Annotated in this window: 93 protein-coding genes, 2 tRNA genes and 1 other RNA gene; 48 read left to right on the top strand and 48 right to left on the bottom strand. The window is 42.2% G+C overall.

What is annotated here, in order from left to right:
• Positions 1 to 141 precede the first annotated feature (141 nt).
• The 5 genes from hutH to ACFSTG_RS00495 all read right to left on the bottom strand — a co-directional run bounded on the left by hutH (position 142) and on the right by ACFSTG_RS00495 (position 7,729).
• Positions 142 to 1,653, bottom strand: coding sequence for a histidine ammonia-lyase (gene hutH, locus ACFSTG_RS00515; protein ID WP_380747395.1), 1,512 nt, complete (start codon positions 1,651 to 1,653; stop codon positions 142 to 144).
• A 176-nt stretch (positions 1,654 to 1,829) separates the two neighbouring features.
• A complete protein-coding gene (locus ACFSTG_RS00510) occupies positions 1,830 to 2,561 on the bottom strand; it encodes a PepSY domain-containing protein (RefSeq protein ID WP_380747393.1) in 732 nt (243 codons plus the stop codon).
• Between the two features lie 75 nt (positions 2,562 to 2,636).
• Positions 2,637 to 4,085 carry a RagB/SusD family nutrient uptake outer membrane protein gene (locus ACFSTG_RS00505; protein ID WP_380747391.1) on the bottom strand — a complete coding sequence of 483 codons (1,449 nt, stop codon included), beginning with the start codon at positions 4,083 to 4,085 and terminating at the stop codon, positions 2,637 to 2,639.
• Positions 4,086 to 4,102: 17 nt separating this feature from the next.
• Positions 4,103 to 7,183: a SusC/RagA family TonB-linked outer membrane protein gene (locus ACFSTG_RS00500; RefSeq protein WP_380747389.1), complete on the bottom strand. Its 3,081-nt coding sequence runs from the start codon at positions 7,181 to 7,183 to the stop codon at positions 4,103 to 4,105.
• Positions 7,184 to 7,303: 120 nt separating this feature from the next.
• Positions 7,304 to 7,729 (bottom strand): HYC_CC_PP family protein, encoded by a 426-nt coding sequence (locus ACFSTG_RS00495; RefSeq protein WP_380747387.1) that lies wholly within the window; start codon positions 7,727 to 7,729, stop codon positions 7,304 to 7,306.
• 602 nt (positions 7,730 to 8,331) lie between these two features.
• On the opposite strand from ACFSTG_RS00495, the gene ACFSTG_RS00490 reads away from it, so the two are divergent.
• Complete coding sequence (locus tag ACFSTG_RS00490; RefSeq protein WP_380747385.1) at positions 8,332 to 10,698, top strand: multicopper oxidase domain-containing protein; 2,367 nt, start codon at positions 8,332 to 8,334, stop codon at positions 10,696 to 10,698.
• A 175-nt stretch (positions 10,699 to 10,873) separates the two neighbouring features.
• Here the strand turns inward: ACFSTG_RS00490 and ACFSTG_RS00485 are convergent, their stop codons facing one another.
• Positions 10,874 to 12,193 (bottom strand): paraquat-inducible protein A, encoded by a 1,320-nt coding sequence (locus ACFSTG_RS00485; RefSeq protein WP_380747383.1) that lies wholly within the window; start codon positions 12,191 to 12,193, stop codon positions 10,874 to 10,876.
• Between the two features lie 388 nt (positions 12,194 to 12,581).
• On the opposite strand from ACFSTG_RS00485, the gene ACFSTG_RS00480 reads away from it, so the two are divergent.
• Positions 12,582 to 13,673 carry a PAS domain-containing sensor histidine kinase gene (locus ACFSTG_RS00480; RefSeq protein ID WP_380747381.1) on the top strand — a complete coding sequence of 364 codons (1,092 nt, stop codon included), beginning with the start codon at positions 12,582 to 12,584 and terminating at the stop codon, positions 13,671 to 13,673.
• Positions 13,674 to 13,779: 106 nt separating this feature from the next.
• On the opposite strand, the gene ACFSTG_RS00475 is transcribed toward ACFSTG_RS00480, so the two are convergent.
• The 3 genes from ACFSTG_RS00475 to ACFSTG_RS00465 all read right to left on the bottom strand — a co-directional run bounded on the left by ACFSTG_RS00475 (position 13,780) and on the right by ACFSTG_RS00465 (position 18,701).
• Entirely contained in the window at positions 13,780 to 15,747 is a 1,968-nt protein-coding gene (locus tag ACFSTG_RS00475) for an OmpA family protein (protein ID WP_380747379.1), read from the bottom strand.
• Between the two features lie 76 nt (positions 15,748 to 15,823).
• Positions 15,824 to 17,755 carry an InlB B-repeat-containing protein gene (locus ACFSTG_RS00470; RefSeq protein WP_380747377.1) on the bottom strand — a complete coding sequence of 644 codons (1,932 nt, stop codon included), beginning with the start codon at positions 17,753 to 17,755 and terminating at the stop codon, positions 15,824 to 15,826.
• A 373-nt stretch (positions 17,756 to 18,128) separates the two neighbouring features.
• On the bottom strand, positions 18,129 to 18,701 hold the full coding sequence (locus ACFSTG_RS00465; RefSeq protein WP_380747375.1) for a helix-turn-helix domain-containing protein: 573 nt from the start codon (positions 18,699 to 18,701) through the stop codon (positions 18,129 to 18,131).
• Between the two features lie 563 nt (positions 18,702 to 19,264).
• Here ACFSTG_RS00465 and ACFSTG_RS00460 point away from each other — a divergent pair.
• Complete coding sequence (locus ACFSTG_RS00460; RefSeq protein ID WP_380747373.1) at positions 19,265 to 19,657, top strand: hypothetical protein; 393 nt, start codon at positions 19,265 to 19,267, stop codon at positions 19,655 to 19,657.
• A complete protein-coding gene (locus ACFSTG_RS00455; RefSeq protein WP_380747371.1) occupies positions 19,654 to 19,851 on the top strand; it encodes a helix-turn-helix transcriptional regulator in 198 nt (65 codons plus the stop codon). Before ACFSTG_RS00460 ends, ACFSTG_RS00455 begins: the two co-directional genes overlap by 4 nt.
• Before the next feature lie 34 nt (positions 19,852 to 19,885).
• On the opposite strand, the gene ACFSTG_RS00450 is transcribed toward ACFSTG_RS00455, so the two are convergent.
• Positions 19,886 to 20,251, bottom strand: coding sequence for a DUF2200 domain-containing protein (locus ACFSTG_RS00450; RefSeq protein WP_380747369.1), 366 nt, complete (start codon positions 20,249 to 20,251; stop codon positions 19,886 to 19,888).
• A 121-nt stretch (positions 20,252 to 20,372) separates the two neighbouring features.
• Positions 20,373 to 21,377: an alpha/beta hydrolase gene (locus ACFSTG_RS00445; RefSeq protein WP_380747367.1), complete on the bottom strand. Its 1,005-nt coding sequence runs from the start codon at positions 21,375 to 21,377 to the stop codon at positions 20,373 to 20,375.
• A 211-nt stretch (positions 21,378 to 21,588) separates the two neighbouring features.
• Between ACFSTG_RS00445 and ACFSTG_RS00440 the strand changes: the two genes are divergently transcribed.
• Positions 21,589 to 22,263: a hypothetical protein gene (locus tag ACFSTG_RS00440; protein ID WP_380747365.1), complete on the top strand. Its 675-nt coding sequence runs from the start codon at positions 21,589 to 21,591 to the stop codon at positions 22,261 to 22,263.
• Positions 22,264 to 22,533: 270 nt separating this feature from the next.
• Positions 22,534 to 24,756 (top strand): APC family permease, encoded by a 2,223-nt coding sequence (locus ACFSTG_RS00435; RefSeq protein WP_380747363.1) that lies wholly within the window; start codon positions 22,534 to 22,536, stop codon positions 24,754 to 24,756.
• A 169-nt stretch (positions 24,757 to 24,925) separates the two neighbouring features.
• On the opposite strand, the gene ACFSTG_RS00430 is transcribed toward ACFSTG_RS00435, so the two are convergent.
• Positions 24,926 to 26,113: an acyloxyacyl hydrolase gene (locus ACFSTG_RS00430; protein WP_380747361.1), complete on the bottom strand. Its 1,188-nt coding sequence runs from the start codon at positions 26,111 to 26,113 to the stop codon at positions 24,926 to 24,928.
• A 300-nt stretch (positions 26,114 to 26,413) separates the two neighbouring features.
• On the opposite strand from ACFSTG_RS00430, the gene ACFSTG_RS00425 reads away from it, so the two are divergent.
• Complete coding sequence (locus ACFSTG_RS00425; RefSeq protein WP_380747359.1) at positions 26,414 to 27,484, top strand: mechanosensitive ion channel family protein; 1,071 nt, start codon at positions 26,414 to 26,416, stop codon at positions 27,482 to 27,484.
• Between the two features lie 30 nt (positions 27,485 to 27,514).
• Here the strand turns inward: ACFSTG_RS00425 and ACFSTG_RS00420 are convergent, their stop codons facing one another.
• On the bottom strand, positions 27,515 to 28,522 hold the full coding sequence (locus tag ACFSTG_RS00420) for an endonuclease/exonuclease/phosphatase family protein (protein WP_380747357.1): 1,008 nt from the start codon (positions 28,520 to 28,522) through the stop codon (positions 27,515 to 27,517).
• Between the two features lie 453 nt (positions 28,523 to 28,975).
• Between ACFSTG_RS00420 and ACFSTG_RS00415 the strand changes: the two genes are divergently transcribed.
• A tRNA-Ser gene (locus tag ACFSTG_RS00415) sits at positions 28,976 to 29,060 on the top strand.
• 421 nt (positions 29,061 to 29,481) lie between these two features.
• Here ACFSTG_RS00415 and ACFSTG_RS00410 read toward each other — a convergent pair.
• From ACFSTG_RS00410 to ACFSTG_RS00385, 6 genes are all read right to left on the bottom strand, one after another.
• Entirely contained in the window at positions 29,482 to 29,730 is a 249-nt protein-coding gene (locus ACFSTG_RS00410) for a hypothetical protein (RefSeq protein WP_380747355.1), read from the bottom strand.
• A gap of 341 nt (positions 29,731 to 30,071) precedes the next feature.
• Positions 30,072 to 32,960 carry a sensor histidine kinase gene (locus ACFSTG_RS00405; RefSeq protein ID WP_380747353.1) on the bottom strand — a complete coding sequence of 963 codons (2,889 nt, stop codon included), beginning with the start codon at positions 32,958 to 32,960 and terminating at the stop codon, positions 30,072 to 30,074.
• An 82-nt stretch (positions 32,961 to 33,042) separates the two neighbouring features.
• The gene (locus tag ACFSTG_RS00400; RefSeq protein WP_380747352.1) at positions 33,043 to 33,795 is read right to left on the bottom strand and encodes a LytR/AlgR family response regulator transcription factor; all 753 of its coding nucleotides are present in this window, start codon (positions 33,793 to 33,795) and stop codon (positions 33,043 to 33,045) included.
• A gap of 275 nt (positions 33,796 to 34,070) precedes the next feature.
• Positions 34,071 to 35,018: a cation diffusion facilitator family transporter gene (locus ACFSTG_RS00395; protein WP_380747351.1), complete on the bottom strand. Its 948-nt coding sequence runs from the start codon at positions 35,016 to 35,018 to the stop codon at positions 34,071 to 34,073.
• Entirely contained in the window at positions 35,015 to 35,443 is a 429-nt protein-coding gene (locus ACFSTG_RS00390; protein ID WP_380747349.1) for a transporter substrate-binding domain-containing protein, read from the bottom strand. The genes ACFSTG_RS00395 and ACFSTG_RS00390 overlap by 4 nt, the downstream gene beginning before the upstream one ends.
• Before the next feature lie 112 nt (positions 35,444 to 35,555).
• Entirely contained in the window at positions 35,556 to 35,975 is a 420-nt protein-coding gene (locus ACFSTG_RS00385) for a CBS domain-containing protein (protein WP_380747348.1), read from the bottom strand.
• A 165-nt stretch (positions 35,976 to 36,140) separates the two neighbouring features.
• Here ACFSTG_RS00385 and ACFSTG_RS00380 point away from each other — a divergent pair, with 165 nt between their 5' ends.
• The gene (locus ACFSTG_RS00380; protein WP_380747347.1) at positions 36,141 to 37,172 is read left to right on the top strand and encodes a M28 family metallopeptidase; all 1,032 of its coding nucleotides are present in this window, start codon (positions 36,141 to 36,143) and stop codon (positions 37,170 to 37,172) included.
• Between the two features lie 57 nt (positions 37,173 to 37,229).
• On the opposite strand, the gene ACFSTG_RS00375 is transcribed toward ACFSTG_RS00380, so the two are convergent.
• The 4 genes from ACFSTG_RS00375 to ACFSTG_RS00360 form a co-directional block, all read right to left on the bottom strand.
• Positions 37,230 to 37,418 carry a hypothetical protein gene (locus ACFSTG_RS00375; RefSeq protein WP_380747345.1) on the bottom strand — a complete coding sequence of 63 codons (189 nt, stop codon included), beginning with the start codon at positions 37,416 to 37,418 and terminating at the stop codon, positions 37,230 to 37,232.
• Positions 37,419 to 37,457: 39 nt separating this feature from the next.
• Positions 37,458 to 37,533 (bottom strand) — tRNA-His (locus ACFSTG_RS00370).
• Positions 37,534 to 37,596: 63 nt separating this feature from the next.
• The gene (gene bshB1 / locus ACFSTG_RS00365) at positions 37,597 to 38,313 is read right to left on the bottom strand and encodes a bacillithiol biosynthesis deacetylase BshB1 (RefSeq protein WP_380747343.1); all 717 of its coding nucleotides are present in this window, start codon (positions 38,311 to 38,313) and stop codon (positions 37,597 to 37,599) included.
• A gap of 40 nt (positions 38,314 to 38,353) precedes the next feature.
• A complete protein-coding gene (locus ACFSTG_RS00360; protein ID WP_380747401.1) occupies positions 38,354 to 39,526 on the bottom strand; it encodes a trans-sulfuration enzyme family protein in 1,173 nt (390 codons plus the stop codon).
• 150 nt (positions 39,527 to 39,676) lie between these two features.
• Here ACFSTG_RS00360 and hutI point away from each other — a divergent pair, with 150 nt between their 5' ends.
• From hutI to ACFSTG_RS00330, 6 genes are all read left to right on the top strand, one after another.
• On the top strand, positions 39,677 to 40,912 hold the full coding sequence (gene hutI, locus ACFSTG_RS00355; RefSeq protein ID WP_380747341.1) for an imidazolonepropionase: 1,236 nt from the start codon (positions 39,677 to 39,679) through the stop codon (positions 40,910 to 40,912).
• Complete coding sequence (locus ACFSTG_RS00350) at positions 40,913 to 41,905, top strand: formimidoylglutamase (RefSeq protein WP_380747339.1); 993 nt, start codon at positions 40,913 to 40,915, stop codon at positions 41,903 to 41,905.
• Positions 41,902 to 42,252, top strand: a complete 351-nt coding sequence (locus ACFSTG_RS00345; RefSeq protein ID WP_380747338.1) for a DUF1622 domain-containing protein — start codon at positions 41,902 to 41,904, stop codon at positions 42,250 to 42,252. Before ACFSTG_RS00350 ends, ACFSTG_RS00345 begins: the two co-directional genes overlap by 4 nt.
• A gap of 3 nt (positions 42,253 to 42,255) precedes the next feature.
• On the top strand, positions 42,256 to 42,714 hold the full coding sequence (locus tag ACFSTG_RS00340) for a GNAT family N-acetyltransferase (RefSeq protein WP_380747336.1): 459 nt from the start codon (positions 42,256 to 42,258) through the stop codon (positions 42,712 to 42,714).
• 63 nt (positions 42,715 to 42,777) lie between these two features.
• Positions 42,778 to 43,581, top strand: coding sequence for an MBL fold metallo-hydrolase (locus tag ACFSTG_RS00335; protein WP_380747335.1), 804 nt, complete (start codon positions 42,778 to 42,780; stop codon positions 43,579 to 43,581).
• Between the two features lie 93 nt (positions 43,582 to 43,674).
• Positions 43,675 to 44,961, top strand: a complete 1,287-nt coding sequence (locus ACFSTG_RS00330) for a DUF2254 domain-containing protein (RefSeq protein WP_380747334.1) — start codon at positions 43,675 to 43,677, stop codon at positions 44,959 to 44,961.
• A gap of 67 nt (positions 44,962 to 45,028) precedes the next feature.
• On the opposite strand, the gene ettA is transcribed toward ACFSTG_RS00330, so the two are convergent.
• Together ettA and ACFSTG_RS00320 are read right to left on the bottom strand one after the other, a co-directional pair.
• Complete coding sequence (gene ettA, locus ACFSTG_RS00325) at positions 45,029 to 46,720, bottom strand: energy-dependent translational throttle protein EttA (RefSeq protein ID WP_380747332.1); 1,692 nt, start codon at positions 46,718 to 46,720, stop codon at positions 45,029 to 45,031.
• A 122-nt stretch (positions 46,721 to 46,842) separates the two neighbouring features.
• Positions 46,843 to 47,313, bottom strand: coding sequence for a DinB family protein (locus tag ACFSTG_RS00320; RefSeq protein ID WP_380747330.1), 471 nt, complete (start codon positions 47,311 to 47,313; stop codon positions 46,843 to 46,845).
• Between the two features lie 105 nt (positions 47,314 to 47,418).
• On the opposite strand from ACFSTG_RS00320, the gene ACFSTG_RS00315 reads away from it, so the two are divergent.
• Positions 47,419 to 48,087 (top strand): hypothetical protein, encoded by a 669-nt coding sequence (locus ACFSTG_RS00315; RefSeq protein ID WP_380747328.1) that lies wholly within the window; start codon positions 47,419 to 47,421, stop codon positions 48,085 to 48,087.
• Positions 48,088 to 48,177: 90 nt separating this feature from the next.
• Here the strand turns inward: ACFSTG_RS00315 and ACFSTG_RS00310 are convergent, their stop codons facing one another.
• Positions 48,178 to 48,357, bottom strand: a complete 180-nt coding sequence (locus tag ACFSTG_RS00310) for a CAL67264 family membrane protein (protein ID WP_380747326.1) — start codon at positions 48,355 to 48,357, stop codon at positions 48,178 to 48,180.
• A gap of 240 nt (positions 48,358 to 48,597) precedes the next feature.
• Between ACFSTG_RS00310 and ACFSTG_RS00305 the strand changes: the two genes are divergently transcribed.
• From ACFSTG_RS00305 to ACFSTG_RS00295, 3 genes are all read left to right on the top strand, one after another.
• Positions 48,598 to 50,226: an acyl-CoA carboxylase subunit beta gene (locus ACFSTG_RS00305; protein WP_380747324.1), complete on the top strand. Its 1,629-nt coding sequence runs from the start codon at positions 48,598 to 48,600 to the stop codon at positions 50,224 to 50,226.
• Between the two features lie 26 nt (positions 50,227 to 50,252).
• Positions 50,253 to 51,887, top strand: a complete 1,635-nt coding sequence (locus tag ACFSTG_RS00300) for a M1 family metallopeptidase (protein ID WP_380747322.1) — start codon at positions 50,253 to 50,255, stop codon at positions 51,885 to 51,887.
• Between the two features lie 110 nt (positions 51,888 to 51,997).
• Positions 51,998 to 52,420 (top strand): DoxX family protein, encoded by a 423-nt coding sequence (locus ACFSTG_RS00295; protein ID WP_380747320.1) that lies wholly within the window; start codon positions 51,998 to 52,000, stop codon positions 52,418 to 52,420.
• Between the two features lie 48 nt (positions 52,421 to 52,468).
• On the opposite strand, the gene ACFSTG_RS00290 is transcribed toward ACFSTG_RS00295, so the two are convergent.
• The 6 genes from ACFSTG_RS00290 to holA all read right to left on the bottom strand — a co-directional run bounded on the left by ACFSTG_RS00290 (position 52,469) and on the right by holA (position 58,303).
• Positions 52,469 to 53,566 (bottom strand): AMP-binding protein, encoded by a 1,098-nt coding sequence (locus ACFSTG_RS00290; protein ID WP_380747318.1) that lies wholly within the window; start codon positions 53,564 to 53,566, stop codon positions 52,469 to 52,471.
• A 57-nt stretch (positions 53,567 to 53,623) separates the two neighbouring features.
• A complete protein-coding gene (locus ACFSTG_RS00285) occupies positions 53,624 to 54,580 on the bottom strand; it encodes a CPBP family intramembrane glutamic endopeptidase (RefSeq protein WP_380747316.1) in 957 nt (318 codons plus the stop codon).
• A 9-nt stretch (positions 54,581 to 54,589) separates the two neighbouring features.
• Entirely contained in the window at positions 54,590 to 55,624 is a 1,035-nt protein-coding gene (locus ACFSTG_RS00280) for an o-succinylbenzoate synthase (protein WP_380747399.1), read from the bottom strand.
• 12 nt (positions 55,625 to 55,636) lie between these two features.
• Entirely contained in the window at positions 55,637 to 56,317 is a 681-nt protein-coding gene (locus tag ACFSTG_RS00275; protein WP_380747315.1) for a metal-dependent hydrolase, read from the bottom strand.
• A gap of 75 nt (positions 56,318 to 56,392) precedes the next feature.
• Positions 56,393 to 57,295 carry a 1,4-dihydroxy-2-naphthoate octaprenyltransferase gene (menA, locus tag ACFSTG_RS00270; RefSeq protein WP_380747314.1) on the bottom strand — a complete coding sequence of 301 codons (903 nt, stop codon included), beginning with the start codon at positions 57,293 to 57,295 and terminating at the stop codon, positions 56,393 to 56,395.
• A gap of 3 nt (positions 57,296 to 57,298) precedes the next feature.
• Positions 57,299 to 58,303, bottom strand: coding sequence for a DNA polymerase III subunit delta (gene holA / locus ACFSTG_RS00265; RefSeq protein ID WP_380747312.1), 1,005 nt, complete (start codon positions 58,301 to 58,303; stop codon positions 57,299 to 57,301).
• A 63-nt stretch (positions 58,304 to 58,366) separates the two neighbouring features.
• Here holA and ACFSTG_RS00260 point away from each other — a divergent pair, with 63 nt between their 5' ends.
• The 4 genes from ACFSTG_RS00260 to ACFSTG_RS00245 all read left to right on the top strand — a co-directional run bounded on the left by ACFSTG_RS00260 (position 58,367) and on the right by ACFSTG_RS00245 (position 62,039).
• Positions 58,367 to 58,810, top strand: a complete 444-nt coding sequence (locus tag ACFSTG_RS00260; RefSeq protein ID WP_380747310.1) for a type I restriction enzyme HsdR N-terminal domain-containing protein — start codon at positions 58,367 to 58,369, stop codon at positions 58,808 to 58,810.
• Between the two features lie 53 nt (positions 58,811 to 58,863).
• Positions 58,864 to 59,856: a glycosyltransferase family 2 protein gene (locus ACFSTG_RS00255; RefSeq protein ID WP_380747308.1), complete on the top strand. Its 993-nt coding sequence runs from the start codon at positions 58,864 to 58,866 to the stop codon at positions 59,854 to 59,856.
• A gap of 91 nt (positions 59,857 to 59,947) precedes the next feature.
• Positions 59,948 to 60,781, top strand: a complete 834-nt coding sequence (locus ACFSTG_RS00250) for an OmpA/MotB family protein (protein WP_380747306.1) — start codon at positions 59,948 to 59,950, stop codon at positions 60,779 to 60,781.
• Positions 60,782 to 61,139: 358 nt separating this feature from the next.
• Positions 61,140 to 62,039, top strand: coding sequence for a hypothetical protein (locus ACFSTG_RS00245; RefSeq protein WP_380747304.1), 900 nt, complete (start codon positions 61,140 to 61,142; stop codon positions 62,037 to 62,039).
• Between the two features lie 2 nt (positions 62,040 to 62,041).
• Here the strand turns inward: ACFSTG_RS00245 and ACFSTG_RS00240 are convergent, their stop codons facing one another.
• Together ACFSTG_RS00240 and ACFSTG_RS00235 are read right to left on the bottom strand one after the other, a co-directional pair.
• On the bottom strand, positions 62,042 to 62,662 hold the full coding sequence (locus ACFSTG_RS00240) for an L-threonylcarbamoyladenylate synthase (RefSeq protein WP_380747302.1): 621 nt from the start codon (positions 62,660 to 62,662) through the stop codon (positions 62,042 to 62,044).
• Between the two features lie 97 nt (positions 62,663 to 62,759).
• A complete protein-coding gene (locus tag ACFSTG_RS00235; protein ID WP_380747300.1) occupies positions 62,760 to 65,081 on the bottom strand; it encodes an ATP-dependent helicase in 2,322 nt (773 codons plus the stop codon).
• Positions 65,082 to 65,260: 179 nt separating this feature from the next.
• Between ACFSTG_RS00235 and ACFSTG_RS00230 the strand changes: the two genes are divergently transcribed.
• Entirely contained in the window at positions 65,261 to 66,880 is a 1,620-nt protein-coding gene (locus ACFSTG_RS00230) for an FMN-binding glutamate synthase family protein (protein ID WP_380747298.1), read from the top strand.
• An 8-nt stretch (positions 66,881 to 66,888) separates the two neighbouring features.
• Positions 66,889 to 67,410: a DUF7935 family protein gene (locus tag ACFSTG_RS00225; RefSeq protein WP_380747296.1), complete on the top strand. Its 522-nt coding sequence runs from the start codon at positions 66,889 to 66,891 to the stop codon at positions 67,408 to 67,410.
• A 7-nt stretch (positions 67,411 to 67,417) separates the two neighbouring features.
• Here ACFSTG_RS00225 and ACFSTG_RS00220 read toward each other — a convergent pair whose 3' ends face one another.
• A complete protein-coding gene (locus ACFSTG_RS00220) occupies positions 67,418 to 69,499 on the bottom strand; it encodes a M1 family metallopeptidase (protein ID WP_380747294.1) in 2,082 nt (693 codons plus the stop codon).
• Positions 69,500 to 69,608: 109 nt separating this feature from the next.
• Between ACFSTG_RS00220 and recG the strand changes: the two genes are divergently transcribed.
• The 3 genes from recG (at position 69,609) to pheT (ending at position 75,461) form a co-directional block, all read left to right on the top strand.
• Positions 69,609 to 71,714 carry an ATP-dependent DNA helicase RecG gene (gene recG / locus ACFSTG_RS00215; protein WP_380747292.1) on the top strand — a complete coding sequence of 702 codons (2,106 nt, stop codon included), beginning with the start codon at positions 69,609 to 69,611 and terminating at the stop codon, positions 71,712 to 71,714.
• Between the two features lie 283 nt (positions 71,715 to 71,997).
• A complete protein-coding gene (locus tag ACFSTG_RS00210) occupies positions 71,998 to 72,915 on the top strand; it encodes a tetratricopeptide repeat protein (protein ID WP_380747290.1) in 918 nt (305 codons plus the stop codon).
• A 119-nt stretch (positions 72,916 to 73,034) separates the two neighbouring features.
• Positions 73,035 to 75,461 carry a phenylalanine--tRNA ligase subunit beta gene (gene pheT, locus ACFSTG_RS00205; protein WP_380747288.1) on the top strand — a complete coding sequence of 809 codons (2,427 nt, stop codon included), beginning with the start codon at positions 73,035 to 73,037 and terminating at the stop codon, positions 75,459 to 75,461.
• A gap of 69 nt (positions 75,462 to 75,530) precedes the next feature.
• Here pheT and ACFSTG_RS00200 read toward each other — a convergent pair whose 3' ends face one another.
• Complete coding sequence (locus tag ACFSTG_RS00200) at positions 75,531 to 76,118, bottom strand: DUF4136 domain-containing protein (protein WP_380747286.1); 588 nt, start codon at positions 76,116 to 76,118, stop codon at positions 75,531 to 75,533.
• Between the two features lie 190 nt (positions 76,119 to 76,308).
• Here ACFSTG_RS00200 and ACFSTG_RS00195 point away from each other — a divergent pair, with 190 nt between their 5' ends.
• The 3 genes from ACFSTG_RS00195 (at position 76,309) to ACFSTG_RS00185 (ending at position 77,548) form a co-directional block, all read left to right on the top strand.
• Entirely contained in the window at positions 76,309 to 77,034 is a 726-nt protein-coding gene (locus ACFSTG_RS00195) for a hypothetical protein (RefSeq protein ID WP_380747284.1), read from the top strand.
• A gap of 77 nt (positions 77,035 to 77,111) precedes the next feature.
• Complete coding sequence (locus ACFSTG_RS00190; protein WP_380747282.1) at positions 77,112 to 77,348, top strand: putative signal transducing protein; 237 nt, start codon at positions 77,112 to 77,114, stop codon at positions 77,346 to 77,348.
• 5 nt (positions 77,349 to 77,353) lie between these two features.
• A complete protein-coding gene (locus ACFSTG_RS00185; protein ID WP_380747280.1) occupies positions 77,354 to 77,548 on the top strand; it encodes a hypothetical protein in 195 nt (64 codons plus the stop codon).
• A gap of 139 nt (positions 77,549 to 77,687) precedes the next feature.
• On the opposite strand, the gene ACFSTG_RS00180 is transcribed toward ACFSTG_RS00185, so the two are convergent.
• Positions 77,688 to 79,319, bottom strand: coding sequence for an ABC-F family ATP-binding cassette domain-containing protein (locus ACFSTG_RS00180; RefSeq protein ID WP_380747278.1), 1,632 nt, complete (start codon positions 79,317 to 79,319; stop codon positions 77,688 to 77,690).
• Positions 79,320 to 79,472: 153 nt separating this feature from the next.
• On the opposite strand from ACFSTG_RS00180, the gene ACFSTG_RS00175 reads away from it, so the two are divergent.
• Positions 79,473 to 80,921 carry a TlpA family protein disulfide reductase gene (locus tag ACFSTG_RS00175; protein WP_380747276.1) on the top strand — a complete coding sequence of 483 codons (1,449 nt, stop codon included), beginning with the start codon at positions 79,473 to 79,475 and terminating at the stop codon, positions 80,919 to 80,921.
• A gap of 56 nt (positions 80,922 to 80,977) precedes the next feature.
• On the opposite strand, the gene fsa is transcribed toward ACFSTG_RS00175, so the two are convergent.
• From fsa to ffs, 3 genes are all read right to left on the bottom strand, one after another.
• The gene (gene fsa / locus ACFSTG_RS00170; RefSeq protein ID WP_380747274.1) at positions 80,978 to 81,631 is read right to left on the bottom strand and encodes a fructose-6-phosphate aldolase; all 654 of its coding nucleotides are present in this window, start codon (positions 81,629 to 81,631) and stop codon (positions 80,978 to 80,980) included.
• Between the two features lie 61 nt (positions 81,632 to 81,692).
• Positions 81,693 to 82,508, bottom strand: a complete 816-nt coding sequence (locus tag ACFSTG_RS00165) for an SDR family oxidoreductase (RefSeq protein WP_380747272.1) — start codon at positions 82,506 to 82,508, stop codon at positions 81,693 to 81,695.
• 39 nt (positions 82,509 to 82,547) lie between these two features.
• An RNA gene (ffs, locus tag ACFSTG_RS00160) (signal recognition particle sRNA small type) lies at positions 82,548 to 82,646 on the bottom strand.
• A gap of 87 nt (positions 82,647 to 82,733) precedes the next feature.
• Here ffs and ACFSTG_RS00155 point away from each other — a divergent pair.
• Genes ACFSTG_RS00155 through ACFSTG_RS00145 form a run of 3 tightly spaced genes read left to right on the top strand, consistent with a single transcriptional unit; the run spans position 82,734 to position 85,749 of the window.
• Positions 82,734 to 83,801, top strand: coding sequence for a glutaminyl-peptide cyclotransferase (locus tag ACFSTG_RS00155; protein ID WP_380747270.1), 1,068 nt, complete (start codon positions 82,734 to 82,736; stop codon positions 83,799 to 83,801).
• A gap of 2 nt (positions 83,802 to 83,803) precedes the next feature.
• Positions 83,804 to 84,211, top strand: coding sequence for an acyl-CoA thioesterase (locus tag ACFSTG_RS00150; RefSeq protein ID WP_380747268.1), 408 nt, complete (start codon positions 83,804 to 83,806; stop codon positions 84,209 to 84,211).
• Positions 84,208 to 85,749 (top strand): choice-of-anchor Q domain-containing protein, encoded by a 1,542-nt coding sequence (locus ACFSTG_RS00145; protein ID WP_380747266.1) that lies wholly within the window; start codon positions 84,208 to 84,210, stop codon positions 85,747 to 85,749. The genes ACFSTG_RS00150 and ACFSTG_RS00145 overlap by 4 nt, the downstream gene beginning before the upstream one ends.
• 58 nt (positions 85,750 to 85,807) lie before the next feature.
• On the opposite strand, the gene ACFSTG_RS00140 is transcribed toward ACFSTG_RS00145, so the two are convergent.
• Positions 85,808 to 87,082, bottom strand: coding sequence for a serine hydroxymethyltransferase (locus ACFSTG_RS00140; RefSeq protein WP_380747264.1), 1,275 nt, complete (start codon positions 87,080 to 87,082; stop codon positions 85,808 to 85,810).
• Between the two features lie 110 nt (positions 87,083 to 87,192).
• Here ACFSTG_RS00140 and fahA point away from each other — a divergent pair, with 110 nt between their 5' ends.
• On the top strand, positions 87,193 to 88,482 hold the full coding sequence (fahA, locus tag ACFSTG_RS00135; RefSeq protein WP_380747262.1) for a fumarylacetoacetase: 1,290 nt from the start codon (positions 87,193 to 87,195) through the stop codon (positions 88,480 to 88,482).
• A 67-nt stretch (positions 88,483 to 88,549) separates the two neighbouring features.
• On the opposite strand, the gene ACFSTG_RS00130 is transcribed toward fahA, so the two are convergent.
• On the bottom strand, positions 88,550 to 88,747 hold the full coding sequence (locus ACFSTG_RS00130) for a hypothetical protein (RefSeq protein ID WP_380747260.1): 198 nt from the start codon (positions 88,745 to 88,747) through the stop codon (positions 88,550 to 88,552).
• A 119-nt stretch (positions 88,748 to 88,866) separates the two neighbouring features.
• Positions 88,867 to 89,265 carry a bacillithiol system redox-active protein YtxJ gene (gene ytxJ / locus ACFSTG_RS00125; RefSeq protein ID WP_380747258.1) on the bottom strand — a complete coding sequence of 133 codons (399 nt, stop codon included), beginning with the start codon at positions 89,263 to 89,265 and terminating at the stop codon, positions 88,867 to 88,869.
• 206 nt (positions 89,266 to 89,471) lie between these two features.
• Between ytxJ and clpB the strand changes: the two genes are divergently transcribed.
• Positions 89,472 to 92,075, top strand: a complete 2,604-nt coding sequence (gene clpB, locus ACFSTG_RS00120; RefSeq protein WP_380747256.1) for an ATP-dependent chaperone ClpB — start codon at positions 89,472 to 89,474, stop codon at positions 92,073 to 92,075.
• A gap of 75 nt (positions 92,076 to 92,150) precedes the next feature.
• On the opposite strand, the gene ACFSTG_RS00115 is transcribed toward clpB, so the two are convergent.
• On the bottom strand, positions 92,151 to 92,336 hold the full coding sequence (locus tag ACFSTG_RS00115) for a CsbD family protein (protein WP_380747254.1): 186 nt from the start codon (positions 92,334 to 92,336) through the stop codon (positions 92,151 to 92,153).
• A gap of 103 nt (positions 92,337 to 92,439) precedes the next feature.
• Here ACFSTG_RS00115 and ACFSTG_RS00110 point away from each other — a divergent pair, with 103 nt between their 5' ends.
• Both ACFSTG_RS00110 and ACFSTG_RS00105 read left to right on the top strand, forming a co-directional pair.
• Positions 92,440 to 93,540: an esterase-like activity of phytase family protein gene (locus ACFSTG_RS00110; RefSeq protein ID WP_380747252.1), complete on the top strand. Its 1,101-nt coding sequence runs from the start codon at positions 92,440 to 92,442 to the stop codon at positions 93,538 to 93,540.
• 3 nt (positions 93,541 to 93,543) lie between these two features.
• The gene (locus ACFSTG_RS00105; protein ID WP_380747250.1) at positions 93,544 to 94,074 is read left to right on the top strand and encodes a SixA phosphatase family protein; all 531 of its coding nucleotides are present in this window, start codon (positions 93,544 to 93,546) and stop codon (positions 94,072 to 94,074) included.
• A gap of 3 nt (positions 94,075 to 94,077) precedes the next feature.
• On the opposite strand, the gene ACFSTG_RS00100 is transcribed toward ACFSTG_RS00105, so the two are convergent.
• The gene (locus ACFSTG_RS00100) at positions 94,078 to 94,818 is read right to left on the bottom strand and encodes a DUF6503 family protein (protein WP_380747248.1); all 741 of its coding nucleotides are present in this window, start codon (positions 94,816 to 94,818) and stop codon (positions 94,078 to 94,080) included.
• A 118-nt stretch (positions 94,819 to 94,936) separates the two neighbouring features.
• Here ACFSTG_RS00100 and smpB point away from each other — a divergent pair, with 118 nt between their 5' ends.
• Positions 94,937 to 95,392 carry an SsrA-binding protein SmpB gene (gene smpB, locus ACFSTG_RS00095; protein WP_380747246.1) on the top strand — a complete coding sequence of 152 codons (456 nt, stop codon included), beginning with the start codon at positions 94,937 to 94,939 and terminating at the stop codon, positions 95,390 to 95,392.
• 60 nt (positions 95,393 to 95,452) lie between these two features.
• On the opposite strand, the gene ACFSTG_RS00090 is transcribed toward smpB, so the two are convergent.
• Positions 95,453 to 96,097: a protein-L-isoaspartate(D-aspartate) O-methyltransferase gene (locus ACFSTG_RS00090; RefSeq protein ID WP_380747397.1), complete on the bottom strand. Its 645-nt coding sequence runs from the start codon at positions 96,095 to 96,097 to the stop codon at positions 95,453 to 95,455.
• A gap of 138 nt (positions 96,098 to 96,235) precedes the next feature.
• On the opposite strand from ACFSTG_RS00090, the gene ACFSTG_RS00085 reads away from it, so the two are divergent.
• The 8 genes from ACFSTG_RS00085 (at position 96,236) to miaA (ending at position 105,226) form a co-directional block, all read left to right on the top strand.
• Complete coding sequence (locus ACFSTG_RS00085; protein WP_380747244.1) at positions 96,236 to 97,195, top strand: Gfo/Idh/MocA family protein; 960 nt, start codon at positions 96,236 to 96,238, stop codon at positions 97,193 to 97,195.
• An 11-nt stretch (positions 97,196 to 97,206) separates the two neighbouring features.
• Complete coding sequence (locus ACFSTG_RS00080) at positions 97,207 to 98,100, top strand: 3-hydroxyacyl-CoA dehydrogenase family protein (protein WP_380747242.1); 894 nt, start codon at positions 97,207 to 97,209, stop codon at positions 98,098 to 98,100.
• Positions 98,101 to 98,123: 23 nt separating this feature from the next.
• A complete protein-coding gene (locus tag ACFSTG_RS00075) occupies positions 98,124 to 99,359 on the top strand; it encodes a DUF1015 domain-containing protein (RefSeq protein WP_380747240.1) in 1,236 nt (411 codons plus the stop codon).
• Positions 99,360 to 99,385: 26 nt separating this feature from the next.
• Positions 99,386 to 100,045 carry a YggS family pyridoxal phosphate-dependent enzyme gene (locus tag ACFSTG_RS00070; RefSeq protein WP_380747238.1) on the top strand — a complete coding sequence of 220 codons (660 nt, stop codon included), beginning with the start codon at positions 99,386 to 99,388 and terminating at the stop codon, positions 100,043 to 100,045.
• 18 nt (positions 100,046 to 100,063) lie between these two features.
• On the top strand, positions 100,064 to 101,437 hold the full coding sequence (locus ACFSTG_RS00065) for an exonuclease domain-containing protein (protein ID WP_380747236.1): 1,374 nt from the start codon (positions 100,064 to 100,066) through the stop codon (positions 101,435 to 101,437).
• On the top strand, positions 101,430 to 103,391 hold the full coding sequence (locus tag ACFSTG_RS00060) for a hypothetical protein (RefSeq protein ID WP_380747234.1): 1,962 nt from the start codon (positions 101,430 to 101,432) through the stop codon (positions 103,389 to 103,391). The genes ACFSTG_RS00065 and ACFSTG_RS00060 overlap by 8 nt, the downstream gene beginning before the upstream one ends.
• 97 nt (positions 103,392 to 103,488) lie before the next feature.
• Complete coding sequence (locus ACFSTG_RS00055; RefSeq protein ID WP_380747232.1) at positions 103,489 to 104,316, top strand: ion transporter; 828 nt, start codon at positions 103,489 to 103,491, stop codon at positions 104,314 to 104,316.
• Positions 104,309 to 105,226, top strand: coding sequence for a tRNA (adenosine(37)-N6)-dimethylallyltransferase MiaA (gene miaA / locus ACFSTG_RS00050; RefSeq protein WP_380747230.1), 918 nt, complete (start codon positions 104,309 to 104,311; stop codon positions 105,224 to 105,226). The genes ACFSTG_RS00055 and miaA overlap by 8 nt, the downstream gene beginning before the upstream one ends.
• Here the strand turns inward: miaA and ACFSTG_RS00045 are convergent.
• On the bottom strand, positions 105,214 to 106,350 hold the full coding sequence (locus ACFSTG_RS00045; protein ID WP_449329201.1) for an Ig-like domain-containing protein: 1,137 nt from the start codon (positions 106,348 to 106,350) through the stop codon (positions 105,214 to 105,216). The genes miaA and ACFSTG_RS00045 overlap by 13 nt on opposite strands.
• Positions 106,289 to 106,589 (bottom strand): Ig-like domain-containing protein (locus ACFSTG_RS00040; protein ID WP_380747226.1); only part of this gene is annotated, 301 nt, incomplete at its 5' end. The genes ACFSTG_RS00040 and ACFSTG_RS00045, both read right to left, overlap by 62 nt.

Below are 106,589 nucleotides of genomic sequence, written 5' to 3'. Positions count from 1 at the left end.
TTTTTTTTCTTCAGGATTTAAGATCTCCTTGCGTTTTGGAGCATGATTAGCATTAGGATCATAATTCTTTGCTGCAGGCAGCGTATCGGGGATTCCTTCTAAAATTTGATTTTTAAAATTCATCTTTAAAAAAGTTATTTTTTAGTTGATTTGTTCTCTCATTGTTTCCAGTTGCACCTCAGAAAGGTACTTTCTGGCCGAAGCAATATGTTCATACATGATTTCGTCTTTTTCCAAAATGGGTACCCGGGACCTGAATCCATCTAAAAAGGTTTCCAAAACAGGAGAAGTTTTTTCCGGCTCCCTGAAGTGAAGGGCCTGCGAAGCATTAAAAAGTTCTATTGCCATAATGCTCAAAACATTGGTAGTTACCTTTAAAAGTTTTGTTGCAGCATTTGCTCCCATACTTACATGATCTTCCTGCCCATTGGAAGAAACTATAGAATCTACACTAGCGGGCGTAGCATATTGTTTATTCTGGCTTACCAGGCTTGCCGCAGAATACTGCGTGATCATGAATCCGCTGTTAAGCCCGGGATCTTTCACTAAAAAAGCCGGAAGCTCCCGGGTGCCTGATATCAACTGATAGGTTCTGCGTTCAGAAATATTCCCCAATTCAGCCATGGCTATTGCAAGATAATCTAAAGCCAGGGCCAGGGGTTGTCCATGAAAATTACCTCCCGAGATGATCTTATCTTCCTTGATGAATATATTTGGATTATCGGTCACCGAGTTCACTTCGGTAAGAATTACTTTTTCCACAAAGGCCAGGGTATCTTTACTTGCCCCGTGCACCTGTGGAATACACCTGAAGGAATAAGGATCCTGTACACTTACTTTCTTTTTAACCGAGATCTCACTCCCTTTCAAAATGTTCCTTATTCTTTTTGCAGTTCGAATTTGGCCGGCATGTGGTCGTATCTCGTGTACCAGCGGATCATAAGGTGACATATTACAGTAAAAAGCATCCACTGAGGTGGCCCCAATGACGTCTGCTAAAAAGCATAATCTATGGGACTCCAACAAGGCATGAATTCCATGTGCCGCCATAAACTGGGTTCCATTGAGAAGAGCCAATCCCTCTTTGGCTTGCAGGCCAAGGATATGCCAGCCCAATTCTTCAAGCACTTCTCCTGCCCTTCTCCTGCACCCTTTGTAGTAAACCTCTCCCTCGCCTAGTAAAGGAAGGGAAAGGTGAGCTAAAGGCGCCAGGTCTCCCGAGGCTCCCAGAGATCCCTGTTCATAAATCACGGGAAGCACATCATTGTTGTACATCTCAATTAGCCGCTCCACCGTCTCAAGTCTAACTCCGGAATGGCCGTAACTAAGGGATTGAACCTTTAGGAACAGCATCAGTTTTACGATTGGTTTCGCAACCGGTTCTCCTGTACCACAGGCATGGGACTTGACCAGGTTTTCCTGTAATTGTTCCAGCTGGGTCGAAGAAATGGTAACATTGCACAAAGAGCCAAAACCGGTATTGATACCATAAACAGGTTCCTGATTTCTTTTTATACGGTGTTCAAGGTATTCCCTGGATGCGGTTATCAAGCTTTTGGAGCTTTCGCTTAACCCAAGTTTTTTTTCTTTCTGAATGATCTCCCTGATCTGCTCGAGATCGAGAAAATCTGTCGATATATAATGAATGGACATTGATTAATTTTTTCAAAGACGCCTCCTCTAAAGATAAAACCCCGGCGGGCTATTTTCTTGCCCACGCTTCAGTTAATAAAAAAGGCTGTCTTTTGACAGCCTTTTTTGACTAATTGAGTTCTATCTTAAAAGAGCCGTAAAGGATCCCGTTGCCGGGATCCGGAGGTTAATAATTTTTAAACACGGGTTTTCTTTTTCTTCTTCTTTTTCGGATTAATAACTTTCCGAACAGTTGGGGAAGAAATGTACCACAGTACAAAACCACTTAATACCGTGATCAATCCCAGTAAAGAGAATGCTCTAAGTATAATGTTGTTAAAATCATCCCTGCCTTCGTAGTCCATTGTATGGGTCATCCAAAGAAAATCAAACCAACGCCAGTCCCGGTGTCTAAGGGATTGGAAACTCCCGGTTGTTGCATGTACATAGGCCCTGATATTTTCGGGAGTGTCGTAGGAGATCACATATGCCGGAAGTGGTCCCGAACGATATTCGTGATGTTTCCCTGTAGAAGTTATTTTTTCTACATTCTCAATTTTCAACCCCTCCATCATATGTTTGTCGGCTACCGCGAGGGCTTCCTCCTGTGAAATTTCCTGTTTGATCTCTCCTGTCTTCGCATTCTGAAGAATTCCATGGTTGATCCAATAATAAGGTTCCCCTGCAATTTCTTTAAGTTCTACTGCGTGAATCTCAGTATCAGGATTCATATCTGAAGGACTCTGAAGTCCTGAAAAATTCGTGTGCACCATTTCGGCATTCCGGTAGTGATCTCCGTGGATCTCATCAATATCGGTCCAGCTGAAATAGAGTCCGCTCACGGTCCACATGATGAATTGAATTCCCAGGAATAATCCAAGATACCTGTGGGTTTGCCTTAATTTTAAGGCTGTTTTTCTTTTTACCATTTTTATTTTATTTAAGGAGACCAGTCATCTCATTTTTTGAATGATCTGATCTCCCTGATTTTTAGTTTTCTCTTTTTAATATCCTTCTGTTTGCTGCATTCCCGAAGCTTCTACCTCACTTGCCGGGATAGGGCAGATCGTCCTGTTATCTGTAGCCTGAATATCAAGGTTCGCTGCATCCACCCCGGTATTCACATGTTCATCTACGGGACGTAGTATATCTTTTCCCCTGCGAATGTAGTCGTATACACCATGGCCTTCAAGGGCAAGTTCCCTTCTCCTCTCATCGGCGATCCTATCTTTAAGGGCTTCTCCGGTTTCGGTTGCCTTGTGGGATGCAAAGTTGGTAGTCCTGTTTTCAATAAGAGTATTCAAATAATTCAACGCCTCAGTGTCTCCTCCTCCGGCTCCATGAGCAGTTGCTTCTGCCGCGATCAGGTACATTTCAGACAACCTAAGTACAGGAATATTATGAGCACTAAGTCCTCCTCCGTCACTTCTATTGGTGTATTTAACGAAAGCCTGCTGTGTTCCTTCTTTATCCTCCTCAAGGAGCGCAGCACGGGGATCATTCTCATAGGCACCCAAAAGGTCAACAAAGGTCTGCGTGGCGATCACATCTCCCTGCCCCCCGTCTTTCACGTCAAACTGTGCTCCAAGACCATTACTTCCTAAAGAATTCTGGCTGGTGATACTCAATTCAAAAAGGGATTCGGAATTATAGTCATCAAAGACATAGGAATCTACTCCCATAAGGTTCGATTCCCCTCTGGCTGAAATTACTTCTTCAGCATATTTCAGAGCATTATCCCAGTCTTGTTTATAAAGGTATACCCTGGCCATTAAAGCCTTGATGCCTGTCTTGGTGAGGTATTGCGTACTACCCTGCTCCCAGGTATTTTCTCCCAGAAGATCATGAGCCGTCTGCAGATCCAGAAGGATCTGGTCATAAGTTTGTCCCAAAGAGCTTCTTTCTACCACAACTTCTTCCGAAGAAAGTTTTAGCGGCAGACCTTGAGAAGAGGCTCCGGACTTTATCCATGGATAGGCAAAAGTTCGGGCTAAATCAAAATATACCATTCCTCTAAGTCCAAGAGCTTCCCCCAGGATCTCCTGCTTTGCTGTGGCACTACCTTCTGCTGCATCAATGTTATTGATGATAAGGTTCAGGTTGTTGATGGCTTTAAAAGACTGTCGCCACAGCGCTTCACAGCTTCCGCTATTGTTCGCGCTTTCCTCATATTTATAGGCGATAGATTCATACTCCCTTGGATTAAAGGTGGTTTTCACAAACCTGAAATCTGTTCCTTTAACAGCCGCCCTTTTGTATAAGACCCTTCCGAGATAGGTGTTTCGGGAAACTTCATTGTATGTACCAACGAGTAGTTTATCCAGTTTTTCTACGGAATTGAGTACCAGATTTTCAGAAATTACATGGTCTGGTGTCTGTGTCAGCACATCTTCGCTACATCCCTGGAGGGAAAGCAAACCTAAGATCACTAATGTATTTTTTAATATTTTCATTTTTTTGCTTTTTAAGTCTAAAATTGTAATTGAAGTCCCAGCATTAAAGTCCTTGCAGTGGGTACCTGGAAGAAATTCACCCCATCGGCGACTGCTTCGGGATCATACCCATCAAGTTCGGTTAACAGTAAAAGGTTGTCCCCCTGAACATAAACAGACCCACCTTTTACCGTATTCCACATGGAAGGTAGTTTATAACTCAGTTTCACGTTCTTTAGTTTCAGGTAATCTGAATCATACAGATGCCTGGTGGAAACATCATTCGAAAAAGTAGGATTTCCATTGATCCTGATTGGTACAGTAGCATTTGTGTTATTAGGGTTCCATGGATTTAACTGAGCCTCTGTATTAGTGAATTGAGGGGCATATCCATCATCATCCCGCTTAAAGGCAGTACGGTCGTAAACTTTTCCTCCCATTCCAAAAGTGAATAGAAAATCAAATGAAAAGTTCTTATAATGGAATTCATTAAAGAAGCCTCCCTGTAAATCCTGCAGGGCATTCCCGAAAATTCCGAAACCGGCACTCTGTGCATCTGTTGTAACTTCCCCGGTTCTTTCCCCGTTTTCCAGAACATTATATTGGGCCAGGCCTGTTTCGGGGTCTACGCCTGCGTAATCCCTGAGGTAGAAAGAATAAATGCTCTCCCCTTCTTTAATGATCAAAGGATCCTGGCCATATCTCGCACTGTAGGTAGAGACAATGGTATTTTTCAACTTCGTGATCTCATTATCAAGTATCGTCAGGTTCGCACTGGTACTCCAGGAGAAATTATCATTTGATAAAGGACTGTACCCAACTTCAAATTCCCATCCTTTGTTCACCATTTCCCCGTAATTCTGTAGCTGGGTAAGGAAACCTGTTGTAGGTGAAACCGGCACATTCAGCAATAGATCTTGTGTTTTTTTATGGAAATAATTCACAGAAAGGTCAACTTCTCTGAAAAGGTTCAAATCTATTCCAAAATTGAAGTTTTTACTTTGCTCCCAGGAAAGATCGGGATTTTGCAGTTGTCCATAAGACAAACCAGATTCTCCTCCATAACCTTTTCCATCAGTTTCAAAAAATGCCAATGCTGCATAATATTGCGGAGGCAGGTTTCCGTTGGTACCGTAACTACCTCTAAATTTAAGATAATCCAGCCCGTCTACATCTATGAAATCTTCATCTGTGGCAACCCAGGCTCCTGAAACAGACCAGAAGGTACCCCAGCGAGCGGCTTTCCCAAATCTTGAGGAACCGTCTCTCCTGATACTTGACGACAGGTAATACTTCTGATCAAAATTATAGGCCACTTGCGAGAAGTATGAAAGAAGGGAATAATTCTCTGCATATCCCGTATGTGACCATAGTGACCCTATGCTACTAGCCGAAAGCAATTCACTATCAAGAACATCGTAGCCATATACATTGATGGAATTCATCTTCGAGACCTGCAGTTCATGTCCTAAAAGCACATCAAAACCGTGTTTCCCAAAATTGTCGTTATAATTGAGGATATTGGACACCGTGTATTGGAGAACTTCACTTTTTACACGGTTTAGAACCCCGTTCCAGATTCCTCCCCCTGCACCAAACTCTTTATTGTCATAGAGAGTTTCATCTATTGCCTGCTGGTCTACACCAAAGGTTGTTTTAAAACTAAGGGGCTCCAGGATCTGGAATTCGGCAAAAGCATCTCCCCTAACACGGAATTCAGTATTTTCATATTCCCCAACTTTGAGGACTCCAATAGGGTTCGCATTCTTTTCGATATCATTCGGAAGGTTTGCAAATCCACCGTATCCTTCAGGATCATAGATTGGAGCGGCTGGAGGCAAGACACGCGCCATGTATAATGGGTTTAACCCCCCGGCATAGGCTCCGTCAATATTGGCCGCATCCCTTTCAGATTTTGCAACAGAAAGGTTGACACCTAGCTTTATCCAGTCCTTGGCCTGATTTTCCAGGTTAAGCCTTCCGGAATATCTTTTCATTCCGGTTTCGATAACGGTTCCTGCCTGATCCAGGTAGTTACCTGATACAAAAAAGGAAATACTTTCATTCCCACCTCTTGCAGAAAGATTGTATTTTCTGAGGGTTCCGGTTTGGTAAATAGCATCCATCCAGTCTGCGTTGGCATTGGTATTACCATAAATACCTTCATAATCTGTAATGGCCTGATTCTGGTAGGTACTGTATAGAGAATTATCTCCATATACTCTCCTGAATTCGGCATTTTCACCGTTTTGGATATATTGATTTATTTGTCCCTCAATCCAAAGATCTTTGAACTGTTCATTGTTGATCAGTTTTTCTTCAGTGAGGTTCTCACTCCAGCCGGTCTCTACTCCAAGGGAAATTTCAGTCTCTCCCCTTTTTCCTTTTTTGGTGGTAATGATCACCACCCCGTTTGCGGCCCTGGATCCATATAAAGAGGAAGCAGCAGCATCCTTCAGGACTGTTATACTCTTTATATCTTCGGAATTGATCGTAGATAACGGATTGTATCCGGTACTTCCCGTCATATAATCCCCTGCCCTCAGATTCGAATCAGTATTGATCACCACTCCATCGAGCACGTACAGAGGCTGAGTTGAACCGCTAATGGAGCCAATCCCGCGAATCTGCACATTAGATTGACCTCCTGGTTGACCAGAAGTAGAAATATTCACCCCGGAAATTTTTCCCTGTAAAGCCGTTTCAAAACTGGCGGTTGCCCCACGGGTCACGGCTTCATTGGTGACTGTTTCGGCCGCTCCTGTAAAACTTCGTTTATTGGCTGATCCATAGGCCACGACCATGACCTCATCAAGGGCTTGTGCGCTCTTCTCCATCTCCACGTTAATAACCGTAGAGGAACCCACGGTTCTATTAACGACCTTTTTTCCGATATAGCTGAAGTTAAGAACATCGCCAATCTGTGCAGTAATAGTATACTCCCCGTCGAAATTGGTTTGCGTTCCGTTGGTTGTATTCTTGACCACCACATTCACTCCCGGAATAGGCATACCGTTCTCGTCGGTTACAGTTCCGGTAACTGTTTTTTCCTGGGCAAAAGTAAGCTGCCCTACTAACCCTACACAAAGGGTCAGCATCAATAAAAATTTACTTTTCATAAAGTAGGTGTTTTAAAATTGGATAATTTGAAAATAAGAATGCCGGGGAGATATCAGCATACACTATAAAAGCATGACTAATTCTCCATAAGTATCAACAAAATTGATACAACTGTAAAATCAAATGGTGAATACCTGGCACAGGACCTGAATGTCATATACCAGTTGAGGAGGTTCATAAGGAGGATAAGATATGACCTCTGGAGATAACTCCGGAAGGAGGTCTATAAAAATAAAAGAAATAGGTACGATGAAGGTCTGAGGTACAATATCGAAAGAAACCGAATGAACATTCAATTCATCCTGACCCAGAATACGTTCAGTTGTGTCTGAGCAGCAGGAATCTTTACCCATCTTCATGTGGCTCATCATCCCTTCCACTCCACAGGAATGTGTCTCAGTTTTGCACTTTTCCACAGAAGAAAATACCGCGTGCCCTACTAAACTCTTACCACAGAAATGCTTTTCCACCGTGAAAGACATGGTGGAAAAGAGGACCAGAATGGCCATCATGAACGAAAAAGTATGTAGGGAAACTTTTTTCATGAATGCCAAATATAATAAAATGCTAATGCGATCAACATTTTTAACATTAGTTTCCTCTTTTTTTTTATTTACAGCTTATGAACAATTCCTGTTTCTATTCGGCTGAACTGCAAATAAGAACACAATATTCTTCTCCCATTTTATTTTAAAAATGGAGTACATGAGTAATTTAAAAAAGGTGACTTAGGCTCCATCCCTTTTATCGTTTATATAAAAGAGTTTCTTATCCCATGAGCAAGAACCTTCCCGGGTGGCTGTTTGGGACTTTTGCAAAACTACAAAAAAGCAAAAGCTGCAACTTGCGATGTGCTTTTTAAGGAAGAAAGAGGAATTGATTGTAAAACTGTGAAGTAAGCTAATGCTTATTCAATTATGAAAATTTATCCAAATGTTAACGTTCCTTATTTTGTCTCAAATCTGCGATTAGGTAGCTTTAAGCAATACCGAAAATAGAAAGTAAAAAAGAATTCCGGAAACGAGTCCCGATGGAGTTTACCTTAAAAAGATTGAAAAGCTACTCTGTCAAAAACCATTAAATAACATTCTAACCAAAAAGAAGGCTATTTGATTAACCGGTAATATTTTATTTAACTGAAAAAGGAATGAAAATATATTTGATTGCCGCATTACTGATAGTTGTCAATGTGAATTTTGCGCTTGCTCAAAAACCTCCATCAGTAGAGGGAAATGTAAATGACCTGCCCATTAGGGAATACACAATAACCATTGACCAGGAGGTAGTTGATATTGGGGGTAAGGAAAAACCCGGGATGACCATTAACGGAAGTATCCCCGGACCTACCTTAAGGTTTACCGAAGGGGAGTATGCAGTAATTCATGTCAAAAACGATATGGATGTCGAGACCTCTGTACACTGGCATGGTCTCCTGCTTCCAAACTTTTTTGACGGGGTGCCCTACCTGTCCACCCCGCCCATAAAAGCGGGTGAAACCTTTACCTATGAATTTGAGTTGAAGCAGTCGGGGACTTATTGGTACCATTCCCATACCGGCTTACAGGAGCAGGATGGTGTTTATGGTTCAATTGTTATAGAAGACCCTGAAGAGGATCTGGATTACGATACAGATCTGGTCCTGGTCCTGGCCGACTGGACTTTTGAGAAACCTACTGAAGTTTTAAGAACTCTAAAACGTGGGCTGGAATGGTATGGAATTAAAAAGAATACAGTCGTTCCTCTCAGTGAAGCTATTTCAAAAGGTGCTTTAGGCGCTCAGCTTAACTTCTGGAGGCAAAGGATGGAAGGGGTGGACATATCTGATGTCTATTATCCCGCTTTTCTAACCAACGGAGCTACTTCCATGAGGTATCCCGAATTTCAACCGGGGCAAAGAGTAAGGCTCCGTTTCATAAATGCTGCGGCATCCACTCAATTCTGGTTAACCTTTGGAGGAGAAAACGATCCTTTATTAGTAGCTGCAGACGGGCTTGATGTGGTACCCGTAGAGCACGAAAAAACCTTCATTGCAGTAGCAGAAACCTATGATTTCATTGTTACTATTCCACAGAGCGGGCAGCTGGAAGTAAGAGCGACAGCACAAGATGGCACAGGGCAAACCTCTGCATTTCTTGGTAAAGGTGAAAACATAAGTGCACCGGACGACCTGCCCAAACCTGACCTCGTTAAAATGATGAAAGAAATGGCAGCCATGGATATGAAGATGGGCGCTCCCGCGATGAAATTTCGTCCCGGAAAGGAAGAACCGGAAAAAATGATGGCAAAATACGGTATGAACATGGATGAAATGGATCATGGAAAGATGGATCACGGGGAGACGAACCAAACCCAAGATGAAACAGACACCATTAAGAACAAAGACATGGATCCAGGGGAAATGGATCATGAAGATCACCAGGATGCAAAAGTGACGACCAAAAACGGGGATAGCCAAATGCCGATGGAGGGAATGGATCCAGAGGAAGAAATGAAGGACATGAACATGTTCGCAGTATTCAATTATGACTACCTTAAGTCGCAGGAGAACACCCAGTTCCCTTCTGATCAACCGGTGAGAGAAATCCTGTTGAATTTAACCGGGAATATGCAGCGTTATATCTGGAGTATGAACGGGGTGCCATTGTCTGAAGGCGATAAAATAAAAATAAAACAAGGGGAGGTAACCCGAATTACCCTTAACAACCTCACCATGATGCATCACCCCATGCATTTACACGGGCACTTTTTCAGGGTCTTAAATGACAAGGGGGAACACTCTCCTCTAAAACATACCGTAAATGTTGCTCCCATGCAAAAGGTAGTTATCGAATTTGATGCTAACGAGTATGGGGACTGGTTTTTTCATTGTCATATTCTGTACCACATGGACGCGGGGATGGCCCGGGTTTATTCTTATGGTACTCCCAGGGATGAACGATTAAAGGAACATCCTCTTAAAATTCTTACCAACAAAAGCAATCATTACTTTACCTGGGGAATGATTGATGTGGCATCTCATATGACTGAATTGAATGTGGTCTCCTCTAATATCCGGAATCAGTTTAGCCTTCGCGGGGAATATGGCTGGAATGAAAACCTGGAAGCAGAACTTACCTATGAAAGATATTTAAATGACTGGTTCAGGGTGTTTGGCGGAATCAATCTGGAAAATGAAGAACATGACAGCATGGATGAAATTTCGACTTCTGCTATTGCGGGAATAAGATATTTTACCCCTTTCATGTTCAATCTGGACCTTCGTATAGATCATAAATTGCGTCCCCAGGTAAGCATTAGTCGGGAGATACTGCTGTTCCGGAGAATAGCAGTTTTTGGCGAGTACGAATTCCAGGCAGATTTTGGTTGGGTTGATGAATTACCTGATGGTGACAATTTTGAAAAGGAAGAGGTGTTCCAGGTTGGTGCGGAATATTTCCTTTCCAAAAATTTTTCGATACTTGGCAGCTATGACAACAGGTTCGGAGCAGGGGGTGGCTTGTCTGTTCGGTTTTAAATATAGCGAAACAAGTGGAAATACCGGCGCGGAAAATTAATCATTCTGTTTTAGAAATTTCCCTGGGTCTCGTCTGCTGAAATTTTTCCCTGAGTTCTTCTTCTTGTTCCTGGTAACTCTGGTGGCGTTATACTGAAGAAAAACAAAAAACACCCGACTACCCGTATATCGACTATCAAACTTTTGTCTCCTGACTCTTGTTTCTTGATTTTTTTTCTAATCCCGTCATCTTTTTAAGAATGGTAGAAAGGATAAGACTAAATAAAACAAAGCCAATAAAAATAATAAACCCGGGCTGCAAAGAGGTTTTGTTGGTCGAGATACTTACAAGCGACTCAGTTTCCATATTCAAAGCTAACAGTTGGTGGTCCAGTATTCCCTGGAAGCCTATATATGCCATAAAAATGGCGATCACATACACATCAGCCATGCTCCACTTCCCCGACTTAAAGGCAAAGAATTTCAGGATCTTATTTTTCCTAAGCTTTTCACTTCCGCCCAGGTAGATCTGAGTGGATATTAGTTTAGCAACAGGAAAAATTATGCTGAAGGCAAGAATAAGGATCCCTACAAAAACCGAATCTACTTTACCCGTGTCAAACAGGATATCGATAACCTGCAGGATACTTTTACTTTGAAAAAAAATCACCTGGTCATTAAAAGATATCTCTTCCCCTATCAGTAAAAAATTCACTTGTTGGAAACGTGCATCTATTTCTATCATTGGGGCAGTGAGTCCTGCGAATAGCACCGCTAAAGATGCCAGAACAGAAATTATAAACAAAGGTGTATGCAAGGGTCTTTGGTTTCTGAGTAACCACCAAAGAACGAGAAAGATCCCAATTATGCCGAGCAGGATATAGGTATGAAAGTAGGTTTGGGTCTCCAGTTCCCTGAGATCTTCTGAAGTTTTCCGGTTGAATCCTTTAAGATCGGCAACCCCATACTTCTCAAGAAGCTCATTTAGTTGTAAAACAGCAACTTCAGAATCTGCATGAGTCATATCACTGTATTCCTGAAGTTTGCTTTTTATGACATACTTCAACGCTTCTTTATTTTCGGGTTTTTGGATCTCATCCACTATGGTCTGTGCGAACATAGGTACCAGGGCTCTGATCTTTTCCTCGGGGACCAGCGCTCTTACTGCAAATTTCCTGAGTTTCCCCTTTATAGACTTCTGTTTGAGGTTGATCAAACTATCCCCCTGATCGATCCCTGCGGTAAGAATGTTCTCTACCTGAAGGACAAGGGTATCTTCCTGTTCAGGGGTGAATTCAAAATCGTCAATACGGTTAAGGACCATACTGGTCAAATGATCCCTCCAAATATTTACCGAAAGGATTCCGTGAGTAATGCTGTTAAGTTCGCTGTAGTCTTTCTTGATCTCAGCTGCTTCTGAAGAATATTTATAGACGAGATAGCTGCTCCACCCCGCGACGGCTAGCAGACCGCCTGTAAAGATCATAAGGAGGAGGCGTTGTAAAGTTTTAGACATCATTTTCCGGAACAGGCATTAAATGTAAACCTTTTATCCGGATAAATTTCATCATGTTTTACTTCCTGAATCAACCTGAAGGCTTGTCGTTAAAACCTCCAACCTTCGGCGTTAAGCCTTGATTCTTTTCCCAAAATACCGGATTCCATTTCTCCTTCAAAAAACTTTAAGAAGCTTAAAAAAGCGGTGAAATACACTACCTCCTTGTAAGTTATGGATTTTCACGGGTTTTTAATTGTATGTTTGAGTCCTCTAGTTTATCTCAATATTTAATTAAACCTCTTTAAATTTATGCCCCACCATCAATTTAACCAGATTTTTTATGCAAAGCCTTCAGGTGAAATTTTTATTACACTCCTAAGGATAAAATAAAAACGAATTCGATACTATGCCCATTTTTGATAAGCCTCCCATAAATGTTGAACCATTTAACATTGAACCTTTTTTCGAGTCATCCTCCGATTTTCTTTGCATTGCAGGTTATGACGGATATTTCCGAAGGGTAAATCCTGCCTTTCTGAAGTTATTGGGATACACCCAGGAAGAATTATTTTCCAGGCCAATAAGTGATAATATATACCCGGGAGATAAAAGTATTACATCCAGCTATAGAGACCATTTAAAAAGGGATGTACCCCTTTTAAATTTCGAAAACAGGTATTTGACCAAATCAGGGGAAATTGTGTGGCTCACCTGGACCTCAATCCCAGAACCATCCCTGAATTTAATTTATGCCATCGCTAAAAATATTACCCATATTAAAAAATTGGAAGAAGAGCGAAATTCCCTGCTTACCAATCTTACCAAAGTCAATGCAGAATTTAAGCAATTAACCTATACCACTTCCCATGATCTCAGGACTCCAGTGAGTAATTTGATCTCACTTATAAACCTTATAGATACCTCGACCATACAGGATAAAGATACCCTGCTTTATTTGGAGATGGTGGAAACCTCGGCTTTTCAGCTGAATGACACCTTAAACAAACATATTGATATTTTAAATGAAGAAGATAAATTAAATGTAAAACTCGAAAAAGTCAATCTTAAGAACACCCTGGACAATACACTGGAGCCGTTAAAAGTTTTAATTGAAGATTCCAAAGCAGTTTTTAATATAGATTTTTCGGAGGTGGCAGATATAAAATCCAATGCCTTTTATCTGCACAGCATATTTCTCAATTTAATTTCAAATTCAATAAAATATTCCAGACCCGGTTGTACTCCGAAAATTGATATTACTTCTAAAAAAGTGGATAATTTCATACGTATTATTTTTTCGGATAACGGACTTGGGTTTGATATGGAAAAGGTAGACGGCAAAATCTTTGGGCTACACCAGAGTTTTCATGATCATCACGATAGTAAAGGCATAGGCTTATACCTGGTCAATAATTATATGAATAGTTTGGGAGGCAATATAAGTTTAGAAAGTAAAGTGAATGTTGGAACAACCTTTATTTTGAATTTCAGAGCTTGATCATTGCATATTTTGAAAGAGCGAAGACCGCTACCCTATTTTTAAAATAAAAAAAGGACCTGATTTTTACGTCAGATCCTGTTCTTAAGATTTTTTACCTTAAATATTAGCTGGCACTATTGGCCGGCAGAAGATCAATTACAACCGTACGATTGTAAGAGCGCTCTTCGGGAAGTTTGTTTCCAAACGGGGATTTGGCCGTATCTTCACCAAAACCCTGAACCTCAAATTGCACATCCTTTCTATTTGATTTCAAAAGTGCATTTTCCAGGATCTTCTTAACATCGTTGGCACGAGCCAAAGACAGTATTTGATTGCTCCCGGTTTCCCCAATAGCATCTGTATGCCCATGGATAATGACTTTACCGTTTTTAGGGATTTTTGGTGCAACAACTTCAGTAAGATATTTCTCATACATCGCGATAGCTTTGGCGTCATCAAATTGGTAAAGAATACTAAATCTCATCCCTTCCTCCAGTTCAGATGGAGCCCAGAGCACAACATTTATTTTAGATTCCTTTGTCACGATCTCGCCATCACTTGCAGTACCTATCATCTTCACTTTAAAGTCTCCTTTGGTGCTGCTTCCTAAAATGGTTTTTCCGGGAATACTCACTTCTTCTTCGGTATAAGGACCGTAGTTTTTTACATTCCCTTTTTCGTCTGTAAGCTCGAGTTTCCAGGTTGTAAATGCCTCTTTTGCTCCTTCGGCCTTGAAGGTCACATAACTTTCCGCAGGTGCTTCCTGAATGCCTTTAAGGCTTACCGGTTTTAGAGGTGCATTAGGCCCGCTCTGGAATTCCATAAGCAAGGCAGGAGAATTACTTTCTACAGACACCCTTCTGTCTTCTTCACGCAAAAGATCCAACTCAAGTGTTCCACCCGGTTTTTTTGACGGGATCTTCGGTTCGGTTCTTCCTTCAACAGCAATTCTTGATGCATTGATCCCAAAGACTTCAACAAGATAGGTCTTTACAGATCCTGCCATTGTTTTTCCGTCCTCTTTACCTGTTTCTGTTGATCCAACCAGGGTTATGGTTGCGTCCGGATTTTTTCCCATACGGTCCCCAAGGATATTTAATACATTGTAATAAACTGCCATTTCACGTTTTGCACGTCCCGATAAGTTGGTTGTATTATTTACCTCCACCTGGTCTTCTTTAAAATTCTTTACCTGGTCTTTTTCCAGTAATACATACCTGTTTGGGATCGCGGTAGATCCTTTATCCATATAGATATAATTACTTAAAGGAAAAGTTTCAGAAATAATGCGTTCCCCCTGAAGATTCATTGGAGAATCTACAGTGAATGCAATTGATGGTCTTACAACTTCAGCTTCTTCAATTACAGATTTCCGTCCCATCCCAAATTTAAGGGTAGCACCGGCTCTTATCGTGGTAATATTCCATGATTCTGTTGCACGTGGATTTTGACCAAAATAAGGATGGAAGGCTACAAATGGTGAAAGCACAAATTGAGTTTTTTGTTTGTTTGACGACAGAGGTATATCAAACCCCGCTCCTACCTGCATAGAGATAATTGTGTTCTCTACATCACCAAAATCTTCATTAACAGCAGGATCTGCTGTTTGCTCAGGATATGCAGGATTGATTCCTTTTTCATAGGTAAACGATTTATCTAAATTGAAAGCCAGTCTTGGACCTCCGTACAAATAAAATCCGTTCTTAAAAGGTGCAATACGCAAACTGGGTTCAACGGTAATATAACTGAGATCTGAAGACAAATCCATAGGACAGTTACACGGTGAAGTCACCTGATCCCAATCGCCCTGACGACTGTCATACCCGCTTTGCAGCATAATTCCCCAAACAGAATTCGGGAAATGATATTCTACAAGAGGTGCAGCGAAAAGTCCGATCCCATCCCCATCTTTGAAAGCAGCAGGTACTGTTAAACCAGAATTTAAGCGCTGAGTGGTTCCGCGATAGAAATTAAAGTTCGCACCGGCGGCTACACCAAATAACCAGGTTGGTTTTTCGTATTGAGCTTCCTGTGCCATAGAAGGCATTTGGAAAACTAATGCGATTAAAAAAATAAATAGTAGTTTTTTCATATTTGAGTTATAAGGGGCTGTGCCATGCAGAGCCCCTGTTTATAAAAATTTTGTTTTTTCCTGATCCTAAAAAGGATTACGGTTTTGTCACTGTATTCGAATCCAGGCTAACAGAGCCTGTTCTGGTCAATGCCCTTCCGTCTACAGTTGCACCGGTATTTAGAGTAATTGATATGTTGGCAAGGATATTTCCGAAGAAAACAGAAGTAGTTCCAAGAGTTGCGGAAGATCCTACCACCCAGAAAATATTCTCAGCTTTTGCACCACCTGAAAGGACAATACTTGTACCCGGATCTGTAATGAGCGTAGATCCTATCTGGAAAATCCAGACAGCATTTGCGTCCCCATGTAGTGTTAGGATACCCTGCGGTCCTGTTCCTGATATTCCCGTTGAAGTTGAATTTGCATACAATCCGGGAGCAAGGGTTAAACCTCCAAGTTGTCCCGGTAACGAGATAGGGTTTAAAGATCTCGACTGGCCATCATTAAAAGCTGCCGTCAAATCTATTTTAGCTTCTTCAACAATAGGATTGGCAGTGGTATAAAGTGTACCGTTAACGTTGGTCTCGTCTAAGCCTGTAATAGTAGCTGTGGGATAAGAACCCACGTCACCGTTTAGAATAGTGTTAATACCAGTGTTGGTGATACCCGCTCCTGCAAGAACAACAAAATCTGCAGCAGACAGCAGGTTTATTCCCTCAAGATTACCGGTATTTACCTGGGTGAAATTAGCGGTAATATTCTTATCTGAATCCATGACCACAGTCAATGGATTATTGTTTCCTGAAGCATCATCACTCCATGATGAAAATTCATATCCATCAGCAGGTTTAGCGGTAAGGACAACCTGATCTCCATGATTGTAATTTTGATCATTTGGATTTATTTCAACCTCGCCGTATTCTGCGGTTACATTTAATGTGTAGGTGTTACGCTCAAAATTAGCAACCAGATTAGTGTTTTCAGTTAATTCAAAGGTATAACCAGAATCTGTTGATACTTCCTCTCCGTTTGCTGTCCAGTTTACAAAAGTATATCCTGAATTAGGAGTTGCTGTTACAGTCACGTCAGTTTCAGCGTCAAATGAACCAGAACCATTTATAGACCCACCTTCTGATGGACTTGCCGATAGAATAACTGCAAATTGATCTTCCGGTATTTGGCTGTAATGTGCAACCAGAGTTCTGTTTCCTGTCAAAGTGAACTGATAACTGGCACTGGTAGAAGCTACAGTTTCACCTTCTGTCCAGTTTACGAAGAAGTAACCCTGATTTGGTAAAGCAGAAACAGTTACAACTGAATTTTCATCAAATTGTCCCGATCCATTTGTTGTTCCACCGGCAACAGGACTTGAAGAAAGATTTATTCTAAAATTTCCGGAAGCAACCTCCGCAAAATTTGCCACTATTGCGATGTTACCATCCATTTCAAACTGATAGCTTGAGCTTGTTGAAACAACCTTATCACCAACCGTCCAGTTTGTAAATACAAAACCTTCATTAGGTGTTGCTGCAACTGTGACTATAGCTCCATTATCAAATGTTCCCGATCCTGTGACAGTACCACTGGTCTCTGGTGAAGCAGTCACAGTTATTTGCGGTACCGTTGTAAAGCTCCACACATAATTTTCCTGCAAGGCACTACCTAAAGGATCTTTGATCCCTGTAGTAACAGTTCCCGTGTAGGTTGTGTTTGGTAGAAGATCTGCAGAGGGTGTAAAGAAAGCCGTTGATTCTGAATAAGTAATGGTTCCTGCCAAGGCAGATGTTCCGTTTACTTTAAATGTTTGTGAATTGACCGTTTGAGGGTCTAACTCTGTATTAAAGGTGACCGATATTACCTGGTCAAGAGGAACGTTGATATCACCATCCTCGGGGATTGTGGATAATATAATCGGGCATACTCCAATGATCTCCTCGACATCATCTTTGGCGCAACCGGCAACTAAAAACACCATTGCGAAAGCAAAAGCCAGGACAGAGGTTAAATGTAATTTTTTAAAATGCATATATTCTTGTTTAGGGGTTAATGGCATGGGGCCAAAGTGAAGTAATTTTCACCCGTGCAAATTTGAGGGACAAGCCGGCCGGAGATGTTATACAATTCACACTATTGGGTATATTTTAACTATTGGCATACACAGGCCGCCAAGGCTGAGGTTGGAGCCTTAATAGAGTCGTAATCAGATTTTAAATGAAGGAAAAAAACCAAATGAAAATTTGAAACCTGTCGATTAACGGTAATAATTGCTTTTAAGCGGGAAGGATATGAATAGAAGTGAATGAATGGTCGAGAGAAAAGGAAAACTTCATACGGGATTAAATTTAATTCTTCCAAAAGTTCTCGATACATTAATTTCCTAGCCTTTTTCCCAAGCCGTTCTAATCTTTTTCTCTTTTGTTTTTCACGAGGTTTTCCTCTTGCTGCCTGATCAATTTAAAACCCGAAGGAGAAAGACCGGTAACTTTTTTAAACTGACCCGATAAATGGGCCACACTGCTGTAATGCAATTGATAATCGATCTCAGATATACTTATGTCTTCGGTTAAAACCAATTCTTTTGCTCTTTCAATTTTACTGAGAATTATATACTGTTGAATGGAGATCCCGCTCACTTCAGAAAAAATATTGGCCAGGTAGGTGTAGTCGTAACCTAACCTACTACTGAGGTAAATCGAAAAACTCATTACCGGCTGCCCATCAGAATAACTGATCATTTCAAGAATTGCAGCTTTTATTTTTTCGAACAGAATACCTTTATTGGTCGAGTACAGTTTTAGCCCATATGATAAAAGATTGTTTTTAAGTTTCTCCCGCTGTTTCAGACTTAAATCATCTGGAAGTTCAACCACTCCAATGTCAATTATTCCAAAAGGAATCCTCAACCTTTCCAGTTCTTCTTTCACCCGTTCTCTACAAGGAAGACCAACCATGTATTTTATATATAACTTCATGGTTTTTTCTTAGGGACTTAATAATATGTTTCAGCGCAACCGAAACGGGATTTACTTCCCTATTTCATAGATGAAATCCCCTATGACCGGCAAGAATAAAAACATAATATCCGGCACTAAATGTACATGATTAAAACTCAGCGGGGCTTCCCAAGGGGAGTTTTAATTAAAGTTTTACAAGATAAGGAAGCATTAAATTCCTTATTTTTTAAAGAGGACGGCTTCCGGAATTTAGAAGTAGGAAATTTTTAAACCAGTCTAAAACCAGTAGCTAATGGCTAATGTTTAATCAAAAGAATCCTGGTCACAACCTCATTCTACCGAATAATTCGCTCTGTCTAAATGACACAACCTGAACCCCAGACTTTGACCTTGAATGATAAACACACGGCTCACAGCTAATGGCTTTTTTAAGACTAAAGAATACGGCCTCCATACGTTGAAACGAGCCGTTTCCAATACACCTTTTTTATTTATTTTGTAAATAAGACTTGACATTTAAATTATTTGTTTACATTTGTAAAGTTAACTTTACTTTAAGTCAACCTTTAATTACATTAAAAATGAGAAAAGCACGTAAAAAGAATCTCCATCGACTTGCTGCATGGACGTGGAGTTGGGTAGCAACGATGGCAATTGCCTCTTTTGGCCCGAAGTACATTTGGGATGATCACACTGTTTTAACGGTCCTCGCAGTTGTTGTCAACTTCACCAATGGAATTTTAATGATCATCGCAAACAGAAACCTGTTTAATGATTTTGATGAGCTGGAACGTAAAATTCATTTAGAATCAATGGCTATAACATTGGGACTGGCTGTTGTTGTAGGGTTATCCTATTCTTTATTGGACACCACCAATCTTATTAGTCACGATGCAGAAATAAGCAACCTGGTATTATTCATAGGAGTGACATATTTAGTTTGCATTACGGTAAATACAAGAAGATACTCATGAAAAACAGGTTAAAAGTACTTCGGGCTGAAAAAAACTACACTCAGGAAGATCTGGCTGATATTATTGGCGTATCCAGGCAAACGATCAATGCCATTGAAAAAGAAAAATTTGATCCCAGTTTACCGACAGCTTTCAGGATTTCAAAACTTTTTGAATTGCCTATAGAGGCTATATTTCATTTTGAGGATAATTAGAAAGGGTATATTCGAATCCAATTAACCAGCTGACTTACGACCCGCGCAGGATCTTCTCCATCTTCTTTCCCTTCGCCAGCTCATCTACCAACTTATCCAGGTAACGAACCCGCTGTGTCAAAGGATTCTCAATATCTTCGACACGATACCCACAAATTACTCCGGTGATAAGGTGTGCATTTGGATTAAGAGAAGCACGCTGGAAGAAGGTTTCAAAAGTCACCTTTTCTTTTATCAGGTTCTGGATCTTCGTTTCATCAAAGCCTGTTAACCACATTATGACCCTGTGTAACTCTTCCCTGGTCCTGCCCTTCTTCTCCACTTTGGTGAGATAATGAGGGTAGACAGAGGCAAAGGTCATTTTTGCCATACGCTCATTGTGAGCTTTAGTAGTGTTCATTACTGTTTTTATCCAAAATATAAAAAATTTAGAAGTCTGGCAGAGGACAGAGGACAACTCTCGGAATTTAAAAGTACGAAATTAGAATTTCAAACTTTTGAAACCGGCTAACAGCTAACGTCTAAAGACTTTGGATGTTTGAATTCATCGTTTTCCGCAGAAATTCAACGATCTCCTTCACCACCACTTCTGTATTATCAGATTTTATATCACTTCCCAGGAAATGGGTTTTCGGCTCCACTAGTCTTACCATCTTTTTGAGAGAATCAGGGGTTCCAAGTAATTCGTAGACCTCAGGATAAACCTCTACCTCTACATGTTCATCCTCTTTCAGGAAATTCTCATAATAATAAAGCGTGAGCACCGGACAATTCACCTTCTGAAAAGTCTCTTTCGTGGTGACCGAACTTATTAAAACCTGAAGGTCTACCAGTGCTTTAGAGGGATAAATGGTATCGAAATACTGTGCAGCTATTTCTTTCTCATGTTGTATTTTCATATGGTCTCCAAAAGAAACGAGGTGCGCCAGTTCATAACCCCAATGTGAGTTTAAAAGGAAAGCTCCATCAACCTCATCCTCTATGTATGGTGACAGGTTGATGAGGCCGTGTACTTTATCGGGATAGGTAGCAGCCAGTTTAAAAGCGAGAGTACCGCCCGTGGAAGTGCTCATAAGAATCACTTTTTTACCAATCTTTTCACCAATTGCCAGTGCTTCCTTTGCCGATCTCCAGGCAGCTTCGGCCGAAAAATCCTCAAGAGCTTCTTCAGCTACCATTCCGTGACCTGCCCACCGGGAGAGGTAGAGATTTGCTCCCAAACTATCGGCTATTTGGACGTTAACAGGGTACCCGTCCCGTGAACTGCCGCCAAATCCGTGCAGGTAGACGAGACTATATTCTGTCACCTCCGGCTCCTGTTGCTGCCATAGGATCCTCGCATGATTATCCTTCCTGAGTGGAAGTCGATTCTCTCTTTTTTCAATATAACTTTCAAGTTGTTCCAGGTTTTCAGGCAGGTTAGGGAAGGTTGTTCCATATTCTGGATCTGGAGGTTTAGGACCCAGAAAATAGGTGATCACCAGTACGATAAAAATAAGAGCAGGGATAAGGTATCTTTTTTTCATTGACAGGCTATTGCATCTTAAAGTTTGACAGTCTTTTTCAAACAAGTTCTATTGCGGCTTCAAGATAATATCTTTGTGGTAATAGTTGGCACTTTCCTTTACTTCCACATCAATTTTCATGCTCTTAAAGTTGTGAGTTCATACAACAGATTAATGATTTTAAATGACTATACTCCATGCTTCGGAAAATATTACACCCGAAAAAAATTTAATGATGAAATACAAAGTGAAAGTAGAGAACGTTCATACTGTTGATGAGATCACAGAATACTGGACAAATGACGATTATGTTCAATTATTGGGGCAATTTGATTATCCTGATGCGGAAGATTCCGGCACCGAAAGTTTAAGGGAATTACTTTTTATGGCCATTACAGATTTCGAACCTTCAGAAGCAGCCAGGCTAGTGTTAGGTTACAAACTGGGAGAACACTTATCTGAAGGTCAAATTGACCAGATATCAAATGATATGTTGAACGATAAGGTATGTGAAGAATATCCTGAAATGGAATTACAGGCAGCCTTATTCCATATAAATCAACTGTTGTTTAAAGCTTACAACGGAAAATTTCCAAGTTCCAGCGCCACAATAATTGAGTGTTCCATTACCCCTTTAGAGGAAAATAATGAAACCGCCCTTACCAGGGAAATGATAGTGAGACTACTTAACGATGGCCTTTCTGACAGGAACATCGTCAAAAGACTGTTTGAAGAGCAAATTAAGGGAAATACCAATTTTCCTGAAGCAGAAAATATCATTTGGGATCTGAAAAATCCGGAAAAAGACCACTATAAAATTACCACCTCGGGCAACCTGATCAAAAAGGATGAGGTGATATCTACAGAATGGGAAAGTGAGATAGACTTATCCCCGGTTGATTCTTAAACAATTTTAAGATGATCGTGGTGCTTTTGTGTTGCAGCAGCCCCAAAGTTACAGCCAGACCTCACAGGTTTCCGAAACCTGTGAGGTCTTTCCTATGGGGTTTTTCTATATCAAATTTCGAATAAAGCAATTCCAGACTCCAGATTCCTGACTCTGGTTTCTCAGAAAAAGGTCTTGTCTTTTATTTCCTGTTTCTTTATTAAAAGTAATGACTAAATTTAGCACACCTTAAACCCTTAACAACTTTTATTTTCCAAATTTTAACCCAGTATGAATCCAGACTCATCCTCATCAATAACGACACGCACAATAGGATTTTTTGGAGCTTTAGGCATTGGGGTGGGTGCCATGGTTGGGGGCGGAATACTGGCCCTGGCCGGGGTGGCTTTTGCAGTGAGCGGGCCTTCGGCAATCCTGGCCTTTGCCTTGAACGGATTGATTGCCTTTATTACTGCTCTCAGTTTTGCTGAGATGGCTTCGGCAAATCCGCAGTCGGGCGGCACCTATACCTATGCCAAGAAGGCGCTATCGCTTCAGGTAGCTTTTGGGGTGGGGTGGATTGTATGGTTTGCCTCGTTGGTAGCCGCAGTGCTGTATGCTCTTGGATTTGGTGCCTTTGCTGTATTTGCTCTTCAGCAAATTCCGTCTCAGGGACTCAACGGAATCCTTGAGTTGGGTATGCTCCCGGTTTTGCTGGCCCTGGGTGCCATAGGCTACTTCGCTTTCAGCCTTACCAGGGGTGGCGGTGATGGCGGCGTAGTTATCAACATTGGTAAACTCGCGGTATTCGCCGTACTTATAGCAGGAGGACTCGCTGTTTTTGTGCAAACGCCATTCAGTCAGATCACACAAAGCCTCGACCCGTTTTTCTCAGGTGGATTCAGCGGAGTGATCGCAGCAATGGGTTATACCTTTATCGCCCTCCAGGGATTTGATTTGATAGGTTCTGCGGCAGGTGAAATTAAAAATCCAGAAACAACGATCCCTAAGGCAATGATAGGCACTCTTGCAGTAGGCCTTACGATTTACATACCCCTGATTTTTCTGATGTCGACCGTGGGCGTACTCCCGGGGGAGTCAATCACAGAAATGAGCAGGGAAAATCCTGAAACGGTTTTGGCCGTTGCTGCGCAAAACTATCTTGGAGCTTTTGGGTTCTGGCTGGTATTAGTAGCGGGTATATTTTCGATGTTATCGGCTTTACAGGCCAACCTCTTTGCAGCTTCCAGGATCTCACTGAGCATGGCAAAAGACCGTACCTTAAACCATCACCTTTCAAATATTAATAAGAGATTCGGAACGCCGGTAACGTCGATATTGGTTACCTGTGGCATTGTTGCATTTCTGGTGCTGATCCTTCCAGATCTGGCGGCGGCGGGTGCGGCTTCCAGTTTGATCTTTCTCATCACTTTTGCCCTGGCACATCTTATCATGATTTTAATGCGAAACCGCGGATATAAAGAGAGTAAGACATTCAGAGCCCCCTTTTTTCCAGGCCTTCCAATCGTAGGAATAGTCACTTGTTTGGGCCTGGCAATATTTCAGGCTATTGTGGTGCCGGCTGCCGGTTTTATTGCACTGTTATGGCTCGTTGTGGGTGCCGTTCTCTTTGTATCCTTTTTTGTGAAAAAAGCCCGGGCTATTGAAGCGTCAGAACATGCCCTGGATCCTGATCTTATCCGGTTAAGAGGATTAAGTCCCCTCGTACTGCTCCCAATTTCAAACCCTGCAAATGCTGAATCCATGGTGTTTCTGGCGAATGCACTGGCACCTCCGGTAATAGGAAGGATCCTGCTTCATTCCATCGTTATCCCAAGCACCGAAAAGGATGATCTTGAAAAACGACTTTTATCGAGCCGGGACGTTACACAGTACGCACTCAAAGCCTCTTTTGAAGCAGGGTTGCGACCGGAAACACTCACTACTATAGCTGAGCATCCATGGGCAGAGATGGAACGGGTGGCTAAAGAACACAATTGCGGGAGTTTGCTGTTGGGATTAAGTGACCTGAACGATTTTCAAACAAATCAGAATCTTGAAAAACTGGTAAAACATATAAAGGCAGATGTAGTAGTATTCCGGCAGCCTTTCAGTGGTTGGAAGATTACTGCAGCAAGGAAGGTCCTTATTCCGGTAGCCGGATTTGAAAGTCATGACCCGCTACGGGCACGGGTGGCTGCCAGCCTGTGGCGTGCCTCACAGCCTGAAATTACATTTATCCAAATCCTGCCATTAAATACCCCCCGGGAAACAATTCAAAAGAACAATTTGAGGCTTTCACGTTTTGCGGGCCGCATAATTCCGGGAAAGACCGTGGTGCATATCATCCCAAGTGAAGATGTAGAAGCTGAGCTTATCAGTCAGGCTTCCGGCCATGATTTGGTAATAATGGGATTGGGTGAAACCGGTAAACATGAAAAAGCATTTGGCCACTTGGCACTTGCCCTGGCCGAAAAAACAGATACGGCATTAATTTTTATAAGTAAAAAATAAGGATTAGTGGTCTGTGATCACTTTACAGTTAAGATTGGAATAATTCGTGGATTGATAACAACATTTAAATTCCACTCGACAAATTCCAAAAACTAGATTGGATAGTGGGAAGAAATTCCAGATCACAAAATATACAATATTCAATATACATTATACATTTTTCCAAACCCTATTCATACCGCTTCTGAATTGTATAGGTTAGCCGGAAGTCTATAAACTCTGCTACCTGACGGTGAGCCAGCAGGTTAAAGCCTGCGCTAAGGTGACGGTTTATGCGATACTGTAAACCCCAGCGGTGGAAGATGCGATCGTAGTAAGGTGTTTCGTCAAACAAGTACACTCCCAGGCGCTGGCTGAACTGAAACCGGCCCAGCAAAAACTCATGTCCCAGCAGTAACCCCACTTTCACGGGACTGGTGTTAAGACCATCTCTGCGAAGCTTTTCCTGCAGCTCCTCATCCTGGTAAGCTTCGGCTCCCAAAGTGAGCATGCTCAGGTTTCCCACTTGCCTTCCCGCCTGCAACGCGAGTCCGCCCAGCAGATACCTTTTGCGATCACCGGCTTCGTTGGTGCCGTTACGCAGTGTGCCCAGCAAAGTGACATCGTAACGGGTAGAGAAGTTTTTCCAGTATTTTTCGGTGGTTCGTGTGCCGGTATACCAGGGACGGGAGGTAGGCTGGTAACTAACTGCAATGCCGGCAGTGGGCCAGTTTATGCCTTTGTTGGGTTCGCGCGCACTCCCATTCGAAATGTGCTGATAGTTAACACTGGGGTTTAGCCACCACTGTTCTGATAGCCGCACCCAGGCGCCCACACCAACAAGCAAATAGGCGCTTACGTGAGTGCTGTACGACTGGTTGCCCGGATTGCTTATACTGTCGTAAGGGTTGTTTAGATACGAAAATCCTCCAGCGCCTTTAAAGGAGAAAAGCACCCCATTGCCAATCCGGTAAGTGGGTTCCAGAAAATAAGCTGCTGTACCACTCTTGCCCAATAAACCAACGTCATAATCGTAATATGCCAGCAGCAGGCCCTGACGGGGATAACAGTGGCAAAGGGCAAAGATAGCGGAATCGTTGCGCTGCCAGCTAAGTATGGCCTCAATACCGGTTGGTCGTGCCCCCTTTGTATTTTGCACCTCTTCAGAATGCGCGAAAATAAAGCCATGTTGTACGCCCAGCCCAATCGAGAAAAGCGGTTCCTGCTTAGCGGTATTTTCTTTTGCTGCTGTAGAATCTGTCTGGGCAATAGCAGGGGGTGATGCACATACAGCAGAAATAACTACCCAAAGCCATATCTGTACAGGTACCTGCTTCGCCACATACAGTTTACATTTGTCGATTTTAAAGAGCCCCATTTCTTAAAAGTACTCAAAAATTAGCTTTTTGGAAGGGGACATCAGGAACATCAAATTCTTTATTCCAATGTTTTTTGAGTTATTGGTTAACAGGAAAGAAAGTTTTTTACCGAACGAAGGATTCATTATTCAATATTCATTATTCAAATAATTTCTGGAGTAGAATGTCGGTCACGGGGTTTTTAGGAATTCTTCCGATTTAGGTATTAAATTATTCGTTTTTATACGAGACACAAATTGCATAGATTCAAAAAATTAAACACCTTTACAAGACAGGTAGTGCTATAACACAGATCATCAATGGATACCCAAAAAGAATCGGAAGAAGAGGAGATCAAAAAGATCCTTAGTGAAGACAAGATAAAAAAAGCCCTAACGGAAACCGATCTGGCAAAGGAAGCTCCTTCCGCAGAACATAAGAGTACGCTACTTCTTGTGGTCTATACGGTAATTGTACTTTTAATTGGGAGCTTGTTGTATTACTCCCTTGAATACCGCTGGTTACCCATCTCAGAAGAATATGTTACCCTAAGTCAAAAACTGGTTTTTGGGGCCATGATGATCGCTTTTGTCTTATTCCTGAACCGACTTTTAAAACGGATCCTGTCCAGAAAAATAGATGACAGGGCTAGTGCTTATAACTTCAAAAGCCTTATTAATTTTTTAAGTTTCGTTCTTATCTTCCTTATTGGCGTCTCCCTGATATTCTCCAATTGGTATGCGACCATGGTTTCATTTGGGGTGGTATCATTAATTCTCGGTCTGGCTCTCCAAAACCCATTAACAAGCGTGTTTGGATGGGTGTATCTGCTTATTCGCAAACCCTATGAAGTGGGCGACAGGATAAAAATTGGAAATGTCTATGGGGATGTAATGAATGTGGGATACTTTGACACAACTCTCTGGGAGTTTGGCGGAGATTATTTATCGGGAGATCATCCCAGTGGAAGAATCATCAGATTTTCCAATTCCAGGATCTTTAATGAATATGTAGTTAATTATTCCTGGCCTCTATTTCCATATATATGGACTGAAGTAAAATTCTATGTTTCTTATACCAGTGACCTTGATCTTATCTCACGTTTGGTAACTGAAATTACCGAAAAGGAAGTAGGGGAAGCTATGATGAAACGGGTAATTGGGCTAAAAAAGATCCTTGCGAATTCCATGGTTCAGAAACTCGAGATAAAAGAGAAACCTTCGGTGATATTTCGCGCGAATGTCAATACGTGGATCGAAGTAACAGTGAGATTCCTTGTTGAACCAAAAAATTCAGGCCCTACCAAATCTTTATTGTTCACCCATATTATGAAGGAACTAAATAATTATCCCGACAAGATAATTTTTCCTAACACCAAAGGGAAACCCTAAAATGTTCTCCATCACCGGTTCCGGAAACATCTAGTCAGAAGAAGGCAAAACAAATTCGGCCATCAGCGGGAAATGATCTGATCCTATTTTCTCCAGTCTCTTAAATTCTTTGACCCGGAATTCTTCAGTCACAAAGAAATGATCCAGAGGCCAACGCATAACCAGGGATTCAGCATTGAATGTATTATAAAGTCCCCGACCTAAGCGTACGTTTTTCAAATCCCCCTGATCTTCGAAAAACCTGGTAGTCTTTGACCATGAAACATCATTAAAATCTCCTGCTACAACCGAAGGAATCGTTTCCTTCGCGACCAATGCTCCCACCTTATGTAAAGCGAGTTCTTCTTCTCCCACATTATCGGGATATTTCGCACTGGGAAATGGCGCTACCGGGTGAATTCCATGAAAGGAAAATTCCTCGCCGCCGGGTAAAGTCATAGTGGCATGAAAAGAAGGAACATCAGAATGTTTAAGGAATTTTATCTCAGGATTAGTCAAGGGTAATTTAGAATACAGGAGCAAACCGTAGGCATTGTCTAAAGGATATTCCATTTTATAAGGAAATGATTCCTCCAGAATACTGAGTTCTTTTACCCACCAGTCATTCACTTCCATGGCCAGGACCACGTGGGGCTCATTTTTATTTATAAGTTTCAGGAATTCATCTGAACTCCGGTTGGTCATCAGCACATTAGCGATAATTATTTTGACAGAGAATCTTTCTTTTTCCTGAATTTGCACATCGGGAACTACTTTTTTTCCCAGCAGGTAAGGACCTATCTTCAGGGACTGGATCAAGATTGAAAATAACAGGCCAAGTACAATTAATACATAGGTAATAGTCCATTTCCTTTTTATAAACAATAATGTGATCAAACAGATTAATGAGATAATTAAATATTGTAACCTGGGAAAATCCATGATCTTTACAAACCAATACGGAACGTCATGTATTAGAGACAAAGCGCCGAGCAGGATCATCAATATACTTATGACTACTATTAATACAAGGAAAAAGGAACGTATGTATTTGGTCATGATTTTAAATATTAAAAAATGAAAATAAAAATAAAAAGAAAGTCTGGAGCCTTCCTTTTTGTGAATAAAAGGATCAGGTTACGAAATTACAGATAAAAACAAAGAATGGTGCAAAGGTCTCAAATAACGAACATATTTGAATTACCTCTTTTTCTGAACTTTTTGATCCCATCTACCGCAAGGAAAACCCGGTCCCGGTTAGACAGGTCGCAACTGTCTCCCATAGGTACCGGCAGAATTAACCCGCCTGAACGACTTTAGCAGAATATTGTAGTAAGTCAGATTAAAGACGCCATATCCAATCAGCTCAAACACCTCACTCCAGAAAGGATACAGGATTAAAATGATTTTATTTGGAAAGTGTTCATTTTCAATGTGGAGAGAAAAATATTTAAAAAAGGCAGGTTTTCTTCTTCGGAAATTGAAAAACCTTTATATATTTGCAACCGCTAAGGAGAAATGGCAGAGTGGTCGAATGCGGCAGTCTTGAAAACTGTTGAGGGTCACACCTCCGGGGGTTCGAATCCCTCTTTCTCCGCAAAGGAAAACCCGCAACGAAAGTTGCGGGTTTTTTGCTTTTTCAGAAACGTGAAAAGCTCGCTTTTCTAAGTGAATGAAGAAGCAAAAAAAGCCATGCGGCAGCAGGGCGTGGTTTTTCTTTGCCAGGTTCCCCCCTGGGATCAACGCAGTTAATCCCTCTTTCTCGCAAAGGAAAACCCGCAACGAAAGTTGCGGGTTTTTTGCTTTTTCAGAAACGTGAAAAGCTCGCTTTTCTAAGTGAATGAAGAAGCAAAAAAAAGCCCTGCGGCAGCAGGGCGTGGTTTTTCTTGTAAAGAGGATTTTTGCAGTATCTTTTTAAATTCTGTTTATTTTTTCACTCTCTCCGCAAGAAATAATTAAGGCAAATACAAATATTAGAGTAGTAAAAATTTTCGCTTCTTAAGATAGTTAGATTTAGGTTACTTCAATATTTTCTTTTTCTCATTTTTAGCAAAATAATAAATTAAATTCCCAACTCCGAAAGTCCACCATAAAGTGAAAAAAGCCACTAAGAGATGTCCGGAGGTAGAGCCGTTATTTCTGGTTAAAAGAAAATACCCTGGAGTTTCTTCTTTCAAATTCCAATCATTGGCGATGTACATTTTTACATCCTTGTAAGCTTCATCTCTTGCCTGTTTTTTTTCTTGTTCAATAGTGTTTGTATCCATCTTTAATTATTTTACATTATTTCTTACTTCGGTTTAGTATCTTTTTCAGATTATTCCGACGATTAATTTTGCCACCTATAAGTAGTGCGCTGCTACAGCTTAAAGGAAGTACCAGCGTTAAGCAAAAAAAACACTACCAGAAGCTTGTGGTTATTAAAAGTTAGAGAAGTGACTGCTACCATTGCCCAGGCACAAATTATAACCCCTACTTTATAAGTATGTTTTACGGGCAATTCCTATAAGGATGTAGCCGCCACTTTCTCTAATTTTCTGTAAATCTAAATTTTATGTTAAACCGAAGAAGGATCGTTTAGTAAACGTGTGGATTTGAGAAGTAATCGTTAAACCTTTAGTTTAAGTAGCACGGAAGTACCTTTATTTTTTCCAGAAATTATTTCTATCGCTTTTTCAACATTATAACCAAGCAATGCTAACCGCTCTTTTACCAGGGTAACCCCTTTGGATTTATGCAATTTGCTGGTTGAGTTGTTCGAAAATCCAATTCCATTGTCTTCAATTTTGCATTGTAGAATATTTTCTGATAGCAACTTAAAAGAAACTTTTAAAGTCGGATTGGTGACACCTGGTGGGAAAGCGTGAACGAATACATTTTCCACAAAGGTCTGTAATAACATCGTAGGAATTTCAATTTCATATACATCAATTACGGGGTCTATGTCAATTTTCACCTTAACTGAATTATTGAACCGCGTATTCTCAACCCGAATATATGATTGCAGATATTCAATTTCTTCAACCAATAAAATAGTCGGTTTGGTACAGTGATCCAGGTTTAACCTGATTAATTTGGCAAAATCACCTAAAAATTTAGTAGCGTTGTCTATATCACTTTCCATAATATAGTATTGAATGGAATTCATGGCATTAAAAATAAAATGCGGATTCATTTGCGCCAGGAGAGCTTCCATTTTAGTTTCTTCAAAACGTTTTTGAATCAGTCCTTTTTGTTCTTCAAATTGTCGGGTTTGCTTTAATTGAAATTTATATATACTATAAACCATGATTAAGATGGTGCTCATTATCAACAATGCAAACCACCAGGTTTTCCAAAAAGGCGGAAGTATTGCTAAATTTAGCAGGGGCTGGGTATAACTTAATCCGGTACTTTCATCTGAAACTTTCACGGCTACTTCGTAATCTTTTGTGGGTAAAGAAGTCAGGAATATTTCCGGTTTGGAGGAAGAAGGACTCCAGTTCTCATTATCATTTAACCTGTATTGATATTTTAATTTGTGGGGATAAGGATGCGCATTTGTGCTGAAATTAAGCAAGATGGTATTTTCGTTATGTGCCAGGTTTAGGTCCATCTTATTGCTGACAGGTCCCGGAGAAGACTTTCGATTATTGATAAAAATTTCTTTCAGATTTATTTGATATACCAGGGCCTTTTTCTCGCTAACCGCATCAAGATCTATTTTATAATACCCGTTATTGCTTCCAATGGACAAGTTGTTATGATCTATTCTTGCACTCAGTAAAGGTTGTTCCAACCCCTGCTCCTTATCTAAAAATATGGTACGCTCGTTTTTATAAAGCGTTAATCCTTTTTCTGTTCCAATTATTAAGGTTCCCTGGTATTGCCTCAAAAAAGAAATGGAATTCCCCTGAATTTTTGCCCGTGGTATTTTCTTTAAAACTTTAAATGATGCTTCATCGTTTACAATAAACACATCACCAAACTCATTTGAGAGTGCAATATCCTTCCCTAAAGCCGTAATGTGTTTTAATTTCTTTTCTTTCCAGATTCCATTTTTTAAATAGGACTTAAACCCATCGTTTTCCCATACATATAGACCGGAAAAAATCGATAGAAAATAGGTTTTTGTTCCCTTTTGTAAACTATTTACCACCATGGTGGGGGTTTGAGGATCTTCCTGTTCAAAATAGGCATAATGGAAGGCGTCCAGATCGCTATACATTCTAACACCTCCATAAGGATTTGTTTCTATAAGATCCCCGTTCTGCGTAAAATTGATCTCTTCGGAATGCAAGGGTAAATAACGATACAATTCCCCGGAAGCTTTTATGGCAAAAAGTCCGATGTTGGTGTTTACCCAATATATATCTCCGGATACTTTTATGTCATAAAAAATGATATCCTTAGCCTTTGTAGAATAATCCAGTTCGTAAAAATCGTCCTTATGTTCCGGAAGCGGCAAATGGGTGTTTAAAACATAATTTTCCTGCCATTTTTTGAGCTGGAGCAAAGAAATTTTTTCTTCGTGATCAGCTCCTTTTAGGATAATGCAGTCGTTGTATAATACTGCGGAAGTGCTTTTAGTTTTTGCGAATCCAATGATATTTTTTCCTCTAGTCTCATGGAATTTGATTTGAGGATTTAAAGCGATTTCAAATAATCCGGCATCTTTGGTTCCTACATATAATTTTTCAAACTTATGATCGTAGGCTAAATCAATAACCTCTTTGCTTGGAACATTAAAATCTGATGCCCTGGAAATCAACTGGCCATTTACTACTTCATAAATTCCTCCCGTATTTTCGAATATGCCCCAGGCTGCAGCAAAGATCCTTTGGTCATTGGTCTTTAGGTAGTCCCAGATAATAGTATGCCCAAACTTATCTGATGGAATAGAATCTTCTTTACTTAAATAATTACCGAGCTTACTCTTTGTGATGTAACCTTTGCTACTACTGTAAATGCTGTCATTGTCTACATACACCGAATAGATGAATTTCTTGTTGTTCATTCTGACCAGGCCTGGTTGGCCCTCCTGCTGAGTAATCTTGTAAACCCCGGAAACACCGTAGTTGTAGGCAACCACATAGACATTCTTACCGTATTTAAAAAACCCTTGTACCCGAAAAAGTCCGTCGCCAGGAGGAGTATATAAACACTGTATTTGAAGGTCATTTATGTCAATTATAGAAACTCCGTCACTGGTTCCCACATACATATAGTCTCCGGAAGTAAACAGCTTGGTTATTTCGTTATGAACCAATCCATCTTTTTCTGAAATCACCTTAAACTTAAACCCATCATAAATACTAACACCTTCGCCGTAACTACCGAACCATATATTTTTATTTTTATCTTCCGCAATAGCCCAACAGCTGTTTAATGCTAATCCATCCTCTTCAAAAAAGTATTTAAATTCATCATTTTCCTTTTTAACCACGCCATTCTCAGTACCAATCCATAGAATATTGTTACTGTCAACCAGTAATGATCTAACGGCATTATTGGGCAACTCGCTAGCTGCAGTATAATTTTTACCGGGATAATTTTGGGAAAATGCTAAATTGAAGCATAAAAAAACGAAGAGGGAAAGTTTAATGGCTTGTTAGAATTACATTGATAAACTCTTCTTCTTTTCGAAAAGAAACAGGAAGTTTCTCTCCATTGGTTAATTCAACTTCTTTATTGATCTTATTGTACCTGACCACATAATTTAAATTAATGACGTAGCTTTTATGAATTCTTTTAAAGGAATTGTCTGGAAGTATTTCTTCCACATATTTTAAAGTTTTGGTGGCCATATTGGTTTGGCCGTCAATCTTTTTTATACAACAATAATTACTTTCAGCCTTGCAATACAGAATTTGATTGGAATGGATGAGTTCAAAACCTTCAACCGTCGGAAAAGCAATTTTACTTACGTGTTGATTATTAACATTAAGGTTTTCAAGCAGTAGGGTTAATTTTTTCTGGGCGAAACTCCCTTTGGTTTTATTCTCAAATTTTTTTACAGCGTCAGATAAATCCTGATTATTTATTGGTTTTAATAAATAATCCAGCGCACTGCGTTTAATGGCTTTAATGGCAAATTGATTGTAGGCAGTGGTAAATATGACTTCAAATTTGATAACCTCAAAATATTTAAACAATTCAAAACCATTCTTCTCAGGCATTTGAATGTCTAAAAAAACCAGGTCGGGTTCGTGTTTCTTGATAGAGACCACCCCCAAATCTACAGAATTGCATTTTTCTACGACATTAAATTTATTAGGGAAACACTTATCCAGAGTTTTCTCCAATAAATTTTGAGCATTTATTTCATCGTCAATAATTATTGCTTTTATCATGCTTAAAACTACAATTAAATGACAAATGTATAACTCCTATCTCCACAATGGAAAACAAGCAAAGGGAATATTAGCGGTTTTTTTCATTTTCCAAAAGGCACACTTCTTTTTCAAAATCAAAAAATACGCCCCTCAATATGTTAAAAACTGGTTAAAACCTGCTCTGCAGGTAGGGTAGAAGATATAAATACGTTTACCTTGTATGACGAAATTTGCCGATTGAGGCTCATAGTGAGAAGAGTTTTCCCCTACTACACTCTTCTCACTTCTTTATTTTACCACGGCGGCAGCTCCTTCACCGGATCAATGGTAAAATCATGGAGCTTCCAGTGCAAATTGCGCAAATCCTCATAACCCTGCGAGATCTCATTTAAATTCACCTCTCCTTTTGGCACCACGGCAATTTGCCCAAAATACACTTGCCCCGCTTCCCTGAACCTTACCTTCGCATCTGCCACCCAGGGCCAGGCCTGCACCACTTCTTTTACTTTCTCGATGATCTCATCTTCATCCCGGGTTTTGAGCCGCTGTGGATAGGAGTCCATCAGGTCCATCGAAGCCGTCTTTACATGCTGAAAACCATCCTTTAAAACAGATACAGAAATGAAAATAGCGGCTGCAGCATCTGCCCACCATATTCCCGCGCCCACCAGAAGAATTCCGATAATCGCTGCGAGAGCGGTCATGTAATCTGCTTTCTGCGCCGTGGCATCTGTATATAATACCTTGTTGTGCAGTTTTTCTGCAAGAGGGATCTTTTTAGCGCCAAGGATCATGGAAGGGATAGCACTGTAAAGCAGGGCCAGGATCATTATCCAACCCATCCATACTTCATGACCAAAGAACATTTTAGAGCCTATGGTTGGATGTTCTGCCTTTATAAGAGCCATTGAGGAATCATAGACCAGGAAAAGCCCCATGGCCAGCAAGGCTACTGCTCCGGTTAAAAATGAAATGGAAAACACCCGGTGGTAGCCATACGGGAATTTTTTATTGGGGGCCTTGCTGTTGATCCTTGTTGAAATTAAAAAGGCGATAGACGGTACAAGGCTTAGAACGTCTTCCAGCCAGGCCGTCTTCATTGCCTGTGATGAGCCCAGGGAAAGATACATGATGATCGTAACCGTGATGAGGTAGAAAACGGTGATCCACTCCAGCTTAACAGCTTTTTTCAATTTCTTCCCAAGCCGTGGTGGCAGCTCAAAATCGTGAATTGATCTCATGACTTCTTTTTTTGCTGAAAAATAAAGGACTCAAGGTGCTTCAGGAGCTCATTCTCACCTTTTGGGATCAGGAAGACATGTTTATTGTCGTACGGGGTAGTCCTTCCTGCTTTTTTCTTCCAGACGGTTTTCTTTTCGAATCCACCGGCCACCAGATGTAGCTCAAACTTCTCCAGCTTTTTTATCAATTCGGTTTCAGAGCCTTTGTGGAATTCTATCTCCAGGTCTTTCTCCCCGGCAAACTTCCGCAGCAACTCTACCTCTGAGCCCGAGAAATTTTCTCCGGAAACCTCGCAAAAAGGAGGGTTGTCAACCACCCCGACCAGCAGTTTATCTTCCCTGGCTTCTGAATAGGAATCTTCAGGATCCTTCGGGAAATTGCAGGCAATTATGAACAACAGTAAGGGTAAAAACAGCTTTTTCATACTACAAGTTAGAAAAAAACAGGAGCAGCTGTAACAGTCGAAACCGTTAAACCTTTCTAAAAATGAACTAGGGCGCTCAATTTCAGAAGATAAAATACAATTCCTGGAGGTGCTATTCCTCTTCCAGGAAAAATCGTATAAGGTCTGTAGTGGTAACTATTCCCACAAGGGAATCATCATCAACTACGGGAAGAGCATGAAAATCGTGACCCAGAAAAAGCTGTCCTACTTCCTCAATCGTGGTTTGAGAAGTAATACTTACCACTTTCTTGGTCATTACCTGCTCAATGGAAAACATATCATAAACGGTGGTTTCGATCCCCTCCCCGTCTTCATCAAGAGCATCGGCAAAGGATATACGCAGCAGATCTGTATAGCTCAGCATTCCAACTATATGTCCTTTATCCACCACCGGAAGATGCCGAATGTGGTTTTTCTTGAACAGGGTTTCCGCGGTTGAAAGTTCATCTGCAAGACTCAATTTTATAATGTTCCTGGTCATGATAGCCGAAACGGGAGCATTCTTTCTCATAATGTTAGGTATTAAAAGTCAGCTGGAATGTATGAATCAAGATACGATTTTAAAGGTTAGGTATTTGCTAAAATCGGTAGAAAAATAACTCATAGTATCTGATGTTACCTTGCATTATATTAAAAACCATTATCTTGCCGTTCTTATAAAAAAGCACATCATTATATGAAAAAAGTATTGTTATTTTCTTTGGCCATAAGCCTTATGGGATGTAAAGCCCAGCAGCCAAAGAGTATTGAAGAAGCCAATGTGATGGATTACGCCAAAACCATCACGGCAGAAGAATTAAAAGAACATTTATACATCTTTGCCAGTGATGAATTTGAAGGAAGAGATACAGGGGAACCGGGGCAAAAACTGGCAGCAGAATACCTGAAAACCGAATATAAAAAACTCGATATCCCGTCTCCTTTGGGAGGGGATGACTATTTCCAGGAGGTTCCCTCCAGCGTGTTCACCCGGGCAGAAGTAAAAGATTCTGAAAATGTACTTGCTTTCATCCAGGGAAGCGAGCTGCCTGAAGAGATCCTGGTGATCTCGTCTCACTATGATCACGTGGGCATTGATGAAGAAGGAAATATTTTTAACGGGGCTGATGATGACGGTTCTGGTACCGTTGCCATCCTTGAGATCGCTGAAGCCTTCAAGAAAGCCCAGGAGGAGGGTTTCTCTCCAAAGAGATCCATCCTCTTCCTGAATGTAACAGGGGAAGAAAAAGGCCTGGTAGGTTCCAAGTTCTACACAGATAATCCTGTTTTCCCACTGGCCAATACGGTTGCGAACCTCAATATTGACATGATAGGTAGAATTGGGGAAGGAAAAGAGAATTCCGGAGACTATGTTTATCTTATTGGAAGCGATAAGTTAAGTACAGAACTTCATAACTTAAGTGAGGAAGTTAACGCCAGGCACCTTAACCTGGAGCTTGACTATACCTACAATGAAGAGAATGATCCCAATCGTTTTTACTACCGAAGCGACCACTATAACTTTGCTAAAAATGATATTCCTATCATCTTTTATTTTAACGGGGTCCACGAAGATTATCACAAGCCTACAGACACGGCAGATAAGATAGAATACGATCTGCTGGCCAAAAGGGCACAGCTGGTATTCCTGACTGCATGGGAAGTGGCTAACAGGGAGGAGCGTCCTTTTGTTGACAAACCTACCCTCACCCCTACTGCTTCTGAGTAGTTAAATCAACTTTTAATTCACACCAAACCTCCCGGTATTATTTATCGGGAGGTTTTTTTATGGGGTAGGGCTAAAGCCCTGAGCTACAGATCTACAATGGCCACCACCTGAAGGCGGTGGCCATTCATTCGATGGCGTGGCTATCCATTTCGCTGGCACAGATCTGTGATCCATGTCGGAAAACCTGAACTCACCATCTATTTCCTGCAGGATGACGCGGATCTGTGATCCGTGCCGGGGAGCCATTAAAAACAAAAAAAGCTCCTCATTTCTGAGAAGCTTTCTGGGTGGAAGACCGGGTTCGAACCGGCGACCTCTGGAACCACAATCCAGCGCTCTAACCAGCTGAGCTACAACCACCATTTTAATCGGATGCAAATGTAGTATAAATCCTTTCTTTTACAAAAGAAAAATTTCTGTTTTTTTACTTCAGGTCAAATAAAGAATCCACCGCCACATAACGGCTCACGGTATATCCTTCGCCATACTCAGCTCCAATAAGACGGCCTAAGTCTTTGGCCCTGTAAGTAATACTATCTAAAAAATTACTGCTCGAAATTGGCGTCTCAGGTTCTTCACTGTTCTCATCAAAGATCTGGGAACTGTAAGCCTTTACCGAGGCTAATTTCTTATCCATAAATCCGGTGACATCCACCACCACATCCGGGGTTAAATTCTTCCATTGAATATAGTGGAACACGTTCTTTGGACGCCAGGCCTCCTGGGAATTCCCGTTATAAATGGTCTCGATCTTCCGTAGTCCGCTTAAAAAGCAGGCATCAGCTACCAATTGGGCTCCTTTGCCATGATCTATATGCCGGTCATCTACCGCGTTGCACAATACAATTTCAGGTTTATATTTTCTCAGAACCTTAATGATCTCCAACTGGTGTGCAACATTATTGACAAAGAACCCGTCACTGAACTCGAGGTTCTCCCTAACAGACACTCCCAGTATCCCTGCGGCTGCTTTCGCTTCTTTATCCCTGATCTCTGCTGTACCACGGGTACCCAGCTCTCCCCTGGTAAGATCCAGGATCCCTACTTTCCTTCCTTTTTCAATTTCCTTGGCAATTGTTGCCGAGCAACTCAATTCCACATCATCGGGGTGTGCCCCTATGGCCAGTATATCTAATTTCATGATTGGTTTGTCATTTTTATTGCAAGGCAAAAATACGATTTTAGATCCTTACGTCCAGCATATCCTTACGGGTCTCTTCCAGAGCCTGCTCAATATCGGCTATCAGATCTTCAGGTTCTTCTATTCCTACCGAAAAACGCATTAAACCATCACTTATCCCTTGTTCCTCCCGTTCTTCAGGCGTGAGCAGGGCATGCGAGGTTTTGGTTGGGGATAGAATAGTAGATTCAACTCCTGCAAGGCTCATGGAAGGCTTGATGAGCTTCAGGTACTTCATAAACACTGCGGCATCAAGTCCCTTCAATTCAAAAGAGAGCATTCCCCCAAAACCTTTCATTTGGCGTTTGGCAAGTTCGTGATCTGGGTGGGATTTTAGTCCGGGATAATACACCTTCGCCACAAACTCATGCTGCTCGAGAAATTCGGCCATTCTTTGTGCATTCTCATTCTGGGTTTTCACCCTTATCCCCATGGTCTTAATACTCCTTTCCAGAAGCCACACCGTGAAATCGCTAAGGCTTCCGCCGAAATTCTTGGCCATTTGAAAGATCGTATCGATCTTTTCTTCCGAAGAAATTACGGTACCCGCAAGGATATCACTGTGTCCGCCCATGTATTTGGTAGCCGAGTGTATCACCACATCTATCCCAAAGTCAACAGGATTCTGGTTCACCGGTGAAGCAAAGGTATTGTCTATCATGCTCACCAGCCCGTGTTTTTTGGCCAGGCCTGCCACTGCTTCCATATCGGTTATGGTCAGCAAAGGATTGGAAGGGGTTTCGATATAGATCACCTTAGTGTTCTTCCTGATCTCTTTTTCAAAGGCTTCCGCAGAAAGATCTTTTGCAAAACTGAATTCTATCCCAAACTTCTTGAATTCCTCTACCACCAGGTTACTGGTCCCGCCATACAAGGTTTTTTGTAACACCACGTGATCGCCTTTATGCAAAAAAGCCATCAGGGACGTACTCACTGCCGCCATACCACTACCAAAGATAAGGGCTGCTTCCCCGTGTTCCAAAGCCGCCATTTTGAGGGCCAGGGCCTGTTGGTTTGGCGTGTTGAAATAGCGCGGGTAACGCTTTACCTCCACATCTTCAAAGGCGTAGGAGGTCGACATGTACAACGGCGATACCGCTCCTTTAAATTGCTGGTCTTTCAACTCACCGGCATGCGTACAAAGGGTGTTGATTCCCTGTTCTTTTTTGATCATGGTCATTGAAAATATTAGGATTGATATTTTCACTAATTTAAAAAGAAATAATGAAAGGCGGTCTTTTTGAGGCTTCTCAATTATTATTGCTTCGGAAAGCTTTCTGCTGCGAAAAACCTCATTTTCCGCCCACTTTTTTATCTTTACGATATGAAATTATTATTCAGAAATATTAAGCAGCTGCTCCAGGTAAGGGAGAAGGGAATTACTTCCCTCAAGGGCAGCCAGATGAAAGAATTACCCACCATAGATAACGCATGGCTCCTGGTGGAGAATGGTAAAATAACCGACTTCGGAAAAATGGAAGAAATTCCCACTTTTGAAGAGGTGGAAACGGTTGATGCCTCCGGAAAGATCCTGCTGCCCGGCTGGGTCGACTCCCACACCCATCTGGTCTATGCCGGAAACAGGGAACAGGAGTTCGTAGACCGTATCAATGGACTTACCTATGAAGAAATCGCCAACAAAGGCGGCGGGATCCTGAATTCGGCTAAAAAGCTTCAGGAAACTTCAGAAGAGGAACTTTATGTACAATCTGCCCGACGTCTTGAAGAGGTCATGAAAATGGGAACTACGGCCATCGAGATCAAGTCGGGTTACGGACTCACTACTGAAGCCGAACTCAAGATGCTGCGGGTGATCAAAAGGTTAAAAGAGAATTATCCCATCGCTATTAAAGCCACTTTTCTTGGTGCTCATGCCGTTCCTAAGGAATTCAAAGAAAACAAAGAGGCTTATCTCGACCTGCTGGTGAATGAAATGATGCCGAAGATCGCCCAAGAACAACTGGCCGAATACGTGGATATCTTCTGTGAAAAAGGTTATTTTACGGTAGAAGATACCCACAAGATCCTTACAGCAGGAAAAAAGTACAACCTCATTCCCAAGATCCACGTGAACCAGTTCAATTCTATTGGCGGGATACAAGCCGGGGTTGAGCACGACGCCCTTTCCGTAGATCACCTCGAGGTGATGACACCTGAAGATATTGAAGCTCTTAAAGGCAGCAAGACCATGCCGGTGGCGCTTCCCTCCTGCTCCCTGTTCTTAAGCATACCATACACCCCGGCACGGGAGATCATTGACGCCGGCTTACCCCTTGCCCTGGCAACAGACTACAATCCGGGAAGCACGCCAAGCGGAAATATGAACCTCGTTGTTTCCCTGGCCTGCATCAAGATGAAAATGAATCCTGAAGAAGCGATCAATGCCGCTACCGTGAACGCTGCATATGCCATGGGCCTCAGCGAGACACATGGAAGTATTACCCGGGGAAAGGCCGCGAATTTCATCCTTACCGGGAAGATACCGTCCTACGGATTCCTGCCCTACTCTTTTGGAGCCAATCATATAGATTCAGTGTACATTAACGGAAAAAAGATCTAAATGCAGCACGTAAAGATTTACTCTGAAAAACACCTTTCCCGTTACCTTTCCCCACGAAAAGGGGAAATTAAGCTGGGTGAAAAAGTGAAGTTTTTAGCGGCTGCAGAAGGGCTTGCTAAGACCGATGCGAATTTTGTCATTTTTGGGATCCCTGAGGATATCGGGGTGCGGGCAAACTATGGTAAACCCGGGACTTCCAATGCCTGGGAAGCTTTCCTGAACGCATTTTTAAATGTGCAGCACAATCGCTTCCTCGACTCCGGAAAAATTCTCCTCCTGGGAGAGATCGATACCTCCGAAGAGATGGAAAAAGCTTCCTATATCGATGATTCTGATCCGAATTACCATCAAAAGCTGGGTGATCTCACTGAAAGAGTAGATGAAAAGGTAAGTGCGGTTGTTAAAGAGATCATTTCCGCAGGAAAGATCCCGGTGATCATTGGCGGCGGCCACAATAATGCTTACGGAAATCTGAAGGGCGCTTCGGAAGCTTTTGAAAATCCGGTTAATGTTCTGAATATTGATGCGCACACAGATCTTAGAACAACAGATTACCGACACAGCGGAAACGGGTTCAGCTATGCCCTGAAAAACGGATTTTTGAACCGGTATTCTGTTTTTGGATTGCATCAGAATTACACTCCGGAATATATTTTTGAGGAAATGGATAAAGCCGGAGAAATACACTACAGCCTTTTTGAAAACCTGCAAAAAGGTGACCTCAGTTTTCATTTCCAGGAGAACCTGGATTTTGTGAAAGATGGGAAATTCGGGCTCGAACTGGACTGTGACGTAATAGCCTGGTTTCCCAGCAGCGCACTTACCCCCACAGGGTTTTCCCTTAACGAGGTGCGCGAATTTGTACGGATAGCGGCCCGGGAAAATAATTGTTGTTATCTTCATGTTTGCGAAGCCATTGCTAAAGGAGACTTTCCCACGGGAAAAGCCCTCTCTTTTATAGTCACCGATTTCTTAAAAAATAAATACTCATGAATGATATCGTCCACCACTATATAGGATATGTATCCCTGGCAATCGAAGTAGCCGGGATCCTTACCATGGTTTTTGGATCTCTTTTGGCAGTTTACAGGTATTTCACCCATCAGCATGAAGAAGGCAGCACTTACCGCACTTTTAGACATGACCTGGGAAAAGCCATCCTCCTTGGGCTGGAGTTCCTGGTAGCGGGAGATATCATTGCCACCGTAACCCTGGATCCTAATATGGACCAGGTATTGGTTTTGGGAATTATTGTGGTAATAAGGACTTTTTTGAGTTTATCTTTGCAGGTAGAACTGGAAGGGAAATGGCCCTGGCAGAAAAGAGAAATCGGAGATTAATAAATGAGAATAATTCCTTTTGAACCCCGTTATGCGCAAGATTTCAGGGATCTTAACATCGCATGGCTTGAAAAGTACTTTTGGGTTGAACCCCACGACGAGGAGGTACTGGGAAATCCCCAAAAATATATCATTGATCCCGGAGGCACCATCTTTTTGGTACAGGATGCCGAAAGGATCATTGGCACAGTGGCCCTGATGAAGATCGAAGACGGGATCTTTGAACTCACAAAAATGTCAGTCACCCCTGCATACCAGGGAAGGAACATTGGCCAGGAATTGATGACCCACACGCTGACTTACGCTAAAGACCAGGGCTGGCAGAAACTAATTATCTATTCCAACCGCAAACTGGAAAATGCCATTTATATCTACAGGAAATTCGGTTTTAAGGAAATTCCCATAGAAGGGAACAATCCTTATGCCCGGGGAGATATAAAAATGGAACTGCTTCTTTCCTAAATTTCTATTAAAGTCGTGGCAATAAGGCTACTTTATGAGTAGTTTTAAGGAAAACCACATAAAATGAGATCATTTTTCACCCTTTTAAGCTGCAGTATTTTATTGATTAGCTGCAAATCTGAAAACAAAGAAAAAGAACAGATCGCCCGGGAAGAAAATCCTGAAATAAGACAGGAGGAAGATTTTTCTCAGGAAGAAATAAGTATTCAGCCTGTTTCTCATTCCACTGCAGTGATCAACTGGGGGGATATTACCATTTATCTTGATCCGGTTGGCGGAGCAAAGGTTTTCGATGGAATGGAAAAAGCCGACCTGGTTTTGATCACTGATATCCACGGCGACCACATGGACGCTCAAACCCTTGGCGCCCTAGAGCTGGGGGAAACCAAAATAATTGTCCCGCAGGCGGTGAAAGAAGAATTACCCGATTCCCTTGACAGTAATCTTGTGGTAATGAGCAACGGACAAATGATTGACCAAAACGGCTTTTCGATTGAAGCCATTCCCATGTATAATTTAAGGGAGGAAGCCAAACAATACCATCCCAAAGGTCGCGGTAATGGTTATGTCCTGGAAAAGGAAGGGCAGCGCCTGTATATTGCCGGAGACACAGAAGATATCCCCGAAATGAGAAACCTGAAAGATATTGATATCGCTTTGATTCCAATGAACCTTCCGTATACTATGACCGTTGAAAAAGCTGCAGATGCTGTATTGGAATTTGCCCCTAAAAAGGTGTACCCCTATCACTTCCGCGGAAAGGACGGAAAGCTGGATGTAGATGAGTTCAAGCGACTGGTGAATGAAGGCAACAAAGAAATTGAGGTGGTGCTGGCCAACTGGTATCCCGAAGGGACCGAAGAATAATATTCCTTATAAAGATTTCATGCCCGCTGTCTTCAGCGGGTTTTTTAATTTGTAAGTAAACTTTCCTTAACTTTAAGTAAGTAACCATAGCAAATGAAATTTTCCTACACCCCGATCTATACGTATTACAGAAAAATAAAGGATAAGATCATCTTTTACCCCTCGGTTTTCTCAATATCTGGTGTTCTATTCGCCTTCTTAATGATGTATCTGGAAAACAGAGGCATTTCCCGCTACTTGATAGACAACGTTCCTATCCTGGTAGTGAATAACGGGGATACCGCCCTAACGATCTTAAGTGCTTGTATTACCGGGCTTATCTCTATGATGGTGTTCAGTTTTTCTATGGTTATGGTTCTTTTGAGTCAGGCTTCCTCCAATTATTCCCCAAGGCTCTTACCGGGGCTGATATCGGACAGAAATCATCAGATAATTCTGGGCATCTACCTCTACAGTATTCTCTATTGTATTTTCATCCTTTTCTCTATACAGCCAACCGGGGATAAGTACCAGATCCCGGGGTTTTCGGTATTATTGGGAATTCTCTTTACAGTAGGCTGCATCTATGCATTTATTTACTTTATTCACAACATATCAGAGAGTATCCAGATTACATATATCCTTGATAAGACCTTTCTTTCGGCCAAATATACACTCAATAAATTATTGGAGCACGAAGGCGAAGTACGAAGCAGCTTTCCCGAGATCGAGAAATGGTTTGAATACTGCACTGATAAAACCGGCTATTTTCAGGATTTTTCAACCGATTATCTTTTGAGTTTCTGCAAGGAAAAGGAGGTGATGATGCAGATCCTTCCGGTAAAGGGGATGTTTGTTCTCCAGGGAATCCCCGTTTTTAAATGCAGTAAAGAACTCACAGAAGATGAAGTAAAGGATATACTGGCCAGGTTCCATTTTTCCCGTGCAGAGTTGGTTTCCGAGAATTATGTGCTGGCTTTTAAGCAGATCACCGAAGTGATCGTAAAAGCCATGTCGCCGGGCATCAATGATCCCGGAACTGCCCTCAATGCTATTGATTATTTAACAAAATTGCTCCAGTTAAGAATGCTTAAAGCCGATGAGACTTTTATTTCTGACGACAACATCAACTACATTAAGGTAAGAAGCGTCAAGTTCGATGAACTGCTTTATAATGTCATGGCTGCCATTCGCACCTACTGCAAACAGGATATCATAGTAGTACAAAAGCTGGGCACCATGTTCTATTTTCTGAAATCACAGGAAGCCAAAAGCGAAGATTTTTTTAAAGTCCTTGACCGGGAGGCCGAAAGAATGCTGGAGGATGCTGAGGCTGTCCTGGACAACAGAACAGACCTGGAAGTCCTTACCCGAATTGCAAAGAAGCTAAACCTGAATTGAGAAAAATAAAACTGCCCGAAAATTATATTTTCCGGGCAGTACTATCTTGGCAGCTAAGTCAGATAAATTATCTAACCAGCTTCTTGTATTTGATCCTCTTTGGCGTAATATCTCCGCCCAGTCTCTTCTTCTTGTTCTCTTCGTATTCAGAGAAGCTGCCTTCAAAGAAGTACACTTCAGAGTTTCCTTCGAAAGCAAGGATATGCGTACATACCCTGTCCATGAACCAACGGTCGTGTGAAATGATCACCGCACAACCGGCAAAGTTCTCCAGACCTTCTTCAAGGGCACGCAGGGTGTTCACATCAAGATCGTTGGTAGGCTCATCCAGAAGCAATACGTTTCCTTCTTCCTTTAATGTCATGGCAAGATGCAGTCGGTTTCTTTCCCCTCCTGAAAGTTTGCTTACTTTTTTGTTCTGCTCACTTCCGCTGAAGTTGAAACGGCTTAAATAAGCTCTTGAGTTCACCTGTCGGCCTCCCATCATGATAAGCTCCTGCTCATCACTAAAGTTTTGCCATATCGTTTTTTCAGGATCTATATTGGAATGACTTTGATCTACATAGGCGATCTTCACGGTCTCTCCTACTTCAAAAGTTCCTTTATCTGGTTTTTCCTGCCCCATGATCATTTTGAAAATGGTGGTCTTACCGGCGCCGTTAGGACCAATGATCCCTACGATACCCGCTTGCGGCAGCTTAAAGTTAAGATCGTCGTATAATAGTTTATCCCCAAAAGCCTTGCTCACGCCTTTGGCCTCGATGACATTCGTTCCCAAACGCGGACCGTTCGGAATATAGATCTCCAGCTGTTCATCCATTTTCTTCTGGTCCTGGCTCATCAATTTGTCATAGTTATTCAGTCGGGCCTTTTGTTTAGCCTGTCTTCCTTTAGGTGCCATTCGTGACCATTCCAGCTCGCGTTCCAGCGTTTTTTGATGTTTACTGGCTTGTTTTTGTTCCTGTGCCATTCGTTTTGACTTTTGATCCAGCCAGGAAGAATAGTTTCCTTTCCAGGGAATACCTTCCCCCCTGTCCAGTTCCAGGATCCACCCCGCAACATTGTCAAGAAAGTACCGGTCGTGAGTTACGGCGATCACCGTTCCCTTATACTGCTGAAGGTGATGTTCAAGCCACAGCACAGATTCTGCATCCAGGTGGTTGGTAGGTTCATCGAGCAACAATACATCGGGCTCCTGAAGTAACAGTCGGCATAAGGCGACCCTTCTTCTTTCCCCACCTGAAAGTATCCCGATCTTCTTGTCGGGTTCAGGCGTACGCAGGGCATCCATTGCGATCTCCAGTTTTGTATCCAGTTCCCATGCATTGCTGGCGTCTATCTTATCCTGAAGTTCTGCCTGCTTATCCATAAGCTTTTGCATTTTGTCTGGATCTTCATAGACTTCCGGTAAACCGAACATGTCATTGATCTTATTATATTCATCAAGAATAGCAACCGTTTCCGCAGCACCTTCCTTCACTACTTCAAGAACCGTCTTTTCATCATCCAGTATGGGTTCCTGTTCAAGATATCCCACAGAATAACCCGGGGCAAAAACCACGTCTCCCTGGTAATTCTTTTCCTGGCCTGCAATGATCCTTAAAAGGGTGGATTTACCCGAACCGTTCAATCCAAGGATCCCGATCTTCGCCCCGTAGAAAAAACTTAAATAAATGTTCTTGAGAACCGGAGTATTCGCTCCCTGGTAGGTCTTTGTCAAACCTGACATGGAGAATATCACTTTCTTATCGTCTGCCATAAATTGTATTTTTAAAAGGTATTTATCCTGAAAGTCATGAAATTATACATGTTTTTCACGGAATTTTGATAAAGGCAAATATCATAATTTTCAAACTCATATTTGCTTCGGAAGTCGAAAATTTAAGAGGAGTGCAATCCCAGGTGCCTCAGCAAGATCAAAAGTTGTCCGCTGTGATAGGAAGTGTGTTCGATCACTAGCAGGATCTCCCTGAACAAAGTATGTTCACTGCCCGAAGGAACGATGTCTGAAAGCTTTTTTTCGTGAGACAAGATAAGCTTTACCAGCTCTTCCCTTTCCGCAAAATAGGCTTTCTTCACCGTCTCCCATGCAGCTTCATTTTCAGGAGCTCTTTCCTTTGGCCAGTAATCATCGGGCCAGTTATGAGCGGAATAGTCTGTCCTGGTGCAGTAGTCCAAAATGTCTTTTTGAGTAAACCTTATATGACAGAAAATTTCATAAAATGAATATGGCAGTTCTGCCGGCCTCTTCCCAAGATCGGAAAAAGGTATTTTTCTCAATATTTCTTCAATCGGCATAAAAGCTTCACCGCCCTTAAGGTGCCTTACCAGTTGTTCCTTTAAAGTTCTCATTATTAAGCTGATTCTTCCCCAAAATTACTCATTTCTGGGTATTGTGACCTAATACTTAATAAAATACATTTAACCCCTTATTAACTATCCAACCTAAACATATTTATGGGAAAAATTAAAATCACTTCAATCTGCACTCTTATTATGATCGCTGCGCTTACGTTCTCCTACTCTGTCAACGCGCAGACAGAATCCCAACAGGAAAGGGATTATAAGGTAAGACCCATAAGGTTAGGTCTTAAACTGGGCTTCCCCAATCTGGTTGGCGGGAATCTGGAATATGTGACCCCTTTACTAAATGACAGGCTTGCGGTGAATCTTGATTATTCAACTATTAATTCAGACTGGTTCATGGCCGATGAAGAGACTGATGGTACCGAAACGACAAATCTCGATTTTTCCTATCTGGAAGGTGGATTTAATTATTACTTTTTTAAAGCGGGCAAAGGATTGTATGGAGGGTTAAGTTACAACCAAATGAATTTTAAAGGAGAGACAAACGTAGAAAGCAATGGTCGTGAAGGAAAAGGGAATATTGACTACAACCACAATTCATTTAATATAAAGTTAGGGGCCAGGCTGGGAGGCCTGTTCTACTTTCGTCCCGAAATTGGTTACTCTTTTTCACATCTTCCAAAAACGATTGAATACCAGGCCCGCTATGAAGATGGCACCACCGAAACAGAAACCTATGACTTTAGCGAAGAATTAGCATCTGCCGATATCCTCTTTAAAGGATTAATGGTGAACATAGGTTTCGGTTTTGCTTTTTAAGTAAACCCGGCATTTTCAAAACTGAAAAAAGGGATAAAGACACCTGATCTTATCCCTTTTTAATGAGGTATACTTCCAAGTAACCGGACTTTAAACCCTTCCCTTTAGCGCGTTAAAGGCCCAGGACATCACAAAGAAACCTATCCCAACGGTAGAAAATCCTATCGCGTAATCCTGATATTTAAGGACCCCCAACAATACAAGGGCAATACCTATTAAAAGTGTAAAAAACGATGCCCAGGCAAAAATTCCATTTTTATTCATTCCCATTTTGGTCGTTGTTATTTGATTATAAGTTACGAAAAACCGTGGAGCAGTCTTTGCGTTTATTCCGGATGTAAAAATATCTAAGTACACTCTGGGTATACCTAACAAATATCAGGTTTTTTAATCATTTTTGAAAGGATTGATAGTAACGACGGTTTTTGTATTTTAGCAACCATTCAAAAAAATAATTCCTGAAAGAGCGTTTTTAGGGGCTCTTTTCAGAAAAAAGTCATAATCAACCCAATGGATATCCAATTTAATAAGAACGAAGATCACAATAAATTACTGGTTTCAGACCTGAAGAAAAGACTCAACGAGGTGAAGCTGGGAGGTGGTGAAAAAAGAATTAAAAAACACCATTCCAAAGGTAAAATGACCGCCAGGGAACGCATTGATTACCTCCTGGACGATGCGGACGAAGCTATTGAAATAGGTGCTTTTGCGGGAGACGGAATGTATGAAGAGCACGGCGGATGCCCCAGCGGGGGAGTTGTTGTGAAGATTGGAAAAGTAGCCGACAAACAATGCATCGTAGTGGCCAATGACGCCACTGTAAAGGCCGGAGCCTGGTTTCCCATCACCGCCAAAAAGAACCTTAGGGCGCAGGAAATATCCATTGAGAACAAACTTCCTATTATATATCTGGTTGATTCTGCAGGGGTTTATCTGCCCATGCAGGATGAGATCTTCCCTGATAAAGAACACTTCGGAAGGATCTTCAGGAACAACGCGGTAATGAGCAGCATGGGAATCACCCAGATCTCGGCCGTTATGGGCAGCTGCGTTGCCGGTGGGGCTTACCTTCCTATTATGAGCGACGAAGCCCTTATTGTGGATAAGACCGGAAGTATTTTTCTTGCAGGAAGTTACCTTGTGAAAGCAGCTATCGGGGAATCTATAGACAATGAAACCCTTGGTGGCGCCACCACCCACAGCGAAATTAGCGGGGTGACCGATTATAAAGCCAAAGATGACAAAGATGCGCTGGATACCATCCGCGGACTCATGGATAAGATCGGGGATTATGACAAAGCAGGGTATAACCGGAAAGCTCCAAAGAAACCGGCCAAAGATCCGAAGGATATCTACGGAATCCTTCCGAAGCTGCGAAATGAGCAGTATGACATGCATGAGATCATTGCCCGCCTGGTTGACGATTCAGAATTCCAGGAGTACAAAGAAGGATACGGACAAACGATCATCTGTGCCTACGCCCGAATTGATGGGTGGGCAGTGGGGATCGTAGCTAACCAACGTAAGATAGTAAAGAATGCCAAAAAAGAAATGCAGTTTGGCGGGGTGATCTACTCAGATTCCGCCGATAAAGCCACGCGTTTCATCGCGAACTGTAATCAGAAGAAGATTCCGCTGGTATTCCTGCAGGACGTGACCGGGTTTATGGTAGGCAGTAAAAGTGAACATGGCGGCATCATTAAAGACGGGGCGAAAATGGTAAATGCGGTGAGCAATTCGGTCGTACCCAAATTCACGGTGATCCTTGGAAATTCTTACGGGGCAGGTAATTATGCCATGTGTGGAAAAGCATATGATCCGCGTCTTATTTTCGCCTGGCCAAGTGCCGAGCTGGCCGTAATGGGAGGTACACAGGCCGCAAAAGTTTTGGCACAAATCGAAACTGCTTCCATGGAGAAGAAAGGTGAAAAAGTAGATGCTGAAAAGGAGAAAGAAGTATTTGAGCAGATCAAAGCCAGGTATGACAAACAAACCTCAGCCTATTACGCGGCTGCCCATTTATGGACAGATGCCGTGATCGATCCCCTGGATACAAGAAAATGGATCTCCACGGGAATTGAAGCTGCAAACCACGCCCCAATTGAAAAAGATTTTAACCTGGGAGTGATTCAGACATAGTTCGTCAAAATTCTAAATCTTCATAAATGCGATATTTTAGTGCTGTTTTCTTTATAACCTTCTTTAGCCTGCAACCCATCATGGCTCAGGTGCTCTCCAATAAACAAAGCTTTACAGAAGCCGATACTTTGCGGGGCTCCCTGAGACCCGAAAGGAACTTTGATGTTTTGAAATATCATTTGAACGTAAAGGTGCAGCCTGAAGAAAGATTCATTTCAGGCTTTAATACCATCACATTTAAAGCTGAAGAAGATCTGCCCATAATGCAAATAGATCTTTTTGCAAACATGCAGGTGGATTCCATTCTTTACAGAGGTGAAAAAATGGATTACGATCGAAAGTTTGATGCGGTCTTCGTGGAAATGCTGCCCGAAATATCCCAAAGCACAGTGGATTCCCTTCAGTTCTTCTACTCCGGAAATCCAGTAGTGGCCAAAAATGCGCCCTGGGACGGCGGTTTCGTTTTTGATAAAGATGAAGAAGGAAACCATTTTATCGCCGTCGCGGTACAAGGTACCGGTGCAAGTTTATGGTATCCCAACAAAGATCACCAAAGTGATGAACCTGAAGAAGCCCTTATAGAAGTTGCCGTGCCCAATGACCTGATGAACGTCTCAAACGGAAGGTTTATAGGAAAGGAAGTTCTTAAAGATGGTTATACCCAATGGAACTGGAAGGTGGATTCCCCTATCAACAACTACAATATTGTGGTCAACATTGGGAACTATGTTCACTTTAGCGATACCTATAAAGACCTGGACCTCGACTACTATGTGCTGCCTTACAACCTTGAAAAAGCCAAAACACAGTTTGAGGAAGTCAAGGTGATGATGGACTGTTTCTATGAAAAGTTCGGAGCTTATCCTTTTGAAAAGGACGGCTTCAAACTGGTAGAGACTCCTTACCTCGGGATGGAGCACCAGAGTGCAGTCGCTTACGGTAATGAATACAAAAAAGGCTATTTAGGAAATGATCTAAGCGGTACCGGGATCGGCTTAAAATGGGATTTTATAATCATTCATGAGTCGGGGCACGAATGGTTCGGGAACAGTATCACCGCAAAAGATATTGCAGACATGTGGATCCATGAAGGTTTTACCACCTATTCTGAAGCGGTTTACATTGAATGCCGCTGGGGCAAAGAAGAGGCCCTCGAATATTTGCAAGGCATCCGTCAGAGCATAGGTAATACTTCTGCTCTTATTGGCAGCTATGGGGTGAATAGTGAAGGATCGGGAGACATGTATTCTAAAGGCGCCAATCTTCTGAACACCATCAGGAGTATTTATGACGATGATGAGCTGTGGTGGAAAACCCTGAAGGATTATACCGAAACATACCGACATTGCACCATTACTTCCCAAATGACGGAAGAATTCTTTGATAAGGCTGTTGCTACAGACCTTAAACCGGTCTTCGACCAGTACCTTCGTTTTTCCGGTATTCCTGTACTTCAGTTAAAAAAAGATCAGGATGGTTTCTCTTACCGTTGGAAAGCAGATGTCGAAGAATTCAAAATGCCTGTCGATGTGTTGATTGGCGGGAAAGAGTTAAGGTTGCAGGCAACAGATGAATGGCAAACCTACCCGGGGAACGTTAACCTCAGGGAAATTAGAGTAAACGAACCCGAATTCTATGTGAACACTGCTGTTGTAGATTAAAGGGATCTTATCAAAACGGTACCTGAAGCTGAGGAATGAGATCAGAATTTTCAGATAAATTTATTTATTTTTCTAATTTTCAGTAACTTATAGTGATAAAACTATGGGTTATGATAACAATTAAATCACTTAATAAGTGGGCGAATGCGCATACTTATTATCCGCTGGACCTGTTACGGGTGGCTCTGGGGGTTTTCTTTTTTATTAAAGGGCTGCAGTTTATTTCCCAGACCCACATGTTGACTGAGTTGATCTCCCCTCTTAAAGGATATGGAGGGGTCATGCTTGCTATACATTATATAGCACCTGCGCATCTCGTGGGAGGAATGTTGATTGCGGTAGGATTATTGACAAGATGGGCTCTCATCGCCCAGTTGCCAATTCTTATTGGTGCAATACTTATCAATTTTGTGGGAGAAATGCACTGGGGTAACCTTATCCTTGCCGTGGTAGTTTTGGCAGTAACTGCTTTCTTTATCTACTACGGTTCGGGAAAACACTCGTTGGATTACTACTTTAAAATGGAGAGTTAGCCCCGTCAAGCAATAAGGAGCAAAAGATTTGCAAGCCGGTAATCTGTATTAGGCCATCCTGCTTTTAAGGGTATTGGTCCTGTGGATCTTTCCATTCGAGGTCTCTTCAAACTTTTCAACGAAATAGATCTTTTTGGGAACCTCATATTTTTCCAGTTTTTCAATAGACCTGATCTCCCGCTCCAGGTTATTCAAAGCAGTTTCTGAAAAATCACTTTCCACCATGAGTATCAGCTTCTCTCCCAGGGAAGGATCTGGCAGGGAGGTCACAAAGAACCTGTGGGGTATATGGGGTGCAAGTTTGGCTTCGATCTCTTCAGGGAACAGTTTAACCCCTCCGGAATTGATCACATTGTCATACCGTCCTTTCCAGATAAAACTTCTGGAAGATATCATTTCAACCACGTCATTGGTAATTATGGGATCTTCTGCAATTTGTGGGGCAGTTATCACCAGGCAGTCCCTTTCATCTGTAGAAATGCTCACATTGGGAAGTACGGTAAAAGGTAATACCTCCTCTTTTTTCTTTTTGGGGTTTACCCTTCGGGCAGCAATATGGGTGACCGTTTCGGTCATCCCGTAGGTTTCATAAACCTCTGTTGCCAAACCCTGTACATGTTCTCTTAGAGTGGAAGAAACAGTTCCACCTCCCACGATAAGTTTCCGTATCAAATGCAACCTGCCAAGAGAATTATCCAATTGAAAAGGGGTCATTGCACAGAAATCGTAGATCTTGAAAACCTGGTCTAAAGGATTGGCTTTTGGAGGCACAAGATCAATATGCCAACCCAGCACCATGGCTCTTACCAGCATCATCTTGCCTGCAATGAAATTAACCGGTAAACAATGTAAAGCTGTCGTCCCGGCATGAAGATCAAAGAATTTCCCTGTAGCCTTCGCACTATTGATCATGAATTGTTTCCTGATCCTTACCATCTTGGGTGCTCCCGTGGAACCGGAAGTTTTCACTTCTATATAATCCTTCTCATTGAGCCAGTCCAGTAAAAAATTACCGGCCTGTCCTTCATATGGTTCTCCCTCCTTCACCAGACTGTAGGCCACAGATGATAATTCTTCATTGGTGAAATGGAGTTTATTAAGCCGAAAGTCAGGATGTATGTGGGGAAGACTGAAGCTTTTTTGCATAACTTTAGATAATTTTTAACTACCGTTTCCTTAAAGTTATCAAAATAGCCCTGAAAATTACATTTCTTCAGAATACTTTAAGAGTTCGGGAGGTTTGACTTTACCAAAAAGTTTCTCTTTCCAATTGTCCCACTTATAGGTTTTTGCCATAATAAAGAGAAAGATTGGATAAACGATCACCACCGGCAGAATGATATCCAGGCCGGCCGTGGGTTCAGAAACATCCCGTAGAATCGAATTGGTCTGGAACGCAGTCCAGTCTGCCGTGATAAGTAATGCCCCTATAAGGTTATTTCCAAAATGGAATCCGAGCGCAAGCTCGAGTCCGTCATCCATAAGGGTCATAATCCCCAGCAGGAGTCCTGTTCCTATATAATATACCATGATGATGTATCCCAGTTTTTCTACCTCAGGGTTCCACATATGAAGGGCTCCAAAGAGTACAGAAGTCGTAATCAAAGGGAACCATTTATTACCGGCCAGCACTCCCAGCCCCTGCATAAAGTAACCGCGAAACAGGTATTCCTCAAAACTGGTTTGTAATGGCACCATGACAACCGCGATCAAAGCAAGTATTAAGAAAGGAACGAGCTTGAAGTTCCAGATAAAATCTTCAGGGCGCAATTGATAATCAATGACCGTGGCTACTATGGTAAAGGCGGCAATGATCCCAAACCCGAACCAAAACCTGCCCCAGTCTACCTTCTTACGGGCTGTGGTTGCTTCCAGAATGGGTTGTTTGTGCAGTAACCTGTAGACCAGGAACAAGGCACCCAATCCTACCGCAAACATGAACAACAGTAAAAAGAACGCCAGGTTAGAATCGAGCACCTGTAACATCTTCATGGTGTCCTCTTCTTCAGCCAGGCTAAGGATCTCCGGTCCCATTTCGATCAAAACAGCTGCGAGCAAGGGTAAGCCACCCAATAATTGCCAGGCAAAAAATACGATCACAGCTCCTATAAGATATCGCCACCAGTCGTGCTTTGCTTTATATGCCAGTTCTAAAAACATAGTTTTATACTATAAGTTAAATTTCCATTTTAAATGTGGAAGATACCATAATTGTCCTTTCTGTACTTCCAGGGGGGAATTAAAATTATTGGTATAAAGAGCTCCCGTTCCCAACCCTTGTGGCATCGTATTTTCTAAGGTGTAGGTGTACTGGGCAATGGCATTAAGACCCACATTGCTTTCCAGCGCACTGGTGATCCACCAATCTATATTATTTTCCTTTGCAAACTGTATCCACTCCCCGGTGCCTTTATATCCTCCAATCAGGCTGGGTTTAAAAATGAGGTATTGTGGTTTTATGGTTTGTATCAGCTCCTGCTTTTTTACGGCATCAGTGACTCCAATCAATTCTTCATCAAGAGCAATGGGTAATGGGGTTTCTTCACAAAGACGGGCCATTAGTTCATGCTGACCCTGTTTAATGGGTTGTTCAATACTGTGGAGTTCAAGCTCACTGAGGCGGTGCAGTTTTTCAAGTGCTTCGGAAGGAGAAAAAGCTCCATTGGCATCTACCCTTACTTCCATTTCATCTGAAGTGAATTCCTTCCGTATATATTTGAGTAGTTTTATTTCAGTTTCAAAATCTATCGCACCAATTTTCAGTTTTATACACCTGAAACCTTCGGTGATCTTTTGAAGGACCTGTTCCTTCATGGCCGTTTCATTACCCATCCAAACCAATCCGTTAATGGGGATGGCATCATTGCCCCGGGTAAATTCCGAAGGGAAAAGGAGAAAAGGATCTTCTGCCTTTAAGGATCTGAAAGCCATTTCAACCCCAAACTGAATACTGGGAAAATCCCGTAGTTCTTCCCAAAGGTTTTCCGGGCCGAGATGAATATTTTCACAAACCCATTTTAGTTTTTCTTCATAACCAGGACGGTCATCAGAACTAAGTGAGCGAAGAATACCGCACTCACCAATTCCCGTACGTTGGTTTTTTTCCAGGAGAAGGAACCAGGTTTCCTTTTGGGTAAGGACACCTCTTGAAGTTCCGCTGGGGCGTTTAAAATTAAGAATGTATTTTTTGTAGGAGGCTTTTATCATGGGAAGCAGTTACAGCTCAATACTTTCCCCCGTTTCCAGGAGCATCAGGTCTTTGCCTTTCTCATAAAATTTCCTTTTCGCTTCCTCGTGGTCAATTTCAATGAACCCAAAGGTGTCGTAATGACACCCAAGGATCTTGTCGCACTGCACAAAATCACTGGCAATTATCGCATCTTCTATTCCCATGGTGAAGTTATCACCTATAGGAAGAATGGCAAGATCAAGTTTTGTACGCATAGGGATGAGCTTCATATCCATTGATAAAGCCGTATCTCCTGCTATGTAAATATTTTTATGCTCCCCTTCAATGACGAATCCACCGGGTTGACCCCCATAGCTTCCGTCAGGAAAAGAGCTGGTATGAATGGCATTGACATACTTGAGGTTCCCGAATTCAAAGCTCCAGTTCCCACCATGATTCATGGGGTGCACCTCAATTCCCTTATTCTCATAATGAGTGGCTATCTCAAAGTTACTCACAATAACAGCTCCGGTTCTTTTGGCAATGGCTTCCGCATCAAGTGTGTGGTCCTGGTGCGCATGGGTGAGCAGGATATAATCTGCTTTTAACTGCTCAATATCCACCTTCCCCTGCAGCTTGTCATTTCCCGTAATGAACGGATCAATTAGCAGATGTATGCCTTTAATTTCAATTGAAAATGTACTGTGTCCGTAGTGAGTGATCTTCATGGTGTTCCTTTTAAGGTCAAATTACAAAAAACATCTTTATTTTCCGGGTAAAACTGGCAGGCTTTCGCCTGTAGATCACAAGATCTGGCCCAGTCCGAAAAGAACGGCCAGCAAAAAAGTACTAAGAGCAAGTTTCTTCAGTTCGGGATCCAGTTCTTCAGGTCTTTCGTTCTCCATCACCCGTTTCAGGTGAAACAGTAGAGGTATGAATGCAACAAAATAAAGAAGATCGTCTATCCCTTCGAAAGTCAGCGCAGAATAAAGTACTATAGCAGCAACCGCCGAAATAATAAGAATGTAATGATAATTTTTTGCTTTTTCGGCACCCATCTTTACAACCAGGGTATTTTTGCCGGCTCTTTGATCGGCAACGCGGTCACGCATGTTGTTCAGGTTCAGGACTCCTGCACTAAGAAAACCAATGGTGAATGCTGGCAACATAACTTCCCAGTCCCACTGAAGGGAATAAAGAAAATAACACCCGTAGACTCCAACCACTCCAAAAAAAATAAATACAAAGACATCTCCCAGGCCACGGTATCCATAAGCCGAATCTCCAATCGTATATTTCACCGCTGCAGCGATGGCAGCAATACCCAGAATAAGGAATAGTAGTGCATAGAATATATTTTTTGAACCAAAAGCAATATAGATCAATGCGATTGCAAACAAAAAGGTCACGATGGCCGTGCCAATCATTCCCCAAAACATTTCTGTTTTGGTGATCAACCCGCTTTGCAGGGTACGCTGCGGTCCCACTCTTTCGTCATTGTCTGTTCCTTTTACAAAATCGCCGTAATCGTTAGCGAAATTAGAAAGTATCTGCAGACCAAGAGTGGTGGCCAGCGCCAGACTGAATATCACCGAATGGAACTCTTCCCGGGCCACTGCAATTGAGCTACCCACCAGGATGCCCGAAATAGAAAGTGGTAGTGTTCTTAATCTTGCCGCGCTTACCCAGGTTTCAATTTTTGCCATTTTTTATCGCATTACTTTTACCAGTAACTCCTTGAGAAGGTCGCCCTGGGGCACATTGGCTGCCCCCACTCCCTTACTCTTTACATCTGCCTCTCTAAGATAGGAGATCACCTGGCTTACTTTTTTCATTGAATAATTTGCTGCCGCCGTGGTGTAATCGCTTACAAAATAAGGATTGACTTTAAGGGCCCTGGCCACGTTCCCCTTAGATTTGTCATTAAGGGCATGGTATTGCTGCAACTGGGAAAAGAAACTGAACAACAGTGATACGGTTACGACCATAGGGTTGTCCTTAGGATTTTGAGAGAAATAATTAATGATCCTGTGGGCTTTGAGATCATCTTTCATCCCGATAGCTTTCCGCAGTTCAAAATTATTAAAATCCTTGCTTATCCCTATGTTCTCTTCTATGATCTCAGGGGTGATGTTAGTACCCTCCGGGCAGATCAACTTCAATTTCTGTAGTTCGTTATCGATCTTCCCGAGATCTGTTCCTAAAAATTCCACCAGCATCTGGGCGGCCTTGGGCGCTATCTGGAAATTTCGCTTTTGCAGTGTCTTTTTGATCCAATCTTCCACCTGATTTTCATAAAGACGTTTGCTCTCAAATATCACTCCCGAGGACGCTATTGCTTTATGCAATTTCTTTCGCTTATCCAGTTTTTTGTATTTGTAACAAACAACCAGCACAGTTGTGGGCTGCGGGTTTTCTGCGTAATCGGAAAGTTTTTCTATGGTCCTTGAAAGATCCTGCGCCTCCTTGACAATAAGCACCTGCCTTTCAGACATCATGGGATAGCGTTTGGCGTTGCCTGCAATATCTTCCACAGTTACATCACGGCCGTAGAGCACCATTTGGTTGAAGCCTTTCTCATCTTCCTGCAAAACATTGTCTTCAATAAAGTCTGAGATCGTGTCAATAAAATAAGGTTCTTCGCCCATTAAGAAATATATGGGTTTAATGTCTCCTTTCTTTATAGTGGCAATAATGCTATTTACTTCATCCATTCATTTTGCTTTTGAAGCAGGTTTCAGAGGTTCATTTGTACTGAAAAAATTCTATTTTTGGGCATGCATTCATTGAATTTCCCCAACTATACATTCAGGTTCAAAAATAGCGAAAATAAAGTAGCCGTTTTTGATGTACTACGGAAAAAGTTTGTCCTTTTAACTCCCGAAGAATGGGTGCGGCAACATGTGGTGCAGTTCTTACTGCAGGAAAAAAATCTACCGAAGAACCTCCTGAATGTAGAAAAACAACTGAAGGTGCATGATCTTATCAAACGTTATGACCTGCTCGCCTATAATCCCGACGGTTCCATTCACCTGATAGTGGAATGTAAAGCTGCAAGTGTCCCCATTACCCAGGATACCTTTGACCAGATCGCCCGTTATAACCTTGCTTTGAAAGCTACTTATTTAATGGTGACCAATGGCCTGCAGCATTATTTTTGTCAGTTGGATTACGAAGCCGGAAAATACCTTTTTCTGCCCGACCTTCCAAGGTGGAAGTAAGACCTGATTCGTAAAACTGCGGGAATCACTGAATTTTCCTTTAATTTGCAGCTGTGAAAGTAGCCGTAGTCATCCTTAACTGGAATGGGAAAGCCCTGTTGGAGCAGTTCCTGCCTTCAGTCGTAAATTTTTCCCCCGAAGCGCAGATCTATGTCGCCGATAATGCTTCTGAAGATAATTCTGTTGAATTCATACGCACAGCTTTTCCTCAGGTAAAGCTAATCTGCAATAAGGTTAACGGAGGTTTTGCCAAAGGGTACAATGATGCCTTGAAAGGGCTTTCAGAGGATATTTTCGTCCTCGTTAACAGTGATGTAGAGGTGAGCCCAGGCTGGCTACCACCCATTCTTGCAGAATTCGATCATTCTCAGGATACCGCAGCCGTTCAACCAAAGATCTTAAATTTCAGAAAAAGAGAATATTTTGAATATGCCGGTGCGGCGGGAGGTTATATTGACATGTTGGGTTATCCTTTCTGCAGGGGTAGGATATTCGATACGCTTGAAAAGGACGAAGGACAGTATGATGATACCTGCGAAATATTCTGGGCAAGCGGGGCCTGTATGGCAATAAGAAGAGAAGTGTTTTATGAGGCGAAAGGATTTGATGAAGACTTTTTTGCCCATATGGAAGAGATCGATCTTTGCTGGAGGATCTTCAACCTTGGATATAAAGTGAAAGCAGTGGGAGGATCTTCTGTCTACCACCTGGGAGGGGGGACCCTCGACAGTATGCATCCCAGAAAGACTTTTTACAATTTCAGGAACAGCCTATTCACCCTTGTAAAAAACGTTCCCGGAATAAAAATATATCTCCTCATTCTTCTGAGAATGATCCTGGATGGTTTTGCCGGTCTTAAATTCCTTTTAGAGATAAAACCCTCACACACAGCAGCTATCCTCTCTGCACATTTTAGTTTTTATTCACATTTAAGAGTAATGCTGAAGAAAAGAAAGAAAATTTTCAAAAAAAACAATTATTACCGGCGTAAATCTGTGGTGTTGGCTTACTATTTGATAGGCAAACGAAGATTTGGTGAGTTATGAAACTTATATTAAAGTTCCATTATAATTTCATGGAGACCCAAGTTTTTGTATTTTTGAAACGTTTAACATTTAATCACAACAATTAAGCACTATGAAAAAATTCATGCTTTTATCGGCCACCGCTGCCCTCCTACTTTCTTCCTGTGTATCTCAGAAGAAATATGCCGAGCTTGAAGCGCAACAACAAGAGACTCAGGACAAATTGAACACCGCTACGGTAAAATTGAATTCCTGTCTCGATGAAAAAGAGAGACTAAGCCAACAAATTGGCCAATTGAGCAACCAAAATACTGCTCTATTGAACAACGTTGGTGACCTTGCCACTTTATCTAAAAAAGAAGCAGAAAACCTTGAACGTTCCCTTGAAAGCATCAAGGAAAAAGATATGAAGATCCAGCGTATGCAGGATGCCATTACCAAGAAGGACTCTGTAACTCTTGCATTGGTAACAAGCTTAAAAGGAGCTCTTGGAAATATCAACGACGAGGACATCCAGATCAATGTTGAAAAAGGTGTTGTTTACGTATCTATTTCAGATAAATTATTATTTGACAGCGGTAAATATAACGTAACAGACCGTGCTAAAGAAGTTCTTGGTAAGGTAGCGACTGTTGTAAAAAACAAACCGAACATTGAATTTATGGTAGAAGGTCATACAGATGATAAGCCTATTCGCAATGCAGTTCTTCAGGACAACTGGGATCTTTCAGTAAAACGAGCTACTTCTGTAGTACGTGTATTACAGGACGACTTTGGGGTTGAGCCACAAAGAATGACTGCTGCAGGTAGAAGTTATTATATTCCTGTTGCAAGTAATGACTCTGCAGAAGGAAGAGCTAAGAACAGAAGAACACGTATCGTGATCCTTCCTAAGCTAGACCAGTTCTACAACCTTATTGAAGAAGGAATGAAAGAAGCTAAATAAGCTGATCTTTTCTAAATAGATTTAAGGAGACCCGGCAATGCCGGGTCTTTTTTATTTAACACATTAATTATCAAAACTTTAAATACCACCCGCGCAGATTTTTTTTATATTTAAGTACACCCCTACCTTAAAAAAATCTGCTATGTTATGGACTACCTTTTTCAGGCCGGCCCTCTGCCTGTTTGCCGTCTGTTTTCTCCCGGGCTGCCAACCAGACCCGGTTGAGAAAGAAAGAACATTTAATTTTTACGAGAACACAAGAGCCTCTCAGATAGTAAAAAATGATACTTATGATTTTGCTGAGACAAATCCTCTTGAAAAGGAGCATATTTTCGGTGAAAACTTAAAAAATCTCGTTTTGCTTAATGCGGTCGGCCCTTCTGAATGCAGTAGAACGGAATTTACTGTTGTTCAATGGAAATATTTTACCGAACTGGCAGGTGATTCTTTAGCCACCAACTATTTAAACCACTACAATAACCTTAATCGTTATGCAGCTTTGATGGGTCTGGGTGGGGATTATTTTGGTGCTGACGGGAAATATACAAGGCTTGTGGAAAGGACTATTAGAGACCTGGAACGCTTCTTCGATATGCCAGGTGAAGTGAAGGTGCACGGGCAACATAATGAAACCCTTAATGACCGGGAAATGCTGGTAGAGCTCCTGAAGCTCCTGATAATGGATTGGGAAGATACCGAATACCTCTATCAACTGGCAGATGAGTACATTGAAAGGAACCAATCTTCCCCTGTCTTACCTGAATCCCCTTTCTTTTCGGCAGATGGATTTTCCACTGTGAATGGGTTAATTGTCCTTGGTGACGGGCTGGTACAAATGTTCATTGAGACTGGAGTGGACCCTGAGGTGGTATGGACCGGGATACTTTCGCATGAATGGGTTCACCAGATCCAGATAAAGAACTTTTCCAAATGGTATCCCGCGGGAAGTTTTGAAACTATTGCTGAAAGCACCAGGCACATTGAACTGGAAGCCGATTTTATTTCGGGATATTACATGACCCATAAAAGAGGGGCCACCTACAACTGGAAAAGAGTAGAGCAATTCCATCACCTTTTCTTCCAGGCGGGGGATTGTGCTTTTGACCTGGATTTTCACCATGGAACTCCTGAGCAGCGAATGGCCGCAACCCGAGCAGGTTATGAACTTGCCGCTTCAATGAAAAAACAGGGATATATAATGACACCCCAGGATTTACATGATTATTTCATGGACGTGGTCATCCCCGGGATCATTTGAACCTACAGGATATCCACACTTCCCTTTCCTTCACGAATTACCTCAGGTGTCGGGGTGGTGAGATCTATAACTGTTGACGGAAGATTATCTCCATAACCACCATCTATCACAATATCTACGTGGTGATCCCATTTTTCAAGGATTAGCTCAGGGTCTGTAGTATATTCAAGAACCTCATCTTCGTCCCTGATGGAAGTGGATATTATGGGATTTCCTAATCCGGCAACCAGCGCCCTGCAAATGTTGTTATCGGGAACTCTGATACCTACCGTTTTCTTTTTTTTGAAGACCTTTGGAAGGTTGTTGTTCCCGGGAAGGATGAAAGTGTATGGACCGGGTAAAGTTCGCTTCAGGATCTTAAAGGTTTGGGTATCAATTTGCCTCACATAATCTGAAAGGTTACTAAGATCCTCGCAGATGAATGAGAAATTTGCTTTATCAAGATTCACCCCTCTTAAGTGAGCTACCTTTTCCAGGGCCGCGGTATTGGTGATATCACACCCAAGCCCGTATATAGTATCGGTGGGATAAATAACGAGTCCGCCGTTCCTAAGAACTTCAACGACTCTCTCAATTTGTTTTGGATTGGGGTTTTCTTCGTAAATTCTAATCATTTCAGCCATATTCCCGTGGGTTTTAAAAAGATATAGAAATTACAAAATTTGAGGTCGATATAATAATAAGTTGGAAAGAATTTCCCTTAAAATTTTAAGGGCTCTTTTAAAGGACCTTAAGTTTGGCGAATTTCAGAAGCAGCTTTTTAATTCCACCTTTTTCGAACTCAATTTCCGCCTTTTTATCCTGTCCTATCCCATCGATCTGTAAAACTTTGCCTTTACCAAAACGCATATGCTCTACCTCATCCCCTGCCTTAAGCTTTATGGAAGGACCATTGTCTTTAACCGGTTCAGGAGTAGTAGCTGGCCTTAGCTTGCGAAGTTTCCTTAATTGTTCATCTGTAGGTTTATGAGAAGGCGGCGGGGTCCCGTTAACAGGTTTTGTTTGCCTGAATTTGCTTTTATCAACTTCCCCAAATATATCTGTATCAATTAGAGGTTTGTACCTGTAATCCTCCTGCGGTATCATATAATCCAGGAACTTATCGTCAATTTCTTCAATGAACCTGCTGGGTTCTGCATCAACCAGTTTCCCCCAGCGGTATCGGGATTGAGTATAGGTGAGATAAGCTTTCTTCTCGGCTCTTGTTAAGGCAACATAGAAAAGCCGCCGCTCCTCTTCCAGTTCAGTCCTGGTATTCATACTCATGGCAGAGGGGAAGAGATCTTCCTCCATCCCTACAATATAGACAAAAGGGAACTCCAGTCCTTTTGCAAGGTGAATGGTCATAAGGGCTACCCGGTCTTCATCCCCCGTATCCTTATCCATATCTGTAGCAAGCGCTACGTCTTCAAGGAATTCAGAGAGCGATCCGGTAGCATCTGCCAGTTCTTTCTGTCCTTCAACAAAATCCCTGATCCCATTAAGCAACTCCTCAATATTTTCTATACGGGCAATCCCTTCAGGGGTTCCGTCTTTTTTCAGTTCCTGTAGGAGTCCGGTTTTTTTGGCCACTGTTTCAGCCACCATAAAAGCATCTTCTGTTTGATTAAGGATCTGGAAACTTTTGATCATATTGACAAAATTCTCCAGCTTGTTTTTTGTCCCCCTGTTGATCTTGAGGTCAATTTTGTCCAGGTGCTCAATGATCTCAAAAATGGAACGTTTATAATGGTTTGCGGCAATACTCAACTTGTCTATAGTAGTTTGCCCTATACCCCTCGCAGGATAATTAATGACCCGCTTAAGAGCTTCCTCATCTTTGGGATTGATAAGCAAACGCAGATAAGAAAGTACATCCTTTATCTCCTTACGTTGGTAAAATGACAGACCTCCGTATATTCTGTAAGGAATATCTTTTTTACGGAGCGCGTCTTCCATCGCCCTGCTTTGGGCATTGGTGCGGTAAAGGATAGCGAAGTCTCCGTTCATCATCTGGTGCTCCATTCTGTTCTCAAAAATAGAACCGGCAACAAATCGTCCCTCCTCCCCGTCTGTCAGCAGCCTGTTCACTACTATTTTGGAACCATCATCATTAGCCGTCCACACCACCTTATCCAGTTTCGTCTTATTCTTGTCTATGACAGAGTTGGCAGCCTCCACAATATTCTTTGTAGACCGGTAATTCTGCTCAAGGCGGTACATCTTAACATCGTCATAGTCCTTCTGGAAGTTCAATATGTTGTTAATATTAGCCCCACGGAAGGCATAAATACTTTGAGCGTCATCACCTACCACACAAATATTCTGAAATTTATCAGAAAGTGCTTTTACAATCAGATATTGGGAATGGTTGGTATCCTGGTACTCATCAACCAGAATATACCTGAAGCGGTTTTGGTACTTTTGAAGCACCTCAGGAAAACGGTTAAGAAGTTCGTTGGTTTTAAGCAACAGGTCATCAAAGTCCATGGCCCCGGCTTTAAAACAACGGTCAACATATTCCTTATATATCTCCCCCAACCTTGGTTTCTTAGACATGGCATCTGCCTCCTGCAATTCGGGGTTTTGAAAATAGGCTTTCACCGTGATCAAACTATTCTTATAGGAAGAAATACGGGAATAGACCTGCTTGTACTTATATACATCTTTATCCAGCCCCATCTCTTTGATAATGGCTGAAATTAGACGCTGGGAATCCTGGGTGTCGTAAATGGTAAAATTGGAAGGATATCCCAACTTGTCTGCTTCAAATCTGAGCATCTTTGCAAAGATGGAGTGAAAGGTTCCCATCCATAGGTTCTTAGCCTCGCTGTTCCCTACGATCTTTGCAATTCGGGTCTTCATCTCCCGTGCCGCTTTATTGGTAAAAGTAAGGGAAAGGATATTAAAGGCATCCACCCCCTTGCTCATAAGATAAGCAATACGGTAGGTAAGCACCCTGGTTTTTCCAGATCCTGCGCCTGCAATCACTATCATAGCCCCGTCCTTTTGCAGGACAGGAGCTCTTTGCGCTTCATTTAATTCGGCTAAATAAGATTCCAATTCTTTCTTCTTTTAAAGGGGTGAAAATAACCAAAAAGAGACAAAAAGAGTACAGCGAGGAGTATTCTTTTTTAAACAAAATTGCCGCAGCCGGTTCCGTTTTTAGATATCTTTAAAGATATTTATTTTGAAAGAGGAGCAAAAGAGGCTACCTTTTGCTTTTTTTAAAAAAATAAATTATGGATTACCTGCTGGATTTCCTCGCTTCAATTCCCTGGTGGATGTGGATCCTGATAGTTCTAATACTCATTGCCCTCCACGACATTTTTATAAACAAAAAACACACCATTCTGCATAATTTCCCTTTGGTGGGACATTTAAGATATTTACTTGAGAGTATTGGGCCCGAATTGCGGCAATATATTGTGGCGGGTAACCGGGAAGAGCTTCCTTTCAATCGTATTGAACGCAGCTGGGTTTATGCATCTTCCAAAAATGAGAATAATTACGAAGGTTTCGGGACAGATCAGGACATCTATGAAGTGAATTATATCTTCATCAATAATGCGGTTATACCCTATGCCATGCCGAAAGACCATCCAAATAAGAAAGATCCCTATTTCGTTGCCTGCGCAAAGATAATGGGAGAACACCATAATCGCCAAAGGCCGTTCAGACCGGCTTCGGTTATCAATGTTTCGGCAATGAGTTACGGATCCCTTTCGGCAAAAGCTATCGAATCCCTGAACCTGGGCTGTAAAAAATCCTATGCCTACCACAATACCGGGGAAGGTGGACTTTCCCCCTACCATGCTGCGGGTGCAGATGTTGTATTTCAAATAGGTACTGGGTACTTTGGGGTAAGGAATGAAGATGGTTCTTTTTCAATGGAAAAACTGGTAAAGCTTTGTGAAAAATATCCGCAGGTAAGAGCCATAGAGATAAAGCTTTCCCAGGGAGCCAAACCGGGCAAAGGTGGGGTTTTACCTGCTTCTAAGATCTCACCCGAGATCTCAAAGATACGTCACGTGCCCATGGGTAAAGACGTTCTTTCACCCCCTTCCCACAGTACCTTCAGCAATATGCAGGAATTGGTTGACTTTGTAGAGGATATCGCTGAAAACACCGGCCTGCCGGTAGGAATTAAAGCCGCCATTGGAAAACTGGATGAATGGAGGGAGCTTGCTTCTATAATGAAAGACACAAACAGAGGGCCTGATTTCATTTCCATAGATGGTGGTGAAGGTGGGACCGGTGCGGCACCACCAAGTTTTGCAGATCATGTTGCCCTTCCCTGGATCTATGGATTCACAGATGTTTACCAGATCTTTCAAAAATATGATCTTACCAACCAGATCGTCTTTGTAGGAAGTGCCAAACTTGGTTTTCCTGCAAAGGCAGCCATGGCTTTTGCAATGGGTGCAGATGTGATCAATGTCGCACGCGAAGCTATGTTGAGCATAGGGTGTATCCAGGCCCAGTCCTGCCATACCAATACCTGTCCTACAGGTATTGCAACCCAGAACCGGTGGCTGCAGGCAGGCATCAATGTTAAAAACAAAGCAGACAGGGTGAATTATTATTTCAACAACTTCAGAAAGGAACTGCTGGAGATCACTCATGCCTGCGGGTATGAGCACCCCTGCCAATTTACCATGGATGATGTGGAGATCAACCTGGGGGACCGCTTTATCGCTAAATCCCTTGCGGAAACTTTTACATACAATAAAACTAAAGTTCCATTTGATTCTGTTGCTACTTTGGCAGGATGTCCTAACTTAGGCGGCTCATACAGAAAAGGACAAGAAACCGACGTAAAAGAGGTTGAGACTGAAGAAACCTCCGTTTCAGATCAATAAGTAAATCTATGACAGAAGATTCAATTTTACAGCTGCTGTTCTACCTCCTCCCTGCCGTCGTAGTGGGAGTGATCGCTTTTTATTTTTTTAACCTGCACACCCGAAATGAAGAACAGCGCCGCAAATTTTTGCTGCACCGGGAGAATCAAAAACATGCCTTGCCTCTGCGCATGCAGGCCTATGAAAGAATGGCTTTATTCCTGGAACGCATCGCACCGGGAAACCTGCTGGTAAGGGTGAAACCCGGCAGGAACAGCAAAGAAGATTATGCTAATCTACTCATAAGAACCATTGAACAGGAGTTTGAACATAACCTGGCACAACAGATCTATGTGAGCGAGGAGTGCTGGAATGTCATCAGGGCTTCCAAAAATGCAACTATAGCAAATATCAGGAAAACCGCAGGAAGGGAAACCCTGGAAAATGCAGATGAACTTAGACAACATATCCTGAACACCCTCCTGGAGCAACAACCTCCCAGCGAAACCGGGTTATCCTATATAAAACGTGAAGTAAAGGCACTTTGGTAAGAATTCCCTAGTTCTGAACCTGGCTATTAATGCCCAAATGCTGCTCGAGAAGTGCTTTATCCTCTGGCAGCAAATTTTCCATTTTCAGGACCTGCTTCAGCATTTTTCGCGCGAAATCCCTGAACCGGAAATTATGGTGTCGGCTTGCATCCAACAGATCGTAAATGTTACGGCTGCTAAAAGCGTTAAGCTGGAATAAATAATCAAAGGCGTTTTGCCTAAGCTGAAATCTTTGATGAGGAGCGGTATACCCCGATAATTCTTCCAGGTATTCTTTCTTTAGGTTCTGCGGGATCTCTGGCGTGGCCAGGCTCAGGGCCAACCATAAGGTGCGAAGGTTCCCGTCGAGATAACCCTGTTGCCCATCTGTCTCCTGAAGGTATCTTAACCTGTCCTGCGGAAAGTTCATCCACAGGTTAAAAAGCGCAGCTTCCCTGGTGACATATGAATCGTCCTTAAGTAAACTCTCATAGCGGCTTTTTAACTGCTGCGGAATTCTTTGAAGGGAAAAGGCGATCGCCTGCCGAACAGAAAGATTGTTCGAATCAAATGCTTTTTTGTAAAGATCGATCACTTCTAAAGGATCCTCCAGGGCCAGTTGATAAGCTGCCTCCTCACCCACCCTATCCTTCACCGGAAAACTAAAGGCCTCTGCCAGCTTCTCCCTTTTGCTTTCAATAGGAAGCGGTTTTTGGGCTGCTACTTCAAGATAACTCCTTATAAAAGCAGATCTTTTGAGGGATTCCAGGGCAGCGGTCCCCTGGAAAGCTGACTGCAGCAGCCAGTCATCCCTAAAAGCAGATAGATCCTTTGCTGTTACCTGTTCCACTTCAGCCATAAAATCCTGTGTGGTCACCATTCCGAAGGAATATTTTTCCAGATAATTTTTCATGGCCTTATTAAAAGCTTCTTTCCCTATAAGTTCTCTGAGGATATGCAAGGCCCAGGCACCTTTTTGGTAAAAGGTGAGGGAACTTGCATTTGGGTTCAAAAGAGATTCGCCCTTGCCCGAATCACTCATTTGTTTAAGTGCTTCTGCGCTTTGGTATAAGTTCCAGTAGAAATAATCCTCTCCAAAAACCTCTTTTTCGGCAAGCAGGGCATAATAGGTTGCAAACCCTTCCTGTAGCCAGTGGTGCTCCCCTGAGGTGGCAGTCACCATATTCCCGAACCACTGGTGGGCCATTTCATGCGCGTTGACATTAACATAGTTGCGGTCGTTAAACCCGGTAGAATCTACAAGAAAAATATCTGAAAATATTGTGGCACCGGTATTTTCCATCCCGGCGTAGAGAAAATCCCGTACGGGTATCTGTTTGTAATTTTGCCAGGGATATTTCACTCCTGTTTCCTTTTCCAGGAAAAACATGATCTCTTTAGAATAGCGATAGGTAGGTTCTACCAGGTCTTCCATACCCCTGGGGAAATAGTGATGCATAAAAATACCGTTTTCTGAAATCTCTTCCACTCTTTCAAAATCTCCTGCAGCCACAGCCACCAGGTAGCTGCTCATAGGTTGCTCCATATCGTATGCCCAGCGGGTAAGAGTATCATTTACGGCCTCAGATTTTTGTAAGAGTCCGTTCGCCACTACCTGTTTTTCATTCTCATAGAATATGGTGAGATCAAATTCCACTTTTTCTGAAGTATGGTCAAAACTGGGCAACCAGTGGGAGGTATACTTTCCCTGCCCCTGCGTCCATACCTGGTATTCGGCAGGTTCACCTTCAGGCCGGGTATTGATGAAGTACATGGTTTGTTTGGGAAAGGCAGTGTAGGTAAAACTTAGGGAATTTGCTTCAGACTCTTCAAAAGAGGAAAGCAGGTGCAATTGCTTTTCATCATTAAAAAACCGAATTTTTTCTCCATTTAAAAGAACCTTCTCAAAATCCATTTTTCGGGCATCTATCGAAACGGTATCCGTAGGTTGCAAGACATCAAAAGTGTACACCAACTTACCTTTTACAGCAGCTTCCGAAGGGATAATGGTAACCTCAGCCTGCAAATGTTTGAAATCAACGGAATTCTTTTCCTGGGCCGTAATTTTCAAGGCAGTTAAAAAGAGTAATATTAAAAAACCGGGCTTCATAAGATCAAAGATACATTTCCTGGTTCAATTTTACAGAACTGTCCATCGGGGAGGGTGTACTTTTTCATTTTAAGGAACTGCAACCGGCTTTTTTTTTATCTTCGTTTCCATGAATTCGAACCTGCTGCAAACCCCTATTGACTACCTTAAAGGTATCGGCCCCAACCGGGCAGACATCATGCGGAAGGAGGCAGGTATTCATACCTATGGCGACCTGCTGAACTTTTTTCCCAACCGTTACCTAGACAAGACCCGTTTCTATAAGATAAACCAGCTACAGCGGAACTCTGCCGAAGTGCAGGTGGTGGGAAAGATCATGCACCTTCGAACCGTGGAACAGAAAAAAGGTAAGCGCCTGGTGGCCGATTTTGTGGATGAAACCGGAAAGATGGAACTCGTTTGGTTTAGAGGGCATAAATGGATACGGGAAAATCTTAAACTCAACACCGCATATGTGATCTTCGGAAAGACCAACTGGTTCAATGGCGTTTTTAGTATGCCACATCCGGAGATGGAGTTGGTCGAGGAATATAAAAAGAACCTGAGAACGGCCATGCAGCCGGTTTATCCCTCTACCGAAAAACTGTCAAAATCGGGGATCACCAACAGGGTCTTTAGTAAATGTATGCAGCAGCTGTTCCTGGAAAGTGGCAACAAGATCTTTGATCCGCTGCCGAAGGATCTTCTGGAGGAGTTACACCTGCTTCCCAAGGCAGAGGCTATTTTCAATGCGCATTTTCCCCGTAACCAGGAGCTGCTGGCAAAAGCTCAGTTCCGTTTAAAGTTCGAGGAGTTATTCTACATTCAGCTTCAGTTACTAATGAAGAATCTGCTTCGCAAAAAGAAAATCAAAGGTTACCTTTTTGAGGAGGTGGGTCAGAACTTCAGTGATTTCTACGAGAAGCACCTCCCTTTCGAACTTACCAATGCCCAGAAAAGGGTTATCAAGGAAATACGAAAAGACCTGGGCACCGGGGCGCAAATGAACAGGCTCCTCCAGGGGGATGTGGGGTCTGGAAAAACTATAGTAGCCTTAATGACAATCCTGTTAGCTCTTGACAACAACTTCCAGGCCTGTCTTATGGCTCCTACAGAGATCCTTGCTATACAGCACTTTAACGGTATTTCTGAACTTGTTGAAAGCCTGGGGATCAAGGTGAGGCTACTTACCGGTTCCACCAGGGCTGCAGAAAGAAAAGAGATCCACGAAGCCCTCGAGAACGGGGAATTGCATTTGCTCATTGGTACCCATGCCCTTCTCGAAGAAAAAGTGCAATTCCAAAACCTCGGTCTTGCCATTATTGATGAGCAGCACCGCTTTGGAGTGGCCCAACGTGCCAGGTTATGGAAGAAAAACCAATTACCTCCCCATGTGCTGGTAATGACTGCTACTCCTATCCCCCGAACTCTTGCCATGAGTCTTTACGGAGACCTGGATGTCTCGGTCATTGATGAATTGCCTCCCGGCAGAAAAGACATAAAAACAGTACACAGATACGACAGCAACAGGTTAAAGGTATTCGCCTTTATTAGGGATGAGATCAAAAAAGGTAGGCAGGTCTATGTTGTTTATCCCCTTATTCAGGAATCTGAAAAAATGGATTATAAGGATCTAATGGATGGTTATGAAAGTATCGCCCGGGAGTTTCCAATGCCAAATTACCAAATCTCTATAGTGCACGGGCAAATGAAACCGGCCGACAAGGATTACGAAATGGATCGTTTTGTAAGGGGTGAAACCCAGATCATGGTAGCTACTACTGTAATTGAGGTAGGCGTAAATGTACCCAATGCCAGTGTTATGATCATTGAAAGTGCAGAGCGGTTTGGGTTATCCCAGTTACACCAGTTAAGGGGTCGGGTGGGCCGGGGAGCCGAACAGAGTTACTGTATACTTATGACCGGCCATAAACTTTCTGCGGACAGTAAAACCCGCCTCGAGACCATGGTAAGCACTGGCGACGGATTTGAGATCGCCGAAGTGGATCTCAAGTTAAGAGGACCCGGAGATCTTATGGGAACCCAGCAAAGCGGAGTGCTTAACTTAAAGATCGCCGATATCGTAAAAGATAATGACATTTTGAAAACTGCCCGATACCACGCATTACAGTTATTAAAGGAAGACCCTAATCTGGAAATGGAAAAGAATAAAATAGTGCGCTTCACTTATTCCCAATTAGTGAAGAATAAAAACATCTGGAATTATATCAGTTAATTCCCACACGTCAATTTTTCTTACAATCTCGTCGAATACTTGAATACCAGTATTTTACAAGTCTTTAATTGAGGTAGTTTAGTTCTTCATAATTAACCAAACCCATAAAGGCTTCGGCCCTTTTTTAATTTTCTACTTACTATGGGTGATAACCCCCAATTTTCGAAAAACATTATTTTTTTAAGAATATTTTTGTAAGGAAATTCCTTAACGCCACAATTTTTCAGGTTTCTGCACTCTGAAAAATATTATATTTAAAGATAACTATTTAAATACCAGAGCTATGGAGACAAAGATCAACCTTAAGTGCGTGATGAGTTTATTGCTGATTTGTTTTATAAGTACTGTCTTTGCACAGGATGAAAAAGAATTTCCTTTGGGTTACCTCATTTATGAAGAATATTCAAATAATGGTGTTGATATGGCGATCACCCGGTATCAAGATCTGAAGGCTGAAAAGAGTGACCAATACCCCTGGGATGACAGACAGTTAAATGCGGCAGGTTACCGCATCATGAACGAAGATGGGGATATGGAGGCGGCCGGGAAGATCTTCAGGCTTAATATGGAAGAATATCCGCAAGCTGCAAATCCATATGACTCATATGGAGATTACCTGGTTAAAAAGGGTAATGAAAAAGAAGCCCGCGAATACTTTGAAAAATCGATGGCTATTTCCAAAAATTCTGAAGTTGAGTGGGAAAAAAACGTTTTATACCCCATTACTGCCAGCAAAATGGCAAAACTGGATAAAAAAGACAAACGAATGGATTTCCTTCTCGGGGACTGGCAGATCGACGCCATTGTCTATGAAGATGGAAAAGAAACCCAAAAGATGAAAACAAGTGATAAGATCAAATTTGATGAACCAACCAATTCAATTTACCTTCATCATTTTGATGATCAAAATGAATCCATGGGAGTAAGGATCATTACCTATGATGCCATAGATGATGAATTTGATGTAGCTTACTTTAATAACGACCGTCTAAGAGGAATTGAAGTATCCCATATGAAAATGAAAGACCTGGGTAATAATAAACTTGAATTCATGGACTCCTTTACTGAAAGAGAGGGGCAGGAAATGTTTTTGAAACATGAGATCGAGAAGATCTCAGATAATGAAATAAACTGGGTAATATTTGAAAAGAACGATAAAGATGATTGGCAAAGAGTCTATGCCATGAACATGAAAAAATAACTGGCTTTGATTATTTTAAGTGGAAGGAATAAAAATTCCTTCCACTTTTTTTTGCACAAGATTAAAATTATGTCAAAACCATTCGTAATACTATCTTTGCAGCTGGAAAAATTGATTCAATGAAGATCTCATATAACTGGCTTAAACAATTCATAAAGATAGACCGTACCCCCGAGGAAACCGGAGAACTGTTAACCGATCTTGGGTTGGAAGTTGAAGGCATCCATACCTTCCAAAGTGTCAAGGGAGGATTAAAAGGAGTAGTAATTGGAGAAGTGCTTACCTGTGAGCAGCATGAAAATGCCGACCGTCTTAAGGTCACCCGTGTGGATATAGGTAACGGCGAACCGGTACAGATTGTTTGCGGGGCTCCTAACGTCGCAGCCGGACAAAAAGTTCCTGTTGCCACGGTTGGAACTACTCTGTATGATGAAACAGGGACTCCCTGGGAGATCAAAAAGAGTAAAATACGTGGAGAAAGCAGTCACGGGATGATCTGTGCCGAAGATGAACTGGGGCTTGGAAAGAGCCATGACGGTATTATGATCATGAATAAAGAACTGGTTCCAGGGACCCCTGTAGCCAAACTGTTCGAAATTGAAGATGATCATATTTTTGAGATAGGATTGACCCCTAACAGAGCAGATGCCATGAGCCATTGGGGAGTGGCAAGGGATCTAAAAGCCGGATTCCAGCAGCAGGGGGATATACAGGAATTAATCACCCCTTCTGTGAGCAGTTTTCATGTTGACAGCCGCAACCTAAGGATTCCTGTTAAGATACATAATGCAGACCTGGTGCCCAGATATTGTGGTATTACCCTTTCAGACATCAAAATTGCCGAATCTCCAAAATGGTTGCAGAACAGGCTAAAAGCCATAGGGATCACACCAAAGAATAATGTGGTTGATGTGACCAATTACGTAATGCACGAATTGGGACAACCCCTTCATGCCTTTGATGCCGCCAAGATCGCGGGAAATGAAATTCACGTAAAAACACTACCGGCAGGAACTAAATTCATCACCCTTGACGAGGTGGAACGGGAACTCCATGAGGAAGATCTTATGATCTGTGATACTGAAAAACCTCTGGCTATCGCGGGAGTATTTGGAGGAACGGGAAGCGGGGTTTCTGATGAGACTACCAGTCTCTTTATTGAAAGTGCATATTTTAATCCGGTTACCGTACGTAAGACTGCAAAAAGACACGGTCTTAATACAGATGCTTCTTTCAGGTATGAAAGGGGTATAGACCCGAACATCACAGATTACGCCATTAAACGTGCCGCCCTGCTCATCCAGGAACTGGCTGGGGGAACAGTGACCAGTGATATCGACGATTATTATTCAAAGAAGATCGAAGATTTTCCGGTTTTTCTTACCTATGACAAAATAAATTCCCTTGTGGGGCAGAACCTGGACAGGGAGACCATTAAATCGATCCTTACCTCTCTCGAGATAAGGGTAAACAATGTTACCGAAACAGGCATGGGACTCACCATACCTCCCTACCGGGTAGACGTGAAGAGGGAAGCAGATGTTATTGAGGAGATCCTAAGGGTTTATGGATATAACAATATCGAATTTGGAGAAAAGATCAACGCCTCGGTGGCGAATTCTACCAGGTTTGAGGATTATAAACTTCAAAATCTTATTGCCGATCAATTGACGGGACAGGGATTTTTTGAAACCATGGCCAATTCCCTTACCACCCCCATGCATGCTGCCCTGAGTGAACAACTAAAAGAAGAACATTCGGTAAAGATGCTTAACCCATTAAGCCAGGACCTTTCGGTTCTAAGACAGTCCTTGCTTTTCTCTGGACTGGAAGCAGTGAGTTACAACCTTAACAGGAAACGCAATGATCTTAAGTTCTTTGAATTCGGAAAAACCTATCACCAGTTTGATTCCGGAAAGCTGGAAAACAAACACCTTTCGATTTTCATTTCGGGGAACCGTGCTTCCGAAAGCTGGAACAATCCATTAAAAAAGAGTGATTTTTTCTATTTAAAAGGGGTTTTGACAACAGTTCTTGAAAGACTTGGAATTTCTGATCTGAAATCTTCACCGGTTAAAAGTGATGTATTTTCCGAAGGAATGATCCTGAGCTTTAACAAGACCAGACTAGTAGAATTTGGAGTGATAAAGAAGAAGATCCTAAAGAATTTTGATATTGAGCAGGAAGTGCTGTTTGCAGATTTCCGTTGGGATGAAGTTATCGCTATCGCGAAAGAACAAAGCATGAAATTCCGGGAAATTTCTAAATTCCAGCCCGTGCGAAGAGATTTTGCATTGCTGCTGGACAACTCGGTAAGTTTCGAGGACATCTATCACATAGCTTTTAAAACCGAACAGAACCTGCTCAAAAATGTGAATCTTTTTGATGTTTATGAAGGAAATAATCTTCCCGAAGGCAAGAAAAGTTATGCTGTAAGTTTCATTCTTCAGGATGAGAAGAAAACCCTTACAGATAAACAGATCGACAAGATCATGAATAAACTTCAGCAGAATTTTGAAAAACAACTGGGAGCCGAATTAAGATAATTATTGGCCGCAAATAAAGAAAAGCCACCTGAATTATCAGATGGCTTTCTTGTTTCTATCAAAGTCTTCCTACTTTGGTAAGCTTTCGAAAATAGCATTTACATAAGTCCTTAGTTCTTCCTCGAGATTATTGGGGGTAATAACATCACTGGCCATTCCCCTCCACACGATCTCATTCGTTCTACGGTCAATAAGGTCGATGACCAGGGTTCCTTCTTTATAAGGTACCTGCTCAATATTAGAGCCGGTAATGCGTGGTACGGTATAGTAATTATTATAGGCATAATTGCGATAATAAGGGCCCACGTAATACCCGGGACGGTAATACCTGTAGTTGGTATAAACCGGGTTGGCATTTGCCGCTATATCTTCGTCCATCATTAAGTGGTAATAAACCAGCAGGTCCGGCTGGTTTCTGTCAAGCCGGTAATCTTTGTCCTGCATGTTCTCATTGACCTCATCAATGATTATCTCATTTACATAAGCATTGTTATATCTGGTGGTCATAATAGTATCCTGATTGGGTAAAAAAGCATAGCTACTGAAGGAGCTCATACTCCTGGCCGTCTTTTTATCGCTGTCTACTTTAGGACCGCAACCGGTCAACAGGATACTCAGTAAAAATCCGAGGCTGAAAACGTATTTTAAAACTCTCATTGTCCTTTGTTTTTAGGGTTTTGAATGAAGATAGGGATTAAAAGAAAAACAGGTTGTAGTCTCAAAAGGTTTAAAAATAATTTAACCTCCACTCCTTAAAATTAACATTAAAATAAGCTTATAATTCGCATAAATTTACCTTTTTGCATGTTGAGATGATATTCCTTAATTTAGACTAAAGAAAAAGAAGATGCTGTTAGAAAGAGTAAATCTCCGCGACAGGCTTGAGAGCTTAAGGAACAAGGAAATTCCGGAAGAATCACTGTTGGCCGAGGTCCGTAAGATCTTTGAGGCGGAAGAAAAGAAGGAGGAAGAGATCCTGGAGCGATTGCAAAACGGGGATCCTGATGATATTGATGGGAATGAATTGAACATTGACCTGCTGGAAAGTAACAGGATCTTTCATATATCCCAGATCAAGAAATTGTGTGTTGATTACCGGTTAAGATTTTTGAATACCCGGTATTTCAAAGGAGAGCTGCCGGGAGAGGCGATCATAGCTATAAAAGACCTGGAGCGAATCCACAAATCCACCCTTCGCGGCTTCCGACTCATTGCGCCGGCAAAATATTTCAGGTTGGAGAATGCAGATGATCCTATTCTTTTTGCCCCTATCGGTAACGGCTACTTTTACCTGATTCACAAATGGGGAAAGGACATCCATCCCCTGAGGAAAATTAAGATGTGGCCTCTAAGGAACCTGGAAAACCTCATTGTCTTTAGTTTCTTTTTAAGTTTCTTCCTCACTTTCGGGATAAGGGAAGTGTTTTTTTCAACTTATCAGGAGACCTCTCAATTCCTCATTCTTTTTATGTACACATTTAAATCTGTTATCGCGCTTACTTTTTTCTACGGAATAAGCCTGGGCAAGAACTTTAGCTCCGGAAACTGGAACAGTAAATTCTATAATGCCTGATTAATTGTTAAACTCTGACTAAAACCTCCGGAGGGTTCAAAACCTATTCATAAATTTAGTTCCAAAAACCAATCATTATGAGTTCAGAAGATCAATACGAAAGAGTTTATACCGGTTCTGAAGTGAATGTACAATACCTCCAGGAACTTTTGGAGAAAGAGGGGATTAGCAACCGCGTTCGCAACGATTTTGATTCGGGGTTGAGAGCCGGTTTTGGAGGTGGTCTTCCGGGGCAGGTACAGCTGTTCGTAATATCCTCCCACCTGGACGAAGCGCTTAAAATTGTTGAAGCTACTTTTCCAGAACATAAATAATGTATATGGCTGAAACCCGCAGCAGAAATTACCTGAACCTAGTTCTTGGAATTGCCTTTCTAGGGTATGGCTCATGGCGGCTCTATACTTATATAACCGGAAATCAATATGAGACCTTTCGCCTTATTGTGGCGGTGACCTTTGTTCTTTTTGGGCTGTGGGACCTTTATTTTTTCTTTAAACCGCGCCTGAAAAAATAATTTTTTTCATCTGAAGATCTTCCTGAATCAACAAAATTTAACTTTTAATTTCCAATCCCCAAATAGGGAAGATCAGGAAATAAAAAAGGTATCCCAGGGATACCTTTTTATTTTATATTTATTTTATAAATCACAGGGTTTACACCTTAACAGCATACATCTGCTCCCGCTGTTCCCTTATTTTCTTATCATTCATATATTCATCAAAGCTCAGATAACGGTCAATAGCACCACCCGGAGTAAGTTCAATTACCCGGTTTGCCACTGTTTGGGCAAATTCATGATCATGAGTGGTGAATAATACGGTTCCCTTAAAATTCTTAAGGGAATTATTGAAGGCAGTAATAGATTCCAGGTCCAGGTGGTTGGTAGGTTCATCAAGCATTAGCACATTCGCACGCATCATCATCATTCTGCTGAGCATGCAACGCACTTTTTCACCTCCCGAAAGTACCCGTGAAGTCTTTAAAGCCTCCTCCCCGCTAAAGATCATCTTCCCAAGGAAACCACGAATATGGACCTCTTCTCTTTCCTCTTCTGTCTTAGCCCATTGACGGAGCCAATCTACAAGGGTAAGATCATTATTAAAGTATTCTGAATTGTCAAGTGGCAGGTAGGACTGGTTCGTAGTGATCCCCCAGCTGAACTTTCCTTCCAGTGGTTTTTGTTTTTCGTTCAGGATCTCATAAAAAGCTGTGGTCGCTCTGGAATCTTTTGAATAAACCACCACTTTATCGCCTTTTGCAAGATTGATGTTTACATTTTTGAACAACACCTCTCCCTCAATAGATGCGGCAAGGTTTTCAACATTCAATATCTGGTCTCCCGCTTCCCGTTCCCTTTCAAAAATAATGGCAGGATACCTACGGCTGGAAGGTTTGATATCATCAATATTCAACTTCGCAATCATTTTTTTACGGGAAGTTGCCTGTTTAGACTTCGCTACGTTTGCACTAAATCGTCTAATAAACTCCTCCAGTTCTTTCTTCTTATCTTCAGCTTTCTTGTTCTGCTGAGATCTTTGACGGGCTGCAAGCTGCGAGGATTCATACCAAAAAGTGTAATTCCCGCTGTAATGATTGATTTTTCCGAAGTCAATATCAGAAATATGGGTACAAACCGAATCAAGAAAGTGACGGTCGTGAGAAACCACGATCACTGTATTCTCATAATTGGCCAGGAAATTCTCCAGCCAGGTGATGGTCTCATAATCCAGGTCGTTGGTAGGCTCATCCATGATCAAAACATCGGGATTCCCAAAAAGCGCCTGTGCAAGGAGCACCCTCACCTTAAGTTTATTATCAAGATCACCCATTAAAGTATAATGGCTATCCTCTTTTATCCCAAGGTTTGAAAGTAAAGTAGCAGCTTCACTGTCTGCATTCCACCCATTCATTTCTTCGAATTCAACCTGCAATACCCCTACACGTTCGCCGTCTGCATCACTAAAATCTTCTTTGGCGTAGATCTCATCCATCTCCTTCTTGATCTTATACAGAGGTTTATTCCCCATGATCACCGTCTCAAGAACAGGATATTCATCATAAAGGTTGTGGTCTTGTTCAAGGACAGACATCCTCTTCCCCGGCTCTAAATGAACATGGCCGGAAGTAGGGTCTGACTTGCCGCTAAGGATCTTTAGAAAAGTAGATTTTCCCGCCCCGTTGGCACCAATCACTCCATAGCAATTTCCCTGGGTGAAGGTAGTATTCACCTCATCAAACAAAACTCTTTTTCCGAACTGTACGGAAAGATTTGAAACTGATAACATAGATTAAATTCTGAAATTTTTGCAAAAGTAGCCAATTAAGCTCATTCCCGGAAATATTAACTTTTTTAATCCTTCATTTAACTTTGAGTTAACAGCGGAAACAGCGTTCTCCACCTACTTTTGGTTTCCCATAATTTTGGCCCTCCGAAACTTTTGAAAAAAAATAGACTAAATACCCTTCCCCCTGCCCTGCCTTTAAGTTTCTTACTGGCTTTTTTCCTTGTTTTTACTTCTTGCAATGATTTAGACAGGAGCGATGTTAACTACGCTTACCTGGGTGGTGAGATCATCAATCCAACATCAGAGTATCTGGTGATCAAAAAAAACGGAAAAGTTCTGGACACCGCCTATCTCGACGACCGCAATAGGTTCAGCCTTAAAATTGACAGTGTCGGGAGCGGTCTGTATGTTATCGAACATAGACCGGAATTCCAGAATGTCTACCTGGAAGCCGGAGACAGTCTTCTCCTGCGGGCAAATACTCTTGCTTTTGATGAATCCTTACACTTTAGCGGAACCGGGGATACCAGGAACAATTTCATGGCCGAGATGTTTCTGTTGGATGAAAACAATTCTGATCTATTGGTTTCATACTATAAAACAGATCCCGCCAGGTTTATTGAGAAAACAGACTCGATCAGGGCTGAGCGACTAAGTAGCCTGGAGCGAATCCATGAAAAACATAAATTTTCTGAAAGCTTTCTTGATCTTGCCAGAAAGACGATAGATTATGAATCTTATGACCTTAAGGAACGATATACCTACCTGGTAAATAAATATTACGATGAGTATGCTGCCCAGATATCTTCCAATTTCCATGACTACCGAAAAGATGTTCGTTTTAATGAAAAAACCCTTCAATGCAGCCCGGCATACAAAAGGTTCATTGGGAATTATTTGATCAACAGGTCTTTCCTGTGGTGCGAGAAACAAAATATGGTTGAAGAAGACTGTTTTGATCTCTCAAACCAGGAAAATATCAAGGCAAGGATCAAAATGGCAGGAAACCTGCTTAATGTGCCCTCATTACGGGAACATTTTCTTACTAAACTGGGATCCCTGGGAATTATTCTGGCAGAAAGCAGGGAAGATATCCTGGACATCATTGCTTTACTTGAGAAAAAAGGCTTATCTGAAAATGCAATTCAGGATATGAAGAAGCTGGGAACAATTCAATTGGCTTTTCTTCCGGGAACTATTCTCTCAGATGTTCCCATGATAACTCTAACAGGAGATCAAAAGCCTATTGGAAAGATCATCTCAAGACCGGCAATAATTTTCCTGTGGTCTATCTATTCTCATGACCACCAGGAAGAACACAAAATGATGGAGGAATTAAGGGAAAAATATCCTGAGATCGATTTTATAGGAATTAACCTTGATGTGGGAGAAACTTCAAATTGGAGAATGGCAGTGCAGAAATACGGCTATGACCGTAATAATGAATTTCAATTAGCTTCTTCCAGTGTTGAAAATCGTTTCCTGCAGTTTTACCTCAACAAATTGCTCTTCCTTGATTCTTCAGGCGAAGTGGTCATAGGAGATACCTTCCAAAATTCGCCCGAGTTCGAAAGCCGTATCCTTGAATTCCTCAACCGCTAAATAAAAAAGGCCTTCATCCCGAAAGATAAAGGCCTTGAACTTCTTTTCTTTGATCTTTAGTTTCCTTTGTTGTGATCTGCAAGGAATTTCTCCAATCCAATATCTGTTAACGGGTGGTTCAAAAGTCCGGTGATCGAAGAAAGAGGACCGGTCATAACATCTGCCCCAATCTTTGCACAATCTATCACATGCATGGTGTGACGTACAGAAGCAGCCAGGATCTCGGTTTCAAAACCGTAGTTATCATAGATCAACCTGATCTCCGAAATAAGGTTCAACCCATCTGTTGAAATATCATCAAGCCTTCCTATAAATGGGGACACATACGTTGCCCCTGCTTTTGCGGCCAAAAGAGCCTGTCCCGGGGAAAATACCAGAGTACAGTTGGTTTTGATACCCTTATCACTAAAGTATTTGATGGCTTTAATTCCTTCTTTGATCATAGGAACTTTTACAATGATCTGCTCATGTAGTTCTGCAAGCTCTTCACCCTCTCTAATGATCCCTTCAAGATCTGTCGCGATCACCTCTGCACTCACATCACCGTCAACGATCTCACAAATTTTCTTGTAATGTTTGAAAATATTGTCTTTCCCGGTGATGCCCTCTTTCGCCATTAAAGATGGGTTGGTGGTTACTCCGTCAAGAACTCCCAATTCCTGGGCTTCCCTTATCTGATCAAGGTTGGCGGTATCAATAAAAAATTTCATAGTGTGTTGTATAAAGGATTAAAAAATACTGAAAATGCTTTTTTTTCAGAATACTGCAAAACTACAATTTATAATGTTTTAGCAGTAATCTCTCATAAAGTTTATCGGGCAGGATGCGCTTTAATGCCACAGAGAACTTCTGCAGGGGCTCTCCCACCTTATAATGGACCTTGGGATTAGGGGTGTTGATCACCTTGTAGACAGCCTCTGCCATAACATGTGGGTTTTTCCCCTCGTCAACATGCTTATCCATTAATTTCAAGGTATTCCCATAGGCTTGTTCATAAGGTGAACCTTTCACCACAGGTGCATGGTACCTTCCGGCCGCAATATTGGTAGCAAAATCGCCAGGGGCGATGTTGGTCATTTTAATGTTGAAAGGCTTCAGTTCCATCCTGAAAGCCTCAGTGGTAAGTTCCAGTGCTCCTTTTGAGGCGGAATAAATTCCGCGGTAAGGCAGCCCCATATATCCGGCAATGGAGGTAATATTAATAATAAGTCCGCCTTTGTTCCTGCGCATCCCGGGGAGCACCTCCTTAATGACGCTGACCGGTCCAAAATAATTGGTATCAAATGCTTTTTTGATCTCCTCGTCAGGAGTTTCTTCCAGAGGCCCTGTTATTCCAATTCCAGCGTTATTGACAAGCACATCAATTTTCCCCGCCTCCTCGATCACATGCTGAACAGCAGATCTTACAGACTCAGGACGGGTAACGTCAAGAGCAACCAGAGGAAAAGACGTTTTACGTCCTTCCGGGTTTCGGCTGGTACCGTAAACGATAAAGTCTTTGGATTGAAGAAATTCTGCGATGGCTTTTCCAATTCCTGAAGAGGCACCGGTAATAAGAACGACTTTTGGAGAGTTACTGTCTTTCATGTCGCAAAGATGCAACAAAATTTCACTAGCAGAAACAAAAAATGGCAAGCGACCCACATCACACCGCTACGACCGCTTACCCTTGCTGCGTTCCCGCCCTGGGGGATTCAGCAGGAGCTGGTTGTGTGGGACTTGCCGGTGCAAATATACGACCTTTCATACTTTTTGCAAGTATTTTCTAAACTGAATTAATTAATTTAACTTGCTTTAAAATCTATGAAAAGAATGAGATCATTTAACTATCTGTTCCTGTTACTTTTAAGCGTTTCAACTTTTTCCTGCGGAAATGACCCCGAAGAAACTCCTTCTGATTTTTCCCTGAATTTTGGGGATAATAAGACCGAATATAAACTGGGAGAGACCATTTCTGCGCAGGTAAACGGCACTTCAGGTAAACAGATCGACTCTGTTGTTTATTTCTTTCAGGAGGAAAGGCTCCAAAAAACTTCGGGAACGGAAAACCTTTTGCATACCTTCAGAAATGAAAAGCTTGGAAAATGGGATTTTTCAGCCCGCATCTATACGGGAAGTAATTACCAGGAAGCTTCCAAAGAGATCACCCTCTTCAATGACAAGGCTCCTGTGGCTTACACCTATGAGGTAATCAACGCTTACCCTCACGCAACAGATGCTTATACACAGGGGCTCGAGTTCTATAAGGACGAACTTTATGAAAGTACCGGGCGTTATGGCCAGTCTTCCCTGCGGAAGGTCGATCTTAAAACCGGGGAGGTGTTAAGAAAGATAGATATTCCTGATACTTATTTTGCCGAAGGAATAACCATACTTAATGACAAGATCTACCAGCTTACCTGGAAAGAGGATGTGATCTTTATCTACAATGTCAACACTTTTGAAAAAATCGATGAATTTACCTACCAGGAGAGTGAACAAGGCTGGGGTCTCACCAACGACGGAGAAAAACTCTACAAAAGTGACGGCTCTGAAAAGATATGGATCCTGAACAAAGACAGCCTGGCCGAAGAAAGTTATATTCAAACCCTTACCCATCGAACCATTTCCACCCAATTGAATGAACTTGAATGGGTGGAAGGAAAGATATATGCCAATACCTATCAAAAAGACGGGGTAGCAATCATTAATCCTGAAAACGGCGCTATAGAAGGCGTGATCAACTTCCAGGGGCTACGGGAGCAACTTGGCAACACCGAAGACCTCGACCCTATAAACGATGTGTTGAACGGCATCGCCTATAATCCCAATACTAAAAAACTATATGTGACCGGGAAGGACTGGGATACCTTGTTTGAAGTAGAAATAAAAGAAAACTAGCTATGGTAGTTCCTGCTGAGATCTATACCCATCACCGAAAGGTCACCAAAGATGACCTGGACGATCTCAACCACGTGAATAACGTTATTTACGTGCAATGGATACAGGATATTGCCAAAGAACACTGGGAGGTAAGGGCAACAGAGCAGCTGAAAAAGGAATTTATCTGGGTAGTGATCCGTCATGAGATTGATTATAAGAAACAGGCATTTCTGGGTGATGAGATCCTCATAGAAACTTATGTTGGGGAAACCACCTTTGTCACTTCAGAGCGGTTTGTAAATATTAAGAATGCCAAAACAGGGGAAGTGCTGGTGGCCGCAAAATCTATGTGGTGCTTACTGGATGCAGCTTCAAAACGTCCCACAAAGATCACTGAAGACCTGCGAAGCGTTTTCCATAAAAAATGAGATTCCTCTACACCGTTTTTCTTATGCTGATCCTGGTGCTCTGGAGCTCCTGCAGATCTGATTTTGAGTCGGTAGAAAGCACCGGAAAACTGGAATTTTCGAGAGATACGGTATATTTAGATACCATCTTCAGCAATATAAGTTCTGCCACCTACAGTCTCAAAGTTTACAACCGCAGCAATGAGGATATCCATATCCCAAATGTTGCACTCGGTAAGGGAGAAGATTCCCGGTACCGTCTTAATGTTGACGGTCTTGCCGGATCTTCCTTTAATGATATTGAGATCCAGGCCAGGGACAGTATTTATATTTTTATCGAAGCTACGGTAGACCTTCAGGACCAGCAAGAGAATACTTTTCTGTATACAGATGTTCTCGAATTCAGGTCCAGCGCCCATATTCAGGAGGTACCGGTAGTGACGCTCGTGAAAGATGCCGTTTTCCTCTTCCCCACAAAAGATTCCGAAGGAAATATCGGGACCATACCCACTGGGAAGGATGAGAATGGAGAAGACCTGCAGGTACAGGGCTTTTGGCTGAGTGATGATCAACTAACCTTCACCAACGAAAAAGCCTATGTGATCTACGGTTATGCAGCTGTACCTTCAGGAAAGAATCTGACCATAGAACCGGGTGCCCGAATCTATTTTCACAGCAACAGCGGATTAATAATTTCAGAAAATGCTACGCTCCAGGTGAAAGGAACCTTCAGCAATGACAGGGAGAAGTTGGAAAATGAAGTGATCTTCCAGGGAGACCTTCTTGAAGCAGAACGGCAGGATACCCCTGGCCAGTGGGGAACTATTTGGTTTAGAAGTGGCAGTACAGATAATATCATGAACTTCACCACTATTAAAAATGCAGGAATAGGAGTATTGGTTGAAGGCAATCCAGGGGCACTCTCCCCTACCCTCCATGTAAAAAACACGCAGATCTATAACTCATCCATCACCGGACTGAGGGCTGAAAATGCAAAAATCCTGGGTGAGAATCTGGTGGTCAATAACAGCGGACAAGCTTCCCTGCACCTTTCTTCGGGTGGAAATTATGAATTCAGGCACTGCACATTTGTTAATTACTGGAGCGGGTCATTTCGGGAATTCCCATCAATTTTCATTGAGGATATCTCCGGAAGTGCAAATGCAGGAGACTATTTCAGGCTTAGAATATCTAACTCAATCATCTACGGAAATGAAAATCGCGAACTTCTGTTCGACCTCAGAGACAACAGCAATATTTCCGCAGTATTCCTTAATAGTCTCATTAAGTTCAAGGATGAGGGAAATATTTTTTCTGAAGATCCTTTGTATGATTTCAGCAATGAAAGCATCTACCCTAACCTGATCCTGAATGAAGATCCCACTTTCCGGAACCCACTGAAGAATGATCTAAGGCTGCAGGCAGGGTCACCGGCCATAGATAAGGGAGATCCGGCCACTGCCACCCAGGTTCCCGAAGATCTACTCAACATTTCCCGAACCGGCGCACCGGACATAGGTGCCTACGAATGGGTTGCTCCTGAAGAAAACCAGGAATAAAAAAAGGGTGCAGGAATATCATATTTCCGGCACCCTGATTTCTAAATATCTGTTGGACTTAATCTTTAAAAAGAGGCTTCCCCTTCATCATATCGATCACTTCATTTCCAATCTTTTCCAGTTCTTCCTCGTCCTGGTAATTGTTAATGACCCGGTCTATAAAATCAACGATGGTTGCCATATCCTCTTCGACCAGACCACGGGTGGTAACCGCAGGAGTACCAATCCTGATCCCCGAGGTTACGAACGGGGATTTGTCATCAAAGGGCACCATATTTTTATTCACCGTTATATCTGCTTTCACAAGAGCTTCTTCAGCATCTTTTCCTGAAATGTTCTTGTTACGAAGGTCGATCAACATCATGTGGTTATCTGTACCGCCAGAGATCACTTGATAATCCTTAGCCATAAATGCTTCGGCCAGGGCTCTGGCATTCTTTTTCACCTGCACCATATAATGAAGGAACTCATCTGTAAGGGCTTCACCAAAAGCTACTGCCTTGGCTGCAATGATGTGCTCCAGGGGTCCTCCCTGGTTTCCCGGAAAAACGGCACTGTTGAGCAAAGTGGACATCTTCTTGAGATTGCCATTCTTAAGTTTCTCTCCAAATGGATTGTCAAAATCCTTGCCCATCATGATGATCCCGCCGCGAGGCCCGCGCAGGGTTTTATGAGTGGTTGAAGAAACCACATGACAGTGCGGTAGTGGATCGCTTAATAATCCTTTTGCAATAAGACCGGCAGGATGCGCAATGTCAGCAAACAAAATAGCTCCAACGCTGTCTGCTATCTCCCTGAATTTTTTATAATCTATTTCCCTGGAATAGGCACTGGCTCCCGCGATGATCATTTTCGGTTTTTCCTCTTTGGCTATCCTGGCGACTTCATCGTAATCTATAAGCCCGGTTTCCTTGTTCACCCCGTAAAATACAGGTTGATAAAGCTTTCCGGAGAAATTAACGGGTGAGCCATGAGTAAGGTGGCCCCCATGAGAAAGATCGAATCCCAGGAATTTATCGCCTGGGTTCATGCATGCGTGAAACACTGCAGTATTCGCCTGCGAGCCCGAATGGGGCTGCACGTTCGCGTATTCTGCATTGAACAATTCTTTTAGGCGCTCAATGGCAAGGTTTTCCACCTCGTCAACCACTTCGCAACCTCCATAATATCTTTTCCCGGGATATCCTTCAGCATATTTATTGGTAAGTACAGAGCCTGCGGCTTCGAGTACCTGATCACTAACAAAATTCTCACTCGCAATTAGCTCCAGTCCGTTAAGTTGTCTTTCCTTTTCAGCATCAATTAAATCGAATATTTCCGTATCCCTTTGCATATGATTTTTTTACGTTAAATAATACTCAAAAATAGCAAATACATTCGGTTCTTAGTAAGAAAATAATATATTTGGTTCGAATTGATTTTAACAAAATACCAACATTTATTATGTCTATTACAGCTAACGATCCCAAAAGAAAAACATGGCTGGAAGTTTCCCAGGATTCTGATTTCCCTATTCAGAATATTCCTTTCGGGGTCTTTTTGACCAGGGATGATGTGATCACTATTGGAACCCGTATAGGAGATACTGCCATTGATCTGGGTGCACTTCATCAACTGGGATATTTTGATGGAATTCCACTGACAGACGATATATTTCTCCAGGATACATTGAATGATTTTATTTCTGACGGAAAGAAAACCTGGCGTCTGGTAAGGAACCGAATTGCCGATATCTTTGACCAGGGGAATTCTAAACTTCGGGACAATGAAGAGCACCGAAAAGTAGTACTTTTTGGTCTTGATGAAATTGAAATGCAGCTACCTGTACAGGTAGGAGACTATACAGATTTTTACTCAAGCAAAGAACATGCTACCAACGTGGGAACCATGTTCAGGGATCCCGAAAACGCTTTATTGCCCAACTGGCTTCACATTCCGGTGGGTTACCACGGAAGGAGTTCCTCTATAATTCCCAGCGGGATTCCCATCCACAGGCCTCAAGGACAAACTTTGCCTCCGGGAGCAGAAGAGCCCGTTTTCGGACCTTCCAAAAGAGTGGACTTTGAGCTGGAAATGGCTTTCATCACAACAGATGCCAACCATCTTGGGGAACCTATTCCCATTAATGAAGCAGAAGAATACATTTTTGGGCTGGTATTGTTCAATGACTGGAGTGCCCGTGATATTCAAACCTGGGAATATGTTCCTTTAGGACCTTTTCTGGCCAAGAATTTCGCCTCTTCCATTTCTCCCTGGATAGTTACCCTTGACGCTCTTGAACCTTTCAGGATCGAAAGCCCGAAACCTGAAAAGAAATTACTTCCCTATCTGCAGTTTGAAGGAAAAAAGAGTTTTGATATTGAGCTGGAAGTTTTCCTGAAGCCTGAAAATGGTGAAGAAACAAGGATCTCAAGGTCCAACTTCAAATATATGTACTGGAATATGAGCCAGCAGCTTGCCCACCACACGGTAAATGGTTGTCCCGTAATATCCGGAGATATGATGGGCTCCGGAACCATCTCTGGTCCTACACCAGATTCCTATGGCTCTATGCTCGAACTTTCATGGAAGGGTGAAAAACCGGTCAAACTGAATGACGGCAGAGAAAGGAAATTCATTGAAGACAATGACACCGTGATCATGCGCGGGCACTGTAAAAGGGAAAATTACCGCATTGGTTTTGGAGAGGTAAGTACTAAATTGCTTCCGGTCTTTGAACCCAAGAAAAAATAATATTTCTACTCCATAAATAGAAAAGAGCCACAATTTGTGGCTCTTTTCCTTTACTAATTACTAAACACTAGTGACGACCTTCTTTTCGTCCCTGTTCTTCACGGTTACGCTGCATTTCTTTATCCTTATCCCTATTCGCGTCTTCCTGTTTTTGCTTATCTCTGTCTCCTGCAGCTTCCTGTGCAGGCCTTTTGCTTCCTTCCTGGTGACGTTTTTCCTGGTCACGCTTTTCCTGTTCACTCTGATGCTCTCTTTGCTTTTCCATAATACAAATTTTTTTGGTTACACTTATTTTTCTTGTCATAAATATACCCATTTAAAAACCTGTAACTAGCTGATTTAAATATATTTAACAGCATTTAATTGGTTTAACAAAAAGTCTCCTTAGATATGTTCTTTCAGGGTTGAAGCCTTCACTGAATGATGGGACGAATGGTGTACTACGGTCTTTTCCTTTATTATGAGCATCTGCGGACTTTCATGACGCACGTTGAACCGGTTTGCAACCTCACCGGAAATATCCCTGTTAGCCAGAAGATCCAGGAAATAGAGTTTTAGATCTGAGGTTTCTTTCTCCCCGAACTCCCTCTCAAAATTACTGAGAACCATTCTACTAATTCCACATCTTGTAGAATGTTTGAAGATCACTACCGTTTTTCCTGTAGATTCTTCTTCGATGTTGTCCAGTTGGTCCATTTCAGTCAAAGGATGCCATGGCACCTCTTTGATCTCCTCTTTGGCTATATCGTCCTCACTTTTAAATATTTTATCAAATAATCCCATGATCTTTACTTTTTTATAAAATTACTATTCTTTGTGCTTATTCCATGGTACTAAAGACTAATTTTTCACTAAAAGAATTTTAATGCCCGCTTAAAATGAACTATCTTTATAAGACAAAAAGTCAGTAAAATCTTACTGAAACCAGCCATTTTGTCTCCCCCAACCTGCTGGTATATGAATTGCTATCTTCAGAAAAAACAACGACTATGAATCTGAACAACTTTACCATAAAATCGCAGGAGGCGATACAGCAGGCTCAGCAACTGGCCCAGGAACTAGGTCATCAGCAAATTGAGAATGAGCATCTTTTCAAGGCGATTACCTTAGTGGATGAAAATGTCACTCCTTTCCTGCTGAAAAAGCTTAATATCAACGTGAATCTCTTCAACCAGATCCTGGATAAGACTTTGGAGAGTTTCCCCAAAGTGAGCGGGGGTGATATCATGTTATCCCGGGAAGCTTCGAGATCTTTAACCGAAGCTTCAACTATCGCAAAAAAGATGTCTGACGAATATGTTTCGGTGGAACATATAATCCTGGCCATCTTTGCCTCAACCAGTAAAGTAGCCCAGATCCTGAAAGATCAGGGTGCTACAGAAAAAGGTTTGAAAGCGGCGATCGAAGAACTTAGGAAAGGTGAAAAGGTCACTTCCCAGAGTGCTGAGGAAACTTATAATTCCCTGAACAAATATGCAAATAACCTCAACAAACTGGCGGAGGAAGGAAAACTGGATCCTGTAATTGGTCGTGATGAAGAGATAAGGAGGGTATTACAGATCCTCTCCCGAAGAACCAAAAATAACCCTATGCTGGTGGGAGAACCCGGGGTTGGTAAAACCGCAATTGCTGAAGGTCTTGCCCATCGTATCATTGCAGGAGACATCCCTGATAATCTTAGGGATAAACAAATCTATTCTCTTGATATGGGTGCTCTCATAGCCGGTGCGAAGTATAAAGGAGAATTCGAGGAACGCCTGAAAGCGGTGATCAAAGAAGTAACTTCAAGTGAAGGCAATATTGTGCTGTTCATTGATGAGATACATACGCTTGTTGGCGCAGGAGGCGGACAGGGAGCGATGGATGCGGCAAACATTCTTAAACCTGCGCTCGCCCGGGGAGAACTTAGAGCAATTGGGGCAACAACCCTTGATGAATACCAGAAGTATTTCGAGAAAGATAAAGCCCTTGAAAGGCGTTTCCAGAAGATAATGGTAGATGAGCCCGATACAGAGAGTGCGATCTCTATACTTCGCGGTATTAAAGAAAAATATGAGACCCACCATAAAGTGAGGATCAAGGATGAAGCTATCATTGCGGCTGTAGAACTGTCACAACGTTATATTACCAACCGCTTTCTACCCGATAAAGCCATTGACCTTATGGATGAGGCTGCTTCAAGGTTGCGTATGGAGATCAACTCTAAGCCCGAGGAACTGGATGTTCTTGACAGAAAGATCACGCAACTGGAGATTGAAATGGAGGCCATAAAACGAGAAAAGGACGAAGCTAAACTGAAATCTCTACATGCAGATCTCGCTAACCTTAAAGATGAACGAAATGAGCTTCACGCTCAGTGGAAGAATGAAAAAGAAGTAGTAGATAATATTCAGACTTCAAAATCAAATATTGAAGAGTTCAAACTGGAGGCCGAAAGAGCAGAAAGAGAAGGTAATTACGGAAAAGTTGCCGAGTTGCGCTACGGAAAGATCAAGGAAGAACAGGAAAAACTGGCGGTCCTTCAGCAGCAACTGGAAGAGAACCAGCAGGGAAAATCCCTGATCAAGGAAGAGGTCACCAATGAAGACATTGCCGAAGTAGTGGCAAAATGGACGGGTATTCCGGTGAAGAAAATGCTTCAAAGCGAAAGGGAAAAGCTGTTGAAACTGGAAGACGAACTTCACAGAAGAGTTGTAGGGCAGGAAGAAGCCATTGAGGCCGTAAGTGATGCGGTGAGAAGAAGCCGTGCAGGACTTCAGGACCAGAAGAAGCCAATTGGTTCCTTCCTCTTCCTGGGAACCACCGGGGTGGGTAAAACAGAATTAGCCAAAGCCCTGGCCGAATATCTGTTTGATGACGAAAGCGCCATGACCCGAATAGATATGAGTGAATACCAGGAGCGTCATGCGGTGAGCCGCTTGGTGGGAGCACCTCCGGGGTATATAGGATATGAAGAGGGCGGACAACTTACCGAGGCGGTGAGGAGGAAACCTTATTCTGTAGTACTTCTTGATGAGATCGAAAAAGCTCATCCCGACACCTTTAATATCCTGCTACAGGTCCTTGACGAAGGAAGACTTACCGATAACAAAGGACGCCTGGCAGATTTCAGGAATACGATAATCATCATGACCTCCAACATAGGTTCTCACATTATCCAGGAAAAATTCGAGAATCTGAAAGATCTGGATACTGCCATGGAAGGTGCTAAGACCGAGGTGCTGGCTCTGTTAAAGCAAAGTGTGAGGCCTGAGTTCATTAACCGTATTGATGATATAGTGATGTTCGCTCCTCTCAATAGAAAGAATATTATTGAGATTGTTGGGCTGCAGCTCAAAGGAGTTAAAAAAATGCTGGATAAACAAGGAATTACCCTTGACGCCACAGAGGAGGCCATTGCCAATCTCGCTGAGAAAGGTTTCGATCCTCAATATGGAGCACGCCCCGTAAAGCGAACTATCCAGCGGGAGGTTTTAAACAAACTCTCCAAAGAAATACTTAGTGGTAATATCAAGACAGACAGCATCATTCTCCTGGATGCCTTTAATGACCAATTGGTCTTTAGAAACCAGGAAGAGATCGCTGAAAGTTAGTTTTCAATTAGTGGTGATTAATGAGAACGGCCGGGAAAATCCCGGCCGTTTCTTTTTATATCAATTGACTATGGTCTACCATTTATCAATTTCTTTTTTTAATTCTTCCTTACTTTTGCCGGTCCTTTCCTGTAGACGCCCCAGCATTTCATCAAACCTACCTTCTGTGTAGGTCATATCATCATCGGTAAGCTTTCCATACTTTTGCTTGAACTCACCTCTGATTTGTTTCCACTTTCCTTCTAATTGATCATTATTCATAACTATCGGTTTTTTGGTTAAAGAGGTAATTTACTCATAAACGGGTCGTTTTGATATTAAGAAACTGCCATTTTGGTCTTAAGAAATTGTTATTTTTACCCCCATGAAAAGATTCCTCTCTACTATTTTATTAGCTGCAACCCTTGTAGGATGCAAAAGTTCCAAAATAGGATCAACTGCTAATGTCCAGCTACGTTTTCTTGATGACCATGTCATTGCTGAAGATCTTGAAATAAACGGAAATAAGGTGGGAGGTCTTTCGGGGATAGATCATCACGACGGCACCTATTACCTGGTGAGTGACCAGCCTTCAAATCCGCGGTTATACAAAGCTAATATCGTACTGGAAGGAGAACAAATCGATACTGTGATCATTTCCGAAGAAATACGGGTAAACATTACTAATGAAGCTTTAAAGGAGCAGCACCTGGACCTCGAAGGGATCATATACATTCCTGAAACCCAATCTTTCGTTTTGAGCAGTGAAGGCTCCATTAACAACGATAAGGACCCCATGATCTTCTCCATTTCCGGATCAGGAGAACATCTGGAATCTTTTCCCATTCCGGAGAACTTTGCGGCAGCAAGTGAAAGAAAACCGCGCAACAACGGAACTTTTGAAGGACTGGCCAGATCTTTTGACCAAAAAGGCATCTGGATGGCTATGGAACTACCTCTCAAAACCGACGGACCCAAACCTAAGTTGATCAGAACGAAATCACCGGTAAGAATCACTTACTTTGACCTGCAAAAAAAGGAAGCTACCCACCAGTTCCCTTACCGCCTGGAGCCCATTGCAAAGATCCCCTGGTTGTATTTCGCCGTAAATGGCGTCACTGACCTGCTGGAATATGCCCCCAATAAATTCCTGATCCTGGAAAGAGGGTTTGCCGCCGGCCATGGCAGCAATGGAAATACCGTGAGAATCTTTGATGTTGATGCCAGCCTGGGCACCAATACCCTTGACCGAAATAATCTGACTGTTTCATTTTATAATCCGGCGAAAAAGGAGTTGGTTTTTGATTTTAAATGGGCCAAAAAATACCTGAGCGAAGAGATCATTGACAATATTGAAGGAATAACTTTTGGCCCGGTGCTGCCAAATGGTAACCGCAGTATTCTTCTTATTTCAGATAACAATTTCAATTCCATGGGAAGACAACTCAATCAGGTGATCCTTATGGAATTCATTCAAAAAAAGTAATAAATGACAGCTTTCCTTATTTTTGTTCTATGCCTGTTCCCTTTGGAAAATTCAGAAGGAGAAAAAAAGACAGCCTCAAACGATATTCAACAATCTGAAATGACGACCTATTATTTCATACGGCACGCAGAAAAGGATGAGAGTGATCCTTCCAACAAAGACCCGCAATTGACCCAGACCGGAAAAGAAAGAGCCGCGAAGTGGGCAGAGATCTTTAAAGAAGTGGACTTCGACCTTATCTATTCATCAGATTTTGCAAGGACCAGGGAAACGGCCGGAATCATCGCAGAGACACAGCAAAAGATGGTAAACTTCTACGACCCAAAAAACATGCTCGATAAGGATTTTCAGTCTAAGACAGGAGGCAAGACCGTCCTTATAGTGGGGCACAGCAACACCAATCCCAGATTTGTAAACCAGATACTGGAAGAAAACAGGTATTCAGACATTTCAGAAGAAGAAAGCGGCAGCCTGTTCATTGTAACGGTCGCGCCAGAAGGCACAAAGAGTTGCCAGCTGCTTTACATCAACTAGAACCTATTGAAGCTTTACCTTAATGTTCTCATTTTTGATCTCAGAAACCTTGGTTAGCTTTCCGGCTTCATACAGTTCATCAAGATTTTCAAGGGGGGTATCAAGATCATCTGTCTTATAATTGTCATAATCGACAAATCTCAAGCCTTCAATGACCCGCGGGTTTGTTGCCACCCGAAAACGAATTCCGCCGTCATTGACATAAAATCTGTAGGCCATATAATCTATGGTAAATTTCTCTTTTTCGATCCAGTACATATATACATCTTCATGATCTGTTCCCCCACCCTCCTGGTTAAAGGTCACCCTTATCTCATAATAATGTTTACCGTCTATCTCGTCTTCACCTAAAAGCTCCTTATTCACAGCCGGGCCATCAAGTCCATAGGGTAACTGCACGAAATAGTGAACAGAATTTACACTTTCAGAATACACTGTGGCGAGGGAGTCTGAGAGTTCCACTTCGCGACCTTCCCTGTGGCGTGTAAAACCATCATTGGTCAAAACATCTTTAAACTTCCCGAGGGAATCTTTCATGGTGCGGGTAAATACGAAAAGACCGTCCTCCCGTTTACTGGTATAATGATTCTTTCTAAAGTCGAATTCGATGATAGACCTGTTGTATTTTTCCCCTCCTGCTTCTGCAATGGCTTTGTCAATGATACGGTCTGCAGTAAGTTCTTCCTCATTTGACTGGCAGGAGATCATCAGGATAAACAATAGTAAAAGGCTTAATTTTTTCATGGTATGGATTTAATCGGCGTAAAAATACACATTTCCTGCACCTTTGAAAATGAGGAAGAACATTAAGAATTCCCTAAAACCCCACTTTATTGCAGAAAGCTTTTTACTTTTGTGCTCTATGAAGAGCAATATCAATATTAAGAACCGAAAAGCGAAATTCGAGTATGAGATCCTGGACACTTATATCGCCGGGATCAAACTGGCAGGAACCGAGATAAAATCCATCAGGGAAGGTAAGGCCTCTATTGCTGAAAGTTTTTGTGAGTTCTCAAATAGTGAGTTGTTCGTCATCAATATGACCGTACAGGAGTATTCTCATGCTACATACTTCAATCACGACCCGAAGCATGCCCGCAAACTTCTTCTCAACCGAAAAGAGCTCAGGAAGCTTGAAAAGGAAGTAAAAAATTCAGGGAACACCATTGTCCCGCTACGCTTGTTTATCAATGACCGCGGCCTTGCCAAGATGCAAATCGCACTGGCAAAGGGTAAAAAACTTTATGATAAGAGGGAAACCATTAGGGACCGGGAAAGTAAACGCCGACTTGACCGTATCAAAAAGGAATATAAATAATCAATAAGGTGCTTTTTCTCTTTTTCCAGACAACTTCCGGCATTGTTTATTGAGACCGATTTAGTTCTTATCCTCCAGTAAAGGCACGAACCTGAATTCCCCAAATTCAGTTTTCTGAAATTCGTTTTTAGATTTCCTTTCAAACAGGGTCATCACCTGGGAATCCTTGCCTACCGGAATCACCATTCTGCCGCCAACCTTCAGCTGGCTCAATAAAGGACGGGGAACAAAAGGTGCTCCCGCGGTAACGATGATACGGTCAAAAGGAGCATATTCCGGCAGACCTTTATAGCCATCACCAAATCCAAGATAGCGTGGTCGATATCCTAATTTTGAGAGGAAAAGCTTTGTCTTTTTAAAAAGTTCCTGTTGTCTTTCTATACTATATACCCTTGCTCCCAGTTCACAGAGAACAGCCGTTTGATAACCGCTTCCTGTACCTATCTCCAGGACCAGATCACCTTTGGAAACCTGTAACACTTCGCTTTGGAAGGCTACGGTATAAGGTTGGGAGATGGTTTGATCTGCCGCAATGGGAAAAGCCTTGTCCTGGTAGGCGTGATCTTCAAAACTGCTGTCCATGAACAAATGGCGCGGAATGGTTCGAATGGCCTCCAGAACTTTCTCGTCCTGAATACCTTTTTCGGCCACCAGTCTTGCCAGCTGTAGTCTCTTTCCCTGATGTTTGATGGTATCCTTTCGCACTGTAGTCAATAATGAGGGTCAAAATTACATAAAGATTACCGCATGATAAAGAAAAAACAGGATCTCTCGGGGTATTAGTTTTGAATTGGCATTGGCTTTAGGTAAAGAAATATTATTTTTGTTTAAAATGGGAAAATTATGCTCAAAGCTGGCGTATTAGGCGCAGGACATCTTGGAAAGATCCATCTTCGCCTGTTACAGGAATCTGAAAAATATGAACTGGTAGGTTTTTATGATATAGATGAAAGTAGCGGCCGTAAGGTAGAAGAAGAATTTGGCTACAAATATTTCAAGGACCTGGATGAGCTAATAGCCGCAGTAGACGTAGTAGATGTTGTCACTCCCACTCTTTCCCATTATGACACAGGAAAAAAAGCCATTACGGCAGGGAAACATCTTTTCATTGAAAAACCCATCACAAATACCGTAGAGGAAGCCGAAGCCCTTGTGGCTTTAGCAAAAGAACACAAGGTTAAAGGCCAGGTTGGCCATGTGGAAAGGTTCAATCCTGCTTTTATGGCTGTGACGTCCAAGATCGATAACCCTATGTTCATTGAATGTCATCGCCTGGCGGAATTCAACCCGCGTGGAACAGATGTTCCGGTAGTGCTTGATCTTATGATCCATGACATTGATGCCATTTTGAGCGTTGTAAATTCCGAAGTAAAGAATATAAGTGCCAGCGGAGTATCTGTCATAAGTGAAACCCCTGATATTGCCAACGCCCGAATTGAATTCGAGAACGGGTGTGTGGCAAATCTCACCGCCAGCAGGATATCTTTAAAGAATATGCGGAAAACCCGTTTTTTTCAAAGGGATGCATACATCTCTGTAGATTTCCTGGAGAAGAAATGCGAAGTGGTAAAAATGAAGGACGCACCACAGGAGCCGGGAGATTTTGATATGATCCTTCAAAATGCCGAAGGCATTAAAAAACAAATTTACTTCGATAATCCACAGGTAAACACGAACAACGCGATCAAGGATGAACTGGAATCTTTCGCTGATGCGATCGAGAACGATACAACCCCGGTGGTAAGTCTTGAACAGGGAACAAAAGCCCTGCGCGTTGCAAAACAGATCATTAATTCATTTTAACCAGTCAACATATGAAAAACATAGCAGTTATTGGAGCAGGAACCATGGGGAATGGAATAGCCCATACCTTTGCCCAATTCGGATATAAAACCCACCTCATAGACATTTCAGAAAAATCCCTTGAAAAAGGGATGAAGACCATCGAAAATAATCTTGATCGCATGGTTTCAAAAGAAAAGATCACTGAAGAGAACAAAAAAACCACCCTTTCCAATATCACGACTTTTACCAAACTTTCTGAGGGTGTAAAAGGAACTGATCTTGTTGTGGAAGCTGCTACAGAGAACGTGGAACTTAAACTTTCTATTTTTGAGCAACTGGATGAGTTCTGTGCGGCAGATACTATCCTGGCATCGAATACTTCTTCCATCTCAATTACAAAGATCGCTGCTGTAGTGTCAAACCCCGAGCGGGTCATAGGAATGCATTTCATGAACCCAGTTCCGGTGATGAAACTGGTGGAGATCATCAGGGGTTATAACACCAGCGATGAGATCACCCGTTCAATCATGGATCTTTCCAAAAAACTGAACAAGGTACCTGTAGAAGTAAATGATTACCCGGGCTTTGTTGCCAACCGCATCCTTATGCCAATGATCAATGAATCTATTGAAACGCTTTACAACGGCGTAGCCGGGGTTCAGGAAATTGACACGGTAATGAAACTGGGAATGGCCCACCCTATGGGTCCATTACAACTGGCAGATTTTATTGGCCTGGATGTATGTCTTTCCATCCTGGAAGTCATGTACAGCGGATTCAAAAATCCGAAGTATGCCCCTTGTCCTTTACTGGTGAATATGGTACAGGCAGGTAAACTTGGAGCGAAATCGGGTGAAGGATTCTATGACTATTCAGAGAACAGGAAAGCCGAAATTGTATCGAAACAATTTTCTGCCAAATAATCTTAATCCGGTAAAATAATAATTTGGCTAAAATAATTCCTTTCAGGGCGGTGCGGCCTTCCCGGGATAAGGTTGGTCTGGTAGCATCCAGGCCCTATCAGGATTATTCGGTAGAAGAACTCCGGTTTCAACTGGAGCATAATCCGTTTTCCTTTCTGCACATCATCAACCCGGGATATAAATTTCAGAAAGAGATCTCGGGCCCAAAGCGCTTTCAGCTGGTGAAGAACCGGTATCTGGAATTCAGGGAAGAGGGGATCTTTATACAGGATGAAATGCCCTCCTACTACATCTACAAAACCATTTCCCGAAACCAGGTCTATTGCGGGATCATCGCTGCCACCTGTGTAGATGACTATGAGAACAATGTGATCAAACGGCACGAAGACACTATTTCGCACCGTGAACAGTTGTTCAAGGACTACCTGCATACCGTAGGATTCAATACTGAACCGGTACTCCTCACCTACCCGGACAGCGAGATCATTAACGAAATCTCTAACGAGGTACGATCTCAAAGACCCGAATATGAATTCTCCTCCCTGAACAGAGACACCCATTATCTTTGGGTGGTAAACGAGCCTTTGCTGACTGAAAAGATCAGGAAAGAGTTTGAAAAGATGCCTGCCATCTATATTGCAGACGGCCATCACAGGAGTGCATCTTCATGGCTTCTGGCCAAAGAATCAAAGGAGCAAAACCCAGATCATACCGGGGAAGAACCGTACAACTACTTCCTGAGCTACCTCATTGCAGAGAGTAACCTGAGGCTATATGAGTTCAACAGGCTGGTAACAGATTTGAACGGCCTTAGTAAAAAGGAATTTCTCATGCAGCTCGATGAATGGTTCAGGATCGAGAACCGTGGTACCGAGCTTTATAAACCCTCCAAAAAACATCATTTTTCAATGTATCTGGATGGAGAATTCTATTCCCTCTATCTTCGGAAGACGAATTATGAGTTCACAGATTCCCTGAGTGCCCTTGACCCATACATCCTGTTTGTAAAGGTATTGAGGCCTCTTTTAGGGATCGAGGACCCCAGAAATGATCTCAGAATTTCTTATCTTCCGGGGAGAAGCGAGTCATTTGAAGTAAAGAAAGCAGTAGATGAAGGTGCTTTCGCGGTTGGCTTCGGAATGCTTCCGTTGACCATAGAAGAAGTGAAGCAAATTGCAGATGAAGGTTTAACTATGCCCCCAAAAAGCACATTCATAGAACCAAAACTCCGCAGCGGAATGACCATTTATGAATTCTAAACCTTCCGCAGAAATTTTTTAAGAAAATGAGCATTTCAGAAAATATAAAGAAGATAAAGCAGGAAATACCTTCGGAAGTTAAGCTGGTGGCTATTTCCAAGACCAAACCTGAAGAAGATATCCTGGAAGCCTATAATGCCGGCCATAGAATATTTGGGGAGAACAAGATCCAGGAGATGACCGATAAGTGGGAAAAACTGCCCGAAGATATTGAATGGCACATGGTGGGGCATGTACAACGAAACAAGGTGAAATACATGGCTCCCTTTGTGAAGCTGATACATGCGGTTGACAGCCTCAAACTTTTAAAGGAAATAGATAAACAGGCTGCCAAAAATGACCGAAGCATAGATTGTCTGCTTCAGATCAAAATTGCTGAAGAAGACACTAAATTTGGAATAACTGTTGCTGAGGCTAAAGATATCCTCAACTCAGAAAAATTCAGGGAATTGACTCATGTTAAAGTAGTTGGATTAATGGGGATGGCCACTTTAACAGATAATGAGCAGCAGATACGTCAGGAATTCAGCTTTTTAAAGAGTACTTTTGACGAGTTAAGTAAGGAACACCCAAACCTTAGCACACTTTCTATGGGAATGAGCGGGGATTACAGGATCGCGATAGAATGCGGCAGTAATATGATAAGGGTTGGAAGTTCCATTTTTGGAGAAAGAAATTATAATTAAAATTAGAGAGAAGCACTTTTGTACGCAATTTTAGACATAGAAACTACCGGCGGGAAGTATAATGAAGAGGGAATAACAGAAATTGCTGTCTATAAGTTTGACGGACAAAAAGTGGTTGATCAATTCATAAGCCTTGTAAACCCGGAAATACCTATCCAACCTTTTGTGGTGGGCCTAACGGGGATTAACAATGAGATGCTGCGCAATGCTCCTAAATTCTACGAGGTGGCCAAAAGAGTGGTTGAGATCACTGAAGGTACTATCCTTGTAGCCCATAATGCAAAATTTGATTACCGCATTCTTCGCACCGAATTCCAGCGTCTTGGCTTTGAATTTGACCGGCAAAGCCTTTGTACGGTGGAGCTCTCCAAAAAACTGATTCCCGGGCAACAAAGTTATAGTTTAGGTAAACTGGTGCGGGCTTTAGGTATTCCCTTAAGTGACCGGCATCGTGCCAGCGGTGACGCACAGGCAACCGTAAAGTTGTTCAAAATGCTACTGGCAAAGGATAGTGAAAAAGAGATCCTCAAAAGCTCTGTCCGCAATTCTCCAAGGATCCAAATGGACACAAAACTCGTGCAGTTACTGGAGAACCTGCCGTCTATCACAGGGGTTTACTACCTGCACAACACTGAAGGTGAGATCATTTACATTGGGAAGAGCAGGAACATAAGAAAACGGGTGAATCAACATTTTACCAGTGAGAACCGGAAATCTGTTGAGATACAAAAAGAAGTTATCTCTATTAGCTATGAAGCCACGGGAAATGAACTCAATGCGCTGCTTAAAGAGAATGAAGAAATAAAACGAAACAAACCGAAATTCAATAAGGCCCTTTCCAAAACCATTTTCTCCTATGCCCTCTATCAATTCAAAGACGAGCAAGGATATATTCATTTGAAGGTTGGAAAGGCAGATGGAAGAAAAAAGAGCATAACCACTTTCACCAACCTGCAACAGGCAAAAGCAATCCTTAATTCAATCATTGAGGATTTTAATTTGTGCCAGCGCCTTACGGGAGTACACCCGGGTAACGGGAATTGCTTTAATTACAGCATAAAAAAGTGTAAGGGTGCCTGCGTAGGCCTTGAACCGGTTGAGGATTATAACACCCGTGTACAGGAAGTGCTGGATAAATACAGTTATGAAAGGCAGAATATGCTTGTGATTGATCGCGGCCGCGATCTTGATGAAAAGAGCGCGCTGTTGGTTGAAGAAGGAAAGTTCAAAGGTATTGGGTATTTTAACCTGAATTACCAATTGAACAACATGGAGATCATAAAGTCAATTATCACCCCCATGAAGAGTGACAGGGATGCCCAGCATATCATTCAAAATTACCTTCGGAAAAACAACAGATTAAAGATCATTCATTTAAACGCTTATGATTAAATTTCTACTCCTCCCATTCTTACTAATCTTTTCAGCAGCATTTTCTCAACAATCGTTCAACACGAGTAATAGCAACGTTGCTTTAAAGGAGTTATTAGCCACCTCTTACGAGAAAGACACCACTGCCAACGCATTTTTCATCTTTGAAGATGGTTACAGCCGTTTCGAATCTGAGGGTGATTATGACCTGCTCACAAATTATACTGCAAAGATCAAGGTCCTCAATAAAGAAGGTTTTGACCAGGCAAATATTTCTATACGACTTTTTAAAGGTGAGACCGGAAAAGAAAAGATCAGCGAACTTAAGGCGATCACTTACTACCTGGAGGACGGCGTAATAAAAGAGCACCACCTCTCCCCCGATAAGGTCTATACTGAAGAAAATGAAAAATACGACCTGGTAAAATTCACGTTTCCCTCGGTTACGCCCGGTGCAATACTGGTCTATTCCTACCAGAAAGCTTCCCCCTTCATATTCAATTTTGAGCCCTGGTGGTTCCAGGCAGATGTGCCAAAGGTTTACAGCAGGTATCTGGCAGAAATTCCCGGGAATTTTAAGTACCATATCAGGATGGTGGGTGACCTGAAGCTGCATTCAGAAAAGAACGATATTAAAAGAAGATGTTTTTCAGTACGGGGAGTAGCAGCCATGGCAGATTGTGCCCGGTCTGAATACGTGATGACAGATATTCCTGCCTTTAAGGAAGAAAAATATTTAACATCCAGATACAACTACATATCACGGCTGGAATATGAACTCAACGAGATGGTGAGAACAGACGGCCACAAAAGGAAATACACCAAGACCTGGGATGATGTCGATAAGGAGTTCAAGACAGATAATGACCTTGGCAAACAGTTACGAAAGACAAAATGGGTACGTGGAGTCCTGCCGGAGAATATAAGCAGTATGCCTAATAACCTGGAAAAGGCGGAGAAAATATTTGATTTTGTAAAGGATAACTACAGGTGGGACGGGAAATTCCTTCAAAACGTTGACGTGAATATCAAGGACCTGCTGGAAGAAAAGACAGGGAATGTATCTGCCATGAATATCCTTTTGCACAACCTTTACGAGGAAGAAGGTTTTGAAGTGCTCCCCGTGCTTAGTTCGACCCGTTCCAATGGAATGCCTACCAAGCTATACCCGGTTCTTTCTGAATTCAATTACCTCATGGTACAACTGGATCTTGAAGGGAAAAAATATTTTCTGGATGCCACCGAGAAAAACACCTATTTTGGACTACCGCCTTTCAGAGCCCTCAACCGTTACGGACGTTTACTCGATTTTTCCAATGGCAGTTCCTGGGTAGACCTCGAACCGGAAGGGTTTTCCTCGGTCTCCATGCGTGATTCCATTAAGCTAAACACAGATGGGACCGCTATCGGTGTTTCAAATCATGTTTTTTCGGGTTACAATGCTCTTTCGGTTAAGAACAGGCTGGATGACCTTAAACAGGAGGATATCTTTAATGACCTTACCAATCCCAACAGCCATACCAGGAGTCTTTCGGCTACACCCAATGTTGAAAATAATCCGGTTGAGATCAACTTCAACCTCCACAACGGCAGTCAGAAGATCAACGACCTTATCTACCTGAATCCCTTCAGCTTTAAATTCTATGATGAAAATCCGTTCAAAATGAGGGAAAGGACCTATCCCATTGATTTTGGATATAAGCATGCCTACACCTATAATATCCACCTGGAGATCCCGGAAGATCATGAATTCGTGGAGCTACCGGAGAATAAGATCCTTAAGTTGCCCGATAACGGAGGGACCTTATATTTCATGACCCAACAGGTTGATGAACGAACGGTGAATATTCATTGCAGGGTATCTTTTCCTATTACGCTTTATTCCTCCGGATTTTACCCGTACCTCCAGCAATTCTTTACCGAGATGCTGGACATCCAGGAAAAGTCAATAATTTTGGTGAGACAAAAAGTATAGGTCATGACGAAGGTTCACTCATTGCAGCCGTTAAGAAAACAAGCGTTTTTATACTAGATCAGGTTAAAAATCCTATTTTTACTTTAAAATACCCTTAGTGCCCGAACCATCAGCAAAACCCTGGAAAGATAAACTTCATGAGGTCATCTATGAAGCAGATACGACTGCAGGAAAGTTTTTTGATGTAGTATTATTGTTCGTGATCGTACTGAGTATTATAATTGTGATGCTCGAAAGCGTGAAGGATATAAACGCAGAGTATTTTCACATTTTCTATGTCACAGAGTGGGTGATCACGATTATCTTCTCAATAGAATACATTCTTAGGATCATTTCTATTAAAAACCCGAAAAGTTATATTTTCAGTTTTTATGGAATAATAGATTTTGTCTCTACAATCCCTACTTATCTTACGTTGTTCTTTGGTGGATACAACGTTCTTTTAGCGGTAAGGGCCCTGAGGTTATTAAGGGTCTTCAGGATATTGAAGATCACCAGATACCTGGGGGAAGCCGACAAACTTGCGGTAGCACTCAGGCACAGCAGACCCAAGATCTTTGTTTTTCTTTTTGCGGTTTTCATTATTACCATAATTGCAGGCACAATAATGCATTTGGTGGAAGGTGAAGCAGGGGGTTTTGACAATATACCTTTAAGTATTTATTGGTGTATCGTAACTTTGACCACTGTTGGGTTTGGCGATATCGCACCAATTACCCCCTTAGGAAGGTTCATTGCTTCCTTTATCATGATAACCGGTTATGGTATCATTGCCGTTCCTACCGGTATAGTAAGTGCTGAATATTCAAGAGCAGGTGAAAAACAACCACAGTTGAATACCCAGGTGTGTCCTCACTGTAACGAGAGTAAACATCTGGATGGTTCAGAGTTCTGCCATAACTGCGGAAATAAACTCAATGAGTAAAAAGCAGCTTATCTGCATAGTGGGTCCTACAGCCATTGGAAAAACCTCCCTGAGCATCAGGCTTGCGTCGCATTTCAAAACCGGGATCATCTCGGCAGATTCCCGGCAGTTCTTCAGGGAGATGAGCATTGGCACCGCGGCTCCCACTGCGGAAGAACTGGCAGCTGCCCCACATCATTTTATTCACCACAGATCTATCGAAGAAGATTATTCTGTGGGCGATTTTGAACGGGACTCTATAGAAAAGCTTCAGGGACTTTTTAAATCGCATGACAGGGTCATTCTTGTTGGTGGGAGCGGATTGTACCTAGATGCGATCACAAAGGGACTGGATCATTTTCCGGAAGTAGATCCGGCAATCCGCGAATCCCTGAATGAACGCCTGGAAAAAACAGGAATCGGAAGCCTTCAGGAGGAGTTAAAAACCAGGGATCCTGAATATTTTTCCGCAGTAGACCAACAGAATCCCCACAGGTTGATAAGAGCTCTGGAGATTTGTATCGGTACAGGTAAGCCCTATTCTTCTTTCCGAAAAGAAAACTTCTCCAAAAGGTTTTTTGAGTCTGTGTTTATTGGTCTCACCGCACCGAGAGAAGTCGTATATGACCGAATCAATCAAAGGGTGGATAAAATGATGGAAGAAGGCCTTTTAGAGGAAGCCAAACAACTGTATCCTCACCGGGAGCTTAATTCCCTCAATACGGTAGGCTATAAAGAACTTTTCAGGTACCTTGAGGAAGCTATCACCCTTGAACAGGCTATTGATGAGATCAAAAAGAACACCCGCAGGTTTGCAAAAAGGCAATTCACCTGGTTCAAAAAAAATGAGCAAATAAAGTGGTTTGATTATACCACTCCTGCTGAAGAGATCATTACTTACCTCGAAAACCAAAAGGATCAATCCTCATAGTTAATGATTGCCCGGCGCAGGTACTCCCCTTCTGTAGTGTATAATTTAATGGTGTACACCCCGCTTTGATAAGGTCTAAGGTCCAAACTGTAAATATAAAAGACATTCAGTACGTCCTCATATTCCTTTGTAAAAAGGTAACGACTTCTCATATCAAATACCTCCGCTTTTCTAATCATAAGGTTAGGTGATGTTTTGAAATAAACCATTCCGTTACCGGGGTTTGGGTAAAGGATCACAAAAGTATCTTCCTCCGGAGGTTCCACAGGACCTACCAAACAACTGTTGAGAGGATCTGTGACCACGATCGTAATTTCGCAGGAATCTTCTTCCTCAGGGGTCTTATAATTCAAGATCACTTTGTGCTCCCCCAGATCTGCACAGGTAAACTCTTCCCTGCTTACCGTAAATTCCACACTGCCCGTTCCCCCGCTGAACAGTTCCCGCGGATCAAGGGTTGCTCTTCCATTCTCGTCGAGGGGAAGGGTGTATTGGGAAACACAAACGATGGGTGATGAATTTCCCCCACCGTTCCCAGTGGTTGTTACCGTGATAGTAACTGTAACTTCGTTAGAATAATCCTCACCATCATAAGCGACATAAGTAAATTTATCTTCTCCGGTAAAACCTGCATCAGGTTCATAAACAAAGGAACCATCTGCATTTAATGTGAGTGTTCCATTGGAAACACCCCCTCTCGGTTCCAAAGTCAAAGCGTCGCCGTCAGAATCTTTGTCATTCGCTAAAACTCCATCTGTTTTAGAAACTGAAAGTGTTACATTTTCCTGTGTAGTATAGAAATCATCGGGCTCAGCTTCAGGTGCCGTGTTTTGGGGTGGTGCAGCAGTTACCGTGATAGTAACTGTAACTTCGTTAGAATAATCCTCACCATCATAAGCGACATAAGTAAATTCATCTTCTCCGGTAAAACCTGCATCAGGTTCATAAACAAAGGAACCATCTGCATTTAATGTCAGTGTTCCATTGGAAACACCCCCTCTCGGTTCCACAGTCAAAGCGTCGCCGTCAGAATCTTTGTCATTCGCTAAAACTCCATCTGTTTTAGAAACTGAAAGTGTTACATTTTCTTNTAACTGTAACTTCGTTAGAATAATCCTCACCATCATAAGCGACATAAGTAAATTTATCTTCTCCGGTAAAACCTGCATCAGGTTCATAAACAAAAGAACCATCTGCATTTAATGTGAGTGTTCCATTGGAAACACCCCCTCTCGGTTCCACAGTCAAAACGTCGCCATCAGCATCTTTGTCATTCGCTAAAACTCCATCTGTTTTAGAAACTGAAAGTGTTACATTTTCCTGTGTAGTATAGAAATCATCGGGCTCAGCTTCAGGTGCCGTG

Source organism: Salinimicrobium flavum, from assembly GCF_042684505.1.
In the GTDB taxonomy this organism is placed as follows: domain Bacteria; phylum Bacteroidota; class Bacteroidia; order Flavobacteriales; family Flavobacteriaceae; genus Salinimicrobium; species Salinimicrobium flavum.
The sequence above is the reverse complement of the archived record's forward strand: the minus strand, read 5'-3'. Positions and strand labels throughout refer to the sequence as shown.

What these genes read in the sequence shown, in the direction of transcription:
- ACFSTG_RS00335 (WP_380747335.1), top strand. Translation starts at nt 42,778, where the DNA reads ATGAGATCATTTTTCACCCTTTTAAGCTGCAGTATTTTATTGATTAGC.
- ACFSTG_RS00295 (WP_380747320.1), top strand. Translation starts at nt 51,998, where the DNA reads ATGATAACAATTAAATCACTTAATAAGTGGGCGAATGCGCATACTTAT.
- ACFSTG_RS00500 (WP_380747389.1), bottom strand. Translation starts at nt 7,183, where the DNA reads ATGAAAAGTAAATTTTTATTGATGCTGACCCTTTGTGTAGGGTTAGTA.
- bshB1 (WP_380747343.1), bottom strand. Translation starts at nt 38,313, where the DNA reads ATGAAATTAGATATACTGGCCATAGGGGCACACCCCGATGATGTGGAA.
- ACFSTG_RS00230 (WP_380747298.1), top strand. Translation starts at nt 65,261, where the DNA reads ATGGATTACCTGCTGGATTTCCTCGCTTCAATTCCCTGGTGGATGTGG.
- pheT (WP_380747288.1), top strand. Translation starts at nt 73,035, where the DNA reads ATGAAGATCTCATATAACTGGCTTAAACAATTCATAAAGATAGACCGT.
- ACFSTG_RS00435 (WP_380747363.1), top strand. Translation starts at nt 22,534, where the DNA reads ATGAATCCAGACTCATCCTCATCAATAACGACACGCACAATAGGATTT.
- smpB (WP_380747246.1), top strand. Translation starts at nt 94,937, where the DNA reads ATGAAGAGCAATATCAATATTAAGAACCGAAAAGCGAAATTCGAGTAT.
- ACFSTG_RS00150 (WP_380747268.1), top strand. Translation starts at nt 83,804, where the DNA reads ATGGTAGTTCCTGCTGAGATCTATACCCATCACCGAAAGGTCACCAAA.
- ACFSTG_RS00400 (WP_380747352.1), bottom strand. Translation starts at nt 33,795, where the DNA reads ATGATAAAAGCAATAATTATTGACGATGAAATAAATGCTCAAAATTTA.
- ytxJ (WP_380747258.1), bottom strand. Translation starts at nt 89,265, where the DNA reads ATGGGATTATTTGATAAAATATTTAAAAGTGAGGACGATATAGCCAAA.
- ACFSTG_RS00220 (WP_380747294.1), bottom strand. Translation starts at nt 69,499, where the DNA reads ATGAAGCCCGGTTTTTTAATATTACTCTTTTTAACTGCCTTGAAAATT.
- ACFSTG_RS00380 (WP_380747347.1), top strand. Translation starts at nt 36,141, where the DNA reads ATGAAAAAAGTATTGTTATTTTCTTTGGCCATAAGCCTTATGGGATGT.
- ACFSTG_RS00070 (WP_380747238.1), top strand. Translation starts at nt 99,386, where the DNA reads ATGAGCATTTCAGAAAATATAAAGAAGATAAAGCAGGAAATACCTTCG.
- ACFSTG_RS00455 (WP_380747371.1), top strand. Translation starts at nt 19,654, where the DNA reads ATGAAAAACAGGTTAAAAGTACTTCGGGCTGAAAAAAACTACACTCAG.
- ACFSTG_RS00140 (WP_380747264.1), bottom strand. Translation starts at nt 87,082, where the DNA reads ATGCAAAGGGATACGGAAATATTCGATTTAATTGATGCTGAAAAGGAA.
- hutH (WP_380747395.1), bottom strand. Translation starts at nt 1,653, where the DNA reads ATGTCCATTCATTATATATCGACAGATTTTCTCGATCTCGAGCAGATC.
- ACFSTG_RS00390 (WP_380747349.1), bottom strand. Translation starts at nt 35,443, where the DNA reads ATGAAAAAGCTGTTTTTACCCTTACTGTTGTTCATAATTGCCTGCAAT.
- ACFSTG_RS00360 (WP_380747401.1), bottom strand. Translation starts at nt 39,526, where the DNA reads ATGATCAAAAAAGAACAGGGAATCAACACCCTTTGTACGCATGCCGGT.
- ACFSTG_RS00340 (WP_380747336.1), top strand. Translation starts at nt 42,256, where the DNA reads ATGAGAATAATTCCTTTTGAACCCCGTTATGCGCAAGATTTCAGGGAT.
- ACFSTG_RS00375 (WP_380747345.1), bottom strand. Translation starts at nt 37,418, where the DNA reads ATGGCTCCCCGGCACGGATCACAGATCCGCGTCATCCTGCAGGAAATA.
- ACFSTG_RS00310 (WP_380747326.1), bottom strand. Translation starts at nt 48,357, where the DNA reads ATGGGAATGAATAAAAATGGAATTTTTGCCTGGGCATCGTTTTTTACA.
- ACFSTG_RS00250 (WP_380747306.1), top strand. Translation starts at nt 59,948, where the DNA reads ATGAAAAAATTCATGCTTTTATCGGCCACCGCTGCCCTCCTACTTTCT.
- ACFSTG_RS00290 (WP_380747318.1), bottom strand. Translation starts at nt 53,566, where the DNA reads ATGCAAAAAAGCTTCAGTCTTCCCCACATACATCCTGACTTTCGGCTT.
- ACFSTG_RS00470 (WP_380747377.1), bottom strand. Translation starts at nt 17,755, where the DNA reads ATGCATTTTAAAAAATTACATTTAACCTCTGTCCTGGCTTTTGCTTTC.
- holA (WP_380747312.1), bottom strand. Translation starts at nt 58,303, where the DNA reads ATGGATGAAGTAAATAGCATTATTGCCACTATAAAGAAAGGAGACATT.
- fahA (WP_380747262.1), top strand. Translation starts at nt 87,193, where the DNA reads ATGTCTATTACAGCTAACGATCCCAAAAGAAAAACATGGCTGGAAGTT.
- ACFSTG_RS00190 (WP_380747282.1), top strand. Translation starts at nt 77,112, where the DNA reads ATGAGTTCAGAAGATCAATACGAAAGAGTTTATACCGGTTCTGAAGTG.
- ACFSTG_RS00385 (WP_380747348.1), bottom strand. Translation starts at nt 35,975, where the DNA reads ATGAGAAAGAATGCTCCCGTTTCGGCTATCATGACCAGGAACATTATA.
- ACFSTG_RS00510 (WP_380747393.1), bottom strand. Translation starts at nt 2,561, where the DNA reads ATGGTAAAAAGAAAAACAGCCTTAAAATTAAGGCAAACCCACAGGTAT.
- ACFSTG_RS00445 (WP_380747367.1), bottom strand. Translation starts at nt 21,377, where the DNA reads ATGAAAAAAAGATACCTTATCCCTGCTCTTATTTTTATCGTACTGGTG.
- ACFSTG_RS00145 (WP_380747266.1), top strand. Translation starts at nt 84,208, where the DNA reads ATGAGATTCCTCTACACCGTTTTTCTTATGCTGATCCTGGTGCTCTGG.
- ACFSTG_RS00165 (WP_380747272.1), bottom strand. Translation starts at nt 82,508, where the DNA reads ATGAAAGACAGTAACTCTCCAAAAGTCGTTCTTATTACCGGTGCCTCT.
- ACFSTG_RS00485 (WP_380747383.1), bottom strand. Translation starts at nt 12,193, where the DNA reads ATGTCTAAAACTTTACAACGCCTCCTCCTTATGATCTTTACAGGCGGT.
- ACFSTG_RS00225 (WP_380747296.1), top strand. Translation starts at nt 66,889, where the DNA reads ATGACAGAAGATTCAATTTTACAGCTGCTGTTCTACCTCCTCCCTGCC.
- ACFSTG_RS00490 (WP_380747385.1), top strand. Translation starts at nt 8,332, where the DNA reads ATGAAAATATATTTGATTGCCGCATTACTGATAGTTGTCAATGTGAAT.
- ACFSTG_RS00115 (WP_380747254.1), bottom strand. Translation starts at nt 92,336, where the DNA reads ATGAATAATGATCAATTAGAAGGAAAGTGGAAACAAATCAGAGGTGAG.
- ACFSTG_RS00465 (WP_380747375.1), bottom strand. Translation starts at nt 18,701, where the DNA reads ATGAAGTTATATATAAAATACATGGTTGGTCTTCCTTGTAGAGAACGG.
- ACFSTG_RS00155 (WP_380747270.1), top strand. Translation starts at nt 82,734, where the DNA reads ATGAGATCATTTAACTATCTGTTCCTGTTACTTTTAAGCGTTTCAACT.
- menA (WP_380747314.1), bottom strand. Translation starts at nt 57,295, where the DNA reads ATGGCAAAAATTGAAACCTGGGTAAGCGCGGCAAGATTAAGAACACTA.
- ACFSTG_RS00195 (WP_380747284.1), top strand. Translation starts at nt 76,309, where the DNA reads ATGCTGTTAGAAAGAGTAAATCTCCGCGACAGGCTTGAGAGCTTAAGG.
- ACFSTG_RS00420 (WP_380747357.1), bottom strand. Translation starts at nt 28,522, where the DNA reads ATGACCAAATACATACGTTCCTTTTTCCTTGTATTAATAGTAGTCATA.
- ACFSTG_RS00130 (WP_380747260.1), bottom strand. Translation starts at nt 88,747, where the DNA reads ATGGAAAAGCAAAGAGAGCATCAGAGTGAACAGGAAAAGCGTGACCAG.
- ACFSTG_RS00085 (WP_380747244.1), top strand. Translation starts at nt 96,236, where the DNA reads ATGCTCAAAGCTGGCGTATTAGGCGCAGGACATCTTGGAAAGATCCAT.
- ACFSTG_RS00505 (WP_380747391.1), bottom strand. Translation starts at nt 4,085, where the DNA reads ATGAAAATATTAAAAAATACATTAGTGATCTTAGGTTTGCTTTCCCTC.
- ACFSTG_RS00275 (WP_380747315.1), bottom strand. Translation starts at nt 56,317, where the DNA reads ATGAAGATCACTCACTACGGACACAGTACATTTTCAATTGAAATTAAA.
- ACFSTG_RS00105 (WP_380747250.1), top strand. Translation starts at nt 93,544, where the DNA reads ATGACAGCTTTCCTTATTTTTGTTCTATGCCTGTTCCCTTTGGAAAAT.
- ACFSTG_RS00475 (WP_380747379.1), bottom strand. Translation starts at nt 15,747, where the DNA reads ATGAAAAAACTACTATTTATTTTTTTAATCGCATTAGTTTTCCAAATG.
- ACFSTG_RS00210 (WP_380747290.1), top strand. Translation starts at nt 71,998, where the DNA reads ATGGAGACAAAGATCAACCTTAAGTGCGTGATGAGTTTATTGCTGATT.
- ACFSTG_RS00080 (WP_380747242.1), top strand. Translation starts at nt 97,207, where the DNA reads ATGAAAAACATAGCAGTTATTGGAGCAGGAACCATGGGGAATGGAATA.
- hutI (WP_380747341.1), top strand. Translation starts at nt 39,677, where the DNA reads ATGAAATTATTATTCAGAAATATTAAGCAGCTGCTCCAGGTAAGGGAG.
- ACFSTG_RS00315 (WP_380747328.1), top strand. Translation starts at nt 47,419, where the DNA reads ATGGGAAAAATTAAAATCACTTCAATCTGCACTCTTATTATGATCGCT.
- ACFSTG_RS00260 (WP_380747310.1), top strand. Translation starts at nt 58,367, where the DNA reads ATGCATTCATTGAATTTCCCCAACTATACATTCAGGTTCAAAAATAGC.
- ACFSTG_RS00110 (WP_380747252.1), top strand. Translation starts at nt 92,440, where the DNA reads ATGAAAAGATTCCTCTCTACTATTTTATTAGCTGCAACCCTTGTAGGA.
- ACFSTG_RS00200 (WP_380747286.1), bottom strand. Translation starts at nt 76,118, where the DNA reads ATGAGAGTTTTAAAATACGTTTTCAGCCTCGGATTTTTACTGAGTATC.
- ACFSTG_RS00330 (WP_380747334.1), top strand. Translation starts at nt 43,675, where the DNA reads ATGAAATTTTCCTACACCCCGATCTATACGTATTACAGAAAAATAAAG.
- recG (WP_380747292.1), top strand. Translation starts at nt 69,609, where the DNA reads ATGAATTCGAACCTGCTGCAAACCCCTATTGACTACCTTAAAGGTATC.
- ACFSTG_RS00185 (WP_380747280.1), top strand. Translation starts at nt 77,354, where the DNA reads ATGGCTGAAACCCGCAGCAGAAATTACCTGAACCTAGTTCTTGGAATT.
- ACFSTG_RS00480 (WP_380747381.1), top strand. Translation starts at nt 12,582, where the DNA reads ATGCCCATTTTTGATAAGCCTCCCATAAATGTTGAACCATTTAACATT.
- ACFSTG_RS00430 (WP_380747361.1), bottom strand. Translation starts at nt 26,113, where the DNA reads ATGGGGCTCTTTAAAATCGACAAATGTAAACTGTATGTGGCGAAGCAG.
- ACFSTG_RS00305 (WP_380747324.1), top strand. Translation starts at nt 48,598, where the DNA reads ATGGATATCCAATTTAATAAGAACGAAGATCACAATAAATTACTGGTT.
- ACFSTG_RS00450 (WP_380747369.1), bottom strand. Translation starts at nt 20,251, where the DNA reads ATGAACACTACTAAAGCTCACAATGAGCGTATGGCAAAAATGACCTTT.
- ACFSTG_RS00285 (WP_380747316.1), bottom strand. Translation starts at nt 54,580, where the DNA reads ATGTTTTTAGAACTGGCATATAAAGCAAAGCACGACTGGTGGCGATAT.
- miaA (WP_380747230.1), top strand. Translation starts at nt 104,309, where the DNA reads ATGAGTAAAAAGCAGCTTATCTGCATAGTGGGTCCTACAGCCATTGGA.
- ACFSTG_RS00100 (WP_380747248.1), bottom strand. Translation starts at nt 94,818, where the DNA reads ATGAAAAAATTAAGCCTTTTACTATTGTTTATCCTGATGATCTCCTGC.
- clpB (WP_380747256.1), top strand. Translation starts at nt 89,472, where the DNA reads ATGAATCTGAACAACTTTACCATAAAATCGCAGGAGGCGATACAGCAG.
- fsa (WP_380747274.1), bottom strand. Translation starts at nt 81,631, where the DNA reads ATGAAATTTTTTATTGATACCGCCAACCTTGATCAGATAAGGGAAGCC.
- ACFSTG_RS00395 (WP_380747351.1), bottom strand. Translation starts at nt 35,018, where the DNA reads ATGAGATCAATTCACGATTTTGAGCTGCCACCACGGCTTGGGAAGAAA.
- ACFSTG_RS00350 (WP_380747339.1), top strand. Translation starts at nt 40,913, where the DNA reads ATGCAGCACGTAAAGATTTACTCTGAAAAACACCTTTCCCGTTACCTT.
- ACFSTG_RS00240 (WP_380747302.1), bottom strand. Translation starts at nt 62,662, where the DNA reads ATGGCTGAAATGATTAGAATTTACGAAGAAAACCCCAATCCAAAACAA.
- ACFSTG_RS00495 (WP_380747387.1), bottom strand. Translation starts at nt 7,729, where the DNA reads ATGAAAAAAGTTTCCCTACATACTTTTTCGTTCATGATGGCCATTCTG.
- ACFSTG_RS00300 (WP_380747322.1), top strand. Translation starts at nt 50,253, where the DNA reads ATGCGATATTTTAGTGCTGTTTTCTTTATAACCTTCTTTAGCCTGCAA.
- ACFSTG_RS00060 (WP_380747234.1), top strand. Translation starts at nt 101,430, where the DNA reads ATGATTAAATTTCTACTCCTCCCATTCTTACTAATCTTTTCAGCAGCA.
- ACFSTG_RS00320 (WP_380747330.1), bottom strand. Translation starts at nt 47,313, where the DNA reads ATGAGAACTTTAAAGGAACAACTGGTAAGGCACCTTAAGGGCGGTGAA.
- ACFSTG_RS00425 (WP_380747359.1), top strand. Translation starts at nt 26,414, where the DNA reads ATGGATACCCAAAAAGAATCGGAAGAAGAGGAGATCAAAAAGATCCTT.
- ACFSTG_RS00410 (WP_380747355.1), bottom strand. Translation starts at nt 29,730, where the DNA reads ATGGATACAAACACTATTGAACAAGAAAAAAAACAGGCAAGAGATGAA.
- ACFSTG_RS00345 (WP_380747338.1), top strand. Translation starts at nt 41,902, where the DNA reads ATGAATGATATCGTCCACCACTATATAGGATATGTATCCCTGGCAATC.
- ACFSTG_RS00460 (WP_380747373.1), top strand. Translation starts at nt 19,265, where the DNA reads ATGAGAAAAGCACGTAAAAAGAATCTCCATCGACTTGCTGCATGGACG.
- ACFSTG_RS00180 (WP_380747278.1), bottom strand. Translation starts at nt 79,319, where the DNA reads ATGTTATCAGTTTCAAATCTTTCCGTACAGTTCGGAAAAAGAGTTTTG.
- ettA (WP_380747332.1), bottom strand. Translation starts at nt 46,720, where the DNA reads ATGGCAGACGATAAGAAAGTGATATTCTCCATGTCAGGTTTGACAAAG.
- ACFSTG_RS00440 (WP_380747365.1), top strand. Translation starts at nt 21,589, where the DNA reads ATGATGAAATACAAAGTGAAAGTAGAGAACGTTCATACTGTTGATGAG.